90 protein-coding genes and 6 pseudogenes (1 of these 96 only partly in view) are annotated in these 101,173 nt (G+C 71.8%); 52 read left to right on the top strand and 44 right to left on the bottom strand.

What is annotated here, in order from left to right; all coding sequences use genetic code 11:
- Positions 1-265 precede the first annotated feature (265 nt).
- The 7 genes from ACIGA3_RS13065 (at position 266) to ACIGA3_RS13035 (ending at position 6,349) form a co-directional block, all read left to right on the top strand.
- On the top strand, positions 266-1,081 hold the full coding sequence (locus ACIGA3_RS13065) for an SAM-dependent methyltransferase (RefSeq protein ID WP_399713961.1): 816 nt from the start codon (positions 266-268) through the stop codon (positions 1,079-1,081).
- Between the two features lie 97 nt (positions 1,082-1,178).
- Complete coding sequence (locus ACIGA3_RS13060) at positions 1,179-1,766, top strand: lytic transglycosylase domain-containing protein (RefSeq protein WP_399713959.1); 588 nt, start codon at positions 1,179-1,181, stop codon at positions 1,764-1,766.
- A 167-nt stretch (positions 1,767-1,933) separates the two neighbouring features.
- On the top strand, positions 1,934-2,296 hold the full coding sequence (locus tag ACIGA3_RS13055; RefSeq protein WP_399713958.1) for a BatC protein: 363 nt from the start codon (positions 1,934-1,936) through the stop codon (positions 2,294-2,296).
- Positions 2,293-3,498: a cupin domain-containing protein gene (locus tag ACIGA3_RS13050; RefSeq protein WP_399713955.1), complete on the top strand. Its 1,206-nt coding sequence runs from the start codon at positions 2,293-2,295 to the stop codon at positions 3,496-3,498. Before ACIGA3_RS13055 ends, ACIGA3_RS13050 begins: the two co-directional genes overlap by 4 nt.
- Before the next feature lie 7 nt (positions 3,499-3,505).
- Positions 3,506-4,402: a sucrase ferredoxin gene (locus tag ACIGA3_RS13045; RefSeq protein ID WP_399713953.1), complete on the top strand. Its 897-nt coding sequence runs from the start codon at positions 3,506-3,508 to the stop codon at positions 4,400-4,402.
- A gap of 104 nt (positions 4,403-4,506) precedes the next feature.
- Positions 4,507-5,349 (top strand): SDR family oxidoreductase, encoded by an 843-nt coding sequence (locus tag ACIGA3_RS13040; RefSeq protein ID WP_399713950.1) that lies wholly within the window; start codon positions 4,507-4,509, stop codon positions 5,347-5,349.
- Between the two features lie 61 nt (positions 5,350-5,410).
- Positions 5,411-6,349, top strand: a complete 939-nt coding sequence (locus ACIGA3_RS13035) for an SDR family oxidoreductase (protein WP_399713948.1) — start codon at positions 5,411-5,413, stop codon at positions 6,347-6,349.
- Here ACIGA3_RS13035 and ACIGA3_RS13030 read toward each other — a convergent pair.
- Both ACIGA3_RS13030 and ACIGA3_RS13025 read right to left on the bottom strand, forming a co-directional pair.
- Complete coding sequence (locus ACIGA3_RS13030; RefSeq protein ID WP_399713945.1) at positions 6,340-7,527, bottom strand: helix-turn-helix transcriptional regulator; 1,188 nt, start codon at positions 7,525-7,527, stop codon at positions 6,340-6,342. The two genes, ACIGA3_RS13035 and ACIGA3_RS13030, sit on opposite strands and share 10 nt — an antisense overlap.
- Before the next feature lie 3 nt (positions 7,528-7,530).
- Positions 7,531-8,886: an MFS transporter gene (locus tag ACIGA3_RS13025; RefSeq protein WP_399713943.1), complete on the bottom strand. Its 1,356-nt coding sequence runs from the start codon at positions 8,884-8,886 to the stop codon at positions 7,531-7,533.
- 120 nt (positions 8,887-9,006) lie between these two features.
- Here ACIGA3_RS13025 and ACIGA3_RS13020 point away from each other — a divergent pair, with 120 nt between their 5' ends.
- The 6 genes and pseudogenes from ACIGA3_RS13020 to ACIGA3_RS12995 all read left to right on the top strand — a co-directional run bounded on the left by ACIGA3_RS13020 (position 9,007) and on the right by ACIGA3_RS12995 (position 14,087).
- On the top strand, positions 9,007-9,921 hold the full coding sequence (locus ACIGA3_RS13020) for a sugar kinase (RefSeq protein WP_399713941.1): 915 nt from the start codon (positions 9,007-9,009) through the stop codon (positions 9,919-9,921).
- Between the two features lie 4 nt (positions 9,922-9,925).
- Entirely contained in the window at positions 9,926-10,672 is a 747-nt protein-coding gene (locus tag ACIGA3_RS13015; RefSeq protein ID WP_399713939.1) for an IclR family transcriptional regulator, read from the top strand.
- A complete protein-coding gene (locus ACIGA3_RS13010; RefSeq protein ID WP_399713936.1) occupies positions 10,660-11,271 on the top strand; it encodes a bifunctional 4-hydroxy-2-oxoglutarate aldolase/2-dehydro-3-deoxy-phosphogluconate aldolase in 612 nt (203 codons plus the stop codon). Before ACIGA3_RS13015 ends, ACIGA3_RS13010 begins: the two co-directional genes overlap by 13 nt.
- A gap of 34 nt (positions 11,272-11,305) precedes the next feature.
- Positions 11,306-12,463, top strand: a pseudogene (dgoD, locus tag ACIGA3_RS13005) (galactonate dehydratase); the annotation flags it as partial.
- Between the two features lie 78 nt (positions 12,464-12,541).
- On the top strand, positions 12,542-13,255 hold the full coding sequence (locus ACIGA3_RS13000) for a FadR/GntR family transcriptional regulator (protein ID WP_399713933.1): 714 nt from the start codon (positions 12,542-12,544) through the stop codon (positions 13,253-13,255).
- 1 nt (position 13,256) lies between these two features.
- Positions 13,257-14,087 (top strand): sterol desaturase family protein, encoded by an 831-nt coding sequence (locus ACIGA3_RS12995; RefSeq protein ID WP_399713930.1) that lies wholly within the window; start codon positions 13,257-13,259, stop codon positions 14,085-14,087.
- Between the two features lies 1 nt (position 14,088).
- Here ACIGA3_RS12995 and ACIGA3_RS12990 read toward each other — a convergent pair whose 3' ends face one another.
- From ACIGA3_RS12990 to ACIGA3_RS12975, 4 genes and pseudogenes are all read right to left on the bottom strand, one after another.
- On the bottom strand, positions 14,089-15,261 hold the full coding sequence (locus ACIGA3_RS12990) for an FAD-dependent oxidoreductase (protein ID WP_399713927.1): 1,173 nt from the start codon (positions 15,259-15,261) through the stop codon (positions 14,089-14,091).
- Between the two features lie 110 nt (positions 15,262-15,371).
- A complete protein-coding gene (locus ACIGA3_RS12985; protein WP_399713925.1) occupies positions 15,372-17,213 on the bottom strand; it encodes a hypothetical protein in 1,842 nt (613 codons plus the stop codon).
- 241 nt (positions 17,214-17,454) lie between these two features.
- Positions 17,455-17,982, bottom strand: a complete 528-nt coding sequence (locus ACIGA3_RS12980) for an RICIN domain-containing protein (RefSeq protein ID WP_399713924.1) — start codon at positions 17,980-17,982, stop codon at positions 17,455-17,457.
- A gap of 97 nt (positions 17,983-18,079) precedes the next feature.
- Positions 18,080-18,350 (bottom strand): annotated as a pseudogene (locus ACIGA3_RS12975) (FKBP-type peptidyl-prolyl cis-trans isomerase); the annotation flags it as partial.
- Positions 18,351-18,943: 593 nt separating this feature from the next.
- Here ACIGA3_RS12975 and ACIGA3_RS12970 point away from each other — a divergent pair.
- A pseudogene (locus ACIGA3_RS12970) lies at positions 18,944-19,114 on the top strand (IS630 family transposase); the annotation flags it as partial.
- 36 nt (positions 19,115-19,150) lie between these two features.
- Here the strand turns inward: ACIGA3_RS12970 and ACIGA3_RS12965 are convergent.
- Both ACIGA3_RS12965 and ACIGA3_RS12960 read right to left on the bottom strand, forming a co-directional pair.
- A complete protein-coding gene (locus tag ACIGA3_RS12965) occupies positions 19,151-19,540 on the bottom strand; it encodes a hypothetical protein (RefSeq protein ID WP_399714035.1) in 390 nt (129 codons plus the stop codon).
- Positions 19,541-19,931: 391 nt separating this feature from the next.
- Positions 19,932-20,609, bottom strand: a complete 678-nt coding sequence (locus tag ACIGA3_RS12960; RefSeq protein WP_399713922.1) for a DUF4232 domain-containing protein — start codon at positions 20,607-20,609, stop codon at positions 19,932-19,934.
- A gap of 347 nt (positions 20,610-20,956) precedes the next feature.
- Here ACIGA3_RS12960 and panD point away from each other — a divergent pair, with 347 nt between their 5' ends.
- The 4 genes from panD to ACIGA3_RS12940 all read left to right on the top strand — a co-directional run bounded on the left by panD (position 20,957) and on the right by ACIGA3_RS12940 (position 24,393).
- Positions 20,957-21,376: an aspartate 1-decarboxylase gene (panD, locus tag ACIGA3_RS12955; protein ID WP_399713919.1), complete on the top strand. Its 420-nt coding sequence runs from the start codon at positions 20,957-20,959 to the stop codon at positions 21,374-21,376.
- A 31-nt stretch (positions 21,377-21,407) separates the two neighbouring features.
- Positions 21,408-21,743: a GNAT family N-acetyltransferase gene (locus tag ACIGA3_RS12950; protein WP_399713917.1), complete on the top strand. Its 336-nt coding sequence runs from the start codon at positions 21,408-21,410 to the stop codon at positions 21,741-21,743.
- Between the two features lie 473 nt (positions 21,744-22,216).
- The gene (locus ACIGA3_RS12945; protein ID WP_399713914.1) at positions 22,217-22,741 is read left to right on the top strand and encodes a threonine aldolase family protein; all 525 of its coding nucleotides are present in this window, start codon (positions 22,217-22,219) and stop codon (positions 22,739-22,741) included.
- A 206-nt stretch (positions 22,742-22,947) separates the two neighbouring features.
- Positions 22,948-24,393, top strand: coding sequence for a serine hydrolase domain-containing protein (locus tag ACIGA3_RS12940; RefSeq protein WP_399713912.1), 1,446 nt, complete (start codon positions 22,948-22,950; stop codon positions 24,391-24,393).
- A 392-nt stretch (positions 24,394-24,785) separates the two neighbouring features.
- Here the strand turns inward: ACIGA3_RS12940 and ACIGA3_RS12935 are convergent.
- The 3 pseudogenes from ACIGA3_RS12935 to ACIGA3_RS12925 form a co-directional block, all read right to left on the bottom strand.
- Positions 24,786-26,602 (bottom strand): annotated as a pseudogene (locus ACIGA3_RS12935) (glycoside hydrolase family 15 protein).
- Positions 26,603-27,072: 470 nt separating this feature from the next.
- Positions 27,073-27,327 (bottom strand): annotated as a pseudogene (locus tag ACIGA3_RS12930) (TetR-like C-terminal domain-containing protein); the annotation flags it as partial.
- Positions 27,231-27,497: pseudogene (locus ACIGA3_RS12925) on the bottom strand (cytochrome P450); the annotation flags it as partial. The pseudogenes ACIGA3_RS12925 and ACIGA3_RS12930, both read right to left, overlap by 97 nt.
- Positions 27,498-27,788: 291 nt before the next feature.
- Here ACIGA3_RS12925 and ACIGA3_RS12920 point away from each other — a divergent pair.
- Together ACIGA3_RS12920 and ACIGA3_RS12915 are read left to right on the top strand one after the other, a co-directional pair.
- Positions 27,789-28,724, top strand: coding sequence for a hypothetical protein (locus ACIGA3_RS12920; protein ID WP_399713909.1), 936 nt, complete (start codon positions 27,789-27,791; stop codon positions 28,722-28,724).
- A gap of 14 nt (positions 28,725-28,738) precedes the next feature.
- Positions 28,739-30,505, top strand: coding sequence for a zinc-ribbon domain-containing protein (locus ACIGA3_RS12915; RefSeq protein WP_399713906.1), 1,767 nt, complete (start codon positions 28,739-28,741; stop codon positions 30,503-30,505).
- A 121-nt stretch (positions 30,506-30,626) separates the two neighbouring features.
- Here ACIGA3_RS12915 and ACIGA3_RS12910 read toward each other — a convergent pair whose 3' ends face one another.
- Together ACIGA3_RS12910 and gndA are read right to left on the bottom strand one after the other, a co-directional pair.
- Positions 30,627-33,779 carry a hypothetical protein gene (locus ACIGA3_RS12910; protein ID WP_399713903.1) on the bottom strand — a complete coding sequence of 1,051 codons (3,153 nt, stop codon included), beginning with the start codon at positions 33,777-33,779 and terminating at the stop codon, positions 30,627-30,629.
- 1,972 nt (positions 33,780-35,751) lie between these two features.
- On the bottom strand, positions 35,752-37,191 hold the full coding sequence (gndA, locus tag ACIGA3_RS12905) for an NADP-dependent phosphogluconate dehydrogenase (RefSeq protein WP_399713900.1): 1,440 nt from the start codon (positions 37,189-37,191) through the stop codon (positions 35,752-35,754).
- A gap of 284 nt (positions 37,192-37,475) precedes the next feature.
- Between gndA and ACIGA3_RS12900 the strand changes: the two genes are divergently transcribed.
- A complete protein-coding gene (locus ACIGA3_RS12900) occupies positions 37,476-38,669 on the top strand; it encodes a transglycosylase family protein (protein WP_399713897.1) in 1,194 nt (397 codons plus the stop codon).
- 3 nt (positions 38,670-38,672) lie between these two features.
- Here ACIGA3_RS12900 and ACIGA3_RS12895 read toward each other — a convergent pair whose 3' ends face one another.
- Complete coding sequence (locus ACIGA3_RS12895) at positions 38,673-39,776, bottom strand: DMT family transporter (protein WP_399713894.1); 1,104 nt, start codon at positions 39,774-39,776, stop codon at positions 38,673-38,675.
- Between the two features lie 215 nt (positions 39,777-39,991).
- Here ACIGA3_RS12895 and ACIGA3_RS12890 point away from each other — a divergent pair, with 215 nt between their 5' ends.
- The 8 genes from ACIGA3_RS12890 (at position 39,992) to ACIGA3_RS12855 (ending at position 49,792) form a co-directional block, all read left to right on the top strand.
- The gene (locus tag ACIGA3_RS12890) at positions 39,992-40,729 is read left to right on the top strand and encodes a (2Fe-2S)-binding protein (protein ID WP_399713891.1); all 738 of its coding nucleotides are present in this window, start codon (positions 39,992-39,994) and stop codon (positions 40,727-40,729) included.
- A gap of 46 nt (positions 40,730-40,775) precedes the next feature.
- Positions 40,776-41,921 carry a glycogen synthase gene (glgA, locus tag ACIGA3_RS12885; RefSeq protein ID WP_399713889.1) on the top strand — a complete coding sequence of 382 codons (1,146 nt, stop codon included), beginning with the start codon at positions 40,776-40,778 and terminating at the stop codon, positions 41,919-41,921.
- Positions 41,922-41,974: 53 nt separating this feature from the next.
- Positions 41,975-43,195, top strand: a complete 1,221-nt coding sequence (gene glgC / locus ACIGA3_RS12880) for a glucose-1-phosphate adenylyltransferase (RefSeq protein ID WP_399713887.1) — start codon at positions 41,975-41,977, stop codon at positions 43,193-43,195.
- Positions 43,196-43,316: 121 nt separating this feature from the next.
- The gene (locus tag ACIGA3_RS12875) at positions 43,317-45,635 is read left to right on the top strand and encodes a GH92 family glycosyl hydrolase (RefSeq protein ID WP_399713884.1); all 2,319 of its coding nucleotides are present in this window, start codon (positions 43,317-43,319) and stop codon (positions 45,633-45,635) included.
- A 154-nt stretch (positions 45,636-45,789) separates the two neighbouring features.
- Positions 45,790-47,121: a wax ester/triacylglycerol synthase family O-acyltransferase gene (locus tag ACIGA3_RS12870; protein ID WP_399713882.1), complete on the top strand. Its 1,332-nt coding sequence runs from the start codon at positions 45,790-45,792 to the stop codon at positions 47,119-47,121.
- A gap of 137 nt (positions 47,122-47,258) precedes the next feature.
- Positions 47,259-48,782 (top strand): SDR family NAD(P)-dependent oxidoreductase, encoded by a 1,524-nt coding sequence (locus ACIGA3_RS12865; protein WP_399713879.1) that lies wholly within the window; start codon positions 47,259-47,261, stop codon positions 48,780-48,782.
- A 300-nt stretch (positions 48,783-49,082) separates the two neighbouring features.
- On the top strand, positions 49,083-49,256 hold the full coding sequence (locus ACIGA3_RS12860) for a hypothetical protein (RefSeq protein WP_107030878.1): 174 nt from the start codon (positions 49,083-49,085) through the stop codon (positions 49,254-49,256).
- Positions 49,257-49,309: 53 nt separating this feature from the next.
- Positions 49,310-49,792: a GNAT family N-acetyltransferase gene (locus ACIGA3_RS12855; protein WP_399713876.1), complete on the top strand. Its 483-nt coding sequence runs from the start codon at positions 49,310-49,312 to the stop codon at positions 49,790-49,792.
- A 9-nt stretch (positions 49,793-49,801) separates the two neighbouring features.
- Here the strand turns inward: ACIGA3_RS12855 and ACIGA3_RS12850 are convergent, their stop codons facing one another.
- Positions 49,802-51,145, bottom strand: coding sequence for an amidase (locus ACIGA3_RS12850; RefSeq protein ID WP_399713873.1), 1,344 nt, complete (start codon positions 51,143-51,145; stop codon positions 49,802-49,804).
- A 90-nt stretch (positions 51,146-51,235) separates the two neighbouring features.
- A complete protein-coding gene (locus tag ACIGA3_RS12845; protein WP_399713871.1) occupies positions 51,236-52,648 on the bottom strand; it encodes a lipase maturation factor family protein in 1,413 nt (470 codons plus the stop codon).
- A gap of 177 nt (positions 52,649-52,825) precedes the next feature.
- Here ACIGA3_RS12845 and ACIGA3_RS12840 point away from each other — a divergent pair, with 177 nt between their 5' ends.
- Both ACIGA3_RS12840 and ACIGA3_RS12835 read left to right on the top strand, forming a co-directional pair.
- The gene (locus tag ACIGA3_RS12840) at positions 52,826-54,901 is read left to right on the top strand and encodes a SpoIIE family protein phosphatase (protein WP_399713867.1); all 2,076 of its coding nucleotides are present in this window, start codon (positions 52,826-52,828) and stop codon (positions 54,899-54,901) included.
- Positions 54,902-54,943: 42 nt separating this feature from the next.
- On the top strand, positions 54,944-55,807 hold the full coding sequence (locus ACIGA3_RS12835) for an Fpg/Nei family DNA glycosylase (protein ID WP_399713865.1): 864 nt from the start codon (positions 54,944-54,946) through the stop codon (positions 55,805-55,807).
- Positions 55,808-55,817: 10 nt separating this feature from the next.
- Here the strand turns inward: ACIGA3_RS12835 and ACIGA3_RS12830 are convergent, their stop codons facing one another.
- The 3 genes from ACIGA3_RS12830 to ACIGA3_RS12820 form a co-directional block, all read right to left on the bottom strand.
- Positions 55,818-56,471: a zf-HC2 domain-containing protein gene (locus ACIGA3_RS12830; RefSeq protein WP_399713862.1), complete on the bottom strand. Its 654-nt coding sequence runs from the start codon at positions 56,469-56,471 to the stop codon at positions 55,818-55,820.
- Positions 56,472-56,655: 184 nt separating this feature from the next.
- Positions 56,656-57,180: a hypothetical protein gene (locus ACIGA3_RS12825; RefSeq protein ID WP_399713860.1), complete on the bottom strand. Its 525-nt coding sequence runs from the start codon at positions 57,178-57,180 to the stop codon at positions 56,656-56,658.
- Between the two features lie 134 nt (positions 57,181-57,314).
- Complete coding sequence (locus tag ACIGA3_RS12820) at positions 57,315-57,860, bottom strand: sigma-70 family RNA polymerase sigma factor (RefSeq protein WP_399713857.1); 546 nt, start codon at positions 57,858-57,860, stop codon at positions 57,315-57,317.
- A gap of 228 nt (positions 57,861-58,088) precedes the next feature.
- Between ACIGA3_RS12820 and ACIGA3_RS12815 the strand changes: the two genes are divergently transcribed.
- On the top strand, positions 58,089-59,192 hold the full coding sequence (locus ACIGA3_RS12815) for a CapA family protein (protein WP_399714027.1): 1,104 nt from the start codon (positions 58,089-58,091) through the stop codon (positions 59,190-59,192).
- Here ACIGA3_RS12815 and ACIGA3_RS12810 read toward each other — a convergent pair whose 3' ends face one another.
- Both ACIGA3_RS12810 and ACIGA3_RS12805 read right to left on the bottom strand, forming a co-directional pair.
- Positions 59,193-60,614, bottom strand: coding sequence for an amino acid permease (locus ACIGA3_RS12810; RefSeq protein WP_399713854.1), 1,422 nt, complete (start codon positions 60,612-60,614; stop codon positions 59,193-59,195).
- 90 nt (positions 60,615-60,704) lie between these two features.
- The gene (locus ACIGA3_RS12805) at positions 60,705-61,637 is read right to left on the bottom strand and encodes a LysR family transcriptional regulator (protein WP_399713851.1); all 933 of its coding nucleotides are present in this window, start codon (positions 61,635-61,637) and stop codon (positions 60,705-60,707) included.
- A gap of 109 nt (positions 61,638-61,746) precedes the next feature.
- On the opposite strand from ACIGA3_RS12805, the gene ACIGA3_RS12800 reads away from it, so the two are divergent.
- Positions 61,747-63,003 (top strand): MFS transporter, encoded by a 1,257-nt coding sequence (locus tag ACIGA3_RS12800; RefSeq protein WP_399713848.1) that lies wholly within the window; start codon positions 61,747-61,749, stop codon positions 63,001-63,003.
- Here ACIGA3_RS12800 and ACIGA3_RS12795 read toward each other — a convergent pair.
- Entirely contained in the window at positions 62,939-63,412 is a 474-nt protein-coding gene (locus ACIGA3_RS12795; protein WP_399713846.1) for a universal stress protein, read from the bottom strand. The genes ACIGA3_RS12800 and ACIGA3_RS12795 overlap by 65 nt on opposite strands.
- 151 nt (positions 63,413-63,563) lie before the next feature.
- On the opposite strand from ACIGA3_RS12795, the gene ACIGA3_RS12790 reads away from it, so the two are divergent.
- Positions 63,564-64,400: a polysaccharide deacetylase family protein gene (locus ACIGA3_RS12790; RefSeq protein WP_399713844.1), complete on the top strand. Its 837-nt coding sequence runs from the start codon at positions 63,564-63,566 to the stop codon at positions 64,398-64,400.
- Positions 64,401-64,428: 28 nt separating this feature from the next.
- On the opposite strand, the gene ACIGA3_RS12785 is transcribed toward ACIGA3_RS12790, so the two are convergent.
- Positions 64,429-65,124, bottom strand: a complete 696-nt coding sequence (locus tag ACIGA3_RS12785) for a class F sortase (protein WP_399713841.1) — start codon at positions 65,122-65,124, stop codon at positions 64,429-64,431.
- 333 nt (positions 65,125-65,457) lie between these two features.
- Between ACIGA3_RS12785 and ACIGA3_RS12780 the strand changes: the two genes are divergently transcribed.
- Positions 65,458-66,354 (top strand): hypothetical protein, encoded by an 897-nt coding sequence (locus ACIGA3_RS12780; protein WP_399713839.1) that lies wholly within the window; start codon positions 65,458-65,460, stop codon positions 66,352-66,354.
- Between the two features lie 96 nt (positions 66,355-66,450).
- On the opposite strand, the gene ACIGA3_RS12775 is transcribed toward ACIGA3_RS12780, so the two are convergent.
- Complete coding sequence (locus ACIGA3_RS12775) at positions 66,451-67,209, bottom strand: DUF4239 domain-containing protein (protein WP_399713836.1); 759 nt, start codon at positions 67,207-67,209, stop codon at positions 66,451-66,453.
- A 30-nt stretch (positions 67,210-67,239) separates the two neighbouring features.
- Positions 67,240-67,368 (bottom strand): hypothetical protein, encoded by a 129-nt coding sequence (locus tag ACIGA3_RS12770; protein WP_399714033.1) that lies wholly within the window; start codon positions 67,366-67,368, stop codon positions 67,240-67,242.
- Positions 67,369-68,193: 825 nt separating this feature from the next.
- Between ACIGA3_RS12770 and ACIGA3_RS12765 the strand changes: the two genes are divergently transcribed.
- From ACIGA3_RS12765 to ACIGA3_RS12755, 3 genes are all read left to right on the top strand, one after another.
- Complete coding sequence (locus ACIGA3_RS12765) at positions 68,194-69,144, top strand: SCO0930 family lipoprotein (protein ID WP_399713833.1); 951 nt, start codon at positions 68,194-68,196, stop codon at positions 69,142-69,144.
- Between the two features lie 230 nt (positions 69,145-69,374).
- Positions 69,375-70,187, top strand: coding sequence for an SAM-dependent methyltransferase (locus ACIGA3_RS12760; protein ID WP_399713831.1), 813 nt, complete (start codon positions 69,375-69,377; stop codon positions 70,185-70,187).
- Positions 70,184-72,325, top strand: coding sequence for a putative bifunctional diguanylate cyclase/phosphodiesterase (locus tag ACIGA3_RS12755; RefSeq protein WP_399713827.1), 2,142 nt, complete (start codon positions 70,184-70,186; stop codon positions 72,323-72,325). The genes ACIGA3_RS12760 and ACIGA3_RS12755 overlap by 4 nt, the downstream gene beginning before the upstream one ends.
- 49 nt (positions 72,326-72,374) lie before the next feature.
- Here ACIGA3_RS12755 and ACIGA3_RS12750 read toward each other — a convergent pair whose 3' ends face one another.
- Positions 72,375-73,259 (bottom strand): LysR family transcriptional regulator, encoded by an 885-nt coding sequence (locus ACIGA3_RS12750; RefSeq protein ID WP_399713825.1) that lies wholly within the window; start codon positions 73,257-73,259, stop codon positions 72,375-72,377.
- A 118-nt stretch (positions 73,260-73,377) separates the two neighbouring features.
- On the opposite strand from ACIGA3_RS12750, the gene ACIGA3_RS12745 reads away from it, so the two are divergent.
- Genes ACIGA3_RS12745 through ACIGA3_RS12735 form a run of 3 tightly spaced genes read left to right on the top strand, consistent with a single transcriptional unit; the run spans position 73,378 to position 76,744 of the window.
- Complete coding sequence (locus tag ACIGA3_RS12745) at positions 73,378-74,049, top strand: succinate dehydrogenase (protein WP_399714025.1); 672 nt, start codon at positions 73,378-73,380, stop codon at positions 74,047-74,049.
- A gap of 2 nt (positions 74,050-74,051) precedes the next feature.
- A complete protein-coding gene (locus ACIGA3_RS12740) occupies positions 74,052-75,998 on the top strand; it encodes a fumarate reductase/succinate dehydrogenase flavoprotein subunit (RefSeq protein ID WP_399713822.1) in 1,947 nt (648 codons plus the stop codon).
- The gene (locus ACIGA3_RS12735) at positions 75,995-76,744 is read left to right on the top strand and encodes a succinate dehydrogenase/fumarate reductase iron-sulfur subunit (protein WP_399713819.1); all 750 of its coding nucleotides are present in this window, start codon (positions 75,995-75,997) and stop codon (positions 76,742-76,744) included. The genes ACIGA3_RS12740 and ACIGA3_RS12735 overlap by 4 nt, the downstream gene beginning before the upstream one ends.
- A 78-nt stretch (positions 76,745-76,822) precedes the next feature.
- On the opposite strand, the gene ACIGA3_RS12730 is transcribed toward ACIGA3_RS12735, so the two are convergent.
- Positions 76,823-78,577, bottom strand: coding sequence for an NlpC/P60 family protein (locus ACIGA3_RS12730; protein WP_399713817.1), 1,755 nt, complete (start codon positions 78,575-78,577; stop codon positions 76,823-76,825).
- 134 nt (positions 78,578-78,711) lie between these two features.
- Positions 78,712-78,906: an antitoxin gene (locus ACIGA3_RS12725; protein WP_399713815.1), complete on the bottom strand. Its 195-nt coding sequence runs from the start codon at positions 78,904-78,906 to the stop codon at positions 78,712-78,714.
- A 107-nt stretch (positions 78,907-79,013) separates the two neighbouring features.
- Here ACIGA3_RS12725 and ACIGA3_RS12720 point away from each other — a divergent pair, with 107 nt between their 5' ends.
- Positions 79,014-79,505: a hypothetical protein gene (locus tag ACIGA3_RS12720; RefSeq protein ID WP_399713812.1), complete on the top strand. Its 492-nt coding sequence runs from the start codon at positions 79,014-79,016 to the stop codon at positions 79,503-79,505.
- Positions 79,506-79,513: 8 nt separating this feature from the next.
- On the opposite strand, the gene ACIGA3_RS12715 is transcribed toward ACIGA3_RS12720, so the two are convergent.
- From ACIGA3_RS12715 to ACIGA3_RS12685, 7 genes are all read right to left on the bottom strand, one after another.
- On the bottom strand, positions 79,514-79,729 hold the full coding sequence (locus tag ACIGA3_RS12715; protein WP_399713810.1) for a dodecin: 216 nt from the start codon (positions 79,727-79,729) through the stop codon (positions 79,514-79,516).
- 159 nt (positions 79,730-79,888) lie between these two features.
- Positions 79,889-80,848: an L-histidine N(alpha)-methyltransferase gene (gene egtD, locus ACIGA3_RS12710; protein ID WP_399713808.1), complete on the bottom strand. Its 960-nt coding sequence runs from the start codon at positions 80,846-80,848 to the stop codon at positions 79,889-79,891.
- Complete coding sequence (gene egtC, locus ACIGA3_RS12705) at positions 80,845-81,624, bottom strand: ergothioneine biosynthesis protein EgtC (RefSeq protein WP_399713806.1); 780 nt, start codon at positions 81,622-81,624, stop codon at positions 80,845-80,847. The genes egtD and egtC overlap by 4 nt, the downstream gene beginning before the upstream one ends.
- Positions 81,624-82,958: an ergothioneine biosynthesis protein EgtB gene (gene egtB / locus ACIGA3_RS12700; protein ID WP_399713803.1), complete on the bottom strand. Its 1,335-nt coding sequence runs from the start codon at positions 82,956-82,958 to the stop codon at positions 81,624-81,626. Before egtB ends, egtC begins: the two co-directional genes overlap by 1 nt.
- The gene (egtA, locus tag ACIGA3_RS12695; RefSeq protein ID WP_399713801.1) at positions 82,955-84,292 is read right to left on the bottom strand and encodes an ergothioneine biosynthesis glutamate--cysteine ligase EgtA; all 1,338 of its coding nucleotides are present in this window, start codon (positions 84,290-84,292) and stop codon (positions 82,955-82,957) included. The genes egtB and egtA overlap by 4 nt, the downstream gene beginning before the upstream one ends.
- A gap of 405 nt (positions 84,293-84,697) precedes the next feature.
- Positions 84,698-85,144 carry a type II toxin-antitoxin system PemK/MazF family toxin gene (locus ACIGA3_RS12690; RefSeq protein WP_399713799.1) on the bottom strand — a complete coding sequence of 149 codons (447 nt, stop codon included), beginning with the start codon at positions 85,142-85,144 and terminating at the stop codon, positions 84,698-84,700.
- Positions 85,145-85,154: 10 nt separating this feature from the next.
- The gene (locus ACIGA3_RS12685) at positions 85,155-86,177 is read right to left on the bottom strand and encodes an alpha/beta hydrolase (protein ID WP_399713796.1); all 1,023 of its coding nucleotides are present in this window, start codon (positions 86,175-86,177) and stop codon (positions 85,155-85,157) included.
- A 134-nt stretch (positions 86,178-86,311) separates the two neighbouring features.
- Between ACIGA3_RS12685 and ACIGA3_RS12680 the strand changes: the two genes are divergently transcribed.
- Entirely contained in the window at positions 86,312-87,277 is a 966-nt protein-coding gene (locus tag ACIGA3_RS12680; protein WP_399713794.1) for an SDR family NAD(P)-dependent oxidoreductase, read from the top strand.
- Between the two features lie 65 nt (positions 87,278-87,342).
- On the opposite strand, the gene ACIGA3_RS12675 is transcribed toward ACIGA3_RS12680, so the two are convergent.
- Positions 87,343-87,906 (bottom strand): NAD(P)H-dependent oxidoreductase, encoded by a 564-nt coding sequence (locus ACIGA3_RS12675; RefSeq protein ID WP_399713792.1) that lies wholly within the window; start codon positions 87,904-87,906, stop codon positions 87,343-87,345.
- A 102-nt stretch (positions 87,907-88,008) separates the two neighbouring features.
- Between ACIGA3_RS12675 and ACIGA3_RS12670 the strand changes: the two genes are divergently transcribed.
- Positions 88,009-88,752, top strand: a complete 744-nt coding sequence (locus ACIGA3_RS12670; RefSeq protein WP_399713789.1) for a TetR/AcrR family transcriptional regulator — start codon at positions 88,009-88,011, stop codon at positions 88,750-88,752.
- Here ACIGA3_RS12670 and ACIGA3_RS12665 read toward each other — a convergent pair.
- Positions 88,664-89,833 (bottom strand): FAD-dependent oxidoreductase, encoded by a 1,170-nt coding sequence (locus ACIGA3_RS12665; protein WP_399713786.1) that lies wholly within the window; start codon positions 89,831-89,833, stop codon positions 88,664-88,666. The genes ACIGA3_RS12670 and ACIGA3_RS12665 overlap by 89 nt on opposite strands.
- A 17-nt stretch (positions 89,834-89,850) precedes the next feature.
- Positions 89,851-90,513: a TetR/AcrR family transcriptional regulator gene (locus ACIGA3_RS12660; protein ID WP_399713784.1), complete on the bottom strand. Its 663-nt coding sequence runs from the start codon at positions 90,511-90,513 to the stop codon at positions 89,851-89,853.
- A 164-nt stretch (positions 90,514-90,677) separates the two neighbouring features.
- On the opposite strand from ACIGA3_RS12660, the gene ACIGA3_RS12655 reads away from it, so the two are divergent.
- A complete protein-coding gene (locus tag ACIGA3_RS12655; protein ID WP_399713781.1) occupies positions 90,678-91,676 on the top strand; it encodes a LacI family DNA-binding transcriptional regulator in 999 nt (332 codons plus the stop codon).
- Between the two features lies 1 nt (position 91,677).
- On the opposite strand, the gene trxA is transcribed toward ACIGA3_RS12655, so the two are convergent.
- Positions 91,678-92,073 carry a thioredoxin gene (trxA, locus tag ACIGA3_RS12650; RefSeq protein ID WP_399713778.1) on the bottom strand — a complete coding sequence of 132 codons (396 nt, stop codon included), beginning with the start codon at positions 92,071-92,073 and terminating at the stop codon, positions 91,678-91,680.
- 197 nt (positions 92,074-92,270) lie between these two features.
- Here trxA and ACIGA3_RS12645 point away from each other — a divergent pair, with 197 nt between their 5' ends.
- A complete protein-coding gene (locus tag ACIGA3_RS12645) occupies positions 92,271-93,701 on the top strand; it encodes a dihydrolipoyl dehydrogenase family protein (RefSeq protein WP_399713776.1) in 1,431 nt (476 codons plus the stop codon).
- An 8-nt stretch (positions 93,702-93,709) separates the two neighbouring features.
- Here ACIGA3_RS12645 and ACIGA3_RS12640 read toward each other — a convergent pair whose 3' ends face one another.
- Both ACIGA3_RS12640 and ACIGA3_RS12635 read right to left on the bottom strand, forming a co-directional pair.
- Positions 93,710-94,354 (bottom strand): peptide deformylase, encoded by a 645-nt coding sequence (locus ACIGA3_RS12640; protein WP_399713774.1) that lies wholly within the window; start codon positions 94,352-94,354, stop codon positions 93,710-93,712.
- Between the two features lie 96 nt (positions 94,355-94,450).
- A complete protein-coding gene (locus ACIGA3_RS12635) occupies positions 94,451-94,798 on the bottom strand; it encodes a tetratricopeptide repeat protein (protein WP_399713771.1) in 348 nt (115 codons plus the stop codon).
- Between the two features lie 181 nt (positions 94,799-94,979).
- Here ACIGA3_RS12635 and ACIGA3_RS12630 point away from each other — a divergent pair, with 181 nt between their 5' ends.
- Positions 94,980-96,041: an enoyl-CoA hydratase/isomerase family protein gene (locus ACIGA3_RS12630; protein ID WP_399713768.1), complete on the top strand. Its 1,062-nt coding sequence runs from the start codon at positions 94,980-94,982 to the stop codon at positions 96,039-96,041.
- 33 nt (positions 96,042-96,074) lie between these two features.
- Here the strand turns inward: ACIGA3_RS12630 and ACIGA3_RS12625 are convergent, their stop codons facing one another.
- The gene (locus ACIGA3_RS12625; protein ID WP_399713765.1) at positions 96,075-96,407 is read right to left on the bottom strand and encodes an antibiotic biosynthesis monooxygenase family protein; all 333 of its coding nucleotides are present in this window, start codon (positions 96,405-96,407) and stop codon (positions 96,075-96,077) included.
- A 104-nt stretch (positions 96,408-96,511) separates the two neighbouring features.
- On the opposite strand from ACIGA3_RS12625, the gene ACIGA3_RS12620 reads away from it, so the two are divergent.
- Both ACIGA3_RS12620 and ACIGA3_RS12615 read left to right on the top strand, forming a co-directional pair.
- On the top strand, positions 96,512-96,895 hold the full coding sequence (locus ACIGA3_RS12620; RefSeq protein ID WP_399713762.1) for a VOC family protein: 384 nt from the start codon (positions 96,512-96,514) through the stop codon (positions 96,893-96,895).
- A 45-nt stretch (positions 96,896-96,940) separates the two neighbouring features.
- Entirely contained in the window at positions 96,941-97,498 is a 558-nt protein-coding gene (locus ACIGA3_RS12615) for a hypothetical protein (protein WP_399713759.1), read from the top strand.
- A gap of 26 nt (positions 97,499-97,524) precedes the next feature.
- Here the strand turns inward: ACIGA3_RS12615 and ACIGA3_RS12610 are convergent, their stop codons facing one another.
- Entirely contained in the window at positions 97,525-99,657 is a 2,133-nt protein-coding gene (locus ACIGA3_RS12610) for an MMPL family transporter (RefSeq protein WP_399713757.1), read from the bottom strand.
- Positions 99,658-99,752: 95 nt separating this feature from the next.
- On the opposite strand from ACIGA3_RS12610, the gene ACIGA3_RS12605 reads away from it, so the two are divergent.
- Both ACIGA3_RS12605 and ACIGA3_RS12600 read left to right on the top strand, forming a co-directional pair.
- The gene (locus ACIGA3_RS12605; RefSeq protein WP_399713755.1) at positions 99,753-100,226 is read left to right on the top strand and encodes a MarR family winged helix-turn-helix transcriptional regulator; all 474 of its coding nucleotides are present in this window, start codon (positions 99,753-99,755) and stop codon (positions 100,224-100,226) included.
- Positions 100,227-100,266: 40 nt separating this feature from the next.
- Positions 100,267-100,584 (top strand): GH36 C-terminal domain-containing protein, encoded by a 318-nt coding sequence (locus ACIGA3_RS12600; protein ID WP_399713752.1) that lies wholly within the window; start codon positions 100,267-100,269, stop codon positions 100,582-100,584.
- A gap of 11 nt (positions 100,585-100,595) precedes the next feature.
- Here ACIGA3_RS12600 and ACIGA3_RS12595 read toward each other — a convergent pair whose 3' ends face one another.
- Positions 100,596-100,778, bottom strand: a complete 183-nt coding sequence (locus ACIGA3_RS12595) for a hypothetical protein (protein ID WP_399713749.1) — start codon at positions 100,776-100,778, stop codon at positions 100,596-100,598.
- A gap of 274 nt (positions 100,779-101,052) precedes the next feature.
- Between ACIGA3_RS12595 and ACIGA3_RS12590 the strand changes: the two genes are divergently transcribed.
- Positions 101,053-101,173, top strand: the 5' end (the start) of a protein-coding gene (locus ACIGA3_RS12590; RefSeq protein WP_399713748.1) for a mechanosensitive ion channel family protein. It continues 881 nt past the right edge of the window; the window shows 121 of its 1,002 coding nt (coding positions 1-121); the start codon lies at positions 101,053-101,055; its stop codon lies off the right edge, out of view.

The raw sequence follows: 101,173 nt of genomic DNA, 5'->3' as shown, positions 1-101,173 counted from the left end.
CAGCACCTTGGCGGGGGGGTGGTGGGGGGGCGCCCCCCCCGGGTCTGGCGGCCGTCCCCCCGACCCCCCCCCCCACCCCGCCCGCGCCCCCGGGTGCCGCCACCCCCAGGGCGCGCCCCCCCCCCCCCGCCGGCCCCGCCGGGGCGCCGCCCGGCGCGGGGTTGAGGACGGCGGCCACGCGGCCAAAAGGGCGGCGCGCGCCACTCGTCGTTCGGGGCAACTATATGATGCACCGTCAAGTCGCATGCAGGGAAAGGAAGTTGTCATGTCGGACAGTGCGGTTTCAGGTTCCGGGACAGAGCCCGACAAGGCGAGCGTCGCCCGGATGTACGACGCCATGCTGGGCGGACAGCACAACTTCGCCATAGACCGGGAGGCGGTGGCCGCCTTCACCGCCATCGACCCCCAGGTGCGCACCCTGGCCCGGGCCAACCGGGACTTCCTCGGCCGGGCGGTGCGCTTCCTGACCGAGTCCGGGGTGCGGCAGTTCATCGACCTCGGCTCGGGCATCCCCACCCAGGGCAACGTCCACGAGGTGGCCCAGGCCGCCGACCCGGACGCCCGCGTGGTGTACGTCGACAACGACCCCGTGGCCGTGGCGCACAGCGCGTCCCTGCTCGCCGGCAACCCGCACGCCGGCATCATCGACGGCGACATCCGCAAGCCGGCCGACATCCTCGACTCCCCCCAGCTGCGCAAGCTGATCGACTTCGAGCGACCCGTCGCCGTACTGATGAACGCGATCCTGCACTTCATCACGCCCGAGGAGGACCCGGGCGGCATCGTGGGCGCCTTCCGGGACGCCCTGCCCCAGGGCAGCTGGCTGGCGATGTCCCACGCGACCAACCAGGACCGGCCCGACACGGCCGCCGCGGTGGGACAGCTGTACCGGTCCCGCGCCACCTCCCCCGTGACCGCCCGCTCCCACGACGAGATCCTCGGCCTCTTCTCCGGCTTCGACCTCGTGGAGCCCGGTCTGGTCCACGTACCGCTGTGGCGCCCGGACCCGGCCGGGACCCTGCCGGACAATCCGACGGAGTACTGGGTGTACGCCGGCGTCGGCCGCACCGCACCCAAGTAGGGGACCGGGAGGATTGAGGCCGGGGCGCACGGGCACCTGGGGCCAGAGGACGGCGGGCGTTCCGCCGTCCGGCTGGTGGCAGGGAGAGGCCATGCTCATGGACAGAAGACCGACTCCGGGGCCGGACGAGCTACGCCGTGCCCCGACGCCGCCCCTGCTGCCCGGCGGCTACGACCCGGCCGACTACGCCGGAACCGTGGCCCGCGGTGCCGAGGCGGCCGGGGTGTCGCCCGTGCTGCTGATGACCGTGCTGCACAACGAGGCGTACAAACCGCACCACCCGCTCCTCGAACGGCTCTGGCAGTGGTGGAAGCCCGGCGCGTCCTTCGGCGTGGCCAACATGCACCGCGCCGCCTTCGAGTCGGTCCGGCGCGCGTACGGTCTGTCGGGGCGGTTTCAGGACCTGCGCGACGATCCCGCGTTCGCCGTCCGCGTCGCGGCCCTGCATCTGAGGGACCTCGACCGGGTCCTTCCCTCGCGCCATGTGCGCCGCTACACCCGCGACGAACTCCTCGCCCTCGGCTACAACGCGGGCGAACGCAACATGCGGGCCTTCGCGCGGGGCGTGCCGCCGGGGCCGATGGCACGGTCGTACCTGCGGCGCTTCCGGGACTGCCGGAGCCGGGCCGTCGACGCCCTCGCGGAGGGTGGCAGGCCGCGCGACGCCGACGCGGTGGCCGGCTGAGCCGCCGGGTCCGGGTGCGGCCGTGGCCCACCGGATGCAGACGGCCGGGTTCTGGGTGACGGTAGTCGGAGAGGCCCAGCCGGTGTGCCTGCGCACCGCCGGAGAGTCAGCCCGGTCTCGTCGACCGGGCGGCGGGGTCCACCACGGCGCGACGGCGAGGAGGAACTGTGGCTACTTCCGATCACCAGCACGAGGGCCCCGCGGACGGCGGCGCGGCCGGCGAGCCCGGCGTTCACGACGGCGGTGCGGACGGCAGCGCCGAGGGTCCTGCGGACGGCGGCGCGGCGGGCGTTCCCGGCGTCCACGACGGCGGCGCCGACGGCGGAGCCGAAGGCCCCGCGGACGGTGGCGCGGCCGGTGAGCCCGGCGTTCACGACGGCGGCGCCGACGGCAGCGCGGACCACGGCGCGGATCATGGCGCGGACCACGGTGCCGACCACGGCGCCGAGGGCCCGGCCGACGGCGGCGCGGCCGGTCTCCCCGGCGTCCACGACGGCGGGGCCGACGGCGCCGCGGACGGCGGGGCTTGACCAGCCCGGCCGGCGACTCCCGTGATCCCGGCGCCCACGCGGGTGCCGGGACGCTGGAGCGCCGTCTGACCGACCTCGGTTTCGACGACTTCGCGCGGGACGTCTGGTCGCGCACCGCGCTGCTCACCCGCCGCGCGAGCGACTTCTCCGACGTGTTCGACGCCGGCGCCGTGGACGAACTCCTGTCGCGCCGGGGCCTGCGTACACCTTTCCTCCGCGTCGCCAAGAACGGCACCGTGCTCCCCGAGTCGTCCTACACCTCGCCCGGCGGGGTCGGCGCCACCATCTCCGACCAGCTCGACGACACCGCCCTGTGGCGGCTGTTCGCGGACGGCGCCACGCTCGTCCTCCAGGCGCTCCAGCGCACCTGGGGGCCCGTCGGGGACCTGTGCGCCGGGCTGAGCGCCGAGCTGGGGCACCCGGTGCAGGCCAACGCCTACATCACCCCGCCGCAGAGCCAGGGCTTCGACGACCACTACGACGTCCACGACGTCTTCGTCGTCCAGATCCAGGGCAGCAAACGCTGGCTCGTGCACGAGCCCGTCCACCGGGACCCGCTCCGGGACCAGCCCTGGACCGACCACCGGGGCGCCGTCGCCGAGGCCGCGGAAGGACCCGCGTACATCGACACCGTGCTGGAGCCCGGAGACGTCCTCTACCTGCCGCGCGGCTGGCTGCACGCCGCCCGGGCGAAGGGCGAGGTCTCCATCCACCTGACCCTGGGCGTCCATGTCTGGACCCGCTACGCGCTGGCCGAACAGCTCGCCGAGGCCGCCCTCGCCGCGCTGCGCGACGACCCCTGGACCCGCGCCTCGTTGCCTCTGGGCGCCGACGCCACGGACCAGGTGCTGGACGGCGTCCGCGAACGCCTCGCCGAGGCCGTCGAGGGCACCGACTCCGCCCCGCTGTTCCACCGGACCCGGCGCGGTCAGGGCCGCCCGGCGCCGCTCGGGCCGCTGGCCCAGCTCGCCGCCGTCGACGGCCTCGCCCCCGAGTCGCCCGTACGACTGCGCGACGCGCTGGAAGCACGACTGGAGGGGGCCCGACTGATGACACGGGTCGGCTGGCTCGACTTCCCCGGGACCGACCTGCCTGCGGTGGCCCGCCTGCTCGACAGCGAGGTCCGTACCGCCGGTGACCTCGGGCTCCCACTCGCCGGACGGCTGCTCCGCGCGGGCGTACTGGTGCCGGCCGGACAGTAGCGGCCCGGTGACCACCACAGACCGGTTCTTCTGCGCCGACGCCGCCCGGATGCGCGGCGACTCCATCGCGGGCACGGCGCCGCGCGGCACGGTCTGGGTACTGATCGAGTACCGGGGCGCCTGGCCGGCCAACGGCTACGACGGCATCGACCTCGACCCGGTGGTCAAGGCCCACGTCTGGGCGGCCGCCCACGCGGTCCGGGCCCGCATCTTCCTGATCAGGCGCCTCGCCCGTCCCAGACCCGAGGGGCCCGGCCGGTGGGCCGTACTGCACTACGAGCGGTCGGGCGCCTCCCGCCAGCGCTGGGGCAGCTGGAGCAGCGACCAGGACCTCGTGGAGATCGCCGAGGCCCTCCAGTCGCCGGGGCAGCTCGACCAGCCGCCCGTCGTCCTGGTCTGCGTCCACGGGCAGCACGACATCTGCTGCGCCGTACGCGGCCGGCCCGTGGCGAGGGCCCTCAGCGAGCGCTGGCCCAACCTCGTCTGGGAGTGCACCCACGTGGGCGGGGACCGGTTCGCCGCCAACGTCGTCGTGGTGCCCGACGGGGTCTATTACGGCTGTCTCGACCCCGCGTCGGCCGTGGGGGTGGTCGAGGAGCACCTGGCCGGGCGCATCCACCCTGACCATCTACGGGGGTACACCGACCTCGCCCCGCCGCAGCAGGTCGCCGTCGCCGCCCTGCTCGCCCGCTTCGGCCCGGCCGGCCGCCACGACTACACGGTCACCGGGACCGCCCGCGAAGGTGACGACTGGCGTATCCGCGTCGAACTCCACGCCCCCCGCCCGACCGCCTTCGACATCGAGGTGCACGCCCACCGCACGGCCCCCTACCGGCTGACCTGCCGGGGCCCCGTGCCGAGCCCCGCGGTCGCCTACGAAGTGCGGTCCATCCAGTCGGTCTGACCGCCGCCCTTGCCTTCGAGCGGACGCGAAGTCCTAGTGTCTGAACGCGAAGTCCTGGCGTCGTAGGGCGACTTCACCGGAAGGAACTCGAAAGGTAGGACACCATGACCGGAACCTGGTTCATCACGGGCACCTCGTCCGGGTTCGGCCGCCTCCTCACCGAGCGGCTGCTCGCGCGCGGCGACCGGGTGGCGGCGACCCTGCGCCGCCCCGAGGCCCTGGACGACCTGCGCGCCGAGTACGGCGACCGGCTGTGGACCGCCCGGCTCGACGTCACCGACACCGCGCAGGTCGGCCGGGTCGTCGCCGACGCCTTCGCGGACCTGGGCGAGATCGACGTCATCGTCAACAACGCGGGGTACGGCGTCTTCGCCTCCGTCGAGGAGGCCACCGACGAACAGATCCGGCGGGTGATCGACACCAACCTGCTCGGCTCCATCCACGTCATCCGCGCCGCACTGCCCCACCTGCGCGCCCAGGGCCACGGCCGCATCCTCCAGGTCTCCACCGCGGGCGGCCAGACGACCTACCCCGGCTTCGCCTACTACCACGCCTCCAAATGGGGCATCGAAGGCTTCTGCGAGACGGTCGCCCAGGAGATCGCCCCCTTCGGCATCACCCTCACCATCGTCGAACCCGGCGCCACCCCGACCGGCTTCGGCACCGCTCTGGACACCGCCCCACCCATGCCGGAGTACGCCCCCACCCCGGCCGGCGAGATCCGCCGAGCCCTCACGGACGGCACCTTCGTCCTCCCCAACGCCCCCGAGAAGATCGCCCAGGCCATGATCGACCTGGTCGACACCGGCGCGGCTCCGCTCCGCCTGCCCCTCGGCTCGGACACGTACCACGACATCCGCGCCGACCTGATGGCCCGCCTGACGGAACACGACGGACAACGGGAAGCGGCCTTCTCGGTGGTCAGCGACGAGGTGGAAGCCCCGTAATAGGCGCCACGCAAAAAGAAAGGTGACGTGATCTGTCACCTTTGGCGTGCACCGTAGAAGCATGACCAAAGACCTCGACACACAGCTCGCCGGCCGGATCGCACTCGTCGCCGGGGCCACCCGTGGCGCCGGGCGGGCGATGGCCGTCGAACTCGGCCGGGCCGGAGCCACCGTCTACGTCACCGGACGCACCACCCGTGAGCGGGCCAGTGAAGTCGGGCGGGACACGGAGACCATCGAGGAGACGGCGGAGCTGGTCACGGCGGCCGGGGGCACCGGAATCGCCGTACCCACCGACCACCTGGACCCCGACCAGGTGCGCGCACTCGTCGGGCGGATCGACCGCGAACAGGGACGGTTCGACATCCTCGTCAACGACCTCTGGGGCGGCGAACACCTGCTCGTCAACTCCGTCTTCGGCAAGAAGAGCTGGGAGACACCGCTCGAAGACGGCCTGCGCATTCTCGAACTCGGGGTGCGCTCGCACGTGATCACGGCCGCGCTCGCCCTCCCGCTCCTGATCCGCTCCGACGCCCCGCTGCACGTGGAGGTCACCGACGGCACGGCGGTCTTCAACCGCCGGTACCGGGAGAACCTCTACTACGACCTCGCCAAGAACGCCCCGATCCGCATCGCCTTCGGCCTGGGCGAGGAACTGGCGGAGTACGGCGGCACGGCCGTCGCCGTCACGCCCGGCTTCCTCCGCTCGGAACAGATGCTCGGCCACTTCGGCGTGAGCGAGGAGAACTGGCGCGACGCAGCCGCCCAGGAACCCGACTTCGCCACCGCCGAGTCGCCCTACTACCTCGCCCGAGGAGTCGCCGCCCTCGCCGCCGACCCCGGCCGCGCCGCCCGCTGGAACGGCAAGTCCACCTCCAGCGCCGAACTCGCCCGGACCTACGGCCTGACGGACGTGGACGGCAGCCGGCCGGACGCCTGGGCGTACTTCGAGGAGGTCAAGTACGGCGGCAAGGAGGGCACTCCGGACGACTACCGCTGACCGGCCACGCCGTACAGCTCGGCGAGGGCCCGCGCCTGCTCGCGGAAGCGGGCGCGCAGGCCCTCCGGGGCCAGCACCTCCACATCCGCGCCCAACTCGCTGAGCTGGGCGAACGCGACCTCTTCCGACTCCACCGGCAGCTCGAGCGTGACCCGGCCCTCGGTGTCCGGCGCGCCCGCCGACGCCAGCGCCTCGGTGACCCCGGCCGGGTCCGCGACGGCGGGCAGGCGGCCGAGACCGCGCCCGGTCAGGCGCAGGGTGGCCGTCGTCCGCAGCAGCGTCCGGGCGAACTCGGCGGCGTTCGCCCGCCAGTGCCCGGTCAGGTCGAAGGACGGGTCGCGGACGAAGGGTTCGTCCTCGGTGGGGGCGAGGGCCGTGACCCGGTCGACGCGGTACGTACGCCAGGCGCCGCCCCGCCCGGCCGGGACCCGGCCCACGACGTACCAGACCCCCGCCTTCAGGACGAGCCCGTACGGCTCCAGCAGGCGGGTCACCGCGTCGTCCCGGCCCGGCCGCGCGTAGGTGATCCGGACGGTGCGGTCGGACCACACGGCACGGGCCAGCTCGGGCAGCAGCTCGGGTGTCGACGGCTCGCGGAACCAGGCCGGGGCGTCCAGGTGGAAGCGGCGCACCGACGACTCGGCCGCCGCGCGGAGTGACGGGAGCAGGGTGGCGGAGAGCTTCAGCCGGGCGGTGTCCGCCGCATCGGACAGCCCCAGGTCGCGCAGGGCGGACGGCAGGCCGGAGAGGTAGAGCGTCTCGGCCTCGGTGGGGTGGAGCGTGGTGAGCCGGGTCCGGTGGCCCGGCGCCAGGTGGTAGCCGCCCGCCCGGCCGCGCTCGGCGCGGATGGGCACGCCCGCCTCCTGGAGCGCCTGGGCGTCGCGGATCACCGTACGCCGGGAGACGTCCAGTTCACGGGTAGGGCCTGGCCGGCGGATCGGGGTGCGGGGAAGCAGCGGTGTCGATCGATCCCGGTGAGCGGGGTCTGGTGCGTCCAGGTGCAAGGCGGAGGAGGGAGTCGACGCGGAGCGTCGGCGAGTGACGACAACGCCGCAGATGGGCGTGCCAGACCCCGCGTCCGCACCTGGATCCGCCGGCCAGGCCCTATGGGCGTCGGCGGTCAGGCCGGGGCTGGACTGGACGAGAAGGGCCATGCGGATCAGACGGGCGGCACGCATGGCTCAAGCATCGTGCACTTGGCCTGGCCCATGCTCGCGGGCCGGCGCGGTCTCCGGCAGGCGCCAGGTGCACAGGGCGCTGGCGAGGCCGGCCGCCGCCATGTACGCGGCCAGGTACCAGGGCCGGTCGCCGCCCGCGCCGACCAGGAGCGTGGCGATGAAGGGGGAGGTCCCGGCGAAGATCACGCCGTTGATCTCGCGCACGAAGACCAGCCCGCTGTAGCGGACCTCGGTGGGCAGCGACTCGGCGTAGAAGGTGCCCGCGACGGCGAAGATCGAGTTGAGGAAGAGGGCGAACGCGATGGTGATCGCGGTGTAGATCAGCCAGGGCTCACGCGTCTCCACCATCAGGAAGAACGGGTACGCGAACAGCGTGATGGCCACCGCGCCGCCGATCATCACCGGCTTGCGCCCGACCCGGTCGGACAGCGCGCCCGCCAGCGGGATCGTGAGGATCGAGACGGCCGAGGCGATGGTGATGCCGAGAACAGCCGTGCCGGAGGACAGACCGAGCTGGTTGGTGAGGTAGCTCGGCAGATAACCCTGGATCGCGTACGAGGCGATGGCCGTGGCGCAGCCGGAGCCGATGAGCAGCGCGATCGCCTTGGGGCGGGCCTTGATCGCGGCGAGCACGGGCAGCTTCTCGCGCCTCCCGCTGTCGCGGGCGGCCTCGAACTGCTCGGTCTCCGGCGCCGCGTTGCGGATCAGCAGCGCGATCACCACGACCAGGGCACTGGCCAGGAACGGGATACGCCAGCCCCAGCTGAGGAAGTCGTCCTCGGGCAGCGTGGAGACCGCGGCGACCGCGCCGGAGGCGATGACGACACCGATGAACTCGCCCGCGCCGGGCAGCGATCCGTAGAAGCCGCGCTTGTGCGCCTCGGCCGCCTCCGTCGACATCACGTACGCGCCGCCGAGTTCGGCACCGACGCCGAAGCCCTGCATCATCCGGCACAGCACGAGCAGGACCGGGGCCCAGATGCCGATCTGGTGGTACGTCGGCAACAGACCGATGGCGAGTGTGCCCGCGCCCATCAGGACCACGGTGAGGATCAGCACCGGGCGGCGGCCTATCCGGTCACCGAGGTGGGCGAGGAGCAGGCCGCCGACGGGTCGTACCGCGAAGCCGAGTCCGAAGGTGGCGAAGGACGCCAGGGTGGCCGCGAAGGGCGAGATCGACGGGAAGAAGATCTTGTTGAAGACGATCGCGGCACAGGCGCCGAAGAGGAAGAAGTCGTACCACTCCAGGATCGACCCGACGACGCTCGCGGCGGCCGTTCTGCGCTGACGCGCTCGGGCGGTCAGCGGCGGGCGCGGGGCGGATTCCTGGCGGGCGGATGCGCTCGTCGTCGGGCTCATCGCACTCCCTTTCACCATCGGTCGGGAACTCGTGCACCCTGCATGTTGCAACATATGCACGCCTGTTGCGCAAGGGCTGCTAATGTTCTTCACGGCCACAGCCGCATGTCAATGGAGGGGATGGCGATGACCGGTACGACGGTCTGCCTCGGCGAGACGATGGCGCAGGTCACCCCGGCCGACGGCGAAGGGCTGGAACGCAGCCGGGAGTTGCGCCTCGCCGTCGCGGGGGCAGAGTCGACGGTCGCGCAGTATCTGGCCGACCTCGGGCATCGGGCCGCATGGGTCAGCCGGGTCGGAGATGACCCGCTCGGGCGGCGGATCGTCGCGGCTGTCGCGGGGCGCGGGGTGGATGTCGGCGGGGTGCGGGTCGACCCGGATGCGCCAACTGGCGTCTATTTCAAGGACCCTGGCCCGGAGGGCACCCGTGTGCACTACTACCGGCGTGGCTCGGCGGCCTCACGGATGGGGCCTGCCGATGCCGAACGCGTCGATCTGGCCGGGGCTCGACTGCTGCATCTGACAGGGATCACGCCCGCGTTGTCGGACGGCTGCGCTGAGCTGGTGGACCTGCTCATGGAACGGGCTTCGCGGGCCGGGGTGTTGGTGTCGTTCGATGTGAACCACCGTCCCGCACTCTGGGGTTCAGTGGGTCAAGCGGCTACGGCGCTGCGTGAGCTGGGCCGCCGAGCCGACATCGTGTTCGTCGGCCGTGACGAGGGGGAGCGGCTGTGGGGCACCGCCACCGCGGAGGACATCCACGCCCACCTCGCACCTCGCGGCACGCTGGTCGTGAAGGACGGTGCGGTCGGCGCCACCGAATTCACCTGCGGTGAGCGGGAGTTCGTACCCGCCCCTGCCGTCGACGTCATCGAGGCCGTCGGCGCGGGAGACGCCTTCGCCGCCGGACACCTCAGCGGACTCCTGCGCGGGTCGGCGCCCCGCGAGCGGCTCGCCCTCGGCCACCGCCTGGCCGGGCGCACCCTGCGCAGCATCGAGGACTATGTGCCCGCCGATACCTTGGAAGGAAACTGACGTCATGTCACAGACGGTGAGACGGGCCATCGACATCCTGGAGTTCATCGCCCGTGGACCCCGCACCCAGACCGAGGTGGGCGACCACTTCGGCGTACACCGGTCGACCGCGCTGCGCATCCTGGAGTCGCTGACCGACGGCGGACTCGCACGACGGCTGCCCGACGGGCGGTACGCGGTCGGGCACCGGCTCGCCGGACTCGCCCAGCTCGCCCTGGAGCAGTTCGGGCTCAAGGAGATCGCGGCCGGACACCTGCGCACCCTCGGGGAGCACTGCGGACACACCGTGCACCTCGCCGCGCTGGAGGGCGACCGGATCGTCTACGTCGACAAGGTCGACCCGGTGGACGGCGTGCGCCTGTACTCCCAGATCGGCCGGCCCGTGACCCTGCACACCGCCGGTGTGGCCAAGGCGATCCTCGCCCACCTGCCGCGTCCCACGGCCGAAGCCCTGCTCGCCACCTGCGACTTCGCCCCCCACACCGGCACCACGATCACCGACCCGGCCGCCTACCACAAGGCGCTGGACGAGACCCGCGCACGCGGCTTCGCCGTGGACGACGGCGAGTACGAGGACTACGTGAACTGCGTCGCCGTACCCGTACGGGACAGCGGTGGCGAGGTGATGGCCGCGCTCTCCGTGACCGCACTCAAGGCGAAGGCGGACCTCGCCGCCCTGGAGCGGGAAGTGCTGCCCGGGCTGGTGACCACCGCAGAGACGATCTCCAGGGAGCTGGGATGGCGACCGTGAATCCATTGTCCTTCGACCGGATCTTCGCCGACGCGCCCGTGATGGCGATCCTGCGCGGGATGCCGCTCGACAGGTCCGTCGAACTGGCCGTCCGAGCATGGGATCTGGGCATCGAGTGCGTCGAGGTGCCGGTGCAGAGCCGGGAGGCCGCGGATGTCCTCGCTGCCGTGGTGGCCGCCGCCGCCGAGCGCGGCAAGCCGGTCGGCGCGGGCACCGTCACCACGGCGCAGCGGCTGGACCGGGCGGTGTCGGCCGGTGCCGCGTTCACCGTGGCGCCCGGGCTCGACGCCGAGGTGGCGCGGGCCAGCGTCGCCGCCGGGCTGCCGCATCTGCCCGGCGTGGCGACGGCCACCGATGTCCAGGCCGCGCGGGCGCTGGGCCTGGACTGGCTGAAGGCGTTCCCGGCGAGTGTCCTCGGCCCGGACTGGTTCCGTGCCATGCGCGGGCCCTTCCCCGAGGTGCCGTTCGTCGCCACCGGCGGCATCGACGCGTCCGACGCGGCCGCGTATCTGGCGGCGGGCGCCAAGGTGGTCGCCGTGGGATCGGCATTGGAGGACCCCGGCCAACTCCGTGCACTGGCCGCTCTCTTGAGGCCCTGAACCAGCAGTTCACCTCAGTCGCAGACAGGAGCCGCACCACATGAAGATCACCGCACTCACGACCTACCTCGTCGCCCCCCGCTGGCTCTTCCTCAAGATCGAGACGGACGAGGGGACAACCGGCTGGGGCGAGCCCGTGGTCGAGGGCCGCGCGCACACCGTGGCGGCCGCCGTCGACGAACTCTCCGACTACCTCACCGGCCAGGACCCGCTGCGCATCGAGGACCACTGGCAGGTCATGACCAAGGGTGGCTTCTACCGCGGCGGCCCCGTGCTGTCGTCCGCCGTGTCCGGCATCGACCAGGCGCTGTGGGACATCAAGGGCAAGTACCACGGCGTCCCGGTCCATGATCTGCTCGGCGGTGCCGTCCGGGACCGGATGCGGATGTACTCCTGGATCGGCGGCGACGACCCGAGCGAGGCCGCCGAGCACGCGGCCCAGCGCCTCGAACAGGGCTATCGCGCCGTGAAGATGAACGTCGGCGGCCGGCTCAGGCACCTGGAGACCTCCCGCGAGATCGACGCCGTACTCGCCCGCGTCGCCTCCGTGCGCGAGGTGATGGGCGAGGACGGTGACGTCGCCGTCGACTTCCACGGCCGCACCTCACCCGCGCTCGCCAAGCAGCTCGCCCGCGCCCTGGAACCGCTGCGGCCGATGTTCATCGAGGAACCGCTGCTGCCCGAACTCACTTCCCAATACGGCGACTTCACGGCATCCACCAGCATCCCCGTGGCCACCGGCGAACGCCTCTACTCCCGCTGGGACTTCGACCCGGTACTGCGCTCCGGCATCGCCCTCGCCCAGCCCGACCTGTCGCACGCGGGCGGCATCTCCGAGGTGCGCCGGATCGCGGCCCAGGCCGAGGTGCACGGCGTCGGGCTCGCGCCGCACTGCCCGCTGGGCCCCATCGCCCTCGCGGCCTGCCTCCAGGTGGACTTCGCCAGCCCGAACGCGTTCATCCAGGAGACCAGCCTCGGCATCCACTACAACGTCGGCTCCGACCTCGGCGACTACCTGGTCGACACGTCCGTCTTCGACTTCGACACCACCGACGGCCACATGGCCCGCCTGACCGCACCCGGCCTCGGCATCGAGATCGACGAGGACGCCGTCGCCAGGGCGGCGGAGAACGGCCACCGTTGGCGCAACCCGGTGTGGCGGCACGCGGACGGCTCCTTCGCGGAGTGGTGAAGCCGGGACAGTGAGCGGTGACGGCCGATCTGGTCCAACCAGTTGACCAGTACCCGGCCGTCACCCACTCTGTTCGCCATGACTCCCTTACCCGTGCGGCGTGAGGCGGTCTCCGACCAGCTCTACGCCGTACTGCGCGACCGGATTCTCGGCGGCACGCCCCCGCCCGGCTCCCCGCTCACCGCCGAACGCGACCTCGCGGCCGAGTTCGGGGTGAACCGGCACGCGGTCCGCGAGGCCGTCAAGCGGCTCCAGCAGGCCCGGCTGGTCGAGGTCAGCCACGGCGGCCGCACCCTCGTCCTGGACTGGCGGCGCACCGCCGGACTCGACCTCGCCCTGGGCATCGCGGCGGCCGACAGTGGCCCCACGATCGCCGAACTCACCCGCGACGCACTGGAGATGCGTGTCTGTGTCGGCGCCGACGCGGCCCGGCTGTGCGCGCTGCGCTGCTCCGACCAGGCAGCCTCGAGAATCATGGAGAGCGCCGGCCGGTACGCCGTACAGGGCCCCGATCTGGCCGAGTTGGGCGAGGCGGACGTCGCCTGGTGGCGGCTGATCGTGGAGGGCTCCGGGAACATCGCCTACCTGCTGGCCTTCAACAGCCTGGTCACCGGCGCCCTCCCGGTCGCCGAGGCGCCCGACGCCCTGCGCGCCGACGAACTCCTGGACGTCGAGGCCCGCTTGCGGCTCGGCACGCTGATCGCCGCGCGCGAGGCCCAGGCCGCCGAACGGCTCGCCCGTGAACTGCTCTCCCGCAGTGTCCCCACCGAAGCCCCGGAAGCGGTGAACTGACATGATCCCGGCCGTGGTCTACGCGATCCCCGCGTTCGTGCTCCTCGTCGTCGTGGAGGCGCTGTCGTACCGCTTCCTCCCCGACGACGACGAACGCGGCTACGAGCTGCGCGACACCGTCACCAGCATGTCCATGGGCGCCGGAAGCCAGGTCATCGGGCTGCCGTGGAAGGTGGTCACGGTCGTGGTGTACGCCGCCGCCTTCACCCTCGCGCCCTGGCACCTCTCGCCGTCCTCGCCGTGGACCTGGCTGCTGCTCTTCTGTGCCGACGACCTGGCGTACTACGTCTTCCACCGCGCCCATCACCGGGTGCGGGTGCTGTGGGCGAGCCATGTGGTCCACCACTCCAGCCTGCGCTTCAACCTGTCGACCGCGCTGCGGCAGAGCTGGACGCCGATGACGACGCTGCCGTTCTGGCTGCCGCTCGCACTGCTCGGCGTACCGCCCTGGATGATCCTCCTCCAGCAGTCGGTCAGCCTGGTCTACCAGTTCTTCCTGCACACCGAGCGGGTGGACAAGCTGTGGCGGCCGGTGGAGTGGGTCCTCAACACCCCGTCCCACCACCGCGCGCACCACGGCTCCAACAACGTCTACCTGGACCGCAATTACGGCGGCATCCTCATCGTCTGGGACCGCCTCCTCGGCACCTTCGAGGCCGAGGGCGAGCGCGTGGTGTACGGCCTGACGAAGAACATCGACACCCACAACCCGCTCCGCGTCGCCTTCCACGAGTACGCGGCGACCTGGCGCGACGTCCGCGCGGCGCGCACTTGGCGGGACCGCGCCGGGTACCTGCTGGGCCCGCCCGGGTGGGCACCGGCGTCCCGCTGACTCAGGCGAGGGGAGGCAGCGGCCGGTCCGTCCCGGCGACGCGGGTGAGCCTCGCGGTGAGGGGCGCGAGGAGCGGCGAGGTCAGGGACCTGACGACCAGGGTGCGCAGGGCCAGCCCGAGCCGGGTCCGGGGGTAGGCGGCCCGCACGACGCCGGGCGGGAGCTTCTGCACGGAGTCGACGAGGGGCCGCATCCACCGCTCGTACGCCGCGAGGGCGGCCTCGGTGTCCGCGGAGGACAGGCAGGCGGCAAGGACGTAACCGCTGGTCAGGGCGAGCGAGGCGCCGCCTCCTCCCATCGGGGTGACGCACCAGGCGGCGTCGCCCACGAGGCAGACCCGTCCGCGGTGCCAGGTGGGCATACGGATCTGGGTGAGATGGTCGACGTAGACGTCATCGGAGGCGTCGAACCCGTCCAGGACGCGCCCCGCCTCCCAGCCGGCGTCCGCGTACCGGGCACGGACCAGTGCCAGCGCCTGGTCGCGGTCGAGCGAGGCGAGGTCCTCGTCGCGGGGGTAGGAGAGGATGGCGCGGGTGGTGCCGTGGTTGTCGGGCCGCAGATGGACCTGCCGGCCGCCGACCGTGCTGTACCAGCGCCAGCGGTCGTCGTCACCGGCCGTGCGCGGGATCGTGCCGAACACCATGTTCACCCCGAGCGCACGGCGGTCCACCAGCCCGTCGAACAGCCGGTCCCGCGTGGCCGAGCGCACGCCCTCGGCGACGACGAGCAGGTCCGCGCGGAGCACCCGGCCGGACGCCGTGGTCACGGTGATCGCGTCGTCGTCCTCGGCGGTGCCGGTGATCGTGTCGCCGTAGACGATCTCGACGCCGGCGGGCAGATGGTCGAGGATGGCGCGGGCGAAGTCGCCGCGCAGGATCTCCAGTTCGGCCGTGGCTCCGTCCGGCCCGGCGGGCAGTTCGGCGGTCACCTCACCCCGCTCGTCCACGAAGACAGCGCCGGTCTCGGTCGTGTTCAGCGCCTTCACCGCGTCGAAGAGCCCCATCCGGTGCAGAACCTCGCGCGCGACACCCCGGACGTCCACGTTCTGCCCGCCGTCCCGGAAGCCCGGCGCGCGCTCGACCACCGTGACCTCCCAGCCGGTCCGCCGCAGCCAGTAGGCGGCGGAGAGACCGGCGATGCCGGCACCGGAGACGACGGCGTGGGGCGGGCTCATGACGTCGTTCCTCACGGATACACCTTCGGGGGTGGAGGGCCGACCGGATGCGGCTCGTCCGCGACGCCTCGGGGCGAACTCGCCCAGGGTTGTTCGAGTCCGCCTCGGCGTCAGGGCAGTTCCACGGGTTCGTAGACGAGGTGGTCGGACTGTGGGGCTGCGGGGAGCATGGTGCGTTCTTCCCAGGTGTCGTCCAGGAGGCCGGGGCGGAACCACATCTCGTCGCCGTCACGCTTGAAACTGATGCGGAAGCCTCCCACCGCGCGGAGGCCGGTGAGCGGGTGTTCGCGCGAGGGCGCCAAGCCGTGAGGCTCCTTCTGCCACGAGGGGAGCTGGTCGAGGGGCCGGTCCGCATCACCGAGGTCCACGGTGGTGGGCTTGCAGGACTCGTCCAGCCCGGCCACCCACAGTCCTCCGGAGATGCCGTCCCAGGAGGTGGTGCCGGTTTCCTCGTCGTACAGGGCGACCAGTGGCTCGAGGACGGCCACGCCGTCCCTGGCGGACAGTCTGAGGCCGACCATGACGTACCGGGGATCGAACACGTAGTGCTGCGGGTAGTAGCGCAGGTACTTGTGACGCGCCCCTGTGGCGGGGTTCTCCTCCTTGGTCGCCGTCGCCAGCATGATCGGCGACACGGGTGTGGTCCCCCTCATCCATGGCACGGTGCGTACCGAGGAGTCGTCGATGTCCCTGCTGCCCGGTACGGCCTCGCCGACGTAGAACTCCACGGCCGTGCGCGGCTCGCCCGGTACGGCGGACGTCTCGTGCGGGAACCCCATCGCTCCGATCAGCTGACGGTTGTTCTCCACGACGAAGTAGACGGGTTCCGTCGGCAAGGCGGGGACGTATCCCTTCAGCCCGTACGAGAGCCAGCCCTCCCTGGGCACGACGTCGTTCCACTCGGCGACGCCGTAGGCCGACTCCAGGGCCGCGTTGACGCTCGCGGTCTGGGCGAGCAGCCGCTCGCGAAGCAGGCCGGCGTAATCGACGTCGGGCAGGTTGATGGCCTGGCGGGCCTTGGCCAGGGCGGCGAAGCCCTGGGCTTCGACGGAGGCGAGCTTGAAGAAGTACCGTGCCGCGCCCCGGTAGTCGACCTCCTCCTTGTGTGCCATCAGGTGGCAGAAGACGTGCATCAGCGACTTGCCCAACAGGGTGTCGCCGACGAGCACACGGTGCAGGCAGTACAGCGAGTACGGCAGTCCGCCGACCTCGTCGGTGACCGCCCGCGCCCAGGACTCCAGTCCGTCGGCGTCCACCTTCAGAGCGGGGCCGCCGGCGCCCTCCCGCGCGGGGTCGGTGGGCAGGACGGTGATCGCCATCATCATCTCGATGCAGTAGCCGACCCGGTGCTCGTGCTCGGCGAACATGGAGATGACCGCGTTCCAGTCGACCCGGTCGTGAAGTTCGGCGACCTCCGCCAGCACCTCTTCGAGAAGTTCCTCGATGCGAGCGAGCTGCTGCTGGATCTCCGCCAGGGTGTCGGCCATGCCGGCGATCGCGGTGATCGTCAGCGCGAACCAGCTGTTCATCTCCGTCCACATGCCCTGGACCTGGTTGGAGATGAGCTGCAGATTGCGGTTGATCTCCCGTGCCATCCTGCGCTGCTCGGCGAGGATCCGGTCGAGCATCTCCCTGGCCTCGTCCTGGCCCTCGCCGATCTGGCCGATCAGGTCCTTGATCTGATCGATGTCGGAACCGATGCCCTGCAGGTCGTCGTTGATCCCGCCGATGCCGCTGGAGATCTCCTCCTGCTGCTTCAGGATCTGATCGAGGAGCTCCTGGTGGTTTTCGAGGATGTCCTCGATGTCCATGCCGGGCCCGCCGCCCGCGATGGAGTCGACCAGGTCGACCAGATCGATGATCGTGCCGATGTGGTCGAGGAAACGTCCCGACCGTGGCCCCTGCCGCAATGCCACGCCTACCGGTGTGGCGAGGAACTCCCGAGCGCTCATCGGCCGCATCTCAAGGGCACTTGTCATCCGCATCCCTCTCATCGAGCACACCACGGCATGCTGCGTCGCGGTCGGCACACACCAACCGTGGTCACCTTAAGTCGCGGATCGATTGCAGAAAGCTTTCAGGCGGGGGCCGCCACGCGGGCGGGACCGAGGGCGCCGTCGGTCCCGGTGCCCAGGCCGTGGGATCGCACGGCCCGGACCCGCGGGGGTGGGCAGCCGGGACGTGTCGGCGACCTCAGTTCATCTGCACGAGCTTGAACTGCTGGTTCTCCGCGAGATCGGAGTTCCGGCAGGGAGACGACATGACGTCGGTCTGCGCGGTGGGGTATTCCACGTCCGCGCACTTGCCCGCGTGCGCATCGGGCTTGATCTGGTACTTGCCGTTGCCCAACGACACGAACCTGAACAACTGGTCGTAGGAGTCCCAGTCGCACCTCTGCCCGCGGATGGCATCGTGCACGTAGAACCCGTCCGCTTCCAGGCACTCGCCCTTAGAGGTCCGGACCCTCTGCTCGACGCGGTCGTAGGACGGCATGAGCTCGAAGACCTGGTCCGCGTTCGCCTCCTCGCAGGTCTCCTGCGTGAGTTGCGCGCCGCCTGCGTCCCAGCACAGGTCCGAGTACGTGACGATGCGGTACCGGCCTGGAGGCACCGCGTCCGATGCCGCAGATGCCTGCGGGGCCGCGGCCAGCGTCGCCGCAGCTCCCAATGTGACCGCGCACAGACAACGCGCCGTGCGGCGGATCGCCGATCGAGCCGACATGATCTCTCCCTGCTGGCAGGCTGCATTCACCGGAACGTTCCGGGAGCAGCGGACACCATGTGAAGGCGCCCGCGACAAGAGTGCCCATAGGGTTTCGTCAGCGAAATGGATCTTCCGTTGTTTCGCTCCCTTGGGTGGATAAAGCCGATAGGAAGATCGGAAGCGTGTCAGGCCGCCTAATTCGAGGGGCGTCCAGCAGGGGCGGCTGATTGCCGTAGCCGAGACGTGGGGGAACGATGATCTCGCGCCGACCGCCGACCTTCATCCCCCTCCCCCCCCGGGTCCCAGCCCTTGATGACCTTGCCGCCGCCCAGGGCGAACTTGAACGACTCGCCCCGGTCCCAGGAGGCGTCGAACTCCTTCCCGGATTGCCGGTCCCCGGAGCACGCCAGACCCAGCGGTCACACGTGGTGATCCTTCGCACAGCCGAGGAACGCGAGTGGGAGCGCACGCTGTTCGGCCTGGGGGAGTGAGGGGGGCGCGTGCGAGTCTTCGACGGTGCTTCGCGAGAGGAGCTCCCGCTGGTCGAGTGACAAAGCCGCGCAACTCTTTGAAACGGCATCGGTTTCTAAAGACTCTTTAGTCAAATGCGGCGCTCGGAGATGCAGGGCGTCCAGCGACCTGCGTGCATTAGGGACGGCGGCACCGAAGTTGGCCGCCGTGCGGCGGTCATCGGGTATGTGAGGACGCCACCCCCACTATGTCAGTCGACCTTCTGTGGCGATCCATCCATCAATCGCCACCTGAGGAATCTCGCAGACCATCCATGTGAAATGAGGTCTCCATGCAGTCCATCCGGACCTGGACCGTGGCCGCTGTAGCTGTGCTGAGCCTTCTCGGCAGTGGGACCGTTTCGTCGGAAGCCGTCACCGCTGCTAGTGCTCTGACCGCATAGGTTCGCCGGTTGGCGGTCGCGGCGGTTGGATGGGCGGTGATGTCCGATTCGGCTGCTGGAGGCGCGGTGGCCGAGCCTGTCCGTGTGCGCAGACTGACCGACCAGGAGGGGCAGCGGCTGCAGCAGATCGTGCGGCGGGGCAGCACCAGCTCGGTGCGCTACCGGCGCGCGATGATGCTGTTGACCTCGGCCGGCGGGAACCGCGTGCCGGTTATCGCCCAGCTGGTGGCGGCCGACCGTCGGCGGCGGCTTGAGGCTTCCCGTCATGACGGCCTACTCGGCCATCTCCTCGGGAGAAAGACGAGTGATCTTCTTTCCCGCTTCGGTCTCGACCAGGGTCAACGCGCCAATCCAGTTCCCGTCTTCGGGATACTCCCAGTTGGCCGCGTCTTCGAGAATCGCCGGAAGCTGATCACGAGGCACCAGCTCGCCGGACTGGAAGCCGTTCTCCCCGGAGGGGGAGGTCCACGGCGCGAGTCGGCGGACCTCGATCCACCCACGATCGATGAGAGCGAGCAAGATTCCCGCCAGCTCTTTGGCCGGTCGGGACTGGTCGGCTTCGTCGAGATCGCCCCAGACACCAGCCAGGATGTCGATCTCATAAGAATTGACCATGAAGGCTTCTTCAGACTTGGTCAATGTGTCCCACTCTTGCTTGCTCACTCAGCAATCGTCGCAGTGCCGGGGCACGACAGTCTGCTACACCACCCACCAGGCCATCCCAACTCGGTGCTCACCCTGACCGCCCGGACCCGGTGAGCCTTCGCGGTCACAGCACTAAGGGAGGACCTGGGCTTCACCTGCGGGTTTCCTCCCGGTGCAGTGCCGCCTGGGTCCTCTCCGACAAGGGGGACGATGTGTGGGAGGGATGGATTCAGATCCGCAAGGGGGTTCGTACCCCGTCCACGCGTCGCCCTCTCGGCCGGCGTACTCCCTGATGGTCGGCACCAGCCACGCGTACCGGGCCTGCAAGAAGAACATCACCGACGACGGCCACGTCTGCGGCGCTTGGCATTGAGCCCAGCGCGGCGAAGTGTCCTGGGGTGACGGTGCGTCAGAAGTCGTAAGGCTTCTTGGTGTTCCAGTTCAGGACGTCGGCCTCGTTCCAGATGAACTGGCCCTTGGTGTCGACGGAGTAGAAGGGGCCGGTGTGGCCGTTCGCGCCGCGCAGCGCGATGGCGAACGACTGCGCCGTGTGGTTCTTCGAGCCGTAGCCGAAGAGGTCCACCGCGCTGTATGCCTTGCCTCCGGGCGGGAGCGTGATGTGCGTGTCGCCGCCCGGGTTGTCCTTCTTCGAGTGCGGCAGTGTGGCCCCGTCGACGTTCCCGCCGAGCTTCACGGCCGGGTACGAGGTGACCCAGCAGGGCTTGGTGCCCTCGTTCGACGCGGTGACCAGCAGGTGGTCACCCTGCTGACCGGCGAACCGGTGCACCGCGGTGACCAGCATCTCGTCTCCGCGGCACTGCTGAGCGCCGGCCGTTGTGCCCTTGCTCGCGACCTCGCGCGTCCCGCTCGAGACGGTCGCCGAGCGAGCCCCATCCTTAGGGGCGCCACCGCTGCCGTCCCCGTCAGACGCGGACCGGCTCAGCGAAGTACCAGTGGTGTGATCGCCGCCTGCCGCCTCCGAGCCCTCATCGGCGCCGCCGCAGGCGGTCAGGCCCAGCGCCAGCGCGGCGGTAACGGCGGCCAGGGCGGCGGAACGGGTGGTACGGCGGGCACGCTGCGTGGTCATGATGAAAGCTCCCCCATGGTCTGTCGGCACGCGTCACCTCCTCCTGCTCCCGCAAGAGGGTCGGCCGCATCGGCTGTTTCGCTGCACCCCGTGAGATGACGCCGGGGCGGGCGTCGTTCACCCGGGTATGTCCGCATTCGGTAACGAGGCAACTGGGCGGCGGGCACGCCGGTGTTCATCCGCGCACCGGCTGGGCCGGGTCGCCCTCGGAGTCGGTAATCGGTCAGCACGAGTCCGGAAAAACCTGGGGACGGCTGCCGCCCTTGAATGCGACTCGTTGTAAAGTGTGGAAATAGCACTTGACCTGCAAAAACGCAGGCAGGGAGCCTACATTTCGGAGTATTTCGATGCTGCGCACCATGTTCAAATCCAAGATCCACCGAGCCACCGTCACCCAGGCCGACCTGCACTACGTGGGATCGGTGACCATCGACGCCGAGCTGCTGGACGCGGCGGATCTGCTGCCCGGTGAGCTTGTGCACATCGTGGACGTCACCAACGGGGCCCGGCTGGAGACGTACGTGATCGAGGGGGAGCGTGGGTCCGGGGTGATCGGGATCAACGGGGCCGCGGCGCACCTCGTGCACCCCGGCGACCTGGTGATCATCATCAGCTACGCCCAGGTCTCCGACGCCGAGGCGCGGGAGCTGAAGCCCAGGGTCGTGCATGTCGACGGGGACAACCGGATCGTGTCCCTCGGCGCCGACCCGTCCGAGCCGGTGCCCGGGACGGACCAGCAGCGCAGCCCGCAGGCCATATCGGTCTGACCTTGGACGACGACCAGGAGCGTGCGTGCCCATGAGTGGTGTCGAGATCCGTGACGACCGGGCGGGGGGCCGGCTGGAGGCCGTCGCCGGAGGCGAAGTCGTCGGGCACATCGAGTACTTCGTGCTGGACTCGCCCGCGCGCGCCCTGGTCCCCGTCCACACGATCGTGGAGCCCGCCCACGAGGGCAAGGGCATCGCGGGTTCACTCGCCCGCGAGCTTTACGCGCTCGCGGGGCGGGACGGTGTGCCCGTCGCTCCGCTGTGTCCGTACGTCGTCGCCTGGGCCGAGCGGCATCCGGACGAGGCGCCCGCCGCCGATCCCGCGCTGGTCGCCGCCGCGAAGGAGTGGCTGCGCGCCGGTCGCTGATCGCGGGGGAGTGGGGCGGGGCGCGGCGGGTAGTCGGGAGGTGGTCACCACGAAGTCCGGCGACCGCACGGAGGCAGTCATGACCCAGCCGAACCCCGACCCCGTCCCCCCGGTACCCGGCCCTGGCCCCGGGCCCACTCCGCCGGACCCGTACCCGACGCCGGTACCGCTGCCCCAGCCCGGACCCGAGCCGACACCACCGGCCCCCGGACCGCCCGCACCGGGGCCAGTACCTCCGGGCCCCGCCCCGTCGCCCATCCCGCCGGGCCCGGAACCCGCCCCCAGTCCGGAGCCGGGTCCCCCGCTGACCCACTGAGCCGGGTCCCCCCCGGGGGGCTGCCCCACGGAGCCGGGTCCCCCGTTGACCCGCTGAGGGGTACGAGGCGGGCTCCGATCCCACCCGATCACGGGGCTCCGCGACGCTCGTGAGGCAAGAGGCAACCCCGGCCAAGTACGAGAGGCAGCCCCGCCCAATGGACGGCGCGCGCTTCGCCAATGCCCTGGACCACCTCGGTACCAGCCCGGCCGAGATGACCTGGAAGGCCGGCGTCGACGTCCTGTCCTTCGGCGCCACCAAGAACGGCGCGATGACCGCCGATGTCATCGTCTCCTTCGACCCCGCACTCGCCGCCGAGCTCGCCTTCCGCGTCAAGCGTGCCGGCCAGCTCGCCTCCAAGATGCGCTTTCACACGGCCCAGATCGACGCGTACCTCACCGACGGTCTGTGGCTGCACAACGCCCGCCAGGCCAACGCGATGGCCGCCCGTCTCGGGGATGGCCTCAAGGCCATCCCCGGCACCGGCCTCCTCGCCGTGCCCCAGGCCAACATTCTCTTCTGCCGCCTGCCCCGGCACGTCACCGAAGGACTCCTCGCCGAGGGCTACGCCTTCTACCACGACCGCTGGGAGCCGGGCATCGTCCGGTTCGTCACCGCCTTCTCCCACACCGCCGACGACATCGACCAACTCCTCGACGCAGTCCGCCGCCACTCCCGCTGACCGGGAGACGCGAGCGGATTCCCCGCGAGATGTGACGAGTCCCGTGGTGGTCGGGCAACGCCCCCTCGCCTCCGGCGGCCCGGCTCTCGCCGCCGAGGCCGCCGAGGCTGATCGAGGCAGGGGCCTTGGCGTCGAAGCGGGGGACGGGCGAGGATCAACGCTGGAGAACGGGGGAGTCTCCCCCCTTCCTCGACGCGGGAGTTGCCATGACTGATGAGCAGGACGCGCTGTCGGAGTTCGTCGAGGCCACGGCCACGAAGTACGGGGTGCCGGGTGTCGCCGTCGGGGTGTGGGTGGACGGCCGGGCGATATACGGGTGCCACGGCGTGACGAGCGTCGAGAACCCGCTGCCCGTCGACGAGGACACGCTGTTCGTCCTGGGCTCGGTCACGAAGCCCTTCACGGCGACGGCACTGATGCGGCTGGTCGCGGAGGGGCGGATCGAACTGGACGCGCCGGTGCGGCGGTACGTTCCCGAACTCGCCCTCCCGGACGAACGGGCCGCGGCCGAGATCACCGTGCTGCAGTTGCTCAACCACACGGCGGGCCTCGACTGGCGGATGAGCGCCGACACCGGGGAGGGGGACGACGCCCTGGGCGCGTACGTGGCGAAGATGTCCGAGGTGGAGCTGATCGCACCACCCGGTGCCCGCGCCTCCTACAGCCAGGTGGGGTACAACCTGGCCGGGCGGATCATGGAGAGAGTCACGGGCCGGACCTACGAACAGGCCGTAGCCTCGCTGCTGTTCGAGCCGCTGGGTCTCTCGAACACCTTCTTCGCCACCGGTGACGTGATGACACGCCGCTTCTCGGTGGGGCACAACGTCGGCGAGGACGGAGCACCGGCCGTCGCGCGGCAGTGGAAGGACAGCCGCGGCAACAACCCCGGCGGGGGCGGCGCCTCCTCGGTGGCGGACCTGCTTCGCTGGGCCCGCTTCCACCTGGGTGACGGCCACGCACAGGACGGCACCCGGGTGATGTCGGCCGAGGCCCTGCGGCGGATGCGGGAGCGGACGGTCGAGCTGCGGGGCAGCACGCTCGGTGACGCCTTCGGCATCTGCTGGTTCCTGCGTGACGTGGACGGCGTTCGCACCGTCGGTCACGGCGGCTCCGCCAACGGCCAGTTCACCGAGCTGCTGATCGTGCCCGAACGTGACTTCGCGGTCGTCGCGATGTCCAACGCCGGCCCGGACGGCGGCCTCGCCTTCAACCAGACCGCCGTCCGATGGGCGCTCGAGCATTACCTCGGAGTCGTCGACCGGGACCCGGAGCCGCTTCCTCACGACGAGGAGCGGGCCGACGAGGTGGCCGGGACCTACGCGAACGACATGATGACGCTCACGATCGCCGTCGAAGGGGCCGGGCTGACGATCGCCTGCGCGATCAAACCGGAGATCCGCGCGGAGGCGGACACCGAACTGCCCCCGGATCTCCCGCCGGCCGGTCTCGGCCTGCTGCCCGGCGACGCGGACGCGTACATCGTCACGGGCGGTGGCCTGAAGGGGCAGCGCGGCTTCTTCACGCGCGACGAGGGCGGTGTCATCACCGGCGCCGATCTCGCCGGGCGGCTGTTCCAGTGGGTCTCCTCGCAATCCGCGAGCGGCCAGCGGCGTCTCGGGAGGCGTCCTGCTGGACCTACGACGACGCGGTGAGATTCGTGATGGTGCCGGGTGGCTGGCAAGGCGGATGGGCCTTCGACCCGGTGGCTGACGAGCTGCGCCGAGACGGGCACCAGGTCGAAGCGGTGAAGCTGTCGGGGCTGGAGGCGGACGGGCCCCGCCGATGGGTCGCAGTTCCCGAGGGGGCTCGACCCGCGCGCGTGGTGGCTGGCTGGCAACCCCGGCCCGGCGCTCGGCCGGACGTTCATCAGCGGTGGCGCGTGGGAGGGGAGCCCGTTCGGGACCCTGACCGAACGGCTGCGTGACGACCCGGGCCGGCGGTTCCACGAGATTCCCGTCGGCCACAACATCGCCCGCCGCGATCCGCACGGCCTCGCCGCCGTCCTCGGCGCACTGCCGCCCGACCGTGCCTGACGCATGGGGTGTCACGTCTGCACGCGGTCGAGGGCCTCGTCCAGGGTGGTGGCGGCCATGATGAGGGAGAGGTGGGTGAAAGCCTGGGGGAAATTGCCGAGTTGTTCGCCGCTCGGGCCTATCTCCTCGGCGAACAGGCCCACATGGTTGGCGTACGTCTGCATCATCTCGAACGCGTAACGCGCCTGCCGTACACGGCCGGCCAGGGCGAGCGCGTCGATGTAGAGGAAGGTGCAGAGGCTGAACGTGCCCTCGGAGCCTTGCAGTCCGTCGGGAGACGCCGTCGGGTCGTAGCGGTAGACCAGGCTGTCCGAGACGAGGGTGCGGTCCATCGCGTCGAGCGTCGACAGCCAGCCGGGGCTCCGGGGCGCGAGAAATCCGACGCGCGGGATGAGCAGCAGCGAGGCGTCGAGGACGTGGCCGTCGTAATGCTGGACCAGGGCCTGCTCCTTGTCGCTCCACCCCCGTTCCATCACCTGTTCCAGGATGGCGTCGCGGGCGGCCGTCCAGGCCACCGTGTCGGCGGGGCGGCTGAACTCCCTCGCCAGGCGCAGTCCGCGGTCGAAGGCGACCCAGCACATCACCCGGCTGTAGGTGAAGTCGTTGCGACCACCGCGGGTCTCCCAGTTGCCCTCGTCCGGCCGGTCCCAGACGGTCGCGAGCCAGTCCAGGGTCGAGGCGAGCCCCTTCCAGCCGTGGTACCCGGTCCGGTCTCCCACATCCCTGCCCTCGGCGAGGGCGTAGAGCGCCTCGCCGTAGATGTCGAGCTGCAGTTGGTCCATCGCCGCGTTCCCTGCCCGTACCGGCGCGGAACCGCGGTACCCCTCGAAGTGGCCGAGGATCTCCTCGGGGATGTCAGGGTCCCCGTCGGCGCGGTACATGACCTGGAGACGTTCGCCCGGCGCGTCGGCGCGGTCGCGCATCCGGTCGCCGAGCCACTGCGTGAACCGGGCCGCCTCGTCGACGAACCCCAGGTCCAACAGCGCCCGCACGGAGAGGGAGCCGTCGCGGACCCAGGTGCACCGGTAGTCCCAGTTGCGTTCGCCGCCGACCTGCTCGGGCAGCCCCATGGTGGCCGCGGCGACCGGTGCGCCCGTGGGAGCGTAGGTGAGGAGCTTGAGGGTGATGGCCGAGCGGTTCACCATGGCCGGCCACCGGCCCCGGTAGCGGGAGGTCCGCAGCCAGTTCTGCCAGAACTCACCCACGACGAAGAACCGCTCGGCCAACTCCTCCAGTACGACGGGGGCGGGCGGCTCCCCTCCGGCGTCGCAGACGGTGAAGACGGCGACGGCGGTCTGTCCGGCCTCGAGTGTGATCTCACCTCGGACGTCTCGCTCGTCGCGCCGCAGAGGGACGTGGCCTGGAGGTATCCGGTCTGCGCCGGTGCCCGGAACACGGCTGCCGCAGGCGTCATATCGAGGTCATGGAGGGCGCGGCCGTAGTCGAAGCGGGGTCGGCATTCCAGAGCGAAGCGCACGGTGCCGCGCACGGCGCGTACGAGACGCATCACAGTGTGCCGGTCCGTCGGTGTCAGAGCCGTGTCCGGCGGCATGCAGTCGATGACCTCACCGACACCCGCCGGCGACATGAACCGCGTCACCAGCACGGCCGTGTCCGGATAGTAGAGCTGTTTGCAGACAGCGTCACGATCCGGCGGGGCGAACAGGAGATACCCGCCTCGGTCGTGGTCGAGCAAGGCGGCGAAGACACTCGGGGAGTCGAACCGGGGAGCGGCGAACCAGTCGATCACACCGCGGGAGGAGACCAGCGCAGCGGTCTGCAAGTCACCGATCAGACCGTGTTCGGCGATGGGCGGATAGCGGTCCATGGTGACTCCCGTACGTGCGTCGGGTGCCTCGGGCGGGCTTCTCCGGGGGGCCGGGAGAAGGAGGCCCGAAGGAGCGCCCAGCCGCACCACGGGTCTCGCACCGCTGCGTCCATTGCATCACCGGGACAGACCGGGCGCACCCCGGACCGCGCCGCCGCAGGCCCCTGTACCGCTCGCGACGGGCTGCCCGCGAGGCCGTCCGGAGCCGGAAAAGCGTGCTGCCGACCGGCTGGCCGAGGCATCGTCAAATCCCGGCGAGGCAGGTACAGCCACGTGCTGTCACGCTCCCGCCGCCACCGGATCGCCGAGTAGCCCGACGAGGCTCCCGTCACGCACCACCGTGATCTGGTTCCTGGACGGCTCCTCCAACTTGGCTACGACTTCGGCGATCTGGTCGACGCCGACGGACATGGCCCTGCGGAGGCGGGCAGGGTCCCGGGCCCCGGCTGCGTGCCCACCGGGAAGGTGCGTCAGATGTCGGCGAGCCTGTCCACCAGCAGGTCCACCCTCGGCTTGGTGTCCTCCGGCGGCAGCCGTCCCGCCCGGGTCAGGGTGGCCAGCCCGTGCAGGGCCGCCCAGAACGTCTCGGTGAACAACCCCGGGTGGACGCCGTCCCCGGCGACCTCGCCTAGGCTTTCCAGCAGAGCGGCGAAAGCGTCCTTGAGGGGCTCCGGTGTGTCCTCCCGCGCGTACGCGAGACCGCCGTCGAGCTGGAAGATGGCGTCGACTGGGCCGCAGGCACAGCCAGTCGAAGCCGGGGGAAGCGCCGGAGTACCTCCCGCAGGGCGATCTCGGCCTCCGCCTTGGCCAGGGGCGCGCCGACGCAGCGGTGGATGCCGTGGCCGAAGCCGAGATGGGCGGCGGCGTCCCGGTCCGAGTCGAGTTCGTCGGGTGCGACGCAGATCCGGCCTCATCGGCCGTGCTTGCCCGCGCAGACCTCGGTGAGCCGGGCCACGTCACCCCGCGCACGGGTCTGGTATACGGGTCCTGGAATGGCTGAAGATGTGCACACAGCTCCCCACCGAACTTCCGTCTCGGCCACCTCTACCTGAGCCCGTGCTGACTGCCCGCGATGAGTGTGCCCTCCCGTCGGCCGGCGGGGAGCAGGGCCCGTCCTAGGCCCCGTCGTGTCAGAGGTGGGTTCTACGCTAATAAGCTCTGCAGCGCCGAGCAAGGAGCGGGTCCCATGGCCGTCGACTTTGTTGCCCTACATGAGCCGCTTGTGGAGTGGGTGCACGAACAGACAGTCGCAGCCTCGGCGGAGTACGTGACGATCACCGCCTTCGGCGAACAGTATGGTCTCGACGAACAACAGTGCTTCCGGCTCCTGCAGACATGCAAGGAGTGGGGCCTGCTGACCGATCTTTGGGCCGGGTTGGCTGAGCCAACAGCCAATCTGACACCAAAGGGACTGCAATGGGTACAGGAACGCCAATGTCGGCGCGCTGACCCCCGAGAGCGAACTGCCACTGCACGTAAGGGCCTGCTGACCTGGTTGTGGGAGCAGAAGAACGGGGGCGTGGGTTATCCCATCGTGAAGGGCGTCCTTCAGACCCCGCACTCGCTTCACGAGGGAGGTCGACTCACGCCAGAGGAGATCGACCGTGCCGGTGCCTATCTCCTCGCCAAGGCATTGATCACAGGAAAAAAGACGGGGCAGACCGAGGGGCCCGTACGGGCTGAGATCACGGCAGAAGGGCAGGACTGCGTGGAGCACTTCGACGGCGACGTGAGCGCGTATGAGCGTCGAAACAGTGCTGGCAACACGACATTCAACATCGGGGAGAACACGGGCAACATCGCCGCGAACAGCCGTGACTTCACCATGAATGCCACAACCCACAAGGACGGGATTGACCCTGCGGCAGTCGTCATGCTCGCCCGCGCACTGCGTCAGGCTGCGCCTGCTTTGGAGCTGCCGGAGGAAGACGGCCTCGAGTTCATCCAGCTCGCCACGCGTCTCGAAAATGAGGCCGAAAACGGCTCGCCCGACCCCAGCAGGCTCCAGCGCTGGGGCGGATCCATCGTCGGCATCCTCAACTCTCCCGTGGTCAGTGGAGCCCTGGGAAGCGTGCTCGCCGCCTACACCGGGACGGTGCTTCCGGGCCTGCCATCCGGGTAAGACCGCAGCCCAGAATGACCACAGGGTGGTTCGAAAGAGGAAAGAAGCACTCACCGCGACATCCACCTCGCTCAGTCACACCGGCGGCACAAGCGTGGCCAGTGGGAGGCCCTTGTCAGTGGCGGCTGTCAGGATCCGCCGTTATGAGTAAACGGCGAAGTGCTACCGAGGTGGCTGCAGTTCGTGCTCGGCTGAAGGTCGAGTTCGTGTCCAACTTGTCCAGTCCGGGTATGGCGCTGGACGCTATGCCGCTGTCCTCCACGGACCAGTGCCGGTGGCGCTGCTCGACGGAAGGATGTGGTCACCAGTGGCCTGCCCGGTTACAGTTTCGCACCCGTACAGTCAAGCCCTCAGGGTGCCCTGAGTGCTGGCAACGCCGCAATCGGGCCCCAGGGCCGGGAGAATCGCTCGCTGAGCTGAATCCTGTGCTGGCACGGCAATTTCGCCGCAACCTCAGTCGTCCCGACCGTGGCCCAGGCACCCTGCGCCCGCAGTCCTCTGACCTGTGCGAGTGGGAGTGCGCTCAAGGGCATGTCTGGTCGGCGAAGCTCGCCAACCGTACCAATGGACGCGGCTGCTCGGCCTGTACCGGCCACGGCCGCTCCCCGTTCGAGTGCAACGTCGCCATGCTGGTCGAGGCCGCATCCGGGCTCAGCGTGGAACTGGACCACCGCCTCCGCCTGCCCGGGCGCCGTCAAGACCGCTTCGACCTGCACCTGCCCGAGCCGGCCCCTGGCCTGCTCATCGACCTGGACCCGCTATGGACCCACGGGCGGCCAGGAAGCCTGGCGCGTGACACCGCGAAGACTGCGGCAGCACTCGCCGCTGGACTCGATGTGGAACGCATCCGAGGCCGCGGGCTGCCGCCCGTCTCGGTACACGGCCTCCTCCACCATGAGGCAGGGCCGGGGGTGAATCCCGAAGACTGGGCAGAGGCAGTGGGTGTCGTACTGCGACGCCGCGGCCTGGCCTGGCGACAGCTCACACCAGTGGAGACCACTGCGGCACTCACGAAGGGTGCGCAACTGTGGCAGAGAGTCGTAATGGGCCCCGAGGTGTCAGCCGTGGACGTAGCGCCGCACCTGGAGGAGGAGTTCGTCGCGAACCTCACCAACCCGGGCAAGACACCTGAGCGGATGCCGCCTGGCTGCAACGACGTGTGTCTGTGGCGGTGCCAGAAGCCGGACTGCGGCTACGAATGGAAGGTTAAAGTGAACAGTCGGGCACTTGCCGGACACGGCTGCCGCCAGTGCGGTCACGCACGGGTGGGTGCGGCAAACAGCAGGCCCGGCCCGGGTGAATCACTCGCCGAAGTGAATCCGACGATGGCCGAAGAACTCGTCGAGGTCGTCGGCCACCCCGGCTGGACCGCGTTCAACTTGCTCCCCACGTCGAACAAGACCTGCCAGTGGCGGTGCCCCGAATCACACTGCCGCTTCGAGTGCCCCGCCCCTCCAAGCCGCCGCACAAGCCAGTTGAGCGGATGCCCCCGATGCGCTCGCCGACGCACCATTGCCGGCAGAGTGCGCCCCAAGCCCGGCAAATCCCTCCAGGAGGTGCACCCTGCCCTCGCTGGCGAGCTTGTCGAAGTGGTCGACGAACCGCACCTTACTGCGAAGGACCTGAGGCCCAGCTCCGCCAAACTGTGCCTGTGGGCGTGTTCGAAGCCCGGCTGTCCGGGACGGTGGGATGCCACGCCTGATCAGCGCTCCCGCCGCGGGGCCACCGGCAAACGCTGTCCCGTGTGCCACCCCCCGGGCAAGAGCCGCACCCAGCCTTAACCCCTCGGCTCGCGCATCGCACCTTCTCGCTGCGCGGCCGACCATGTCGCCTCACCGCCTCACCGCGTCGCATCGCCGCAGGTCATTGCATCCGGAATGTTGCGGTATCACTGCTGCGCTGTCAGGGGATCTGGGTGGCGGCTTGGCGGACGCGTGCGCTGTTGTCGGTGCGGAGGCGTTCGGTGATTTCCTGGTAGCCGGAGCCCTCGTCTGAGGGGAGTTCTGTGAGGACCTGGGCCAGGTTGTAGCGGACGCCCGTGTTGGAGTCCTTGACGAAGAGGCGTGCCAGGTCCGGGTCCCGGTGCGGGGCGCGCCCCCAGCAGACCACGGCGATCTGTCGCAGGAAACGTGAGGGGTGGTCGGCTATGAGGGAGATCGGTGCGGGGACCAGGTGGTCGAGGGCAAGGACCGTTCGTGCCTGCAGCCACTGCGGCCCTCGCTCCTGCTTGGAACGCGTCAGCTGGGGGAGCAGGCGTTGTCCCACGAGGGCGGCTTGCTCGATGGTGACGGCGAGGACGGCGGCTGCATGCAGGATCTCTGCGGGCAGGCGCCCGTCTCCTCCCGTGTTGACCTTGAAGCGGCTCAGAGGATGCTGGCTGCGCCGCTCGAAAGCGTCTGCCGGGTGCTCTCCGGGACCGGGGTGCAGGTCCATGAGACGTGCGAACATGTCCGTCCGCACGGGAATCGGCAGGATTCCAGCGAGGACAGCGAGGGCGCGCGCCGCAGACGCGCGCCGCTCGGCCATATCGTTGCGGTCTTCGGCCCACTGCAGCAGGTGTGCTGCGACACGTTCACGCAGACTGCTGATCGGCTCGTCCGCTCCCGGCGGGGTCTGTTCATTTGCGCAGGCTGCGAGGAAGGCTGCGCACCGGTGCGCGGTGCCGTCCACGGAGAAGTAGGAACGCACGGTGCCCACCGGTTCGGCCAAAACAGTGCCAGCCAATTCCCGCGCGGTGTCGGCGACAGACGGGTCGTCGACCTGCCAACTGGCCAGGAGAGCTGCAGCGCCGCGGTGCCCTGCATGCGCCCTTTCACGTACCAACGGCACGGCAGCCGAAAGGCGCGCGCCGACGCCGGCAAGGAGGTCTTCGGCACCGTTTATGTCGAGCTTCCACGCTTGCAGCAGAGCTTGGCCGGCTTGATCTGCCACTGGCAGCTCGGCCCTGATGCAGGCACCGAGAAAGGACAGTATCTGCTCGTCGGTGAACCGGTAAGTGTTCGGCTCCCTGGGAACCCATTCGACCACCAAGGGCAGGACCCGTTGCGCTGCCTCCGCTGGCAGCCTCCCGTCGAGTGCTCCGAGCGCTCCAAGTGCTTCCTTGACGGGATCGCTTCCCGTCAGTCCTGGCTGCGGACCCGTAGTGACCATGTCTGCCAGGTGTGCGGCGATACCCGGCACCGCGTCGTCCGGGATCAAGTCCGCCTGCTCGCCGGTCACCGCTGCGGCTGCGCCGCACACCCATCGCGCCCGAACCTGGAGCAAGCCGCACACATCGAGGTATTCGCGTGCGGATCGAGTGGCGCTTCGTGCGTCCTTCCTGCGGCCGGCAAGGACCAGGTGACGCACGGCAGCTTTCACTTCCCCGGCACGGTTGAAGACCTCGCCGTAGCGCTGATGGGCGAGGAGTTCATCAATCAGGGCACCGGAAATCCGGTCTTGCCACAGCCACTGGTGCGAGGCTCGTGACGCGTCCGGCAGCTTGCCGTCGGTCAATGCCTCCAGGGCGCTGACGGCCGGGTCGAAGGAGAGATCGATGAGTCGTGCGCCCTTGGCGCCGACTGTGCGAGCCGACTGCATGGCCCGCGACGACTCCCCGAAACCGAGACCATACTGGTCGGACAGGTAGGAAATGGCCCGCAGGGCGTGCCGGGCATCGCCTCCAAGGCCTTCGCGCGTAGCAGCCAGTACGGCACGCCTGTAGGCCTCAATGGCCTCGTCCCCCAGGTCCCCCAGGGCCAAGGCGCGACCACGGCGCATGTGCACCAGGACCGCGACCCGTTCCGGAATGCGGCCGCCCAACGCACGCCGGTCGAGGTCGGCGTAGGCCTCTTCCGGACTCTGCCCGGAGCGGACGGCCAGATCCGCCAGACAGCACTCAAGCCGAACACGTAGAAGACCTGACTGGGAAGCGACCAGTCCGGCAGCCAGACCGCACAGCCCCGCCGGATCATCGCCAGGATCTTCATCGACAACGATCTGCTCGATGACCGCCAGCACCAAGCGGGGCGCCAAGAACTCACCTGTCTGGACCACAGCCTCAAGTGCAGCGGTCACCGGCGCGAGGTCATAGCCGTGTTCGAACCAGTCCGCCAGCGCCTTCAACACCACATAGATGCTGGGTGCGGCGCCACCAGAGTCAGAAGCGAGCCGCTCCAGGTGGTCCCCCGGGAACACGCGATCCCCCGCCTCAAACTGGTCCAGTAGCAACTCCGCCGCGACCGCGAATGCCGCACCATTCTGGCCATCCGCCACCAGCAGGTCGCGCTGCCGCACGCGCAACTGACCGGCATGCCCCGCAAACGACACTCGTTCCAGCTCCTGCGCCAACTCTCCAAACAGCTCGGCAGCCGGCCCGGGATGCGTTTCCGCAAGTTGCTCAGCGCGCTGCAGAGCGTCGGACAGCCCCATGTGCTCAAGGGGATCGTTGAGAAGCGCATACCCGTGCGGGAGCGACGGAACGGGAGGGGGCTCCACCCCACAGAATGCCTTGGCCCACTCCGGACCGAACACGCCCGCGACAAGATGCGGACGCTCATGTAGGAACCGAGACAGGGCGCCAGCGTCGTACAGATCGATTTCTATGTCGCCCTTGTACTCCTCCTGCAGGGCGACAAGTTCTTGCTCTACCTTTGTGTCGTCGACGACACACCCTGCAGCCAGGACGAAGCGGACTGACTCGAACCGCCGCTCAGACCAATCCTCTTTGGGGGTGGCCGTGCGGGGCGGGCCGGTGAAGTCGGTGACAGCCTTACGGAGGGCAGGCGCGGAGAGGGAACCGATCCTGCGCACCTGGTAGACGTGTGTCTTCCCCATCCTTCTGCCGATGAGGTCCAGTCCGCCTTGGTCCTGACCAGAGCGACCGTAACCGCGGATGTCATTCATTCCGTCGACGAGCCACATGACTTCGCCGACTACACGCTCAAATACGGGCGGTGCGAGCTGCCCGAAGGGCAACACGTCGGGGGCAGATAGCGGCGGCGTGAGGGCGGTCTCATTGCGTCGACTGACAAGAGTGCCCAGACGGACCCTCTCAGGAGTGAGCTCAACAGCCATCTTGCATCCTCGCCTACTACCTGCCTACAAACGCCTCGTCAACTTATCCCGAGGCAAGCCCAGGACGGGAGATGTTTGTACGGGCCATTGCCTGCAAAGCCAACCTTCAAGCTAGTGCGTACGCGCCATTGGGCACGGTGGTTGCCGATGCCCGTGGGTGCCTCCGTTGTGGGGGAATCATGCCGGTGGTGACTGACCACCGAGGGCGTTAGGGTCCGTGATGCTGGTCGCCCGCCCGAAGCAGCACAGGGTTTCCGGCAGCCGCGTCGCCCTGATGGCGCCGCACCGTCTCCTGTACGGTTATGCCGCACCCTCCTAGGCCTGGGATTTTTGCCCATATGAGTCCGAGTCCGGCGAGCTTCTCGAGTCGTTCCGCCCGAGCGGGGCGCGCCGCTGCTTGGTGTGGGAGAGCCATACCCCGAGCCGGACCTCCGTCCCGTCTTCCAGTACCTCGGTGTGGGTAGGGCTGACGGCCTCCACCGTGCCCGCGCGCCCGGTACTGCTCCAGCCCTTGCACCCCCACAGGAACGCGGCGGACATACCCTTGGGGCCCCTTTCGGCCGTCTTCCCGCCCGTCTCGACCCCGCGACGGCGGCCATCTCCGGTCCCACGGTCGCCGAGGGCGGGAGTGACCCCGAGGCTGTGAGGCATTCCCGCTGCCCGGCCGCGAACTGCTCCCGCACGACGTGGTCCTGCCGCCGCTGAAGCCACCGCCCCCGTCCGCGCCGGAGGCGGTCACGCCCGGCACGATGTCGTCTAGGACGGTCTACAGCGCGAGCATCTGCGCCACGGCGACGTAGGTGCGCTGCCAGTCCACCAACCAGTCCGGGTCGATCTGTTGGGGATAGCCGGGCGCTGTACGTGATCGGGTCGTGAGGCGGCGCTAGGCTGCCGACCGTGACAAGGCGACAGTCTTCCCAGCCTGCGGGCTCCGTGTCCCGCTGTGCCATCTGCAAGAAGCCACTCGGTACAGCCGCGCGGATGAAGGCCCGGTCCGGGAAGGTCTGCCACGAGACATGCTTGAAGCAGGCGAAGGCTGCGGGCGCGGGTGGCGCGAGCAATCAGCCGCCCGCGCCGCACCCCCCGATCGTGTCTCGGCGTGACCGCCCGGACAAGTCGTCCAAGGAGCCGTCGCGGCCGAAGTTGCCGATGCCCACTCTTGCGCAGATCCTGCGGGTGTCGTGCCCCGCCTGCCAGGCTTCACCCGGCGCGGCGTGCACTCTCCGCAGCGGCCACCAGGCCCGTGTCGAGGCGTACCGCGCGGTTGCGGGCCAGCTGAAGAGCAGGGCACAGGCGCAGAGAAACGCTCGTCGTTCACAGCGTGGGTCTAGTCCCGTCGAGGTCTTCCGTGTCGCCCCGGCGGCGGTTCCACCGCCCCGGTCGAAACAGGTCACCGTTTCGCCGTTCCAGGGCCGGCCGGCCAGCTTGCAGACGTGCCCCCGGTGCGAGAAGCCGATCGGGCCCCGCGATCCCGTGGCACCCATCGAGGAAGGAGGCTCGGGCCATTACCGGTGCGTCACGGGGCACAGCTTCGAGGGTGGCAAGGCCCTCATCGAGTCGGGTGAGACGTTCCGTGCGCGGCGGTCATCCACGTGGAAGCTCCGAGGATCCCCGTCCAACACGGGCGAGAACAAGCGGTAGCAGTCATGGCGCTGTCCCCACCCTTCACGGTCATCCGGAAGGTGGGGCCACACCGTCATGCTCAGCCGACGTCGGGCCATTCTTCCCGACGTTCAGGTGCCCGTCGCGCTTCGGATCACCCCCGCTCGCGCGGGGATGGTCCCAGCCCGTCAGCATCTGGGCAGCGCACCTCGTGTTCGCTGCCCGATGGTGCCCAGCCGTGCGCGGCTTTCCGGCATCCAGCTACGCGGCCGGTCCTAAGAAGGCTCGGGACGGAGCCGTCTGTCCCGAGCCTTCGTGTTGTTCGGCGAGTGTCCCCGTGAGGGGCCGCTTCGGGGTGGTCTCGTAGCTGTCAGGCGCTGATTTCGGTGCGGTCGCCGCCCCAGAGGGTGTGGAAGGTGCCGTCGCGGTCGGTGCGGTGGTAGGTGTGGGCGCCGAAGTAGTCGCGCTGGCCCTGGGTGAGGGCGGCGGGGAGGCGGGGGGCGCGCAGGGAGTCGTAGTAGGCGAGGGTGGCGGCGAAGGCGGGGGTGGGGACGCCCTGGGTGACGGCGGTGGCGATGACGTCGCGCCAGTCGTCCTGGGCGGCGGCGATCTCGTCGGCGAAGCCCTCGTCGGCCAGGAGGCTGGGGAGGCCGGGCTGGGCCTCGTAGGCCTGGGTGATGCGGTCGAGGAAGGCGGCGCGGATGATGCAGCCGCCGCGCCAGATCGCGGCGACCTTGCCGAGGTCGATGTTCCAGTCGTACTCCTCGCTGCCCGCGGCGATCTGGTGGAAGCCCTGGGTGTAGGAGACGATCTTCGAGGCGTACAGCGCCTGCTCCACCTTGTCCGCGAAAGCCGCCGCCTCCTCCTTGCCGAGGGTGCGCGGGGAGGGGCCGGCGAGGTGCCGGGATGCCTCGCGCAGCCCCGCGTGACCGGAGACGGAGCGGGCGAAGACGGCCTCGGCGATGGCGGAGACCGGCACACCGAGGTCGAGCGCGATCTGCACCGTCCAGCGCCCGGTGCCCTTCTGCTCGGCCTGGTCGACCACCACGTCCACGAACGGCTCGCCGGTCTCCGCGTCCACGTGGGACAGCACCTCGGCGGTGATCTCGATCAGGTAGGAGTCCAGCCGCCCCCGGTTCCAGGTACGGAAGATGTCCGCGATCTCGGCGGGCGAGTACCCGGCGACATCGCGCAGCAACTGGTAAGCCTCACCGATGAGTTGCATGTCGGCGTACTCGATGCCGTTGTGCACCATCTTCACGAAGTGACCGGCGCCGTCGGGACCCACGTGCGTCACACAGGGGGCGCCGTCGTCCGCCTTCGCGGAGATCTTCTCCAGCATCGGGCCCAGCGAGTCGTACGACTCCACCGAGCCGCCCGGCATGATGCTCGGCCCGTGCAGCGCGCCCTCCTCGCCGCCCGAGATCCCGGTGCCGACGAAGTGGATGCCCTGCTCGCGCAGCTCACGCTCCCGGCGCCGGGTGTCCGCGAAGTGCGCGTTGCCCCCGTCGATGATCATGTCGCCGGGCTCCAGCAGCGGCGCGAACTCCTCGATCACCGCGTCCGTCGGCTCCCCGGCCTTCACCATGATCACCAGTCGGCGCGGCCGCTCCAGCGCTTCCACGAACTCCTTGGCGGTCTCGGCCGGGACGAACTCGCCCTCGCCGCCGAACTCCTCGACCAGCTCGCGCGTCTTCGACGCCGTGCGGTTGTGGACGGCGACCGTATAGCCGTTGCGCGCGAAGTTCCGGGCGAGATTGCGGCCCATGACCGCCAGGCCCGTGACGCCGATCTGCGCGTGTGTGCTCATACCGCCTGCTCCCTAGCTGCGTCGTTGCTGCGGCTCCGTCGGAGCCGGAACCTGCGGCCATCCTGTCGCGCCGCTCCGGCGAGCGCACATCCGGCTCGCCAGGCATCAGTACGGACGCGGGACCGCTCCCGGCTCAGTTCACCGGGCCCCGAAAACCTCCGACCTCAACCAAAGCCGGTTCCTGGCCACTTGAACCGATGACAGGCCGGATTCCGCTCTTGTCCTGGCCTGTTCCCGGCGCTTACTTTTGCCCCTCCTGACGCATGTCGAGGGGATTTCGGACCATGGCCGTACGCGGCCGGCATCGCCGGTACCAGCCGAGCAGGATCAACCGCGCCTCACTCACCGTCACCGCCGGCGGCGCCGGACTCGCCATGCCGCTGGTCGCGGCGGGCACCGCGGACGCGGCGGACGCCTCCACCTGGAACAAGGTCGCGGCCTGCGAGTCCAGCGGCAACTGGAGCATCAACACCGGCAACGGCTACTTCGGCGGCCTCCAGTTCACCCGCTCCACCTGGGAGGCGTACGGCGGCACCCGGTACGCGCCCCGCGCCGACCAGGCCACGCGGCAGCAGCAGATCGTCGTCGCCGAGAAGGTCCTCGACGGCCAGGGCCCCGGCGCCTGGCCCGCCTGCGGACCGCGCGCCGGACTCGCCCGGGGCGGGAACACGCCCCACACCGAGAGCGCGCCGAGCCAACCGGCCAGGACGGCCAAGAGCCAGGCGAGACCCGCCGCCGCCCAGGACGTACGGCCGCAGACCACCCCGCAGTCCCGCGCCGGCCGCGCCGAGATGTACACCGTGGTGCGCGGCGACACGCTCTCCGGCATCGCCGGTGAACACCGGGTACGGGAGGGCTGGCGCGGCCTCTACGAGGACAACCGCACGGTCATCGGCGCCGACCCCGACCTGATCGTCCCCGGCCAGCGGCTCAGCCTGCACGGCGCCGCCAAGGCGCCCACCACGGCCGCCCCGAAGCACCGGACGCACCCTCGGACGACCGAGAAGAAGGCCGCTCCGAAGCCGCAGCGCAAGACCGCCACCGAGCACAAGACCCCTTCGAGCCACTCCGGTAACACCGTCGTGGCCCCCGTGCACGCCTCCATCGGCACCGGCTACCGCACGGCCGGGTCGCACTGGTCGAAGGGTTACCACACCGGCGTGGACTTCCTGGTGCCCACCGGCACCTCGGTCCACTCCGTCGCCGGCGGCGTCGTGGTCTCGGCGGGCTGGGGCGGTTCCTACGGGTACCAGGTCGTCGTCCGGCACCATGACGGCCGCTACTCGCAGTACGCCCACCTCTCCGCGATCTCCGTGCGGTCCGGGCAGAGCGTGGGCGCCGGGCAGCGCATCGGCCGCTCCGGCTCGACCGGCAACGTCACCGGTCCCCACCTGCACTTCGAGGTGCGCACCGGCCCCGGCTTCGGCAGCGACCTCGACCCGGTCGCCTACCTCCGGGCACACGGCGCCCAGCTCTGACCGTCAGGCGCACAAGGGGACGTCGGGCCGGGGCAGGGGGTGAGCGGTGGCGGGGGTGTCCCCGTCATCGTCACCCGGCCCCGGCCCGGCGTCCCCGTCGTCCACCGGAGTGAGGACCGCGACCACGGGCGCGTCCGGGTCCGGCGGCCACTTCGGCTCCCGCCTCCCGGCCGGGGCGGCCGGCCCGCGCGCGGCGTCCGCGCAGGCGTGGACGGCGGGCACCGGGCCGCGTACGTCGCCCACCGGGGCATCCGTCGCCTCCACCTCCGACTTCGCCGAGCCGCCCAGCCGCTCCGTCGTCAGCAGGATCAGCCCGCCACCCGTCACCACCGCGCAGCCCAGCGCCAGTACCGTGCCCGTGGTGCCGTGGCGGAAGGTCTCGCCGAACATGGCGATGCCGACGGCCGCGGCCAGCACCGGGTTGACCACGGTCAGCGTGGCCAGCGGCGCGGCGAGCCCGCCGTCCCGGTAGGCCGACTGGGACAGGAACACCCCGGCGGCCGAGAGGACGGCGATCACCCCGAGGGAGGGCAGCGCGGTGAGGGCGACGCCCGCGCTCCAGTCGACGGCGACCGTCTTGGTGAACACCGACGACATGCCGAAGGCCGTACCGGCGCCGGTCGCCAGCAGCACACTGCGGACCGCCGGATGCCGGTGCGCGGCCCGCGCCGCCACCATCAGCGCGACGATCGCCCCGCCCGTCACCAGCGCCAGCCCCGTGCGCTGCGCCGGGCCCAGGGAGCCCGCGCCGGACGAGCCGACCAGCGAGAGCAGGCCCGCGAGACCGGCCGTGGCCATCACGGCACCCCGCCAGGCGGTCGCCCCCGCGCCGCGGCCGACGAACAGCGCCGCCATGGGCAGCGCGAACACGATCGTCAGCGCGCCCAGCGGCTGGACCAGGCTCAGCGGACCAAAGGCAAGCGCCACGACATGCAGCACCCCGCCGAGGCCGTTCAGCCCCAGCGCCGCCCACCACCCCGGCCTGCGCAGCGGCGCGAACCGCTCACCGGAACAGGACACCGCGACGCGCTCCTGCACGACGGCACCGCCCGCGTACGCGACGGCGGACACGAAGGACAGCAGCACGGACAACGCGAGGGCGCTCATCTGCGGCCCCCCGGGTCGTGTCCCAGCAGCAGGCGGGCCCGGCTCAGGGCACGGTCGGCTTCCATGCCGGACACTCTGCCCGCTCGCGCCCGTTCGGTCGTCGTCCCTGAGCACGCGATGAGTCCTACTGCCGATGGAGTACGACGGCGCCCCGGTCATCCCCAAGGCGGGTGACTGGACTCCCGCACACCTGGGGACTGGTACAAGTGCTGACCGTGGAACTCGATCCCGGCCTCACCGCGTTGCGCCCGCTCGGCGGCTTCTTCGTCCTGCGCACCGGCGGCCCCGCAGACCTGAGCGCACCTCCTCTCGACCAGACATACGCGGGACACCTGACGGGCGTTCAGGCCGACGCCCTCGCGGAGAGGATCGGCGTCGTCGCGGACCGGCTGCGCGTCCGTGAGCCCCGCGTCTGCGCCTCCCTGGCCCAGCAAGGGCTCGCCGCCCGGCTCTGGTCGGCCGCGCTCGCCTGCGCCGCGCTGTACGGGCAGCTGCCCGACCTCGACCCGCGCCTGCTGCGCTGGGACGTCGCCGCCACCGCCCCCGACGACCTGTGGCTGACCGAGGTCCGCCCGTTGCCCGGCGACGCGGACACCCTCGCGGACACCGTGCTGGGCGCCCACCTCCAGCCCCTAGGGGAAGCCCTGACCCGCCGGTACGGGGTCGCGCCCGGCCTGTTGTGGGGCAACGCCGCCTCCGCGCTCGCCGGAGCCGCTCGGCAACTGGACCACTGGGCCCGCGCCAACTCCCGTGTCGATGTGGCCGAGAAGGCCGCGACTCTCACCAACGCCCTCTTCGCGAACCCCCTGTTGCGCGACGCCGGAGTCCGCGAGGGCACCGCGTTCCGCCGCCGCAGCTGCTGCCTGTACTACCGGGTCCCCGGCGGAGGCGTCTGCGGGGACTGCTGCTTCAGCCGCCCGCCGGGCTCTTCCCCGCGCGCCGCTTCTGGGTGACCATGAAGGGAACTGCCGCCGAAACCCTGGGGGTTACCGGGTGCGAGTGGGACTGCTGACGCGTGAGTACCCCCCGGACGTGTACGGCGGTGCCGGCGTCCATGTCGAGTTCCTGGCCCGCGAGCTGGCCGGACTCGTGGACCTGGAGGTGCACTGCTGGGGCGAGGGCCGGGGCGTCGGTGTCGTCCGGCACCGCCCGTGGCCCGTGCTCGACGGCTCCAACGACGCCCTGCGCACCTTCTCCGTGGACCTCTCCATGGCCGCCGCCCTCCAGGGCAGCGACCTCGTCCACTCCCACACCTGGTACGCGGGCCTCGCCGGCCACCTCGCCAAGCTGCTCTACGGCATCCCCCATGTGACGACCGCGCACTCGCTGGAGCCGCTGCGCCCCTGGAAGGCCGAGCAACTGGGCGGCGGATACGCCCTGTCGAGCTGGGCCGAGCGCACCGCGATCGAGTCGGCGGACGCCGTGATCGCCGTGTCCGGTGCCATGCGGGACGACATCCTCGCCTGCTACCCGGCGCTGGACGCGGACCGCGTGCACGTCGTGCACAACGGCATCGACACCCGCCTCTACCGCCCCGACCCCGGCACCGACGCCCTCCGCAGGCACGGCATCGACCCGGAGCGGCCGTACGTCCTCTTCGTCGGCCGCATCACCCGGCAGAAGGGCGTACCCCAACTGCTGCGCGCGGTAAGGGGGATCGACCCGGATACCCAGGTCGTGCTGTGCGCGGGCGCCCCCGACACCCCGGAGATCGACCGGGAGTTCCGGGACCGCTACCAGGAACTCAGCGCGGTCCGGGCCGGGGTGTTCTGGATTCCGCAGATGCTGCCGCGTGCCGAGGTGGTCCAACTCCTCACCCACGCAGCCGTGTTCGTATGCCCCTCGGTCTACGAGCCGCTCGGCATCGTCAACCTGGAGGCCATGGCCTGCGGCACCCCGGTCGTCGCCTCCCGCGTCGGCGGCATCCCGGAGGTCGTCGAGGACGGCCGCACCGGGCTGCTCGTCGACGCCGACGGCGACTTCGAGGGGAACCTCGCCCGCGCCCTGGACACCGTCCTCGCCGACCCGGCGGCCGCGCGGCGGATGGGGGAGGCCGGACGGGCCCGCGCGGTGGGGGAGTTCGGCTGGGACGCGGTGGCCCGGCGCACCGCGGGACTGTACGAGGAGATCCGTAAGCAGGATTGACCCGGCGGATGCCAGGGCATTCGTGGATTCAACCAAGGGTGAGGGGAGGCGCCATGCGCCGAGGAGGTCCTTCGGTTCTCGGGATCGTGCTGGCCGGCGGTGAGGGCAAGCGGCTGATGCCGCTCACCACGGACCGGGCCAAACCCGCGGTCACCTTCGGCGGCACCTACCGGCTGGTCGACTTCGTCCTGTCCAACCTGGTCAACGCCGACGTGCTGCGCATCTGCGTGCTCACCCAGTACAAGTCGCACTCGCTGGACCGGCACGTCACCACCACCTGGCGGATGTCCAGCCTGCTCGGCAACTACGTCACCCCCGTCCCCGCCCAGCAGCGCCTGGGCCCCCGCTGGTACCTCGGCAGCGCCGACGCCATCCTCCAGTCGCTCAACCTGGTCCACGACGAACAGCCCGAGTACGTCGCGGTGTTCGGCGCCGACCACGTCTACCGCATGGACCCCCGGCAGATGCTGAGCCGGCACATCGAGGGCGGCGCGGGCGTCACCGTCGCCGGTATCCGGGTGCCGCGCTCGGAGTCCTCGTCGTTCGGCGTGATCACGCCGGGCTCGGACGGCCGCATGGTGCAGCGCTTCCTGGAGAAGCCCACCGACCCTCCCGGCCTGCCCGACGACCCGGCCAGCGTGTTCGCCTCCATGGGCAACTACGTCTTCACCACCAAGGTCCTCATCGAGGCCCTCCAACGGGACGCCGAGGACGAGCAGTCGGCGCACGACATGGGCGGCTCGATCCTCCCCCAGCTCACCAGCCGCGGCGAGGCCCAGCTGTACGACTTCCAGGACAACCACGTCCCCGGCGAGACCACCCGCGACCAGGGGTACTGGCGGGACGTCGGCACCCTCGACGCCTACTACGACTCCCACATGGACCTGATCGCCGAGCGGCCCGCGTTCAACCTGTACAACCGGCAGTGGCCCATCTACACCCACGCCAACCAGCTCTCCCCGGCCCGGTTCAGCGCGGGCGGCATCGCCAGCGAGTCCATCATCAGCGCCGGCTGCCTCATCCGGGGCCAGGTCAGCCGCTCGGTACTCTCGCCCGGCGTGCGCGTCGACCCCGGCGCGGTCGTCCAGGGCTCGGTGCTGCACGACAACGTGCGCGTCGGCCGGGGCGCGGTGGTGCGGGGCGCGGTGCTGGACAAGAACGTGGAGGTACCGCCGGGCGCGACCATCGGCGTCAACCCCGACCGCGACGCCGAGCTGTACACCGTCTCCCGGGGCGGGGTGATCGCTCTGGGCAAGGGCCAGCTCGTCACCTGACCCGCCGCCGGGCGGCCCCGCGCGCGACGCGCCGCCCTCGAACCGTCCCGGATGCCCGAGTTCACGTCGTTCGCCCCGCACGATGCAGGCAACGACGTCGAACCAGCGGAGGTCATCCGACATGAGAGGGACCCGGCGCACCCGGCTGTGCCTGGCCGGGGTGATGGCAGCGTCCGCGCTGGCCGCCACCCCGGCCCGCGCCGCCGAACCGTCCGACGGCCACCTCACCGATCTGGTCAACCCGTTCATCGGGACCCAGAACGAGGGCAACACCTTCCCCGGCGCCGCCGTGCCGTTCGGCATGGTCCAGCTCTCCCCGGACACCGGGCACAGAACGGGCTACGACCACACCCACGACCACATCCGCGGCTTCTCCCTGCTCCATGTCTCCGGCGTCGGCTGCCGCATCGGCGGCGACCTGCCCGTGCTGCCCACCACCGGCGAGGTCACCGCCACCGACAACGCCCGCTACGCCGCCGCCTTCTCCCACGACGACGAGGAGGCGAGCCCCGGCTACTACCGCGTCGGTCTCGGCACCGGCATCCGCGCCGAACTCACCGCCACCGCCCGCACCGGCGTCCAGCGCTACACCTTCCCGGCCACCCAGCAGGCCAACGTCCTGCTCAACGCCGCCCAGTCGCTGCACAAGCCGGGCGGCGCCGAAGTCGAGATCCTCGACGACCGCACCGTACGCACGAAGATCTCCGGCCATGGCTTCTGCCGGGACACCGGCCCGTACACCGTGTACACCGTCACCCGGTTCAGCCGGCCCTTCACCGCGTACGGGGCCTGGGACTCCGGCGCGGTCACGGCCGGGGCACGGAGTGGGACGGGCGGGGCGTACGTCCGGTTCGACACCACGCAGGACCGCACGGTCGAGGCGACCACCGCGCTGTCGTACGTCGACGTGCGCGGCGCGGCCGCCAACCTGCGCGCCGAGGGCGGGCCGTCCTTCGACACCGTGCGCCGGCGGGCCCGCGAGGCGTGGGAGGAGCGGCTCTCGACCGTGCGGGTGCGCGGCGGCGACCCGGCGCTGCGCCGCACCTTCTACTCCTCGCTGTACCGCTCGTTCCTCGCGCCCAACATCGGCAGCGACGCCGACGGCCGCTACCTGGGCTGGGACCAGAAACCGCACCGCGCGCGGGGCTTCACCTACTACCAGAACTGGTCCCTGTGGGACACCTACCGCACCCAGGCCCAGCTGCTCGGCCTGCTCGCCCCGCGCGAGGCCCGTGACATGGCGCGCTCGGTGGTACGGATCGACGAGGACGGCGGCTGGCTGCCCAAGTGGGGATACGGCCCGGTCGAGACCAACATCATGACCGGCGACCCGGTGACCCCCTTCCTCACCACCGCCTTCCACCTCGGCCTGCTGAAGGGCTTCGAGGACCGCGCCTACCAGGCGCTCAAGAAGAACGCCGACGGCGTGCCGCCCACCGCCCATCCGGGCGTCGGCCGGGAGGCCAACGCCGAGTACCTGGCGCACGGCTACGCGCCCTACATCAAGGGCCGCCCCTACGCCAAGGTGGGCGACTCCGACTACCACTTCGGCGCCTCCGCCACCCTGGAGTACGCCCTCTCCGACGCCATGCTCGCCCAGATGGCCCGCGCCCTCGGCCACCGGGACGACGCCGCCCGCTACGCCGCCCGGTCCCGTAACTACCGCAACCTCTTCGACCCCACGACCGGCTTCTTCCGTGCCCGCGACGCCTCCGGCGCCTTCACCGGCTCCGCAGACCCCGCCCGGGGCACCGGCTTCCACGAGGGCACCGCCTGGCAGTACCAGTGGCTGGTGCCCCAGGACCTGCCCGGCATGATCGGCCTGATCGGCGGCAAGGAAGCGGCCGAACGCCGCCTGGACACCTTCTTCGCCTACGACAAGCTGCTCGCCGACCCCGCGCTGACCGCCCGCCAGGTGTGGGTGCACGGCGACCCGTACGACTACTACAACGCCGACAAGTACAACCCGCAGAACGAACCCGACCTGATCGCCCCCTACACCTACCTGGCCACCGGCCGGCCCTGGAAGACCACCGACGTGGTGCACGCCGCGCTGACCCTGTTCACCGACACCCCGACCGGCATGACCGGCAACGACGACCTCGGCACCATGTCCGCCTGGAACGTGCTGACCTCCATCGGCGTCTTCCCGGTCCAGCCCGGCTACGACACCTGGGGCCTGTCCACCCCCGTCTTCGAGCGCGTCGACCTCACCCTGGACCGCCGCTACTGGCCCACCGGTGCCCTCACCGTCACCGCGCCCGGCACCTCGGCCGCCGACCGCTACATCCAGACCGTCCGCACCGACCGCACCGCGCACGACCGCACCTACCTGACGACCCGCGCCCTGCGCTCGCTGCGGACACTCGCGTTCACGGTCGGCCCGCGCCCGTCCGAGTGGGGCACCGCACCCGACGCCGCGCCCCCGGCACTGAAGTGACCTCCGGGTCTGCGGAGTCCCGCCCCCTTCGAGGGGCGGGACTTTATCTGCTGTTAACTGAGCGTAGCCTGATCGCACTTGACCGTAATCAGGGTTCGGGGATTGACTCGGGGACAGACAGCAGACCCACCCGTCGACGACGCGAGGCACGCCCTTGACTTCCGATCTGCTCGCCCCTCTCGACCTCGCCTTCTGGAACATGGAGTCCGCCCGGCACCCCATGCACCTCGGCGCGCTCGGCGTCTTCGCCACGCACTCGCCCGCCGCCGGCGCGCACGCCGCCGACCTGCTCGCCTCCCGCGCCGCCGCCGTCCCCGGCCTGCGCATGCGCATCCGCGACGTCTGGCGGCCCCTCGCCTTCGGCGGCGCCACCCGCGAGCCCGTACCGGACTTCGACCCGCTGGACCACGTACGGCTGCACGCCCCGACCGACGACTTCCACGGCATGGCGGGACGGCTCATGCAGCGCCCGCTGCGGCGCGGGCGGCCGCCGTGGGAGGCGCACGTACTGCCCGGCGCCGACGGGGTGTCCTTCGCCGTGCTGTTCAAGTTCCACCACGCCCTCGCCGACGGGCTGCGCGCCCTGAAGCTGGCCGCCTCCCTGCTCGACCCCGTCGACCTGCCCGAACGCGGCCCGCGCCCCGCCGAGCAGCGGCCCGGCCTGCTCTCCGAGGTGCGCGCGCTGCCCGGCCGCGTCCCCGACCTGCTCAGGGGCGCCGTCTCCGACCTGGGCCGGGCCCTGGACATCGGCGCCTCACTGACCCGCTCCACCCTCGGCATGAGCCCCGCCCCGGCCCTGACCTCCGCCCCCAGCGGCACCCGGCGCACCGCCGGGGCCGTGCTCGACATCGACGATGTGCACCGGGTCCGCAAGAGCGTCGGCGGCACCGTCAACGACGTACTGATCGCGGTCGTCGCGGGCGCCCTGCGCCGCTGGCTGGACGAGCGCGGCGACGGCAGCGAGGGAGTCGCCCCGCGCGCCCTCATCCCGGTCTCCCGGCGCCGCCCGCGCACCGCCCAGCCACAGGGCAACCGGCTCTCCGGGTACCTGATACGGCTTCCGGTCGGCGACCCCGACCCGCTGGCCCGGCTGGAGACGGTGCGCACCGCGATGGTCCGCAACAAGGACGCCGGCGCCGACCGGGGCGCGGGCGCCGTCGCCCTCCTCGCGGACCACGTCCCGGCGCTCGGACACCGGCTCGGCGGACCGCTGGTCGGACAGGCGGCGCGGCTCTGGTTCGACATCCTCGTCACCAGCGTCCCACTGCCCGGCATCGGCCTGAAGCTCGGCGGCCACGAGCTGGCCGAGGTCTTCCCGCTCGCCCCGCTCGCCCCCGGCCAGTCCCTGGCGGTGGCGATCTCCACCTACCGGGGACGCGTCCACTACGGCCTTGTCGCCGACGCACGCGCGGTGCCCGACCTCGACGTCCTGGCCCGCGCGCTCACCGACGAGATGGAGATGCTGCTCACAGCCTGCGAGGTCTGACCTCGGCCGTTCCCGGCCCCTGGGCCGCCCGCCACCGGTGCGGGTTTGGTCCAGGAGCCGGGCGCTCCGTAAAATTCCCCGTTCGACAGCGGGCGCGCCCTTGCCCCCGCGCGGGTGATCAGGGAAGCGGCAGCGCGATGACGGTGACAGAAGGCGGCTCGGCGTCCACGGACGCGGTGTCCGCGGACGCGACGGCCGTGGACGAGGTCGTTTACGGGCCGGGGATCGACCCGGAGCGCCTGGCCGTCTGCCTGAGCGTGCTGGAGGAACTCGACCGGATCGACGTCGACCACCCCGACGCCATCCAGGTCCGCCGGGCCACCTCGCACATCTACCGCACGGTCAAGCAGCGCCGCCGCCAGGATCGCCGGGCCGCCAAGACCGCGCACGACCGCTCGGTCACCGAGGCCACCGCCACCGGCTCCGCCGAGCGCATCGACGACGAGACCGAGGGCATCCTGCCCACCTCCAAGATCGAGGCCGGCCGGATCGCGGGCATACTCCAGCGCCCCCGCTCCTGCTACATCTGCAAGCAGCGGTACACCGAGGTCGACTACTTCTACCACCAGCTCTGCCAGGGCTGCGCCACCGAGAACCGGACCCGCCGCGAGGCCCGCGCCGACCTCACCGGCAAGCGCGCCCTGCTCACCGGCGGCCGCGCCAAGATCGGCATGTACATCGCGCTCATGCTGCTGCGCGACGGTGCCCACACCACGATCACCACCCGGTTCCCCAAGGACGCCATCCGCCGCTTCAAGGCGATGGAGGACTCGGCGGACTGGCTGCACCGCCTGGAGGTCGTCGGCATCGACCTGCGCGACCCGGCCCAGGCCGTCGCCCTCGCGGACCAGGTCAGCGAGGCCGGCCCGCTCGACATTCTGATCAACAACGCGACGCAGACCGTACGCCGGCTGCCCTCCGCCTACGCCGCCCTGGTCGACGGCGAGAGCGCCCCGCTGCCCGCCGGTGAGCTGCCCGCCCACCAGGTCATCGGCGCCTTCAACTCCGGCGCGGTCGACGGCCTGGCCGCACTGCCCGTCGGCACCAGCGGCCTGGAGGCCCAGAAGGTCGCCGACCTCGCCCTGGTCGCGGGCAACGCCAGCGTCGCCCGGCACCTCGACGGCACCGCCATCGACGCGGGCGGCCTGCTGCCCGACGTCGTCGACACCAACACCTGGGTGCAGTCCATCGAGCAGATCTCCCCGGTGGAGCTGCTGGAGACCCAGCTGTGCAACTACACGGCGCCGTTCATCCTGATCAGCAAGCTCCGCCCGGCCATGGCCGCCGCCGCGAAGCGGGCCGCCAACGGGCGCGCCTACGTCGTGAACGTCTCCGCGATGGAGGGCGTCTTCGCCCGCGGCTACAAGGGTGCCGGCCACCCCAACACCAACGCGGCCAAGGCCGCCATGAACATGGTCACCCGGACCAGCGGCCAGGAGATGTTCGACACCGACCGCATCCTCATGACCTCGGTCGACACCGGCTGGATCACCGACGAGCGCCCGCACTACGACAAGCTGCGCCTGGCCGAGGCGGGCTTCCACGCCCCGCTGGACCTGGTCGACGGCGCGGCCCGCGTGTACGACCCGATCGTGCGCGGCGAGCAGGGCGAGGACCTGTACGGCGTCTTCATGAAGGACTACGCGCCCGGCAAGTGGTGACGTCTCCCGCCCCCCCGTACTTGACGGCGCGGCATCGGACCCCTCGGTCCGGTGCCGCGCCGTCGTATGACGGGGCGTCGGCCGGGCAGACGCATCACTGGGCCGAGTGGGTGAATCGGTGGCCCCCGCAGCGGATGCGCTTTGCGGTAAACGGCCCCATATTAAGGGGGATTGAGGGGGCGGCGGTCGGGCGGAAGTTACGTCTTGTTTGCATTCCCTATCGAGCGCGGGTCCGCTCATTTGGTTAATCTGGAGGTCCGGGACGCCCCCGAGGGTGATCCGACACATAAGGAGTGCGCGGTGACACCGGAGAAGACGACCAGCGAACAGGGCCCCGACGAACGCACGGAGCGTTCCCGCCGCAGGCCCGGAGAACTCGGCAGCCTGGACGTGTGGGCTCGCTCCGCCCCGATCCGCCTGGCGGGCTACGAGGACGACCTCGCGGAGCCCCATATCCTGCCCAGCGTGGACTGACCCCTTCCGCACCCCGCGATCGTCGGGCGCATGGGCGTGACAGACTCACGCCCATGCTGATCAGAGAAGCCGAGGCCGGGGACTGGCCCCGCATCTGGCCCGTCTGGCACCGCATCGTCGCCGCCGGTGACACCTACACCTGGGACCCCGGCACCCCCGAGGAAGCCGCCCGCGCCCTCTGGATGAGCCCCGCCAAACGGGTGTACGTGGCCGAGGACGCCGATGGCACCCTGCTCGGCTCGGCCTACCTCACCCCGAACTACGGCGGCCCCGCCGCGCATGTGGCCAACGCCGGCTTCATGGTCGACCCCGACCGGGCCGGACGGGGCGTCGGCCGGGCGCTGGCCGAGCACCTCCTCGCCGAGGCCAAGGCCCAGGGCTACCGCGCGATGGTCTTCAACGCCGTCGTCGAGACCAACCCCGCCGTCCGCCTCTGGACCTCCCTCGGCTTCAGCATCCTCGGCACCGTCCCGGCCGCCTTCGACCACCCCCGCGACGGCAGGGTCGGGCTGCACATCATGCACAAGGCCCTCTAGCCCGGCTGCTCAGCTCAGCGGCGCCGTGCGCGCCCAGGGGCGCAGTCGCTCCAGGTCCTCGGCCACCGCCAGCAGGTCCGCCTCCGTGCCCGGGCGGCCCACCAGCTGCACCGCGGCCGGGGCACCGCTCGGCAACGCGCCGAAGGGCACCGACATCGCGGGCCAGCCGGTCAGGTTCCACACCGGGGTGAAGGGTGAACTGGCCGTGTTCACCGCCACGTTGGCGAGCCAGCCGCGCTCGTGCCAGGGTGCGGCGGCGGGGGAGCGGCGGGCCAGCGCCGGGGTGAGCAGCACGTCGTACTCGGTGAAGAACGGCAGCAGGCGGGCGCGAAGCCGGTCGCGGGCGTCGCCGGTGCGCACCGAGCGGACGAAGCGTCGGCCCACGGCCGCGTGCGTGCGGGTGCGCCGGGCCAGCCGGGCCGGGTCCAGCTCGGCCGAGTCCACCGCCGTACCGGCCGTCCAGTGCCGCAGCGCGGTCAGACCCAGGTCGAGCGGGTAGGGCGGCTCGGCCCGCCGCACCGTGTGGCCGGCGCCGTTCAGCAGGCCCGCCGCCTCCCGGACCGCCGAGCGGAACGGCTCGCTCACGCCCACCCCGGCCAGCGGGCTGCGCACGGCCGCCGCGATCCGCCGGGGCGCCCGCTCCTCGGGCACCGGGTACGCGCTCTCCGCGAGGACGCCGAGCATCAGCCGCAGATCCTCGACCGTGGTGGCCAGCGGGCCGTTCTCCGACATGCCGAACCAGTCGCCGTGGCCGATGCCCGCCGGGACCACGCCGTGGCCCGGCTTCAGCGTCACCAGGCCGCAGGCGGCCGCCGGGATGCGCAGCGAGCCCATGCCGTCGTTGCCGAGCGCCAGCGGTACCAGGCCCGCCGCGACCGCCGCCGCGCTGCCGCCGGACGAGCCGCCCGCCGTGCGGGTCAGGTCCCAGGGGCTGCGGGCCGTGCCGTACACGCCCTCGGTGGTGCCGAACACGCACAGCTCGGGCACGTTCGTCAGGCCGACCACCACCGCGCCCGCCGCGCGCAGCCGGGCCACGGTCACATGGTCGTCGGCGGCCGGGGTGTCCGGCGTCGCGGCCGAGCCGTTGCGGGTGGACTCGCCGCGCACGCCGAGGTTGTCCTTCACCGCCACCGGCACGCCCGCCAGGGGGAGTTCGGCCAGATCCGGGCGGGCGCCGACCTCGTCCGCCTCCGCCAGAGCCGCTTCCGCGCGCACGGTGCGGAACGCGCCGACGCGTCCGTCCAGCTCCGCGATCCGCGCGAGATGCTCCGCCACCACCTCACGGGGGGTGACCCGCTTCTCGCGGACGGCGGCGGCGATCCCGGCGGCCGTACGGCCGGCCCAGCTGCTCACGTGCACTCCTCGTCGACTCCCGGCGCGCGGACGGCGCGCACGGGAGCACTGTGCCCGCTCACGCGCCCCACGTCGAGAGGCAGCGGCCCGTCAGCGGATCGTGCCGAGCCGGGTCGGCCGCAGGAAGTCCCGGACATACGTGCGTTCCCAGCAGGCGCCCGTCTCGCGCAGCTCGCGCCAGGTGGTGAAGCGGTAGCGGAAGAGGCGGGCGCGGATGTAGCGGGGCGGGGCGCCGGGCGGGAAGGGGGAGCGGCGCAGCAGGCGCAGGGTGTCGCGGTCGTCCTCCAACAGCCGTTCCACCAGCTTGCCGAACCAGTCCCCGGCGTACGCGGGCGACAGCGCGGCGAACCACATCAGCCAGTCCAGCCGCAGATGGTAGGGCGCGAACTGGCGCGGCCAGCGCCGGGGATCGCCCGGCTTGCCGTGGAACTCGTACTCCCGCCAGTCGCCGTCCTCGCGCGGCCGCTCGTCGTCGGTGCCCTCGATCACCACCTCGTAGCGGACCCGGCTGACGCTGCCGAACGCGCCGTAGGTGTTCACCAGGCGCAGGGGGTCGAAGGAGCGGTTCATCACCTGGCGCCGCGAGACCATGTTCATCACCGGGCGGGAGCTGAGCGCCAGCAGGATCACGCCGACCGCGAGCACCAGCACCTCGTACCAGAGCGGCGCGGCGGCCACGGCGGGCGGATCGGCGGGGAGTCGCAGCGCGGACAGGGCGAGCACGATGGTGATCCAGTTCAGCCAGGAGAAGTTCCCGGACAGCACCAGCCACAGCTGGGTCACGATCATCAGCGCGGCCGCCGCCGACGCGATCGGCTGCGGGGTGAACAGCAGTACCGGTACGACGAGTTGGGTCACATGGTTGGCGGCCACCTCCACCCGGTGCAGGGGCTTGGGCAGATGGTGGAAGAACCAGCTCAGCGGGCCGGGCATCGGCTGGGTCTCGTGGTGGTAGTCCAGACACGTCAGCTTCCGCCAGCAGGCGTCCCCGCGCAGCTTGATCAGCCCCGCGCCGAACTCCACCCGGAACAGCACCCAGCGCAGCAGGAACAGCACCACCACGGGCGGCGCCACCTCGTCGTTGCCGAGGAACGCGGCGAGGAAGCCGACCTCCAGCAGCAGCGTCTCCCAGCCGAACGCGTACCAGGTCTGCCCCACGTTGACGATCGACAGATAGAGCGCCCACGGCACCAGCCACAGCAGAATCCCGGCCCACAGCGGCAGAGCCGAGTCCGCTCCGGCCAGCAGGGCCGCGCTCACCGCGCACCCCGCCCAGGCGCACCCGGCGAAGAGACGGTCCGAGTAGTACGCGTGGAACAGGCTCGGCGACTCCCGGAACGGCACCCGCGCGGTGTAGCGCGGCACCGGCAGCATCCCGCGCTCGCCCAGCAGCGGCCGGAACTGGCGTACCGCGGCCAGGAACGCCACCAGGTAGAGCGCGGCGAGCCCGCGCTGGAGCACCAGCCGGCTCAGCCAGTAGTCGGGGGCGGTGAACCACTCCATCGCGCTCGCGCTCCTGCCTCCACGGCGGTCACCCGGGCCGGGCCGCTCCCCACCCGTCGTATCCGCCCGCCCTTCCGTGTACCGCGCCGCCCGGCCCGCATAACCCGTACGGGCCGGGCCGCCACACCCTGCCACGCCCCACTCGAAGATTCGGACATTTACTGGCAAGGTGGCCCCATGGCTGATCGGGGAGCGAGTGCCCTGTCACTCCCGGAGAACCGGCCCGCCGACCCGGACACGATCCTGGCGCTCAACCACGTGGGCAGCTTCGACTGGGACCTGGACGCGGGCCTGTTCCACATGGACGCCCGGGCCCACGAGATCTTCGACCTGCTCCCCGAGGAGTACGACGGCAAGGCCACCTCCCTGGCCCTGCGGGTGCCCCCGCCGGACGCCGCCAGGCTGGACGAGGCGGTCGCCCGCGCCATCAAGGACGGCAGCGAGACCTACGGCGCCTACTTCCGCGTCCGCCGCCGTGACGGCACCACCCGCTGGGCCCACAGCCAGGGAGCCATCCTCCGCGACGGCACCGGCCGCCCGCGCCGGGTCGTCGGCCTCGTCCGCGACGCCACCCGCGAACTCGCCGACAGCCCCGCCCGCGCCCCGCGCACCGCGCAGGAGGAGGCGTTCCGCCAGCAGACCAGCATCGTGGAGGCCATCTCCGCCGCGCTCGCCCACGCCCGTAGCGTCCAGGACGTCATCGACGTCCTCAAGGACACCCACGGCATCCGCCACCTCGGCGCGGCCAGTGTCGTCATCGGTCTGGTGGAGGCCGGCCGCATCCGGCTGGTCGCGGAGGGCCCCACCGAGAGCTTCGTGCCCGGCACCCGCATCACCCGGATCGACGAGCCCTACCCGATGAGCGAGGTCGTGCGCACGCTCGCCCCCCGTTTCATCGAGTCGCCCGAGGAGTTCGCGGAGCAGTACCCGATCCTCTGGCCGCACATCACCGAGCTGCACATCACCTCCGCCGCCTACCTCCCGCTGATCGCCCAGGGCCGCCCGCTCGGCGCCATGGGCCTGCTCTACGGCGACCGGCGCGGCTTCTCCGCCGAGGAGCGCGCCGTCCTGGTCGCCCTCGGCAGCAGCATCGCCCAGAGCCTGCAGCGCGCCATGCTCTACGAGCAGGAGAAGGACCTCGCCCAGGGCCTCCAGCAGGCGATGCTGCCCCGCACCATCCCCAGCGTCCGGGGCGCCGACGTGGCCGTGCGCTACCGCTCCGCCGCCCTCGGCCGGGACATCGGCGGCGACTGGTACGACCTGATCCCGCTGCCCGGAGGCAGGGTCGGCGCCGTCATCGGGGACGTCCAGGGCCACGACACCCACGCCGCCGCCGTCATGGGCCAGCTGCGCATCGTGCTGCGCGCCTACGCCGCCGAGGGACACACCCCGGCCACCGTCATGGCCCGCGCCTCCGTCTTCCTCGACGAACTGGACACCGACCGGTTCGCCACCTGCCTGTACGCCCAGGCCGACCTCACCACCGGCGTCGTGCAGGTCGTCCGGGCCGGCCACCTCGACCCCCTGGTCCGGGACGCCGACGGCACCACCCGGCGCGTCGAAGTCGAGGGCGGGCTGCCGCTCGGCCTCTCCGCCGAGTTCGGCCGGCTGGAGTACCCCGTCGCCACCCTGGAGCTGGACCCCGCAGACACCCTGCTGCTGTGCACCGACGGCCTGGTCGAGCAGCCCGGCACCGACCTGGACGACGGCATGCGGGACCTCGCGGAGGTCTTCGCCGCGGGCCCGGACGACGTACGCGAACTCGCCGGACGCCTGATCGCCATGGCCGAGGAACGCGGCGGCGAGGACGACGTCGCGCTGCTCCTGCTGCGCCGCCGGGAGCCCGAGGACCCACGGGCGCGCGGGCGGCTGCGCCTGCGCATCGCCCCCGGCGACCCCGACGCCCTCACCCGCGCCCGGCACCTGATCGGCGCCGAGGCACGGGCCTGGGGCGCCGGCGACCGGGCCGACGAGATCGAACTCGTCGCCGACGAGCTGATCACCAACGCGCTGATGCACACCGAGGGCTCGGCGACCGTCACCCTGCGCCTGCTCTCCGGCGGTGAGCGGCGGCTGCGCGTCGAGGTGGAGGACTCCTCCAGCGCGCTGCCCCGCCGCCGCGAACCGGAGGACGACGGCGTCTCCGGACGCGGGCTGCTCCTGGTCGACATGCTGGCCGACGCCTGGGGCGTGGAGGCGCGGGGCGGCGGCAAGGCCGTGTGGTGCGAGTTCCGGACGGCCCCGGACGGCTGACCGCCGCCTGGCGCCGCCGCCCGCCGGTGGCACCCTGGACACATGCCGGAACTGCCCGAGGTAGAAGCGCTGAAGGACTTCCTCACCGAGCACCTGGCCGGGCGCCGGGTGACCCGCGTGCTGCCGCTCGCCATCAGCGTGCTGAAGACCTACGACCCGCCGGTCACCGCCCTGGAGGGTACGGGGATCACCGCCGTGCGCCGGTACGGCAAGTTCCTGGACCTCCACAGCGACAGCGGCCTGCACCTCGTCACCCATCTGGCCCGCGCGGGCTGGCTGCACTGGCGGGACAGCGTGCCGGACACCCCGCCGCGCCCCGGCAAAGGACCGCTGGCGCTGCGGGTGGCGCTGGAGGGCGGCGAGGGTTTCGACCTGACCGAGGCCGGCACGCAGAAGCGGCTCGCGGTGTACGTGGTGCGCGACCCGGCCGAGGTGCCGGGGATCGCCCGGCTGGGCCCCGACCCGCTCGCCGACGGCTTCGACGAGGAGCGCTTCGCGGGGCTGCTGAAGAGTGAGCGGCGTCAGCTGAAGGGCGCGCTGCGCGACCAGTCCCTGATCGCCGGGGTCGGCAACGCCTACAGCGACGAGATCCTGCACGCCGCGAAGATGTCCCCGTTCAAGCTGGCCGCCTCCCTCACCCCTAAGGAGACCACCCGCCTGTACACCGCCCTGCGCACCACGCTCACCGAGGCGGTCGAGCGGTCACGGGGGATCGCGGCGGGACGGCTGAAGGCGGAGAAGAAGAGCGGACTGCGCGTCCACGGCCGCACCGGCGAACCCTGCCCGGTGTGCGGGGACACCATCCGCGAGGTCTCCTTCAGCGACTCCTCGCTCCAGTACTGCCCCACCTGCCAGACCGGCGGCAAGCCGCTCGCCGACCGCAGGCTCTCCCGCCTGCTGAAGTGACCCGGACCCGTCAGCGCGCGGGCAGTGTCACCAGCCGCTCGCCCTTGTCCGTGCGCACCTCGTAGTGGTCGATGTCGTCCGGGCCGAGCGCGGAGCCCGCCATGGTCGCGGTGGTGCCCTCGTCGTGCGCGCCGACGGTCCAGCCGCCCGCCACCTGCTCCGAGCCGTCCCGGCCGACCACGATCAGCCGGCAGGAGTGCGGACCGGCGCTGTCCCGCACCTCCAGGCGCAGCCCGCTGCCCCACCGCTCGCCCTCGACGGTGACCCGCGCCCACACCCCGGTGCCCGGATCGGTGGCGGCCGTGACCTGGGCGGCGGGCTGCCCGTGCCCGGCGAAGGCCATCACCGCGGGCCCGGCCACCGCCAGCACCACCGAGGCCGCGAGGCCGTACAGCATCCGGCGGCGCCGGGCGCGGTGGCGTACGGTGATCTCGCCGAGCAGCCGGTCCAGCATCCGCGGGCCCGGCTGGGCCAGCGCGGGCACGAAGGCCGGAGTTGCCTGCCGGTACAGCATCAACTGCCGTGCCGTGGGGCCGAATTCGGTCGCGTCGGTCGCGCACCGGGGGCACTCGGCGAGGTGGTCCTCGAAGCGGAAGGTCTCCGCCTCGTCCAGCACGCCGAGCGCGTACGCGCCGACGGCGCGATGCCTTTCCAGGGACCTCATGCCGAATCCTCGTGCCTATGGGTGCGGGTGGGGTTACGCGGTGCACCCATTGGTACGCACCGCACGGCGGAATCACTCAAGCCGCGCGCAGAAACCCGCCGAGGGATTCGGAGCGGTCGGGCCCCCGGATTGGTCCGAGTTCCAAGTGGCCCGAAAAAGAGCCTGGATCGCGTCGGAGCCTGCTTCAGAACAGATGGATGGCCAGGTGTCCGAGGGGCAGACCGAGCCGCCAGGCCGGGGTCCACACCTTCGGCCCGTCGTCCTCGCCGTACGCCGCGCCGCCGCCCGGCACCGCGTCCAGGTCGGGCGCGAGCAACTCGGTCTCCTCCAGCCAGCGCCAGGCGTCCCCCGCGAGCGCCAGGTCCGGATCGGGAGTGCCGGACGCGGCCGCCGCGGCCGCCTTTGCCGTCAGTTCGGCCATCCGGCCACCGACCCACTCCCGCCACGGCTGGTCGTACGCCGTCAGCGACAGCCACGTCTCCAGCTGTGAGATGACCCGGACGCCGGAGAGTTCGCCCTCGGTGTCGGACAGGAAGACGGTGAGCGCCAGCGCGTCCCGGCCCGCCCGGAACTCGAAGGACGTCGGTGGCATCAGATCGCCGGTGCGCAGCAGTTCGTCCGCGATGTACTCGGCGTACAACCAGGCCATGGGGACGGTGAGTTCACCGCCGCCGGCGCCGCTCGTGCTCTCGTGACCTCTGTGGAGCATCCCTGCCTGCCTTCCTCCGGTGCGTGCGCGTCGCCCGAACCCGGCCCCCGCCCGGAACACGGATGAGGACAGCTCATGACCCCGACGGGGGTCACGGCAAGGCGCTTTGCCGAGGCTTGACCAGGCTCTCGGTTTCACCGCAGGTCAGTCGCGTATCCCGGAAGAACCTGGCGCAGGGCACGCAGCGCGTAGTACGCGCGGGACTTCACGGTACCGGGCGGAATGCCCAGGATCTCGGCGGCCTCCGCCACGCTGGCCCCGCGGTAGTACACGAGTATCAGCACGTCACGGTGGTGCGGAGTGAGTGTCTTCACAGCCTCGCGCACATCGAGCGCGGCGGTGGCCCGCTCGGCGTGGTCGGCGGTGACGCGCGCGTTCTCCGGTACCTCGTCCACCACCTCGGGCGGCCGGGCCCGCCGCGCCCGCCGGGCGTCGATGGCGAGGCGCCGGGCGACGGTCAGCAGCCAGGGGCGGGCCGAGGCGAAGTTCTCGGCACGCAGCGCCTCGGGATGCTGCCAGGCCCGTACGAGCGTCTCCTGCACCAGATCCTCGGCGCGCTGGCGGTCCCCGTCGCTCAGCCGCAGCAGCAGCGCGAAGAGGGGCCGCCCGTGCTCCCGCGCCAGCGCGGCGAGTTCATGCTCGGCGGTCGTCGTCCCTGGGGCAGTGGTTCCGGCCGTCATGGCCGTATGGCAGCGCAGCCCGCCCTCCGGCGACACCCCGCGCGCACGCCGGTGCGACGGGCGGTCGCCAGGGCTCGGTGAGCGGTCGGACGAACGGTCACCAAGGGGGCCGACAGCACCGGATGGGCTAGGCCCTGTTTGCGGGGGAGGTCAGTTTCATACCCATATGCCCGTCAGAGCTTGTCTGTCAATACGACAAGTCCCATGCGACAACCCTGGGGTGAGTTGATGATCGGACGCAGGCATCAGGTGGCCCTCGCGCTGACCGCCGCGCTCGCGGCGGTGGCCGCCTGCCAGAACCAGGACCGGGCCGAGCCCGGCGCCTCCGGGCAGCCCGCGCCGGGCGCCGGGCGGGGCTTCACACTCGTCGCCGCCGGCGGCATCCAGCCGTACGCGTCCGCCGCCGACCGGGCGGGCTTCGACGCCTCCGGCGCCGGACGCGACTTCCGCCCCATGCTCGCCGGGGCCCGCCCGGCCGTGTCCGGCGCCGATCTGGCGCTGTGTCACCTCGAACCCGTCCAGGGCGCCGACGGCGACCCGGCCGTCACCGCCCTGCCCCAGCTCGCCCAGGGCATCGCCGCGACCGGCTACGACAGCTGCTCCACCGCCTCCCCGCAGGCCGCCGGCGTCGGGGTCACCCGCACCCTGGACGCCCTCGACCAGGCGGGCGTACGGCACGCCGGGACCTCCCGCACCGACACCGAGGCCCGTACCGTCACCCTGCTGCGGGCGGGCACCGCCAAGGTCGCCCATCTGTCGTACGCCTACGACACCACCGGGCAGTCCGGCACGGTCGACCCGGCCGACGCGGGCCGGATCGCCGCCGCCGCGCGGGCCGCCCGGAAGGCGGGCGCCGATGTGGTCGTGCTCTCCGTCAACTGGGGCTCCGCCTGGCAGGACGCCCCCGACACCGGTCAGGTCACCCTCGCCAAGCAGCTCACGGCGGCCAAGACGGGCGGCCGCCCCGACATCGACCTGGTCCTCGGCACCCACGCCCATGTCCCCCAGCCGTACGAGAAGGTCAACGGCACCTGGGTGGTCTTCGGGCTGGGCGACCAGATCGCGGACGGCGGCGCGGGCGCGGGGGAGTGGCGCGGCAACGAGTCCACCCTCGCCCGCTTCACCTTCACCCCGCCCGCCAGGCCCGGCGCCCGCTGGGAGGTCCGCCACGCCGAGTTCCTGCCCCAGGTGTACGACCTCGACGCCGGACGCGTGATCGACGTCAACGGCGCCATCGCCGCCGGCGCCGACCTCGCCGCGACCCGCGACCGGGTACGGAACACCGTACTGAGCCGGAACGCGGCGAAGGCCGGGCTCACCATGGGGAAGTGATCACTCGGCGGGCGGCCGCCGGGCGAGGACCGAATGCCGGTAGGAGTAGCCGAAGTAGATGACGCAGCCGATCAGGAACCAGATGGCGAACCGCACCCAGGTCTGCCACTGGAGGAAGGAGATCAGCCAGAGCGAGAAGAGCACGCCCAGCGCGGGGATGAACGGCATCCACGGCGTACGGAAACCGCGCGGCAGTTCCGGCTGCCGGTAGCGCAGCACGATCACCGCGGCGCACACCACCACGAACGCCAGCAGGATGCCGATGTTGGTCAGCTCGGCCGCCTCGCCGATCGGCACGAACGCGGCGATGCAGGCCGCCCCGATGCCGACGATCCAGGTCACCCGGGTCGGCACGTGCCGGGTGGGGTGCGTCTTGGCGAACCAGCGCGGCAGCAGCCCGTCCCGTGCCATCGAGAACCAGACACGGGTCACGCCCATCATGAAGGTGAACATCACGGTGAGGATGCCGATGATCGCGCCCACCGCGATCACGTCCGCCAGCCCGCCCAGCCCGACCGACTTGAACGCGGTGGAGAACCCGCTCTCGGGGTCGATGTCCTTGTAGTTCTGCATGCCGGTCAGCACCAGACAGGCCGCCACGTACAGCACCATCGAGATCACCAGCGAGTAGATGATCGCCTTCGGCATGTGCTTCTGGGCGTCCTTGGACTCCTCGGCCGCCGTCGACATCGCGTCGTAGCCGAACACCGCGAAGAACACCGTGGCCGCACCGGTGAAGGCGCCGCTGATCCCGAAGGGGAAGAAGGGGTGGTAGTTCGACGTGGTGATGTGGAAGGCGCCCACACCGATCACCAGCAGCACCACCAGCACCTTCAGCGCGACCACGAACGTCTCGAACCGGGCCGCGCTGCGCATGCCCAGGTTCAGCAGCCAGGCGATCAGCAGACACAGGATCGCCGCGAACAGGTCCACCCGGTGCCCCTCGCCGGTGCCGGGCGCGCCCAGCATCCACGCGGGCAGGTTCGCGCCCATCTGCTCGACGAGGAAGCTGAAGTAGCCGGAGATGCCGATGGCGACCACCGCCACGATCGCGGTGTACTCCAGCAGCAGGTCCCAGCCGATGAACCAGCCCGCGAACTCACCCAGCACCGCGTACCCGTAGGTGTACGCCGACCCCGCCTTCGGGATCATCCCCGCGAACTCGGCGTACGACAGCGCGGCGCAGGCGCTCGCCGCACCGGCGATCAGGAACGACACCAGCACCGCGGGGCCGGCCGTGCCATTGGCGACCGTGCCCGCGAGCGTGAAGATGCCCGCGCCGATGATTCCGCCCACCCCGATCGCGGTGAGCTGCCACAGGCCGAGCGAGCGGTCGAGACCGCCCTCGGCCGCCTCGGTCTCCTCGATGTGTTCGATGGGTTTGCGACGGAGAATTCCCTCACCCGAACGGATCTTGGCCACACGCCTCACCTCTTCCCCGACGGCAAACGGCTGACGGCGGATCATGATGGCTCAGGGGCGGCCGGTTCGGAAGGCGCCACGCACGGCGGCTCAGGTCCCGGCCCAGTCCGGTACCCACGTGTCCGAGGCGCCCGAAGCCGCGGACCCGCCGGTCAGCCGCGCGCGCAGGGCGGCCAGGGCGGGGTGGGCGTTGGCGCGGTCCCAGATCAGGGAGTGCGGATAGACCGGCGTCGGACCGGTGATCGGAATCCGCCGCAGATCGTGTCCGGCGGGCCAGGCGAGCCGGGGATGCTCACCCATGAAGGTCGCGAGCTCCGGTGACCCGGCGAGCGTGTCCAGCATCGCCGCGCTGCCGAAGTTGGGGCCGGCCGAGTCGATGGTGAGCCCGAACTCCGCCGCCAGCGAGGCGTAGTACGCGGCCCACTCGACGCCCTCCACGATGCTCGGCATCCAGATCCGGTGCCCGGCCAGCTCCGCCGGTGTCACCGAGCTTGCCCCGGCCAGCGCGTGTCCCGGCCCGGTGAGCAGATGCAGCGGCTCGTCCAGCACACGGGTGCTCGCCAGGCCCTCGGGCAGTCGGCGCCCCGGCATGCCGACCGCGCGGAAGGTCGCGTCGAGCCTGCCCGCGTGCACGGCGGCGACGGCCGTGTCCGCGTCGAACAGGGTGACCACGTCCAGCTCCACACCGGGATGCGCCTCGTGGAAGCCGCGCAGCAGGACGGCCGGGGCGACGCGCGGGCCGATCACGTCCACTCGGAGCGCCCGCCGGCCCGGCCGGACCGACGCGGCGGCCCGCTCCTCGGCCAGCAGCAGCGCCCGCGCGTGCGGCAGGAACGCCCGCCCGTCCAGGGTCGGTTCGGCGCCCCGCGCGGTACGGGTGAACAGCCGCACCCCGAGATCCCGCTCCAGCGCCGCGATCCGCTTGGAGACGGCCTGCTGGGTGAGGGCGAGCACGGCGGCCGCCTCCTGGAACTGCCCCGTGTCCGCCACGGCGACGAAGGTGCGCACGGCCTTGAGATCCATGACCGCCAGGATAGCCGTACAACCATTGGTTGTGCCCGAGGGGGGTTTGGTTGTTTGCTCCCGCCGTGGTCCGGCCGATTTCATGACCCCGGTCAACGGGAGGTTGTACATGAAGCTGGGGTCGCGGTTCGGGTGGCTGTGGGCCGCGTACGCCGTGAGCGCCGCCGGAACCTGGCTGGCGTTCGACGCCTTCGCGCTGATCGCGCTCCTCGTGCTGCACGCCGGCTCCGCCCAGGTGGCGCTGCTGGCGTCCGCCGGACCGGCCGTGGGCGCGGTGCTCGCGGTCCCGCTCGGGCCGTGGATGGAGTTCCGCCGCAAACGCCCCGTCATGATCATGGCGGACCTGGTCCGGTGCGCCGCGCTGCTCGCCGTCCCCGCGGCCCACTTCCTCGGCGTCCTCGGCTTCGGTCAGCTGCTGCTCGTCTCCATGGTCGTGGCGGCCGCCGACCTGACCTTCACCGCGGCCTCCGGCGCCCACCTCAAGAGCCTCGTACCGCCCGCCGGACTGCTCACCGCCACCAGCAGGTTCGAATCCACCACCTGGACGGCCACCGTGCTCGGACCCCCGCTCGGCGGGGCCGCCGTCGGCCTGTTCGGGCCGGTGGTGACGGTGGCCGCCAACGCCGTGAGCTTCCTGCTGTCCGCCCTCGGCATCCGCGCCATCAAGGGCACCGAGACCGCCCCCGAACGGCCGCCCCGCGACACCTCACGCCCGCGCGCCGCCGACCTCCTCGACGGCTGGCGGCACCTGCTCACCAGCCCCGGGCTGCGCCCGCTGTTCCTCAACACGGTCCTGGTGAACGGCCTGATCATGGCCCAGGCGCCGCCGCTCGCCGTCCTCATGCTCGGCCCGCTCGGCTTCGCACCCTGGCAGTACGGCCTCGCCTTCGCCGTCCCCTGCCTCGGCGGCCTGCTCGGCTCCCGGCTCGCCCGGCCGCTCGCCGCCCGCTACGGCAGGCGGCGGGTGCTGCTCACCTCGGGCGTGCTGCGCGCCTGCTGGCCGGTGGGCCTGGCCCTCGTCCGGCCCGGCGTGCCCGGCCTGGTCCTCGTCATGGCGGTCGAGCTGTGCCTGATCACCTGCGCGGGCGTGTTCAACCCGGTCCTCGCCGCCGAGCGGCTGGAGCGCACCCCGGACGACCGGGTGGCCCGTACGCTATCCGCCTGGTCGGTCTCCACCAGGACCGGTACCGCCGCGCTGACCGCGCTCTGGGGGCTGCTGGCCTCGCTCACCGGCCCGCGTACCGCCATCGCCGCGGCCGGGGTGCTGCTCCTGGCGACCGCGCCCATGCTGCGCTCCCTGGCTACGGGACGACCGTCACCGGCCAGCGCCCCGCCTTCACCAGCCGGACCGCCACCGACCCGATGATCCGGTGCCCGGCCTGCTCCGAGGCGCCCACCACCACCGCGTCCGCCTTCAGCTCGTCGGCCGCCTGCACCAGAGCGTTGAACGGGTCGCCGCGGAAGGTGTGGAACTCCCAGCGCACCTCGAATATCCCCTTCACCCGCTCCGCCGCCTCCCTGATCTGCGCGATCAGATCCTCGGCGATCTCGTCCGTGGCCTGCGCCACCGGCACCCCGAGCGCCGCCCCGGCCGCCAGCACCGGCTGCACGTACACCACCGCCAGCAGCGCCCCCTGCCGCCGGGCCAGACCGCCCGCGTACGCCGCCGCCCGGAGCGAGGAGTCGGAGCCGTCCACGCCGACGACGATGACCTTGGGACCGTCCGTGCCCCGCTCGAACCGGTGCCGCTCGTGCTCTGCCTGCTGTTCCGTCACGGCGGTGAGGCTATCGGAAGCCGTGCTTCCGTCCAGCGGACGGGCAGGGGGCTGCCGGGATCGCGCCGTCGCTGCGCCGACCGGGTGGACCGGACCCGCCGCACCGGTGTCGGTGCGGTGCGGCGCGGGGTCGGCGGGCGACTGATGGTTCATGGAGAAGGATCAGTTGTTCACACGGCGCCGGATGCTGCTCGGCTCGGCCGCCGTCCTCGGCGCCGCGGGCGCCGGAGGAGTCCTCATGACGGGCGGCGGCGACCAGGCCGCCCGCACCACCCCCGGCCTCGCCGGGCCACAGGCCCGCCAGGCCCTCAAGCCCTCCGCGTTCCGCCTCCAGCCCCTCATCGGCTACGGCCCCCCGCACACCGCCCCCGCCAGGCTGAAGGTGCGTCACCAGCCCATCCTGCGCCTGGCCGGCAAGGGCAAGAACATGATGCTCACCTTCGACGACGGCCCCCACCCCGACTTCACCCCGCACATCCTGGACACCCTCGCCAAGTACGACGTGCGCGCGATGTTCTTCGTGTGCGGGGAGATGGCAGTCGACAACAAGGAACTCCTGGCCCGGATGGCCGAGGAGGGGCATGTGGTCGGCAACCACACCTGGACGCATCCGCTGCTGACCGAGATGGCGCGCAAGGACATCCGTGACGAGATCGAGCGCACCAGCGACGTCATCGAGGACGCCTACGGGGACCGCCCGCAGTGGTTCCGCGCCCCCTACGGAGCCTGGAACCGGGCCACCTTCCAGCTCGGCGCGGAGATGGGCATGGAGCCGATGGCCTGGACCGTCGACACCACCGACTGGATGACCCCCGGCACGAGCACCGTCGTCAAACGGGTGGAACACGGCGCCGCCCCCGGCGTCGTCATCCTCTCCCACGACGCCGGGGGCGACCGGACGCAGAGCGTCCGCGCGATCCGTGAGTACCTGCCCTATCTGCTCGACCACGGCTATCACCTCACCGTCCCGCCCCGCCGCATGACCTAGGGCCGTACGCCCGCCCGGTCGCGGCGGCTCAGGCCCCCGTGACCAGGCGGGCGAAGACGACCACGTTTCCGTCGTAGCCGTTCTGCTTGGAGAAACCGCCGCCGCAGGTGATCACCCGCAGCTCCGGGGTGCCCTTGGAGCCGTAGACGCGGTCGCCGGGGAACTTGCTCTTCTCGAAGACCTCGACCCCGTACACCTCGAACACCGCGGTCCGCCCGTCCTGCCGGCCCACCTCGACCCGGTTGCCCTTCTTCAGCGCGCCGAGCCCGTAGAAGACGGCCGGACCCCGGGTGTTGTCGACATGGCCGACGATCACCGCCGTGCCCTTCTCGCCGGGAGAGACCGCGCCCGTGAACCAGCCCGCCAGGTTGGGGTCCTCCGGCGGCGGCGCGCCGACCCAGCCGTCCGCGTCCAGGCCCACCGGGGTGACCGGGGCGTCGACCTGGATCGCCGGGATACGGACCCGGTCCGCGGGTGAGAAGGACAGACCGACCGGGGCCGAGGCGGGCGCGCTCCCGCTCGCGTCCGCGCTCGGCGAGGACCGTACGTCGGGGGCCGGGGCGGCGGCCGCGGCGGGCTGGGGCGGGCCCACGTCGAACTCGCCGGACCCGTTCCGGATCAGCGCCACACCGGTCAGCAGCACGAGCGCCAGCACGCCCCAGGGGGCGCGTCTCTTGCGCCGCTCCTCCCGTTCGCTCCACTCCGCCAGCTCGGACGCAGACATTCGCCATCCCCTCTCGACGTGGATGCCGCCACGTCCGTCGCGCATGGGAAAACGCTAAGTCCCGCGCCGGTGAGCGGCGACGGGGCGACAGGCGAACGGGTGGCGGCCCGGCTTTCGGGTGCGCCATCCGAGTTGCACTCCGGAGAGAATTTCTGACGGGCCGTGACCTGCGGCAATATCCGATTGTGTGGTTGTCGCGCGGGGGGTCTGCTCACCAGGACGGACCATTCTCGACATGCGGGCGTGTTCCGGGCCCCGGAGGGTTCTGTCGGGAGGTGCTTTCTCGCCGATCGCCCGGGGACCGGCCCCGGCGTGCCTCTCGCGGAGGAACACATGCGTAACCAACGTGCCTTGGCGGCCACGTGCGCCGCGATCGCCGTGCTCGGTCTTGCCGCCCCCGTCGCCGTCGCGGACGGCATGGGCAACGGGAACGGCACCACGGGCGTCGCCCCGAACACGGGCATTGTCGTGCCGAACCCCGGTGTCGTCCCGAACACCGGTGTCTTCAACGGGAACGGCAACTTCAACGGGAACTTCAACGGCAACGGGCACGGCAACGGCAACGGCAACGGCAACGGCAACGGCAATTTCGGCAACGACGGGAACTTCGGGAACGGCAACCGGGGCAACGACAACGGCAACTTCGGCAACGGAAACGGAAACGGAAACTTCGGCAACGGGAACAACAACGGAAACGGCCGGGGCAACGACTTCGGGAACGGGAACGGGAACGGCAACGGCAACTTCGGCAACGGAAACGGGAACGGCAACTTCGGCAACGGGCACGAGAACGGCGGCAACGGCAATGGTGGCCACGGCGGCGGCAACAACGACGGCAACCTCCGCGACATCACCGTCACCCCCAGCGTGCTCCCCGCAGGCGGCCGGCTGACCATCACCGTCCGGGGCTGCCGCGGCGGCACCGTCTCCTCGCGCGCCTTCGGCAGCGCCCGGCTGAACTCGAACGGCAACGACAACTCCCGAGCCGTCGTCACCATCGACCGCAGCGCCCGCCCCGGCCGCTACGACATCACCGTCGACTGCGGCGGCCGCTCCCTGACCCGCCCGAACGCCTTCACCGTGCTCGGCGGTGTCAACGGCGGCCTCGGCGGCAGCAGCACCACCGGCGCCACCCGCGCCGACACGGCCATCGGCGGCGGACTCGTCGCCTCGGCCGCGCTCGGCGGCGGCGTCTTCTGGCTGCGCCGCCGCCACGAGAAGCACGCCTGAGCGCCGCCCCGCGTCCTCGCCGGCGCGGGACACGCCACCACGGGCCCTCGCCCCACCCCTCGCCGGGCCGGGACGAGGGCCTCGGCGTGCCCCGTCCTAGGCGTGCGGGAACAAGGTGAGGAACGAGTCCGCCGTCACCGCGATGCCCCGGCTGAACGGGGCATCGAAGTCCCAGATCAGGAACAGCATGAACGCGATGGTGGCCGAGAACAGCCCGGCCAGGACCAGTTCACGCGCGGTGCGCCGGATCTGGAGCGCGAACACCATGCCCACGGTGATCACCGCACCGGAGAGCAGCCCCCACCACACCACCGACGGCATGGTGGCGCCGGTGGAGTCGGCGCGCGCGTTGCGCGCCTGGTCGGCCGCGGCCACCTGGTCCACCAGCGGCTGGTACGCCTGCGCCTCGAAGTCGCTGCGCGGCTGGTAGTCCGTCACGTCCTGACGGACCCGGTCCAGCAGCCGCGCCCCCTGCTCGGTGACCTCCCCCCGGTCCGTCATCGACTTCCACTCGGTGTCCACGACGTAGGAGACGTACGCGTCGACGTCCGCGCGCACCCGGTCACGCACGTCCGCCGGGTAGACCCGGACGCGCTCGGAGACCTCGTGCAGCGCCTGTGCCTCGGCCTGGACGGTGTCCTCGGCCGCGCTGCGCGCCTCCCAGACACCCGCGATGGCCAGGCCCAGGACGATGGCGTACACGACGCCGATCCACATCGTCATGTACTCGATGACGTCCGGGGTCTCGCTGGGGTCCTCGTCCTCGGGGGCCCGACGGTGCCGGACGAGGGTGATGATCACCACCACGGCACAGGCCCCCAGCATGGCCAGGACGAGAACGAGCCAATCCGACAACGGATACCTCCAGGGGTGGGTGCGGCCGCGTCACCGCGGGCGCAGCGCCGCGACGGCGACGATCGCGGGAATGGTGATGAGCAGGACGTAGCGGACCGGCGAGGTGTGGGAGGGAGCGGTGTGCCGGGCGGGACGGGCGTGGTACGCCGGGTAGCTCACCGGGGTCATGGTCGGCCGGGGGGTGGGCCTCGGCGGGGGAGTGGGTTTCGGTGCGGGCCTGGGCGGCGCGGGTTCGGGCGCCGGGGCGGGCGGCGGTGGCGGGGTCGGGCGCGGTGCCGGTGGGGGCGGCGTCGGCCGGACGGGCGGTTTCGGGGCGGGCGGTGGCGTCGGCCGCGGCTGGGGCTTCGGCGGCGGCGGAGGAGGAGCGGGGGTCGGGGTCGGGGTCGGGGTCGGCGTGGGTGTCGGTGTCGGAGTGGGCGTCGGGGGTGGCGGAGTCGGGGTGGGCGTCGGCGTAGGGGTCGGTGTGGGCGTCGGAGTGGGTGTCGGCGGGCACGGTGGCGGGGGTGGCGGAGGGCATGGCGGGGGACCCGGATGGTGGCCTCCGGCCACCGCCACGGCCACCGTGCCGTCCGGGCCCGTGGAGGCGTAGGCGCAGGCGTCGGCCGACGCCGAGCCGACCGGGCAGCCGACCACGCTCCACACCACCGCGAGCAGCGCCAACGCCCTGGTGGCGACCGCGCATCGGGTTGCTTGGGGACCTTGCACGAGCGAGATCATGAGGGCCGCGCGACGCCACCGGGCCGAACAGCGCGCAGATTGGTCCGAAGGAGGGACAACGCGCGCTCACCGGTTTGACGGGCCGTGCGACCCCGTCCAGCCGATGGGTACGCGCGTACGGACCGCCACCCCTTCGGCACACCCCGTCGAGTCCCGCCGAAAGAATTTCGCCGCCCGTTGAACGCTCCGCCCCCCGCGCCCCGTACCCATGGCCGTGCGGTGACTCATTGGACGCCGCAACAAACTGGCGAAAATGGGGAGTTGAGGATGAAGACCTCCTGGCGGACCGCCGCACTGGTGGCCACAGCCGCTTCGGTGCTGGCGCTGACGACGGCGTGCGGTCAGGACAATGTCACGCCCCCGGCGTCGGCGGCCCAGAACGTGGGAGCGTCGGCCAGTGCCGCGGGCATCGGCACCGGACTTGGCTCGGGCAACGGCTACGGCGCCGACGGCGCCCAGAGCAGCGCCTCCCCGACCCCCGCCGCCCCCGCGGGCAAGCTGACCGTGGCCACCAACCCCCAGCTGGGCAATGTGCTCACCGACGGGTCCGGCCTCACCCTGTACCGGTTCGACAAGGACACGGCCGAGCCGCCGAAGTCCAACTGTGACGGTGACTGCGCCACCACCTGGCCCCCGGTCCCCGCCGACGACGCCAACGCCGGCGCCGGCATCGACAAGGCCATGCTCGGCGAGGTCACCCGCGCGGACGGCACCAAGCAGCTCACCATCGGCGGCTGGCCCGCCTACCGCTACGCCAAGGACCTCAACTCCGGCGACGTCAACGGCCAGGGTGTGGGCGGCAAGTGGTTCGCGCTCGCCCCCAACGGCAAGAAGGCGTCCCTCGCTTCGCTGCCCGGCCTCTCCGTCCGCAAGGACCCCAAGCTCGGTGACATCGTCGTCGACAAGAACGGCCGCACGGTCTACCGCTTCCTCAAGGACAAGGCGTGGCCGAAGTCCGTCTCCAACTGCACCGGGGCCTGCCTGGAGAAGTGGCCCGCGGTCGCGCCGGTGAGCGCCGACGACACCCAGGGCGTGAAGAAGAAGGGCCTGATGCCCTTCACCCGGCCCGACGGCGTCAAGCAGATGTCCGTCAACTGCTGGCCGATCTACACCTTCTCCGGTGACAAGGTCCCCGGCGACACCAACGGCCAGGGTGTGGGCGGCACTTGGTACGCCGTCTCGCCGGAGGGCAAGCCGATCGGCGCGCCCGCCGAGTAAGGGTCCCGCCCGAGCGAAGGGCCCGTACCGTCCGTGTCACGCGGAGGGGACGGGCCCTGTCCCATGCGCCCGGGCGGTCACCCAGCGGGGTCGGACGGGTGCTTTCCGCAGGCGGTGACCGGGAACGGATGGTCAATTTCCGTTTCGGGTCGCCCCTTTGGCGGGCGATCAGTAGCCTCAGCTCGAACACCGGCTCACCCGTCCCTGTCGCCTACGCCTTGGAGTGATACATGGAGCGCCCCGCCTGGGCCCCCCGGAGCATCGACATCTCGGTGCCGAGCGTCTCGCGCATGTACGACTACTACCTGGGCGGGTCGCACAACTTCGAGGTCGACCGGGAAGCGGCCCGCAGGGCGATGGAGTTCCTCCCCGGCCTGCCCAAGATCATGCAGGCCAACCGGGCGTTCCTGCGCCGGGCGGTGAGCTTCGCGGCCGAGCAGGGCATCGACCAGTTCCTCGACATCGGTTCCGGCATCCCCACTTTCGGCAACGTCCACGAGATAGCCCAGGGGGCCCGGCCCGGCGCCCGCGTCGTCTACGTCGACCACGATCCCGTGGCCGTCGCGCACAGCCAGTCGGTGCTCGCGGGCAACGCGGACGCGGATGTCGTCGCCGCCGATCTGCGCAAGCCGCAGGAGATTCTCGCCAGTCCCCAGGTGGCCCGCCTGATCGACCTCGACCGGCCGGTGGCCCTGCTGCTCGTGGCCGTCCTGCACTTCCTGGAGGACGCCGACGAACCCCACCGCGCGGTGGCCGAACTGCGCGCCGCGCTCGCGCCGGGCAGCCTGCTGATCCTCACCCACGCCTCCTTCGAGGGCATCCCGCTGCCCGAGGAGCGCGCCGAGGGCGCGGTGGACGTGTACCGGGACATCCGCAACCCGCTGGTCATGCGCTCGCGGGACGAGATCGCCCGCTTCTTCGACGGTTTCGAGCTGCTCGACCCCGGACTGGTCCATCTCCCGGACTGGCGCCCGGAGTCGGCACCGGAGGACGAGGACGACTTCGCGTTCTCCGGATTCGCCGGCGTGGGGCGCAAGGCGTGAGCGCGGAGCCGGACGGGCCGGAGGGCAGAGTGCGGCGGCTGACGACGATCTGGAGCCGGGCCGTCTACCCCGTCACCTCCACGTCGCTCACCCGCGCCGAGTTCGAGGAGCGGCTGCTCCCCCTCGCCCACCGCCTCAGCCACGCCCTGCGGGCCCACAGCTTCGATGCCGGGGAGGCCAGGGCGGTGGGCGCCGCGCTGGTCGACGCGCACGGCACCGACCCCGAGGTGCTCGCCCGCACCCTGGACTGCGTCGACGCCTACCTCGTCCTGTACTGCGGCGACGACAGCCCGCAGGACCAACTGCGCATGCGTTCCTCGCGGTTGCAGCACGCCATGGCCGCCGGGTACGCCCAGGCGCTGCGCGAGCGGACCCTCGCCGAGCAGGAGTCCATCGCGCAGGCCGCGCTGCGTGCCCAGGGCGTGGTCGCCGAGGCCCTGCACGCCAGCGAGGCCCGCTTCCGCGCGGTGTTCGAGGGCGCCGCGATCGGCATCGGCATCGCCGACCTCGACGGCAACGTGCTCCAGGTCAACGGCGCCCTCCAGCGCATGTTCGGCATCTCCGAGACCGCGATGCGCGGCCGGAAGGTCCGGGACTGGACGCACCCCGAGGACGCCCCCCAGACCTGGCGGCTCTACGAGGAACTCGTACGCGGCGAACGCGACCACTACCACGTCGAGAAGGCGTTCAACCGGACCGACGGCACGGCCCTGTGGACCAACCTCACGGTCTCCCTGCTCCGCGACGCCGACGGCACCCCGCAGTACCAGCTGGCCCTGATGGAGGACACCACCGAGCGCCGCCTGCTCCACCTCCGGCTGCGCTACGAGGCCACCCACGACGCCCTCACCGGGCTGCCCAACCGCACCCTGTTCTTCGAGCGCCTGGAGAAGGCCCTCGCGGCGGGCGAGGGCCAGCGCTTCGGCCTGTGCTACCTCGACCTCGACGGCTTCAAGGCCATCAACGACAGCCTCGGCCACGCGGCGGGCGACCGGCTGCTGGTGGAGGTCGCGGACCGGCTCCAGTCCTGCACCACCGCGTCCGGCGAGATGGTCGCCCGGCTGGGCGGCGACGAGTTCGTGGCCCTCACCACCGGCCGCGACACCGAGCGCGGGGTGGAGGAACTGGCCGAGCGCATCACCAACGCGCTGCTCACCCCGGTCGGCATCGACGGCCGCGATCTGCTGGTGCGCGGCAGCCTCGGCATCGTGGAGGGCCCGGCGGGGGAGCGTACGGCGGCGGAGGTGCTGCGCAGCGCCGACATCACGATGTACCGGGCCAAGTCGGCCGGCGGCAACCGGGCCGAGCTGGCCGACCCGGAGGCGGACGCCCGCGCGATCACCCGGCACGGGCTCACCACCGCGCTGCCGAGTGCGCTGGAACGCGGCGAGTTCTTCATCGAGTACCAGCCCCTGGTCCATCTCGGCGACGGCACCGTGAGCGGCGCGGAAGCCCTGGTCCGCTGGCTGCATCCGCAGCACGGGGTGCTCGGCCCGGACCGCTTCATCCCGCTCGCCGAGCACACCGGGCTGATCGTCCCGCTGGGCCGGTGGGTGCTGGAGGAATCGATCCGGCAGGCCCGCGCCTGGCGGGAGAAGCAGGGCGAGAAGGCAGGTGGCCCGCTGCGGATCAACGTCAACCTCTCGCCGTGCCAGCTCACCCACCCCGGCCTGGTGCAGGACACCGTCGACATCCTGGAGCGCGCGGGGGTCGCCCCGGACGCGCTGTGCCTGGAGGTCACCGAGTCCGCGCTGATCGGCGCCGACGACGGCCTCCTCAAGCCCCTGCGGCGCCTTGCCGAGATGGGCGTCGACATAGCCCTGGACGACTTCGGCACCGGCTACTCCAACCTGGCCAACCTCCGCCGCCTCCCGGTCAGCGTCCTCAAACTGGACCGCTCCTTCACCCAGGGCATGCAGCAGTTCCCGGCCGACCCGGTCGACCTCAAGATCGTCGAAGGCATAGTCTCCCTGGCCCACAGCCTGGACCTGGCGGTCACGGTCGAGGGCGTGGAAACCAGCGCCCAGGCGGAACAACTCCGCCTCCTGGGCTGTGACACAGCCCAGGGCTGGTACTACGCAAGACCGGGCCCCCCGGAGAACCTGCACACGCTGGCCCTGGCGGACGCGACGCGGTAGAGGCTGGAGGGGGTGCAGCCGCGAGGCAGGCTGCACCCCCTCAGGGGCGCTACCGCTCCAACAACATCCTCTGCAACTCCCGAGCCCCCCGAGGCGGAGCCACGTCACTCCGGTGAGCCAGCGCGATGGTCCGGGACAACCCGGGCCGCGCCAGCGGAGTCACCCGAAGCCCCCGGCCCGCGCGGGTCGCCACCATCCGAGGCACGACAGCCACACCGAGCCCAGCCCGCACAAACCCGAGAACGGCATCCATCTCACCCCCCTCGACGGCGAACTCGGGCTCGAACCCAGCGGAGCGGCAGGCGTTCACGGTCAGTTCGCGCAGGTCGTAGCCGTAGCGGAACATCACCAGGCGCTCGTTCTCCAGGTCGGCGATCTCCACGGAGCGTCGGCCGCCGCCGGGGGCGGGGGCCTCGGGGGAGGAGACCACGACCAAGTCCTCCCGCAGCAGCTCCACCGTGGTCAGCGCGGGCGACGGCGCCGGCAGTGGCAGGACGATCAGGGCGAGGTCGAGCGCGCCCCGGCCCAGCTCCCGGACCAGGTCCCGCGAGCCGCTCTCCTCAACCAGCAGCTGGATGCCCGGATACCGGTCGTGGAAGGCACGCAGCACGTCCGGCAGCAGCCCCGTACAGAGACTCGGCGTGGCGCCGAGACGGACCCGCCCGCGTCGCAGCTGCACCAGTTCCTGCACCTCGTGCCGGGCGGTGTCGGCGTCCGCGAGGATGCGCCGGGCCAGCGGCAGCAGCGCCTCGCCCGCGTCGGTCAGCGCGATGTTGCCCCGCGCCCGGACGAACAGATCCGCGCCCAGCTCCCGCTCCAGCGCCCTGATCTGCTGGGACAGCGAGGGCTGTGCGACATGGACCCGCTCGGCGGCACGGGTGAAGTGCCGGGTCTCGGCCACGGCGACGAAGTACTGGAGCTGCTGGAACTGCACCCCTCCAGGATAGCGAGGGCCTATGGAAACCAGCCGAACCATGTCTTGGACCGATCGGCGGCGCGGTCGTAGCGTCCTGTCCATGGCTCTGGCAACGCGGACGGACCGACGGACGTCCATGGCGCGCTCGATCTGGGACAGCTCCGTCGGCAAGAAGACCGTGATGGCCGTCAGCGGCATCGTGATGCTGCTGTACCTGGTCGCGCACATGATCGGGAACCTGAAGATCTACTTCGGGGCCGGCGAGTTCAACCACTACGCCCACTGGCTGCGCACGGTCGGCGAGCCGTTCATGCACTACGAGTGGACGCTCTGGCTCATCCGGGTCGTCCTGGTCGTCGCGGTGGTCGCCCACGCCACCGCCGCCTACCAGCTCAGCCGCCGGGACATCAAGGCCCGGCCCAGCAAGTACGTGCACAAGAAGGCGCGTACGAGCTACGCCACCCGGACCATGCGCTGGGGCGGGATCATCCTCGGCCTGTTCATCGTCTGGCACCTCCTGGACCTGACCACCGGTACCGCGCACCCCGGCGGCTTCCAGGAGGGCCACCCGTACCAGAACGTGGTGGACACCTTCTCCACCTGGTACGGCAACGTCATCTACATCGTGGCGATGCTCGCCCTCGGCCTGCACATCCGGCACGGCTTCTGGAGTGCCGCCCAGACCCTCGGCGCCGGCAGCCGGGCCCGCGACCGGGTGCTGAAGACCGCTGCCAACGTCCTCGCGCTGCTGCTCACGGCCGGTTTCATCGCCGTACCCGTGGGCGTCATGACCCAAGTGGTGAGCTGACCATGACCTACACCGACTACGTGACCGGCACTCCGGTCACCGACACCAAGGCCCCCTCCGGCCCGGTCCACGAGCGCTGGGACACCCGGCGCTTCGAGGCCAAGCTGGTCAATCCGGCCAACCGGCGCAAGCACACCGTCATCGTCGTCGGCACCGGTCTCGCGGGCGGTTCGGCGGGCGCCACGCTGGCCGAACAGGGCTACCACGTCGTCCAGTTCTGCTACCAGGACTCCCCGCGCCGCGCCCACTCCATCGCGGCGCAGGGCGGCATCAACGCGGCGAAGAACTACCGCAACGACGGCGACTCCGTGCACCGGCTGTTCTACGACACCGTCAAGGGCGGCGACTTCCGCGCCCGCGAGTCCAATGTGCACCGGCTGGCGCAGGTCTCGGTCGAGATCATCGACCAGTGCGTGGCCCAGGGCGTGCCCTTCGCCCGCGAGTACGGCGGCCTGCTCGACACCCGCTCCTTCGGCGGCGTCCAGGTCTCCCGCACCTTCTACGCCCGCGGCCAGACCGGCCAGCAGCTGCTGCTCGGCGCCTATCAGGCGCTGTCCCGGCAGATCGCGGCCGGGAACGTGGAGATGCATCCGCGCACCGAGATGCTCGACCTGATCGTGGTCGACGGCCGGGCGCGCGGCATCGTCGCCCGCGACCTGGTCACCGGGAAGATCGACACGTACTTCGCGGACGCGGTGGTCCTGGCGAGCGGCGGCTACGGCAACGTCTTCTACCTGTCGACCAACGCCATGAACTCCAACGCGACCGCCATCTGGCGGGCGCACCGGCGCGGCGCGCTGTTCGCCAACCCCTGCTTCACCCAGATCCACCCCACCTGCATCCCGCGCACCGGCGACCACCAGTCCAAGCTGACGCTGATGAGCGAGTCGCTGCGCAACGACGGCCGTATCTGGGTGCCCAAGGCCGAGGGCGACACCCGTCCGCCCGGCCAGATCCCCGAGGACGAGCGCGACTACTACCTGGAGCGGATCTACCCCTCCTTCGGCAACCTGGTCCCGCGCGACATCGCCTCCCGCGCCGCCAAGAACGTCTGCGACGAGGGGCGCGGTGTCGGACCCGGCGGCCAGGGCGTCTACCTGGACTTCGCCGACGCCGTCGCGCGCATGGGCCGCAAGGCCGTCGAGGCCAAGTACGGCAACCTCTTCGACATGTACCAGCGGATCACCGACGAGGACCCGTACACGGTGCCGATGCGGATCTACCCCGCCGTGCACTACACGATGGGCGGTCTCTGGGTCGACTACGACCTCCAGACCACGGTCCCCGGTCTCTTCGCCATCGGTGAGGCCAACTTCTCCGACCACGGCGCCAACCGGCTCGGCGCCTCCGCGCTGATGCAGGGCCTGGCCGACGGCTACTTCGTGCTGCCCGCCACCCTCAACGACTACCTGGCCCGCCACCCGCACCAGGAGCCGCTGAGCGACGAACACCCGGAAGTCCAGGAGGTGCTGGCCGAGACCGAGGACCGGGTCAACCTGCTCCTCGCCGTCGACGGCGACCGCACCCCCGACTCCTTCCACCGCGAACTCGGCGAACTCATGTGGGAGTTCTGCGGCATGGCCCGCAACGAGACGGGCCTGCGCAAGGCGCTCGCCGAAATCCCCCGTATCCGCGAGGAGTTCTGGCGCCGCATCAAGGTGCCCGGCACCGGGGCCGAGTTCAACCAGTCGCTGGAGAAGGCGAATCGCATCGTCGACTACCTCGAACTGGCCGAGCTGATGTGCCTCGACGCCCTGCACCGCGCCGAGTCCTGCGGCGGCCACTTCCGCGAGGAGTCCCAGACCCCGGACGGCGAAGCGGCCCGCCGGGACGACGAGTTCGGCTACGCGGCCGCCTGGGAGTTCACCGCCACCGGCGAGGCCCCCGTCCTGCACAAGGAAGACCTGGTCTTCGAGTACGTCCATCCCACCCAGCGGAGCTACGCATGAGGCTCACCCTGCGCGTCTGGCGCCAGCGGAACGCCGACACCGACGGCGCCATGTCCACCTACGAGGTGGACGGCATCTCGCCCGACATGTCCTTCCTGGAGATGCTGGACGTGCTCAACGAACGGCTCATCCTTCAGGGCGAGGACCCCGTCGCCTTCGACCACGACTGCCGCGAGGGCATCTGCGGGGCGTGCAGCCTCGTCATCAACGGCGACGCCCACGGCCCCGAGCGCACCACCACCTGCCAGCTGCACATGCGGTCCTTCCGCGACGGCGACACCATCGACATCGAGCCCTGGCGCGCCGCCGCCTTCCCGGTGATCAAGGACCTGGTGGTGGACCGCTCCGCCTTCGACCGGATCATCCAGGCCGGCGGCTATGTCACCGCGCCCACCGGCGCCGCCCCGGAAGCCCACGCGACACCGGTGCCGAAGCCCGACGCCGACTTCGCCTTCGAGAACGCGGAGTGCATCGGCTGCGGTGCCTGCGTGGCCGCCTGCCCGAACGGCGCGGCGATGCTCTTCACCGCCGCCAAGGTCAGCCACCTGAACGTCCTCCCGCAGGGCGGACCCGAGCGGGAGACCCGTGTGCTGGACATGGTGGCCCAGATGGACGCGGAGGGCTTCGGCGGCTGCACCCTGGCCGGCGAATGCGCCACCGCCTGCCCCAAGGGCATCCCGCTCTTCTCCATCACCGGCATGAACAAGGAGTGGCTGCGCGCGACCCGCAAGGCGGGCAAGCGCTAGGCACACAGCAGACGTTCGCCAAGGGGGCGGACGGGCGGGGCCGGGAGTGGTGCTCATCCCCGGCCCCGTCTGCTGTTGTCAGATACGGCGGACCGTGTGAAGGGACGTGGCGTACGTGCCGGTGCCGTCGAGGAGGGACGCGCCGCCCAGGTCGGACATGGTGGGACCGTCGACCGTCTTCCGGCTGGACAGGAAGCGGCGCTTGCCGTCGGCGTCCGGGCCCAGGTAGATGCCCACGTGGTCCACGGTGACCGTCGGGTGGTCGTCGCCGGAGTCCGCGTTGAACAGCACCAGGTCTCCGGGCTGGAGCAGCGCGGCGGCGGGCGGTGCCGTGCCGTTCGTCCGGTCGACGACGACACCGGGCGCGTAGTCGACGATGTCACGCGACTTGCGCGGTATCCGCGTCCCCGAGGTGTCCGCGCCCGCGGCCAGCGGCACGCCCATGTGGTAGCCGTACACCATCCGCGTGTAGCCCGAGCAGTCGAGGTTGCCCACCTGCTTGCTGGACGGCCCCGTGTAGGTGCCGTCGGGGAAGGTCCAGCCCACGTTCATGGACTCGTGGAAGTCGGCGCCCTCGTAGCGGTAGCCCTGCGGGTCCAGATAGCCGTAACCGGCCTCGCCCAGCACCTGCTTGCCCTGCGCGGGCCCGTCCCCGGCGGTGACCGCCGGAGCGCCGCCGAGGAACATCGCGGCGTACGCGAGCACGTCCGGCGCGGTCGATCCGGCCCAGTCGCGCACCGTGCGCTCCAGGTCCGCCGTCCAGGTGCCGTCGAAGGGCTGCGGCAGCACGCGTACCCAGTCTCCGTGGGTGACGGTCGGCGGGGTGTCCCAGTTCGCCGCGTCCACCTCGAAGCGGCTCACCTGGAGCTTGACCGGCAGGTTGGTGCAGCCCTGGTTGGCCAGCGCGCGCAGGCCCACCCGGCCGGCGCCGAAGGCCGCGTCCGTGACGTCCACCGCCCACCCGGACGGCTCCGCCGTGCTCGTACGCCACGCCTTGACCCTGATCCGGGTGCCCTCCCGGCGCACCCGGACCGTCCAGTCGGTGCCCGCCGGGACGCCGGTGGCGAGGGTGGCGGCCGTGGCGAGCTGGGTGACCGTGTCGGCGACCTCCTTCTCGACGCGCAGCTCCACCGCGCCGCTGGTCAGGAAGGACAGCCGGGCCCGGTAGTTGTTGTGGGTGTCCTGGTAGCCGAAGGACAGCGCGTAGGAGCACGCCTGGCCGGTGGGCACCTTGTCGAAGCGGGCCGTCGCGCGCACGTCCACGTCGGTGATCCGGTCGTCCCGCAGGGTCGCGTGGCGGCTGGCGTAGTCCGTGGTCAGCGCGATGACACCGGTGCCGGGCGCCACCGAGTAGTCGGTGTCGGCCGGGCCCAGCGTGGACCAGCTGCCGCCGCCCGGCGAAGTCCCCCAGTACGAGCGGTCGGCGGCCGGGAGCGAGGTGTCCGGCAGGGTGCGCCCGAAGTCGTCCACGAAGGGCCGCTTGTTCTCGGCGAACGTTCTTCGCGGGCCCGGCACCAGCACGGTCCTGGCGCCCTGGGTGAGCAGGGCGACCCGCCTGCCGCCGCTGGTTATCTCGGTGCGCGCCGGGGTGCCCGGCAGCACGGTGGCGGTGAGCGGCGCGGCCAGCGTCACCTGGGCGAAGTAGGAGGCGTCCAGCGGCGGCAGGGTCACCGAGGAGCGTGCCGTGGTCAGCCCGGCCGGGGCCGGCAGCGGGTCCACGGGCGTGGCGGTGGCGTCGGCCCGCGCCGGAGCGGTGGCCAGGGCGCCGAGGGGCAGGGAGGCGGCGGTGACGGCGAAGGCGGCCAGCAGGCCGCGGCGTGAAGTGTGGATCATGGGACGCATGATCTCTCAGTCGGCCGCGCGCACACGACCGCGTCCGGCTCGGAGCAGATCCGAGCCGGACGCGGACGTCATGGTTCACAGGAGTTCTGCGCGGGGTGACGCCGTACGGGCCTGCCCCGGCGGGGTCAGGAGTGCGGCGGGTTGTCGCGGTGCTGCTGGGAGCCGAACTGGTCCCTCAGCTTGTCCTGTGCGCCGTCGACCTGGGACTGGTGCTTGTTGCCGGTCCGCTGGTCGAGATAGTCGCCACCCCTGTCGATGCCCTTGTCGGACATGTCTTCGTGGCCCTTGAGCATTCCCTTGATCTTGTCCATGAAGGACATGGCAGCCCTCCTCGTCGCTTGAGGCTTCCCTTCCCAGGGTCACCGGCCCGGCCCGGCTTCGCATCTTGAACGCCCGGTGCCCCGGACGGCGGCCCTAGAGTGGGCCTGTGACACACAGCAGCGGGCGCCCGGTCGCCGTCTTCGACCTCGACAACACCCTCGCGGGGACCGCGCACCGGCAGCACTTCCTGGAGCAGCGCCCGCGCGACTGGGACGGCTTCTTCGCCGCCGCTCCCTTCGACCCGCCGCTCGCCGAGGGCGTGGCGATGGCCCGCACCGCCGCCCGCACCTGCGATGTCGTGTACCTCACCGGGCGGCCCGAGCGGTGCCGCCGCGACACCCTCGACTGGCTCGCCACGCGCCAACTGCCCGACGGTGACCTGCACATGCGGCCCAACCACGACCGCAGGCCCGCCCGGACCACCAAGCTGGAGATCCTGCGCCGGCTCGCCCGCCGCCGTGAGGTGCTGGTCGTCGTGGACGACGACGAGCTGGTCTGCGACGCGGCCGAGCGGGCCGGGTTCGCCGTCGTACGGGCCCGCTGGGCCGACCCCTCGGCCGCGCTGGAGGAGGCCCAGGAGCGGGAGGGCCGGACCTGACCGGCCGGTCAGTCGGCGTCCTCCAGGCGGAAGCCCACCTTCAGGCACACCTGGTACTTCTCGATCCGCCCGTTCTCGATCTGCCCCCGGACCTGCGTGACCTCGAACCAGTCCAGGTTGCGCAGGGTCTGGTCGGCACGGCCGATGGCGTTGCGGATGGCCTGGTCGACACCGTCGTTGGAGGTGCCGACGATCTCGCTGACCCGGTAGGTGTGGTTCGACATGGGCGGGTGCTCCTCTTCGCCGTACGGCAGGGTGGCGGCGCCCGGCTGTCCCGAGATGGCCGGTTTGTGGCGCCGTAATCCACCGTGCCGCATCCCCGCCCGGCGCGCGAGACGTCGCCCGCCGGGCGGGGAGGGGGGCAGCCCCGTTCGCCGGCCCGCTCAGCGCGCCACGCTGAGCGAGAGCGCGAAGCGGTCCTCGGAGTCGGTCCACCAGTGGGTCAACTCCAGCCCCGCCTTCTCCAGTTCGGCGCCGACGCCCTCCCGGCGGAACTTCGCCGACACCTCGGTGCGCAGCTCCTCGCCGGCCGCGAAGTCCACGACCAGTCCGAGCGCGGGGACCTTCACCGTCTGCGCGGTACGCGAGCGCAGCCGCATCTCGATCCACTCCCGCTCCGGGTCCCAGCGGGCCACATGGTCGAAGGCGTCCGGGTCGAAGTCGGCGCCCAGCTCACGGTCGACCACGTTGAGCACGTTCTTGTTGAACGCGGCCGTCACTCCGGACGCGTCGTCGTACGCCCGGACCAGCACCGCTTCGTCCTTCACCAGGTCCGTGCCGAGCAGCAGCCCGTCGCCGGGCGCCAGCAGGGAGCGCACGGTGGCCAGGAAGTCGGACCGCTCGGCGGGCAGCAGATTGCCCAGCGTGCCGCCGAGGAAGGCGACCAGCCGGGGGCCGGGCGTCCCGGGCAGCGTCATCGGCGCGGTGAAGTCGGCGATCAGCGCGTGCACCGCGAGACCGGGCCGCTCCTCGGTGAGCGCCTGCCCGGCCTGCACCAGCGCGCTCTCGCTGACGTCGACCGGGATGTACGCCTCCAGTGAGGTCAGCGCGTCGATGAGGTGGCGGGTCTTGCGCGAGGAGCCCGATCCCAGCTCGATCAGGGTGCGGGCGCCGCTGGCCGCGGCGATCTCACCGGAGCGGGTCTGGAGGATCTCCCGCTCGGCACGGGTCGGGTAGTACTCGGGCAGCTCGGTGATCCGCTCGAACAGCTCGCTGCCGCGCGCGTCGTAGAACCACTTGGGCGGCAGTGTCTTGGGGTCGGTGGAGAGGCCGTCGAGGACGTCGGCGCGCAGCGCGGCGTCGGTCGCGTCCTCGGGGAGGGTGCGGGTGACGTGCAGGCTCACGTACAGGGCTCCTTCGGTGGCATGGACACAAGGTCCTCGACGGGATCGAGCCGCACCTCGGTACGGCTCGCGGTGACCACGCTGCGGTCGGGGACCTCCCGCCACAGCGGATCGTCGTCGTACGGCTCCGAGGCGACGATCACGGCACGGCCCGGTTCCGCGCGATACCAGAGGCTGTCGCCCCAGGCGGTCGCGGTGATGGTGGCGCCGTCGGTCAGCAGGAGGTTGAGACGGGAGGCGGGGGCCGCCCCGGCCAGTCGGCGAACCGCGTCGGCGAGGGCCCGCTCCGGCGCCTCGCCCGACCGCAGCCGGTGCAGGACCAGGGCCCAGACGAACGCCGAGTCGGTGCGCGCCTGGAGCGACAGCACATCGACCGGGGGCAGCAGGGAGACCAGCGGGGCGGCCGAGTCGGGCCAGCCGGCGACCGCCCCGTTGTGGCTGAACAGCCACCGCCCGGCAGCGAACGGCGCCGCCGCGGCCTCCGCGTCCGCCCCCGTCAGGGTGGCGTCGCGCACGGCCGCCAGCACCGCGCCCGAGCGCACCACACGGGCCAGGTCCAGCAGCGACTGGTCCGCCCAGATGGGCCCGGAGCGCCGGTAGCGGGCCGGCACCGGGTCGTCGCCCGCGTACCAGCCGACTCCGAAGCCGTCGGCGTTCACCGTGCCGTTCCGCTGCCGCCGGGGCGCCCAGGACTGCCGGTACAGGCTGTGCGGGGGGTCCAGCAGAAGGTGCTTGAGTGGCTGCTCGGGGCCCAGGTAGGCCAGGTGGCGGCACATCAGGCGGACTCCGAGCGGGCGGTGCGGAACCCGGAGAAGATCTGCCGCCGGATCGGATAGTCCCAGTTGCGGAACGTACCCCGGCAGGCCACCGCGTCCACGGCGAACGAACCGCCGCGCATCACCTTGTACTCCGGCCCGAAGAACACCTCCGAGTACTCCCGGTACGGGAACGCGGCGAACCCCGGGTACGGCGCGAGGTCGCTCGACGTCCACTCCCACACGTCCCCGATCAACTGGCGTACACCGAGCGGTGATTCACCTGCCGGGTAGCTGCCCACGGGGGCGGGGGAAAGATGCCGCTGACCCAGGTTGGCGTGTTCCGGGCCCGGCTCGGCGTCGCCCCACGGGTAGCGGGTGGAGCGGCCGGTGACCGGATCGTGCCGGGCCGCCTTCTCCCACTCCGCCTCGGTCGGCAGCCTGCGCCCGGCCCAGCGGGCGTACGCGTCCGCCTCGTACCAGCACACATGCAGCACCGGCTCCTCGGGCGGCACCACCTCCGTGACCCCAAAGCGGCGCCGCAGCCACTGTTCCCCCTCCCGGCGCCAGTACAGCGGCGCCGTGAGGGAGTTGGCCCGTACGTGCGCCCAGCCCTCCGGGGTCCACCAGCGCTCGGTGTCGTAGCCGCCGTCCGCGATGAACGCCTGGTAGGCCCCGTTCGACACCGGCACCGTGTCGATCCAGTACGGCGCCACCTCCCGTACGTGCGCCGGGCGTTCGTTGTCCAGCGCCCAGGGCTCGGTGGAGGTGCCCATGATGAACGGGCCGCCGGGAACAAGGACTTCGGGCGGACCGGGGTGCGGCGGCGCCGGTTCGTGGCCGGGCGCGGTCAGGGCGGCCGGGCCGGTGCGGAGCTGATGGGTAATCAGCATCGTCTCGTCGTGCTGCTGTTCATGCTGGGCGATCATCCCGAAGGCGAAACCGGCCTCGGTCAGCCGGGTGCCGCCCTCGAAGTCCGCGTCCTCCAGCAGGTCCAGCGCCCGCCCGCGCACCTCGGCCGCGTACTTCCGCGCCTCCTCGGGCGGCAGCAGCGGCAGCGAGGGGCGTGCGGAGCGCGGATGCTCGAAGGCGTCGTACAGCCCGTCGATCTCGGGCCGTATCGCGTCCCGGCCGCCGACGTTCCGCAGCAGCCACAGCTCCTCCTGATTGCCGATGTGCGCGAGGTCCCAGACCAGGGGCGACATCAGCGGGGAGTGCTGGGCGGTGAGGTCCGGGTCCTCGACACAGCTGGTCAGCAGTGTGGTGCGGGCGCGGGCGGTGACCAGCGAGGCGAGCAGCCGCTCACGCAGCGTCTCGGTGCCGGCCGCGGCCGTTCCGTTCTCCTGGGCGGTCATGCGCGGATGTCCTTCCTCGCTCGGGCGCGCGGGTCCCTGGCGCCGGGCCCCGCCAGCAGATCGTCGGCCGGGCAGCGGCCCCGCAGGACGTAACGGCCCAGATACCCCGCCACCGCGTCCGACACCTCGGGCGTGGCACCGAGCCGGGGCAGCGCCGCCAGCGCCGCAGTGAAGCAGGCGATGGCGGCCTCCCGCAGTCCCGGGTCGGCGAGCCCGAGCCGGGCGGCGTCCGACCACAGCGGGTTGTGCGGGGCGGGCCGGTCCAGCGCGCGTTCCGTCAGCGGCTTCACCGCCCGGTGCGCGGCCTCGGCGGCCTCCGGGTCGTCGAAGAGGGCCGCCGTCACCGCGAGCGGGACGATCCAGCCGTCGTCACCGGGCTGCGCGTCGATCATCCGCAGCTCCAGATGGCCGCGCGGCCGCACCGGTGGGAACAGCGTGGTCAGGTGGTAGTCGAGATCCGCGCGGCTGGGCGGGCGCGGGGCCCGCGAGCGGGTCCACTCGCGGAAGGTCAGCGACTCGGGCACGTCCCAGGGGCCCTCGTCGCGGCGGACGCACATCACCGGGGAGTCCAGCACGTGCCGGGCCCAGTCGGCCCGTGGTTCGCCGTCGGTCGGGGGAGCCCCGGCGCGGCCGGGACCGATCTCCATCCAGTGCAGCTGCCGGGTGGAGCGCCAGCCCGTGGGCCGCCGTCCGGTCAGCGGGGAGTTGGCGAACGCGGCCACCAGGACCGCACCCAGCTGGTGCGCCAGCCACCAGCGCCGTTCGTACCCCAGCGGGCCAGGCTCCTCGTAACCGGCGTCCACGCAGACCTGCACCGACGCCGACGCGCACATCATGTGCCGTCCGGCCCGGCCGGTGCGGTCCAGGCACGCCTCCATGGCGTCGTAGCGGGGTTCGCGCAGGAAGCGGCGGGGTTCCTGCCAGGGATCGTGGCCCACACCGACGAGGGCCAGGCCGTGCCCGGCGAGGACCTTGCGGACGGCGGCCAGGTCGGCGGAGACGGAGGTGACGCACTCCGTCAGGGAGGCGGCGGGCAGGGAGCTCAGCTCCAGCTGGCCGCCGGGCTCGACCGTGAGCGGCGAGTCCAGGGGGAGGGTGCGCACGGCCGCGTGGGCCGCTTCGAGCCGTTCGGGCGATACGGTGAGCCACGGCCGCTCCGGGTCACGGACCAGCCACTCCACCTCCACCCCGAGGGTGCGGGGCGGGCCGGTCTTGAAGCAGATGCCCCGGATCAGGGCGTCCACCTCGGCCTCGGTGACAGCGCCGCGGTGCCGGGCGCAGTCGTGCCTCGTGCAGTGGTGCTCCGTACAGTCACCGTTCTGGGCGTCAGACATGTCGGGACTCTCCTGGTATTCCAGCGTGCCGACGGAGCCCGGCCGGGGGTGCGCCGGGCAGAGACGCGTACCACCCAAGACCCTCGCACCGCATCGCACAAGAGCGCCCAATGGGACGTCCGGGATCGTTCATCTCCGTCTCCTCGCGCGTTTCCTCCCGTACCGGGGTCACCGGTTCCGGGCGCCGTCGCGGCACCTCACCAGCATTACCCGAGGGGCGCTTGCGGGCACGGCGGGGAGAACGGTGAACGGTGCTGGTTCGGGCAGCTCAGGAGGGCGCGGGGGCGGTCCGGGCGGCTCTGCTCCGACCGGGTGAGCGGGGGTCGTTCCCAGGAGACATAGCGATGGTCGTTCCCCGGAGGCATGCGGAGGGCCCGCCCCGGCCGGGGCGGGCCCTCTGGGCGATCAGGTCCAGCCGTAGCGCTCGTACAGCCGCCGGCGGACCAGGTTGAAGCGCATCCGGTCCAGCGCGCACGCCTCCCGGCGCATGCCGTCGTCGTGCAGCCGCAGCACTCGCTCCACGGACACCCAGGAGTCGCGGCCGGTGCGGTCCCAGGGGCCCTGGCCTATCGCCACCCACTCGCGCTCGCCGGCGTGCTCCTTGCTGGACAGCTGGACGGCGAGGAAGGTGCCGGTGGCCTCCCTGGCGACGACCAGCACCGGGCGGTCCTTGCCCCGGCCGTCGTTCTCCTCGAACGGCACCCAGGTCCAGACGATCTCGCCCGGATCGGGGTCGCCGTCGCGCTCGGGGGTGTACTCGGTGCGCACCGGGCCGACCTGGCGGGGGTCGGCCTCGGTGGTGGCGTGGGGGCCGAGGCGGCCGGGAATGTTCTCATCGCTGTACGTGCTCACGCCGTGCACCCTAATGGCCGGCCAACGGGCCCTCGGACCTCGGGGTTTGATCCTTCCGGTCGTCGAGCAGCCGTCTCAGCCAGCCCAGTTGGGCCCTGCGGGCCGCCTTCGACAGGGCCGCCTCGGGCGCGAAGGCGTCGAATCCGTGGAACCCGCCCGGCCAGACGTGGAGTTCGGCCACCCCGCCGCACCGCCAGATCCGGGACGCGTACTCCACCACCTCGTCCCGGAACGTCTCCGCCGAGCCGACGTCGAGGAAGGCCGGGGGCAGCCCGGACAGATCCGTCGCGCGGGCCGGGGAGGCGTAGGGGGAGACGTCCGGGCCGCCCCGGCGCTCACCGAGCAGGGCGTTCCAGCCGGTCTCGTTGGCGGTGCGGTCCCAGACGCCGGTGCCGGCCATCTGGTGGCTGGAGGGGGTGTCGTTGCGGTCGTCCAGCATCGGGTACATCAGCAACTGGCCGATTGCGGGCGGCCCTTGGCGGTCCCGCAGCATCAGGGCCAGCGCGGCCGCCAGACCGCCGCCCGCGCTGGCACCCGCCAGGACGATCCGGTCCGGGTCGCCGCCGAGTCCCTCGGCGTGCTCCGCCGTCCACAGCAGCCCGGCGTACACGTCCTCGACCGGCGCCGGATGCGGATGCTCGGGGGCGAGCCGGTACTCCACGGAGACGACCACCGCGCCTCCCAGGTCCAGCGCGAGGGCCAGGGCCGCGTCCACGCCCGCGCGGTTGGTGCCGAGGATCATGCCGCCGCCGTGCACGTAGTAGATCACCGGCAGCCGGGCGCCGGGCGGGGCGTCGACGGGGCGGCAGATGTACAGGGACACGTCCGGTGCGTCCGGCGGGCCCGGCACCTCGCGGTCCTCGACCTCGAAGGCGCCGTCCATGGTGAGGTCCAGCGAGCCGAACACCTCCATCGCCGCGTCCTGCCTGGCCGCCTCGATCCCGTCCGGGGTCAGTCCAGGCTCCATCACGTCCTTGAGCGGTTCCAGAGCGGCGGCGAGTTCCGGGTCGAACGGAGGCGGGTCCATGGTCATGATCGTGCCCCTTCCCTCGCTCGCGGACGATTCACCTCTCCAGCATCGGTGCGCGGGCGTTCCGGCGCAGGTCTCCGGCGCGTCCTTGTGCCGCGCTTGACTTCGAGAGCACTCCAATTCGTAGCGTTTCGGGTATGAGTACTCCTGCACAGCACAAGATCGGTTCGGGTTTCGGTGCCGACAGCACCGCCGACGAGGTCCTGCGGGGCATCGACCTCACGGGCAGGCTGGCGATCGTCACCGGTGGCTACTCGGGCCTCGGCCTGGAGACCACCCGTGCGCTGGCCAAGGCCGGCGCCCATGTCGTCGTCCCGGCCCGGCGTCCCGACGTGGCCCGGGAGGCGCTGGCCGGGATCGACGGCGTCGAGGTGGACGAGCTGGACCTCGGCGACCTGGACAGCGTGCGCGGCTTCGCCGAGCGGTTCCTTGCCTCCGGGCGGACCATCGACTTCCTCATCGACAACGCCGGGATCATGGCCTGCCCGGAGACCCGTGTCGGGCCCGGCTGGGAGACGCAGTTCGCCACCAACCACCTCGGCCACTTCGCCCTCGCCAACCGCCTCTGGCCGGCGCTCGCGCCCGGCGGCGCCCGCGTCGTCTCCGTCTCCTCCCGCGGTCACCACCTCTCGCCCATCCGCTGGGACGACGTCCAGTGGAGCGAGGGCTACGACAAGTGGCAGGCGTACGGCCAGGCCAAGACGGCCAACGCGCTGTTCGCCCTCCAGCTCGACAAGCTGGGCCGGGGCGCGGGTGTCCGGGCCTTCTCGCTCCACCCCGGCGGCATCATGACCCCGCTCCAGCGGCACCTGCCCAAGGAGGAGATGGTCGAGCGCGGCTGGATCGACGAGCAGGGAAACCCGCTGAACCCGGCGGGCTTCAAGACCCCGGAGCAGGGCGCGGCCACCCAGGTCTGGGCCGCCACCTCGCCCCAGCTCGACGGCCTGGGCGGCCTGTACCTGGAGGACTGCGACATCGCCGAGCCCGCCCCCGAGGACGGCACCTGGGGCGGGGTCAAGGACTGGGCGACCGACCCCGAGCAGGCGGCCCGCCTGTGGACGCTGTCGGCGGAGCTGACGGGCGTGGACGCGTTCGCGAAGTAGGTTTCCCCGCACGCGCCGAGGGCCGGAGTCCAGTGGACTCCGGCCCTGTCGAAAGCGCGTCGGGGTCAGGCGGCGATGACGTCGCCGACGGTGCCGTGGAGGCGGGTGACGACCTCGGTCAGCTGGGCGGCGACCTCGGTGTCGTCGGCCGGGTGGGTCTCGGCGAAGCGGGTCACGGAGCCGGGGATGGAGAGCTTGATGTCCTCGATCACCTTGCCGCCCGCGATGCCGACGGCCTTGCGGGTGTCGTCCTGCGCCCACACGCCGCCGTACTGGCCGAACGCGGTGCCGATGACGGCGACGGGCTTGCCGCCGAAGGCGCCGGCGCCGTACGGGCGGGACAGCCAGTCGATGGCGTTCTTCAGCACGGCCGGCATCGTGCCGTTGTACTCGGGGGAGAAGAGGAGGAACGCGTCGGCGGCCTGGGCCGCGGCGCGCAGCTCGGCGGCGGCGGCCGGGACCTGGCCCTCGACGTCGGTGTCCTCGTTGTAGAACGGAACGTCGGCCAGGCCCTCGTAGAGCACGACCTCGGCGCCCTCGGGGGCGAGCTTGGCGGCCGCCTCGGCGAGCTGGCGGTTGTGCGAACCGGCGCGGAGGCTGCCGACGAGCGCGAGGATGCGAACGGACATGGGGTACTCCAAGGGGTGGTGAAACACGCTGGAAACGATCCGGACCGGGGTCCGTTTAATTTTCTACCACCCTAACCGGACCGGGGTCCAGTTTTGTTCCCCATGCTTTACGCTGTCTTCATGTCCAGCGCTCTGCCGCCCTGCCCGCAGCCTTCGGAGCCCGTCGACACGCCCCAGCTGCTGGAGGTCGGCACCGGTCCCGAGGAGCCGTGCCTGCGCGCCGACGCCGCCCGCAACCGGGCCCGGCTGCTGGAGGCCGCCACCCGGCTGATCGCCGAACACGGGGTGGCCGGAGTGACCATGGAGGCCGTCGCCTCGGCGGCCAAGGTCGGCAAGGGCACCGTCTTCCGCCGCTTCGGCGACCGCACCGGACTGCTCACGGCCCTGCTGGACCATTCCTCCCGCCGGCTCCAGGCCGACTTCCTCGGCGGCCCGCCCCCGCTGGGCCCCGGCGCACCCCCGCGCGAGCGGCTGCACGCCTTCGGTGTCGCCGTGGTCCACCTGTGCGCCGACCAGCTCGACCTGCAACTGGCCGCGCTGCCCGAGCCCACCCGCCGCCACCTCCACCCCTCGACCCAGGCCATGCGCGCCCACCTGCTGGTCCTGCTGCGCCAACTGCTGCCCGGCGAGGACTGTGAACTCCTCGCCCCGGTCCTGCTGGCCTACCTCGACCCCGCCCTCATCCACCACCTGACCCGCCAGCTCGGCATGCCGATGCCGCGGCTGGAGGCGGGCTGGTGCGACCTGGTCGACCGGATCACGGCTGCTCCGCCCACGGCTGGTGTCCCGCGAACATCGCCGACAGGCGCTCCGGCGCGTCCGCCTGGAACAGCATCCCGCCCATGAGCTTCGAGGCGGCGGCCGACTGCTCGGCGCGCGGGAACATCCGCTCCTCGTAGGCCGTGAGCGCGGCCTCGGTGTCGCCGGGGTGGGCGAGCAGGGCCAGGGCCAGGTCGGCGCCGTCGATCAGGGCCAGGTTGGCGCCCTCGCCGGCGAAGGGGGACATCAGGTGGGCCGCGTCGCCGAGGAGGGTGACGCCCGGGGTGCGGGGCCAGCGGTGGCCCACGGGGAGGGCGTGGATGCGACGGGGGATCAGGGGGGCGTCCGCGTCGGTCACCAGGGCGCGGAGGTGGTCCGCCCAGCCGTCGAACTCCTTGAGCACCGCGACCCCCGCCCCCTCGGCGTCGGTGAAGTCGATGCCGTCGAGCCACTCCTCCGGGGCCTGGACGGCGGCGTACACATGCAGGCTGCCGTCCGGCTCGCGGTGGGCCAGGAAGCCGCGCCCGGCGCCGAGCGCGAACAGCATCCCGCCGCCGACGACCTCGGCGCTCACCGGGTGCCGGGTGTCGGCGGACACGAGGTCGGCCTCGACGAACGACATCCCGGTGTAGGCGGGCACCGCGTCCGACACCAGCGGCCGCACCCGCGACCAGGCGCCGTCCGCGCCCACCAGCAGGTCCGTGGTGAAGGCGGTGCCGTCCGCGAGCGTCACCTCGTGCCGCCCACCGCCCAGCGCACGCGCCCCGGTCACCTTCGCGCCCCAGCGGATCGGACCCTCGGGCAGCGACTCCAGCAGCAGCGCCCGCAGTTCACCCCGGTCGATCTCGGGGCGGCCGCCCGTGCCGTCGTCCGCGTGCGACCAGTGCGCCTCCGCATGCCGGTCGAGGACGCGGACGGCCTGGCCGCCCACGTGGACCCGCGCGAGGAACGCCTCGTGCAGCCCGGCCGCGCGCAGCGCCTCCTGTCCGGTGTCGTCGTGGATGTCGAGCATCCCGCCCTGCGTGCGCGCGGCCGGCGAGGGGTCGAGGTCGAACACCGCCGCCTCGACGCCGTGCGCGTACAGCACCCGCGCGAGCGTGAGCCCGCCGAGCCCGGCGCCGACGATGGCTATCGGGTGGTGGGGGAGTGGGGAAACAGGTCCGGTCATGGGTGCCTCCGTGTGGCTCATTCGGGTACGGCGGTCCGCTCGATGCCGTTGATCAGGGTCTGGAAGGCCCACGACAGCCGGTTCTCGGGGGTGCCCGAGAGCAGCACATGGGCGCTGCCCGCGATGTGCGGGTGAGTCCGCTCGGACACCTCGCGAAGGACGCCGACCAGGTTCCGCCAGTCGTCCACGAGCTCCTCCCCGGCGTGCTCGGCGGCGGTCGCGGTGGCGTGCTGGAGCAGCAGGTCGACGCCCCAGGCCGCGCGCTCGCGGGGCACCCCGCCCTCGGCGAGCAGGCCGAGCAGGGTCTCGATCAGGTTCAGGTAGTGCGGTCCGCTCGGCCGCGCGGTCAGCGCGGAGCGCGCCAGCTCGGGGTGGGCCAGCAGCATTGCCGTACAGGACGTGAGCACCTGCTCCAGGCGGTGCCGCCAGGTGCCCTCGGCGGGGACGGGCGGGAGGGTGCCGAGGAGTTCGTCCAGGACGGCCGCGTGCAGCTCGTCGGTGTTGCGGACGTAGACGTAGAGCGAGGCGGGGCCGGTGTCGAGTTCCTGGGCCAGCCGCCGCATGGTGACCTTGCGCAGCCCCTCGGCGCGCAGGATCGCCACCGCGGCGGCCACGATGCCCTCGCGGGTGAGGGCGGGCTTGGCGGGTCGCTCCCGACGGGAACCGGGGGGTGGTGTCATGGCTGGACAGTAACGAACATGTTCGCTCCGAACAAGTTCGTGGCGAACGTGTTCGTGCATCGATGCGCGAATCCCCAGGTCATCCGACCCGCTTCAGTCCAGTCCTGTACGGCCTCGCCCCGCCCGAACCCGCCCCCGCGCCCTCTGCCAAGATGCGCTCTGTCATGGTGCAGATACCGAACACGCCCACGAGCGCCGACGTCGCCCGCCTGGCCGGCGTCTCGCGCGCGACCGTGTCCTACGTCCTCAACGACACCGACGCCGTACGGATCAGCGAGCCCACGCGCCGCCGCGTCCACGCCGCCGCCCGCGAACTCGGGTACGTACCCCACGCGGCCGCCCGCACCCTGCGCGCCGGACACAGCCGTATGGTCCTGATGCCCGCCCCGGCCGTCCCGGTGGGCCCCCTCTACCACCGCTTCCTCGGCGAACTCCAGGCCGCGCTCGGCCGGCTCGACTACACCGTCGTCCAGCACGGCGCCGTCGGCCAGGGCGACGAAGCCGCCCGCGCCTGGGCCGAGTTACGCCCCGTAGCCGTCCTGGTCCCCGGCTCCGGGCTCGGCCCGCGCGGCGTCGCGGTGCTCAAGCGGGCCGGAGCCCGCGCCGTGGTGACCCTCGGCCCCGCGCGCGTCGAGGGCGCGCACGCCCTGCTGATGGACCACACCGTCGTCGGCCACCGCGCCGCCACCCACCTGCACGCCCGAGGCCGCCGCCGCATCGGCGTGATCCTCCCCGAGGAACCCGGCCTGGAGCTCTTCTCCCGCCCCCGCCTCGCGGGCGTCCGCCGCGCCCTCACCGGTACCGACACGACCGTGACCGAGCTGCCCCTCGCGTACACGGAACGGGCGGCCGGTGAACTGGCCGCCCGCCTGCCCGAGTTGGGCCTCGACGCCGTGTTCGCCCACAACGACGAGTACGCGATGCTCCTGATGCGCGCCCTCCAGGACGCGGGGCTGCGTGTACCGGAGGACGTGGCCGTGGTCGGCGCCGACGACCTGATGCTCGGCCGGCTGCTACGGCCCCGGCTCAGCACCGTCCGCATCGAACTGCCCTCCGGCCGCGACCTCGCCGAACTGGTCGACCACGCCGTACGCCATCCCGGCGCCGAACCCGAGGTCCGCACCGTACTGGACGCCACCCTCATCCACCGGGCGTCCAGCTAGCTCATTCGCCCGGCTGCTGCTGTCCCTGGCCCTGCGCCTCCTGGGCCGCGATGTCCTTGCGGACCTCGTTCATGTCCAGCTTGCGGGCCTGGTCGATGACGTCCTTGAGCGCGGTCTCGGGCAGCGCGCCCGGCTGCGCGAAGATCGCCACCTGATCGCGGACGATCATCAGCGTCGGGATCGACTGGATGCCGAACGCCTGCGCCAGCTCCGGCTGGGCCTCGGTGTCGACCTTGGCGAACACCAGGTCGGGATTCTCCTCGGCGGCCTTCGCGTACACCGGGGCGAACTGCTTGCAGGGTCCGCACCAGTCCGCCCAGAAGTCGATGAGGACGAACTCGTTGTCCGCCACCGTCTGGTCGAAGTTCTCCTTGGTCAGCTCCACGGTGCTGCTCATGGTGTGATCCCTCTTCCTGGTGTGGAGGTAGTGCCACCGGCGGAAACATGCCCGCCAGGGCGCCTATTCCGGGCTGTCCCGCCCCGTCTTCCCTGATTCGGTCCCCTACAGCTTCCCCTCAAGGAAACCTTTCGGCATTCCCGCGCCCCCGGACCACGTATGTGGCCCCCGAGACGCCCACCCACCAGACTGGCCGCATGACGGAAACGGAAACCATCGCGTACGACGTCGTGGTGCTCGGGGCCGGGCCCGTGGGGGAGAACGCCGCCGACCGGGCCCACGCGGCCGGGCTCAGCACGGCGATCGTGGAGAGCGAGCTCGTGGGCGGTGAATGCTCGTACTGGGCCTGCATGCCCAGCAAGGCGCTGCTCAGGCCGGTCATCGCCCAGGCCGACGCCCGCCGCCTCCCCGGCCTCGCCCCCGCGAACCAGGGCCCCCTCGACGCCGAGGCGGTGCTCGCCCGCCGGAACGGCTTCGCCTCGCACTGGAAGGACGACGGCCAGGCCGCGTGGCTGGACAGCGCCGGCGTCGCCCTCTACCGGGGGCACGGCCGCCTCGCCGGACCCCGCACGGTCACGGTCACCGCGCAGGACGGCACGGTCACCACCCTCACCGCCCGGCAGGCGGTCGTCGTCGCCACCGGCACCCGCGCCCAGCTCCCCGACCTGCCCGGACTCGCCGAGGTGCGGCCGTGGACCAGCCGGGAGGCGACCAGCGCGCAGACGGTGCCCGGCAGGCTGATCGTGGTCGGCGGCGGTGTCGTCGCCACCGAGATGGCCACCGCCTGGCAGGCGCTCGGCTCGCACGTCACCCTGTTGGTCCGGGGCAAGGGCCTGCTCAGCCGCATGGAGCCGTTCGCCGGGGAACTGGTCGCGCAGTCGCTCACCGAGGCAGGCGTGGACGTGCGCACCGGCACCTCGGTCGAGTCCGTCAGCCGTGAGAACGGCACCGTCGTGGCCGTCACCGGCACCGGCGAGCGCATCGAGGCCGACGAGATCCTGTTCGCCACCGGCCGCGCCCCGGGGACCGACGACATCGGCCTCGACACCGTCGGCCTCGAACCCGGCTCCTGGCTGGAAGTGGACGACACCCTCCAGGTCCCGGGCACCGACTGGCTGTACGCGGTCGGCGACGTCAACCACCGGGCCCTGCTCACCCACCAGGGCAAGTACCAGGCCCGGATCGCGGGCGCCGCCATCGCGGCCCGCGCCTCGGGCAGCCCGCTCGACGAGGCTCCCTGGGGTGCCCACGCGGCCACCGCCGACCACTACGCCGTACCCCAGGTCGTCTTCACCGACCCCGAGGCCGCCGCCGTGGGGCTCTCCCTCGCGGAGGCCGAGCAGGCCGGGCACCGGGTCCGCGCGGTCGACGTCGACTTCGGCTCCGTCGCGGGGGCGAGCCTGTACGGCGACGGTTACAAGGGGCGCGCCCGCATGGTCGTCGACCTGGACGAGGAGATCCTGCGCGGGGTCACCTTCGTCGGGCCGGGTGTCGGTGAACTCGTCCAGTCGGCGACCGTCGCCGTCGCCGGACAGGTGCCGCTGGACCGGCTGTGGCACGTGGTGCCGCCGTTCCCGACGCTCAGCGAGGTGTGGCTGCGGCTGCTGGAGGCTTACCGGGACAACTGAAGCGTCTCTTACGGGAGTTGGAAGCCCAGTGCCGCGGCGGCCGCCTCCGGTGACGGCTGCGCCCAGCGGGCCGCCACCGCCTCGTTGGTCGACAGTGAGCGGAGCTCGGCGCGGTCGAGGTACAGGGTTCCGTCCAGGTGGTCCGTCTCGTGCTGCACGATCCGGGCGGGCCACCCGGCGACCACCTCGTCCAGTTCCCGCCCCCGCTCGTCCTGCCCGCGCAGCCGCACCCGCGCGTGCCGCGTCACCACGGCCTGCCAGCCGGGCACGCTCAGACAGCCCTCGTAGAAGGACGCGTTCTCGGTGCCCTCCGCCTCGTACGCGGGGTTGACCAGCACCCGGAACGGCTGCGGCACCCGGCCCCGGGCCACCGCGATCTCCTCCGGCACCGGTGCCGGGTCCTCGATCACGGCGATCCGCAGTCCCACCCCGACCTGTGGCGCGGCCAGGCCGACACCGGGGGCCGCGTGCATGGTGTCGCGCAGGGCCTGCACGAAGCGGGCCAACAGCTCGGGGGCGAGCTGGCCTTCGTACGGCTCGGCCGGGTGGCGCAGCACCGGGTGCCCGGCCGCGACGATGGGCAACGGACCGCCCGCCGCGAGGAGTTCGGCCACCCGCTCGGCCAGGGGAGCGTGATCACTGACAGGTGTCATCGCGCCAGGATGCCACGCCGGCCTGCGCGGAAGAGGGGCGCGCCGCACCAACAACCGGTGCGAAACCGGCCGTTCATACGGCGCACCCCGACGCGCTCACTCTTGCGGGAAGTCACCCGCGAGGGCGGCGGCGAGCCGCAGATGCGGCGCGGCCTCCTCGCCGCGTGACTGGCGCTCCAGTGTGCGGCCCAGCATCAGCCGGGCGTAGTGCTCCACCGGGTCCCGCTCCACGATGATCCGCAGCTCGGCCTCGGCGCGGCCCAGCTGCGCGGAGTGGTAGTAGGCGCGGGCCAGCAGCAGCCGGGGCGCGGTCTGCTCCGGGACCTCCTCGACCAGCCCGGTCAGTACGCGCGCGGCGCTCGCGTATTCCTTGGCGTCGAAGAACATCCCCGCCCGCTCCCAGCGCTCGGCGGCGGTGCCGTGCTCGTAGTACTCGATGTCCACCTGAGACCTCCTTCGGTGGGCACAACGCGAGGGGGTTGTTGAATATTCCACTAAAGCTGGGGGGTGTCGCGGGAGGCTCCGGCGGAGGCAAGATCGTCGGTGTCCCGCTTCCACCGGACCCGGAAGGAACGAACGAGATCATGCGCGTCATCGTGGCCCACTGCCTGCTGGAGGCGATCGGATGACCGGCGCCGAGGCACCCGTACTGGTGCACACCATCGGCCGTGCCGCCCACCTCACGCTGAACCGGCCCAGGGCCCTCAACGCCCTGAACCATGCCATGGTCCGGCTCATCGACGAAGCGCTCACCGAGTGGGAGCGGGACCCGACCGTGAAGACGGTGGTCGTCACGGGTGCGGGGGAGCGGGGCCTGTGTGCGGGCGGCGACATCCGCGCCGTCCACGACGACGCCCGCGATGGTGACGGCACGGCCTCGGCGGAGTTCTGGCGGGACGAGTACCGGCTCAACGCCCGTATCGCCCGGTGTCCCAAGCCGTACGTGGCCATCATGGACGGGATCGTGATGGGCGGGGGCGTCGGTATCTCGGCGCACGGCAGTGTCCGGGTCGTCACCGAGCGGTCCAGGATCGCCATGCCCGAGACCGGCATCGGCTTCGTGCCCGACGTCGGCGGCACCTACCTGCTCAGCCGCGCCCCCGGCGAACTGGGCACCCACCTGGCGCTGACCGGCGCGCAGATCGGCGCGGGGGACGCGCTGCTGTGCGGACTGGCCGACCACTACGTACCGTCCGCCGCGGTCCCGGACCTGGTGGCCGACCTCCCCGCACTCCCCGTGGAGGACGTGCTCGCCCGCCACGGCCGTCCGGCGCCGGACGGCGAACTGGCCGCCCAGCGGGAGTGGATCGACTCCTGCTACGCCGCCGACACGGTCGAGGAGATCATCGCCCGCCTGCTGGACCACGGCTCACCCGAGGCGAAGGCGACCGCCGACACCCTGCTGACCAGGTCCCCGACCGCCCTGAAGGTCACCCTGGCGTCGATCCGCCGCGCCCGCCGGCTCGACTCCCTGGAGGCCGTCCTCGACCAGGAGTACCGCGTCTCCTGCGCGGCGCTGACCACCCTCGACCTGGTGGAAGGCGTCCGCGCCCAGATCATCGACAAGGACCGCACCCCGCGCTGGACGCCGGCGACCCTGGCGGAGGTCTCCGACACAGACGTGGAACGGTTCTTCGCTCCGCTGGGCGAACGGGAACTGGGGCTGGCGGACGCTGTGGGCGGGTGAGCGCCCGCCCGCGTGACGAGTAGCCCCGCCCCCTCAGCTCGCGTGGACCGACTCCACCCGGAACAGGCGGGGCTGGACGTCGGTGGCGATGGTGGCCGCCTTCTCCATGTGCACCCTGGCCTCGGGGTCGGCCAGCATCGCGCGGTAGTGCTCCTCGGTCTCCCACTGGGCGTAGTTGATGACGCTCTCGCCGTCCAGGGAGGCGTGGAAGTTGGCGCAGATGAAGCCCGGTTGGTACTTCATCGTCTCCTCCGTGGCGTGGGCGAGGAGGTCGATCAGCTCCAGCTGGCGGTCCGGGGCCACGGTGAACACGTTGATCAGCGTGGCCACCGGGCGCGTGGTGTCGAAATGTGCCGTAAGGGTCATGCTGGAATGGCTCCCCTTACGGCACCGGCGTGCCGCTCTCGGCGGACCGTATTCGCCCGTTCGGGCGTGCCGTAGGTGAGCGAGCCCTCCGTACACTCACCCGCATGGCATGCCGCATCAGTGAGCTGGTCATCGACGTCGCCGATCCCGAGCGGCTCGCCGCGTTCTGGAGCGACGTACTCGGCTATGTGGAACTCGGCAGGGAGGACGACGGCAGCATCGAGATCGGGCCGCCCGGCGCCGGCTTCGGCGGGCCCCAGCCCACGCTCGTCCTCAGCCCCACCACCGACCCCCGCCCCGCCAAGCTCCGCCTGCACATCGACGTCAACGCCACCGACCGCGACCAGGACGCCGAACTGGAGCGACTGCTCGCCCTCGGCGCTCGCCCGGTCGACATCGGCCAGACCGGCGCCGAGACCTGGCACGTCCTGGCCGACCCGGAAGGCAACGAGTTCTGCCTCCTGCGCACCCGCCTCAAGCCCGTCTGACCCAAGTCCGCTCCAGGCCCGCCGGTACCCGGCTACCGTGGCGGGATGGATGCGGGGCTCGCAGCGGTGATCGGCGCTGCGGTGGGGGTGCTGGGCGGCGCGGGCAGCGGACTCATCGCGCTGCTCGGCCAGAACGGTCAGCAGCGGCGGCAGTGGTCGATCGACCGGGAGACGCGGCTGGAGCAGACCCGGCGCGAGGCGTACCTCGCCTGCATCGAGATGTCCAAGCAGGTGACCGCCGACTGGTGGAAGCTGGTCAACTGCCTCCTGACTGATGACAGTTCACCTGAACAGCGCCGGCAATACGCGACCGAGGCGCAGCACGGCTGGGTCAGCTTCACCAAGACCGCGGACGCGGTGAGCATGGCGGGCCCCAACGAGATGGCCGAGGTGGTCCAGTCCCTCCGCGAGGCCATGTGGCGCATGGACCGCGCGGGTACGGCCTGGTGTGAACGCGTGCGCTCGGCGGACACGGCGGACTTGGCGGACACGGCGGACTTGGCCGTCTGCGAGCGGGAGTTCAGGACTGCGGAAGCGGCCAGGACCCAGCAGGGGTTCGTCTTCCTGGCCGCCGCTCGCCGGGCCCTGATGACCGAGCACTGAGCGAGCGGCGGCCCCGCCGAAGAGGGCTACTGCCTCTGTTCCACAGGGGACCCTTCCTCGCCCAAGTCCCGCTCCTGCCCAGCCCCTTGTTCGCGGGCGAGCCCGCTGGGCCACCACACCGCCGGGCCGATGTCGCGGACCAGGGCCGGGACCAGGAGGGAGCGGACGACGAGGGTGTCGAGGAGGACGCCGAACGCGACGATGAAGGCGATCTGGACGAGGAACGCCAGCGGGATCACGATCAGCGCGGCGAAGGTCGCCGCGAGAACCACGCCCGCCGAGGTGATGACGCCGCCCGTGGCGATCAGCCCGCGCAGGATGCCCTCCCGGGTGCCGTGCCGCACCGTCTCCTCGCGGACGCGGGACATCAGGAAGATGTTGTAGTCCACGCCGAGCGCGACCAGGAACACGAACCCGTACAGCGGTACCGACGCGTCCGTGCCGGAGAAGCCGAAGCCGTGCCGGAAGACCAGGCCCGCGATGCCCAGCGTGGCCAGGTAGTTGAGCGCCACCGTCGCCACCAGCAGCACCGGCAGCAGCAGGCAGCGCAGCAGGGCGACGAGGATCACCAGGATGATCAGGAGGACCACGGGGACGATCAGGTCGCGGTCGTGCTCGGCGGTGCGCTGGGTGTCGTACTGCTGGGCGGTGTAGCCGCCCACCAGCGAACCGGGGTCGAGGGTGTGCAGCCGGTCGCGCAGCAGCTGCACGGTCCGCTTGGCGGCGTCGCTGTCGGGCGCGTCGGTCAGGGTGGCGTCGACGCGTACCCGGCCGTCCACCACTCGGGGCGCGCCGCCCGGTTCGCCGGTCGCGCTCAGGGCGGCCGCCGAGGCGACACCGGGCGTCTTCTCCGCCGCCGCGGTCACCTCCGCGCGCTCGGCCGCGTCCGCGATGACGACCACGGGCTGCCCGGAGCCGCCGGGGAAGTGCTCACCGAGCGTCTGCTGCGCGGAGACGGACGGGGCGTCGTTGACGAAGAGTTCGTCCAGCGGGACACCCTTGGACTTGAGCGCGGGGAAGAAGGCGGCCCCCACGACCAGGACGACACAGGTCGCCAGCCACACCTTCCGGGGACTGCTGTCGACCCGGTGCGCCACCCGGCGCCAGATGCCGTGGCCGCCCGTCGCCGCGTCGGCCGGGCGGGGCTTGGCCGGCCAGAACGCGGCGTGACCCAGCAGGGCGAGCACGGCGGGCAGGAAGGTGAGCGTCGTCAGCACCGCGCACCCGATGCCGATCGCGCCCACCGGGCCCAGGGCGCGATTGTTCGTCAGGTTGCTGAGCAGCAGCGCGAGCAGCCCGAGCGCCACGGTGGCGGCACTGGCGGTGATCGCGCCGAACGAGCCGCGCAGCGCGCCCCGGGCCGCCTCCGCCCGCGCGGCGCCCCGTGCCAGCTCCTCGCGGAAGCGGGCGGTGAGCAACAGGGCGTAGTCGGTGGCCGCGCCGATCACCAGGATCGACAGGATGCCCTGCACCTGGCCGTCCACCCGTACGACACCGTGGTCGGCGAGGACGTAGACGATCGCGCAGGCGATGCCGAGTGCGAACACCGAGCTGAGGATGACGACGAACGGCAGCAGCACGCTGCGGTACACCAGCAGCAGGATGACCAGCACCGCCGCCAGCGCCACGCCCAGCAGGATGCCGTCGATGCCGCCGAAGGCGTGGGTGAGGTCGGCCTGCGTGGCGGCCGGCCCGGCGACCTGGGCGCGCGTACCGTCGACGCCCGTCGCCGCCCGCTCGACCCGGTCCACCACATCGGTGACGCGCTTGCCCAGCTCGGGGCTGAGCGGGACGACACCCTCCAGCGCGGCCCCGTCCTTGGACGGGAGGGCGGGGGAGGGTCTGCCCACGACGCCCTCGGTGCCGGCGAGCGATGCCAGGGCCCGGGTGGCCGCCTCACGCTGGGCCGGGGTGATCCTGCCGCCGTCCTTCCCGGTCCAGACCACGACGGCCGGCAGGGTCTCCCGCCGCTCGAACTCCTTCTGGAGGGCGACGGCCTTCGTGGACTCGGCGCTGCGCGGCAGGAACGCGGTCTGGTCGTTGGTCGACACCTCGCCGAGCTTGCCCGCGTAGGAGCCGAAGGCTCCGCCCAGGCCGAGCCAGACGAGCACGAGGACGAGAGGGACCAGCCAGCGGACCGGTCGGCGTACGGAGTTCATTCGCTCCCCAGGAGGAGTGGACGGATGCCGAGCAAGTAGCTCAATCACAAAGTATCTCAATGATTGAGGGATCTGGAGATCATATCCTTGCAGGCATGCAGCCCGAACGCCCGGACGAGCGTCTTCCCAGCGACCTCCAGGGGTACGCCGTCCTCCTGCGGACCCTGAACAGCGAGATCAACCGCATCGCCCACGCGTTTGCCCAGGCGCACGGTCTCCACGCCACGGACATCCACGCGCTCGGCGCGATCATGGACGCCTCGGCCCTGGACGGCGAGCCCATGACCCCGTCCCGCCTGCGCGAACGTCTCAACCTCACCTCGGGTGCCGTCACGGCGTGCCTGGACCGCCTGGAGCGCGCCGGCCACATAAGCCGCGTCCGGGACAGCGCCGACCGCAGAGTGGTGCACCTGCACTACAACTCCGGGGCACGCACCCTGGCCCGCGAGTACTTCAGCCCCCTCGCCCGCGGCACGGAGGCGGCCCGGCGCCGCTTCACCCCGGAACAGCTCGACACCGTCGCCGAGTTCCTCCAGGTCCTCAACCACGAACTCGCGGCGGAGCGCTGAGGGGTTCGAAGGCGGCGACGTCTCCGGGTCACGTCAGGAAATGCTCATCCGCCCGCTGGTGCGGCACGGACACCAGTACCGGCTGCTCGCACCGGGCGAAGGCGCCCTGACCGCCGTCCAGTACGTCGATCCCGACGCCGACCGGACGGTGGTGCTGGTGTGGCGGCCCAGCGCCTTTTTCGGTCCCGCGCACCCGCCGCTCCGGCTGCGGGGCCTGGACCCCGGCGCCCGCTACCGGGACGAGGACACCGGCGCGGAATGGTCGGGAGCGACCCTCGCGGGCTTCGGCCTGACCATCCCCGGCCTGCCGGACGGCGACTGCGCGAGCGCGCTGGTGCGCCTGCGCAGGGTGGTGTAGCCGGGGACCCGTCAGCGGGCGGCGGGCGGACCCATCGGGCCGGGCCCGTGCGAGGAGGCGGTGGGCAGACCGGTACCAGGAGGCATCACCCGAGCCAGGTCGCGGTGTATGCGGTCGGCTTCGCCCCGCACCTCGGCGGGGACGTCGCCGCGCTCGGCGACGAGACGGCTGAAGATGGGGGTGTCGGTGAACATGACGGGGTCTGCTCTTTTCCAGTGGGTCGCCGGGTGGTGGGGGGCGCGACGGGACGGGTGACGGTCACCTGCCGAGGCCGGACCATCAACGGCCGAAAGACGGCGGCCCCGAGGAACGCCCGGCCAGGAACGGGCACACGACACCTTAAAGGGCGGTACCGACAACGCGCGCCCGGGGACCCGGCGCGAACCGCGCAGCTTAGATGATCATGTATTCCGAATTCGAGGGTAGACGCGGCCGACGAGTCAGAAAGCCATCGAACACGGAGTTGTTGTGCCGACACCGCACCTTTCCCCACAGCCCGGCGCGTCCGGAGCCACGCAGCTGGCCGCGTCCTGGCCGAACTGGCTGGAGGAGCACACCACGGCGCTGGTCGAGGTGCCGCTGCGCATCG

The organism is Streptomyces sp. NPDC085596, assembly GCF_044541565.1.
Lineage (GTDB): Bacteria > Actinomycetota > Actinomycetes > Streptomycetales > Streptomycetaceae > Streptomyces.
The sequence above is the reverse complement of the archived record's forward strand: the minus strand, read 5'-3'. Positions and strand labels throughout refer to the sequence as shown.

Excerpts from the sequence above, each read along its gene's own strand:
- ACIGA3_RS12610 (WP_399713757.1), bottom strand. The coding sequence starts at position 99,657 with ATGAACTCCGTACGCCGACCGGTCCGCTGGCTGGTCCCTCTCGTCCTC.
- ACIGA3_RS12760 (WP_399713831.1), top strand. The coding sequence starts at position 69,375 with ATGGAGCGCCCCGCCTGGGCCCCCCGGAGCATCGACATCTCGGTGCCG.
- ACIGA3_RS12615 (WP_399713759.1), top strand. The coding sequence starts at position 96,941 with ATGGATGCGGGGCTCGCAGCGGTGATCGGCGCTGCGGTGGGGGTGCTG.
- ACIGA3_RS12845 (WP_399713871.1), bottom strand. The coding sequence starts at position 52,648 with ATGGAGTGGTTCACCGCCCCCGACTACTGGCTGAGCCGGCTGGTGCTC.
- ACIGA3_RS12910 (WP_399713903.1), bottom strand. The coding sequence starts at position 33,779 with ATGGCTGTTGAGCTCACTCCTGAGAGGGTCCGTCTGGGCACTCTTGTC.
- ACIGA3_RS12940 (WP_399713912.1), top strand. The coding sequence starts at position 22,948 with ATGACTGATGAGCAGGACGCGCTGTCGGAGTTCGTCGAGGCCACGGCC.
- ACIGA3_RS13000 (WP_399713933.1), top strand. The coding sequence starts at position 12,542 with ATGACTCCCTTACCCGTGCGGCGTGAGGCGGTCTCCGACCAGCTCTAC.
- ACIGA3_RS12800 (WP_399713848.1), top strand. The coding sequence starts at position 61,747 with ATGAAGCTGGGGTCGCGGTTCGGGTGGCTGTGGGCCGCGTACGCCGTG.
- ACIGA3_RS12895 (WP_399713894.1), bottom strand. The coding sequence starts at position 39,776 with ATGAGCGCCCTCGCGTTGTCCGTGCTGCTGTCCTTCGTGTCCGCCGTC.
- ACIGA3_RS12830 (WP_399713862.1), bottom strand. The coding sequence starts at position 56,471 with ATGAGGTCCCTGGAAAGGCATCGCGCCGTCGGCGCGTACGCGCTCGGC.
- ACIGA3_RS12995 (WP_399713930.1), top strand. The coding sequence starts at position 13,257 with ATGATCCCGGCCGTGGTCTACGCGATCCCCGCGTTCGTGCTCCTCGTC.
- ACIGA3_RS12985 (WP_399713925.1), bottom strand. The coding sequence starts at position 17,213 with ATGAGCGCTCGGGAGTTCCTCGCCACACCGGTAGGCGTGGCATTGCGG.
- ACIGA3_RS13025 (WP_399713943.1), bottom strand. The coding sequence starts at position 8,886 with ATGAGCCCGACGACGAGCGCATCCGCCCGCCAGGAATCCGCCCCGCGC.
- ACIGA3_RS12740 (WP_399713822.1), top strand. The coding sequence starts at position 74,052 with ATGACCTACACCGACTACGTGACCGGCACTCCGGTCACCGACACCAAG.
- ACIGA3_RS12735 (WP_399713819.1), top strand. The coding sequence starts at position 75,995 with ATGAGGCTCACCCTGCGCGTCTGGCGCCAGCGGAACGCCGACACCGAC.
- ACIGA3_RS12960 (WP_399713922.1), bottom strand. The coding sequence starts at position 20,609 with ATGACCACGCAGCGTGCCCGCCGTACCACCCGTTCCGCCGCCCTGGCC.
- ACIGA3_RS12660 (WP_399713784.1), bottom strand. The coding sequence starts at position 90,513 with ATGACACCACCCCCCGGTTCCCGTCGGGAGCGACCCGCCAAGCCCGCC.
- ACIGA3_RS12825 (WP_399713860.1), bottom strand. The coding sequence starts at position 57,180 with ATGCTCCACAGAGGTCACGAGAGCACGAGCGGCGCCGGCGGCGGTGAA.
- ACIGA3_RS12835 (WP_399713865.1), top strand. The coding sequence starts at position 54,944 with ATGCCGGAACTGCCCGAGGTAGAAGCGCTGAAGGACTTCCTCACCGAG.
- ACIGA3_RS13015 (WP_399713939.1), top strand. The coding sequence starts at position 9,926 with ATGTCACAGACGGTGAGACGGGCCATCGACATCCTGGAGTTCATCGCC.
- ACIGA3_RS12805 (WP_399713851.1), bottom strand. The coding sequence starts at position 61,637 with ATGGATCTCAAGGCCGTGCGCACCTTCGTCGCCGTGGCGGACACGGGG.
- ACIGA3_RS12645 (WP_399713776.1), top strand. The coding sequence starts at position 92,271 with ATGACGGAAACGGAAACCATCGCGTACGACGTCGTGGTGCTCGGGGCC.
- ACIGA3_RS12630 (WP_399713768.1), top strand. The coding sequence starts at position 94,980 with ATGACCGGCGCCGAGGCACCCGTACTGGTGCACACCATCGGCCGTGCC.
- ACIGA3_RS12670 (WP_399713789.1), top strand. The coding sequence starts at position 88,009 with ATGCTTTACGCTGTCTTCATGTCCAGCGCTCTGCCGCCCTGCCCGCAG.
- ACIGA3_RS12840 (WP_399713867.1), top strand. The coding sequence starts at position 52,826 with ATGGCTGATCGGGGAGCGAGTGCCCTGTCACTCCCGGAGAACCGGCCC.
- ACIGA3_RS13030 (WP_399713945.1), bottom strand. The coding sequence starts at position 7,527 with ATGCGTGCCGCCCGTCTGATCCGCATGGCCCTTCTCGTCCAGTCCAGC.
- ACIGA3_RS12950 (WP_399713917.1), top strand. The coding sequence starts at position 21,408 with ATGAGTGGTGTCGAGATCCGTGACGACCGGGCGGGGGGCCGGCTGGAG.
- ACIGA3_RS12815 (WP_399714027.1), top strand. The coding sequence starts at position 58,089 with ATGATCGGACGCAGGCATCAGGTGGCCCTCGCGCTGACCGCCGCGCTC.
- ACIGA3_RS12655 (WP_399713781.1), top strand. The coding sequence starts at position 90,678 with ATGGTGCAGATACCGAACACGCCCACGAGCGCCGACGTCGCCCGCCTG.
- ACIGA3_RS13060 (WP_399713959.1), top strand. The coding sequence starts at position 1,179 with ATGGACAGAAGACCGACTCCGGGGCCGGACGAGCTACGCCGTGCCCCG.
- gndA (WP_399713900.1), bottom strand. The coding sequence starts at position 37,191 with ATGAGCACACACGCGCAGATCGGCGTCACGGGCCTGGCGGTCATGGGC.
- ACIGA3_RS12945 (WP_399713914.1), top strand. The coding sequence starts at position 22,217 with ATGGACGGCGCGCGCTTCGCCAATGCCCTGGACCACCTCGGTACCAGC.
- ACIGA3_RS12715 (WP_399713810.1), bottom strand. The coding sequence starts at position 79,729 with ATGTCGAACCACACCTACCGGGTCAGCGAGATCGTCGGCACCTCCAAC.
- ACIGA3_RS12780 (WP_399713839.1), top strand. The coding sequence starts at position 65,458 with ATGCGTAACCAACGTGCCTTGGCGGCCACGTGCGCCGCGATCGCCGTG.
- ACIGA3_RS12790 (WP_399713844.1), top strand. The coding sequence starts at position 63,564 with ATGGAGAAGGATCAGTTGTTCACACGGCGCCGGATGCTGCTCGGCTCG.
- ACIGA3_RS12920 (WP_399713909.1), top strand. The coding sequence starts at position 27,789 with ATGGCCGTCGACTTTGTTGCCCTACATGAGCCGCTTGTGGAGTGGGTG.
- ACIGA3_RS12765 (WP_399713833.1), top strand. The coding sequence starts at position 68,194 with ATGAAGACCTCCTGGCGGACCGCCGCACTGGTGGCCACAGCCGCTTCG.
- ACIGA3_RS12730 (WP_399713817.1), bottom strand. The coding sequence starts at position 78,577 with ATGATCCACACTTCACGCCGCGGCCTGCTGGCCGCCTTCGCCGTCACC.
- panD (WP_399713919.1), top strand. The coding sequence starts at position 20,957 with ATGCTGCGCACCATGTTCAAATCCAAGATCCACCGAGCCACCGTCACC.
- ACIGA3_RS12725 (WP_399713815.1), bottom strand. The coding sequence starts at position 78,906 with ATGTCCTTCATGGACAAGATCAAGGGAATGCTCAAGGGCCACGAAGAC.
- ACIGA3_RS12620 (WP_399713762.1), top strand. The coding sequence starts at position 96,512 with ATGGCATGCCGCATCAGTGAGCTGGTCATCGACGTCGCCGATCCCGAG.
- ACIGA3_RS12900 (WP_399713897.1), top strand. The coding sequence starts at position 37,476 with ATGGCCGTACGCGGCCGGCATCGCCGGTACCAGCCGAGCAGGATCAAC.
- ACIGA3_RS12865 (WP_399713879.1), top strand. The coding sequence starts at position 47,259 with ATGACGGTGACAGAAGGCGGCTCGGCGTCCACGGACGCGGTGTCCGCG.
- ACIGA3_RS12680 (WP_399713794.1), top strand. The coding sequence starts at position 86,312 with ATGAGTACTCCTGCACAGCACAAGATCGGTTCGGGTTTCGGTGCCGAC.
- ACIGA3_RS12675 (WP_399713792.1), bottom strand. The coding sequence starts at position 87,906 with ATGTCCGTTCGCATCCTCGCGCTCGTCGGCAGCCTCCGCGCCGGTTCG.
- ACIGA3_RS12745 (WP_399714025.1), top strand. The coding sequence starts at position 73,378 with ATGGCGCGCTCGATCTGGGACAGCTCCGTCGGCAAGAAGACCGTGATG.
- ACIGA3_RS13065 (WP_399713961.1), top strand. The coding sequence starts at position 266 with ATGTCGGACAGTGCGGTTTCAGGTTCCGGGACAGAGCCCGACAAGGCG.
- ACIGA3_RS12625 (WP_399713765.1), bottom strand. The coding sequence starts at position 96,407 with ATGACCCTTACGGCACATTTCGACACCACGCGCCCGGTGGCCACGCTG.
- ACIGA3_RS12640 (WP_399713774.1), bottom strand. The coding sequence starts at position 94,354 with ATGACACCTGTCAGTGATCACGCTCCCCTGGCCGAGCGGGTGGCCGAA.
- ACIGA3_RS12600 (WP_399713752.1), top strand. The coding sequence starts at position 100,267 with ATGCTCATCCGCCCGCTGGTGCGGCACGGACACCAGTACCGGCTGCTC.
- trxA (WP_399713778.1), bottom strand. The coding sequence starts at position 92,073 with ATGAGCAGCACCGTGGAGCTGACCAAGGAGAACTTCGACCAGACGGTG.
- ACIGA3_RS12785 (WP_399713841.1), bottom strand. The coding sequence starts at position 65,124 with ATGTCTGCGTCCGAGCTGGCGGAGTGGAGCGAACGGGAGGAGCGGCGC.
- egtA (WP_399713801.1), bottom strand. The coding sequence starts at position 84,292 with ATGTCTGACGCCCAGAACGGTGACTGTACGGAGCACCACTGCACGAGG.
- ACIGA3_RS13035 (WP_399713948.1), top strand. The coding sequence starts at position 5,411 with ATGACCAAAGACCTCGACACACAGCTCGCCGGCCGGATCGCACTCGTC.
- ACIGA3_RS12595 (WP_399713749.1), bottom strand. The coding sequence starts at position 100,778 with ATGTTCACCGACACCCCCATCTTCAGCCGTCTCGTCGCCGAGCGCGGC.
- ACIGA3_RS12990 (WP_399713927.1), bottom strand. The coding sequence starts at position 15,261 with ATGAGCCCGCCCCACGCCGTCGTCTCCGGTGCCGGCATCGCCGGTCTC.
- ACIGA3_RS12665 (WP_399713786.1), bottom strand. The coding sequence starts at position 89,833 with ATGACCGGACCTGTTTCCCCACTCCCCCACCACCCGATAGCCATCGTC.
- ACIGA3_RS12605 (WP_399713755.1), top strand. The coding sequence starts at position 99,753 with ATGCAGCCCGAACGCCCGGACGAGCGTCTTCCCAGCGACCTCCAGGGG.
- egtB (WP_399713803.1), bottom strand. The coding sequence starts at position 82,958 with ATGACCGCCCAGGAGAACGGAACGGCCGCGGCCGGCACCGAGACGCTG.
- ACIGA3_RS12915 (WP_399713906.1), top strand. The coding sequence starts at position 28,739 with ATGACCACAGGGTGGTTCGAAAGAGGAAAGAAGCACTCACCGCGACAT.
- ACIGA3_RS13040 (WP_399713950.1), top strand. The coding sequence starts at position 4,507 with ATGACCGGAACCTGGTTCATCACGGGCACCTCGTCCGGGTTCGGCCGC.
- ACIGA3_RS13020 (WP_399713941.1), top strand. The coding sequence starts at position 9,007 with ATGGCGATGACCGGTACGACGGTCTGCCTCGGCGAGACGATGGCGCAG.
- ACIGA3_RS12685 (WP_399713796.1), bottom strand. The coding sequence starts at position 86,177 with ATGACCATGGACCCGCCTCCGTTCGACCCGGAACTCGCCGCCGCTCTG.
- egtC (WP_399713806.1), bottom strand. The coding sequence starts at position 81,624 with ATGTGCCGCCACCTGGCCTACCTGGGCCCCGAGCAGCCACTCAAGCAC.
- ACIGA3_RS13010 (WP_399713936.1), top strand. The coding sequence starts at position 10,660 with ATGGCGACCGTGAATCCATTGTCCTTCGACCGGATCTTCGCCGACGCG.
- ACIGA3_RS12820 (WP_399713857.1), bottom strand. The coding sequence starts at position 57,860 with ATGACGGCCGGAACCACTGCCCCAGGGACGACGACCGCCGAGCATGAA.
- glgC (WP_399713887.1), top strand. The coding sequence starts at position 41,975 with ATGCGCCGAGGAGGTCCTTCGGTTCTCGGGATCGTGCTGGCCGGCGGT.
- ACIGA3_RS12875 (WP_399713884.1), top strand. The coding sequence starts at position 43,317 with ATGAGAGGGACCCGGCGCACCCGGCTGTGCCTGGCCGGGGTGATGGCA.
- ACIGA3_RS12980 (WP_399713924.1), bottom strand. The coding sequence starts at position 17,982 with ATGTCGGCTCGATCGGCGATCCGCCGCACGGCGCGTTGTCTGTGCGCG.
- ACIGA3_RS12855 (WP_399713876.1), top strand. The coding sequence starts at position 49,310 with ATGCTGATCAGAGAAGCCGAGGCCGGGGACTGGCCCCGCATCTGGCCC.